The sequence below is a fragment of the Methylobacterium sp. ARG-1 genome, from assembly GCF_001262595.1.
Taxonomy (GTDB): Bacteria; Pseudomonadota; Alphaproteobacteria; order Rhizobiales; family Beijerinckiaceae; genus Methylobacterium; species Methylobacterium brachiatum.
In genome coordinates, this window is record NZ_LHCD01000001.1 from 167,713 (window position 1) to 279,763 (window position 112,051).

100 protein-coding genes, 1 tRNA gene and 4 pseudogenes are annotated in these 112,051 nt (G+C 69.5%); 43 read left to right on the plus strand and 62 right to left on the minus strand.

What is annotated here, in order from left to right:
• The first annotated feature begins 74 nt into the window (after positions 1–74).
• The 3 genes from AKJ13_RS00795 (at position 75) to AKJ13_RS00805 (ending at position 3,546) form a co-directional block, all read left to right on the plus strand.
• On the plus strand, positions 75–980 hold the full coding sequence (locus AKJ13_RS00795) for an NAD-dependent epimerase/dehydratase family protein (RefSeq protein WP_050731689.1): 906 nt from the start codon (positions 75–77) through the stop codon (positions 978–980).
• 61 nt (positions 981–1,041) lie between these two features.
• Positions 1,042–2,001 (plus strand): NAD-dependent epimerase/dehydratase family protein, encoded by a 960-nt coding sequence (locus tag AKJ13_RS00800; RefSeq protein ID WP_050731690.1) that lies wholly within the window; start codon positions 1,042–1,044, stop codon positions 1,999–2,001.
• A gap of 72 nt (positions 2,002–2,073) precedes the next feature.
• The gene (locus tag AKJ13_RS00805; protein WP_050731691.1) at positions 2,074–3,546 is read left to right on the plus strand and encodes an MDR family MFS transporter; all 1,473 of its coding nucleotides are present in this window, start codon (positions 2,074–2,076) and stop codon (positions 3,544–3,546) included.
• A gap of 203 nt (positions 3,547–3,749) precedes the next feature.
• Here AKJ13_RS00805 and AKJ13_RS31185 read toward each other — a convergent pair.
• The 3 genes and pseudogenes from AKJ13_RS31185 to AKJ13_RS00815 form a co-directional block, all read right to left on the minus strand.
• Positions 3,750–3,866 (minus strand): annotated as a pseudogene (locus tag AKJ13_RS31185) (AraC family transcriptional regulator CmrA); the annotation flags it as partial.
• A gap of 144 nt (positions 3,867–4,010) precedes the next feature.
• Entirely contained in the window at positions 4,011–4,400 is a 390-nt protein-coding gene (locus tag AKJ13_RS00810; protein WP_144426145.1) for a hypothetical protein, read from the minus strand.
• A gap of 200 nt (positions 4,401–4,600) precedes the next feature.
• Positions 4,601–4,801 (minus strand): hypothetical protein, encoded by a 201-nt coding sequence (locus AKJ13_RS00815; RefSeq protein WP_050731693.1) that lies wholly within the window; start codon positions 4,799–4,801, stop codon positions 4,601–4,603.
• Between the two features lie 803 nt (positions 4,802–5,604).
• On the opposite strand from AKJ13_RS00815, the gene AKJ13_RS31190 reads away from it, so the two are divergent.
• The 4 genes from AKJ13_RS31190 (at position 5,605) to AKJ13_RS00825 (ending at position 7,541) form a co-directional block, all read left to right on the plus strand.
• Positions 5,605–6,129: a hypothetical protein gene (locus tag AKJ13_RS31190; RefSeq protein ID WP_144426147.1), complete on the plus strand. Its 525-nt coding sequence runs from the start codon at positions 5,605–5,607 to the stop codon at positions 6,127–6,129.
• Complete coding sequence (locus AKJ13_RS31195; protein ID WP_144426148.1) at positions 6,119–6,721, plus strand: hypothetical protein; 603 nt, start codon at positions 6,119–6,121, stop codon at positions 6,719–6,721. The genes AKJ13_RS31190 and AKJ13_RS31195 overlap by 11 nt, the downstream gene beginning before the upstream one ends.
• A 215-nt stretch (positions 6,722–6,936) precedes the next feature.
• Positions 6,937–7,203, plus strand: a complete 267-nt coding sequence (locus AKJ13_RS00820) for a hypothetical protein (protein ID WP_244471469.1) — start codon at positions 6,937–6,939, stop codon at positions 7,201–7,203.
• 140 nt (positions 7,204–7,343) lie between these two features.
• On the plus strand, positions 7,344–7,541 hold the full coding sequence (locus tag AKJ13_RS00825; protein ID WP_050731694.1) for a hypothetical protein: 198 nt from the start codon (positions 7,344–7,346) through the stop codon (positions 7,539–7,541).
• 15 nt (positions 7,542–7,556) lie between these two features.
• On the opposite strand, the gene AKJ13_RS00830 is transcribed toward AKJ13_RS00825, so the two are convergent.
• Positions 7,557–7,811, minus strand: coding sequence for a hypothetical protein (locus tag AKJ13_RS00830; RefSeq protein WP_050731695.1), 255 nt, complete (start codon positions 7,809–7,811; stop codon positions 7,557–7,559).
• Between the two features lie 201 nt (positions 7,812–8,012).
• On the opposite strand from AKJ13_RS00830, the gene AKJ13_RS00835 reads away from it, so the two are divergent.
• The 3 genes and pseudogenes from AKJ13_RS00835 (at position 8,013) to AKJ13_RS00845 (ending at position 9,989) form a co-directional block, all read left to right on the plus strand.
• Complete coding sequence (locus AKJ13_RS00835; protein ID WP_244471470.1) at positions 8,013–8,207, plus strand: hypothetical protein; 195 nt, start codon at positions 8,013–8,015, stop codon at positions 8,205–8,207.
• A 5-nt stretch (positions 8,208–8,212) separates the two neighbouring features.
• Complete coding sequence (umuD, locus tag AKJ13_RS00840; RefSeq protein WP_050731697.1) at positions 8,213–8,665, plus strand: translesion error-prone DNA polymerase V autoproteolytic subunit; 453 nt, start codon at positions 8,213–8,215, stop codon at positions 8,663–8,665.
• Positions 8,662–9,989 (plus strand): annotated as a pseudogene (locus tag AKJ13_RS00845) (Y-family DNA polymerase). The gene umuD and the pseudogene AKJ13_RS00845 overlap by 4 nt, the downstream one beginning before the upstream one ends.
• 242 nt (positions 9,990–10,231) lie before the next feature.
• On the opposite strand, the gene AKJ13_RS31200 reads toward AKJ13_RS00845, so the two are convergent.
• From AKJ13_RS31200 to AKJ13_RS00890, 12 genes are all read right to left on the minus strand, one after another.
• Positions 10,232–10,597 (minus strand): hypothetical protein, encoded by a 366-nt coding sequence (locus AKJ13_RS31200; RefSeq protein ID WP_144426149.1) that lies wholly within the window; start codon positions 10,595–10,597, stop codon positions 10,232–10,234.
• Positions 10,598–10,608: 11 nt separating this feature from the next.
• Positions 10,609–11,565 (minus strand): hypothetical protein, encoded by a 957-nt coding sequence (locus AKJ13_RS31205; protein ID WP_144426150.1) that lies wholly within the window; start codon positions 11,563–11,565, stop codon positions 10,609–10,611.
• A 773-nt stretch (positions 11,566–12,338) separates the two neighbouring features.
• Entirely contained in the window at positions 12,339–12,542 is a 204-nt protein-coding gene (locus tag AKJ13_RS00850; protein ID WP_050731698.1) for a hypothetical protein, read from the minus strand.
• 6 nt (positions 12,543–12,548) lie between these two features.
• On the minus strand, positions 12,549–12,734 hold the full coding sequence (locus tag AKJ13_RS00855; RefSeq protein WP_050731699.1) for a hypothetical protein: 186 nt from the start codon (positions 12,732–12,734) through the stop codon (positions 12,549–12,551).
• A 9-nt stretch (positions 12,735–12,743) separates the two neighbouring features.
• Positions 12,744–12,908 carry a hypothetical protein gene (locus tag AKJ13_RS00860; protein ID WP_244471471.1) on the minus strand — a complete coding sequence of 55 codons (165 nt, stop codon included), beginning with the start codon at positions 12,906–12,908 and terminating at the stop codon, positions 12,744–12,746.
• Between the two features lie 25 nt (positions 12,909–12,933).
• On the minus strand, positions 12,934–13,107 hold the full coding sequence (locus tag AKJ13_RS31825) for a hypothetical protein (protein ID WP_160320589.1): 174 nt from the start codon (positions 13,105–13,107) through the stop codon (positions 12,934–12,936).
• 6 nt (positions 13,108–13,113) lie between these two features.
• Entirely contained in the window at positions 13,114–13,374 is a 261-nt protein-coding gene (locus AKJ13_RS00865; protein ID WP_050731701.1) for a hypothetical protein, read from the minus strand.
• Between the two features lie 9 nt (positions 13,375–13,383).
• Positions 13,384–13,590, minus strand: coding sequence for a hypothetical protein (locus AKJ13_RS00870; RefSeq protein ID WP_050731702.1), 207 nt, complete (start codon positions 13,588–13,590; stop codon positions 13,384–13,386).
• Positions 13,591–13,832: 242 nt separating this feature from the next.
• Positions 13,833–13,907 (minus strand) — tRNA-Gln (locus AKJ13_RS00875).
• 127 nt (positions 13,908–14,034) lie between these two features.
• A complete protein-coding gene (locus AKJ13_RS00880) occupies positions 14,035–15,612 on the minus strand; it encodes an aldehyde dehydrogenase (NADP(+)) (protein ID WP_050731703.1) in 1,578 nt (525 codons plus the stop codon).
• Positions 15,613–15,675: 63 nt separating this feature from the next.
• Positions 15,676–17,346, minus strand: a complete 1,671-nt coding sequence (locus AKJ13_RS00885; protein ID WP_050731704.1) for a thiamine pyrophosphate-binding protein — start codon at positions 17,344–17,346, stop codon at positions 15,676–15,678.
• 152 nt (positions 17,347–17,498) lie between these two features.
• A complete protein-coding gene (locus AKJ13_RS00890; RefSeq protein WP_050731705.1) occupies positions 17,499–18,191 on the minus strand; it encodes a GntR family transcriptional regulator in 693 nt (230 codons plus the stop codon).
• Positions 18,192–18,377: 186 nt separating this feature from the next.
• On the opposite strand from AKJ13_RS00890, the gene AKJ13_RS00895 reads away from it, so the two are divergent.
• From AKJ13_RS00895 to AKJ13_RS00910, 4 genes are all read left to right on the plus strand, one after another.
• Positions 18,378–19,097 carry a ribonuclease activity regulator RraA gene (locus AKJ13_RS00895; RefSeq protein WP_050731844.1) on the plus strand — a complete coding sequence of 240 codons (720 nt, stop codon included), beginning with the start codon at positions 18,378–18,380 and terminating at the stop codon, positions 19,095–19,097.
• Between the two features lie 60 nt (positions 19,098–19,157).
• Complete coding sequence (locus AKJ13_RS00900) at positions 19,158–20,528, plus strand: MFS transporter (RefSeq protein WP_050731706.1); 1,371 nt, start codon at positions 19,158–19,160, stop codon at positions 20,526–20,528.
• Complete coding sequence (gene araD / locus AKJ13_RS00905) at positions 20,528–22,258, plus strand: L-arabinonate dehydratase (protein ID WP_050731707.1); 1,731 nt, start codon at positions 20,528–20,530, stop codon at positions 22,256–22,258. The genes AKJ13_RS00900 and araD overlap by 1 nt, the downstream gene beginning before the upstream one ends.
• 110 nt (positions 22,259–22,368) lie before the next feature.
• Positions 22,369–23,373 carry an SMP-30/gluconolactonase/LRE family protein gene (locus AKJ13_RS00910; protein WP_144426151.1) on the plus strand — a complete coding sequence of 335 codons (1,005 nt, stop codon included), beginning with the start codon at positions 22,369–22,371 and terminating at the stop codon, positions 23,371–23,373.
• A gap of 102 nt (positions 23,374–23,475) precedes the next feature.
• Here the strand turns inward: AKJ13_RS00910 and metH are convergent, their stop codons facing one another.
• From metH to AKJ13_RS00930, 4 genes are all read right to left on the minus strand, one after another.
• A complete protein-coding gene (gene metH / locus AKJ13_RS00915; RefSeq protein WP_050731708.1) occupies positions 23,476–27,228 on the minus strand; it encodes a methionine synthase in 3,753 nt (1,250 codons plus the stop codon).
• A gap of 205 nt (positions 27,229–27,433) precedes the next feature.
• On the minus strand, positions 27,434–27,658 hold the full coding sequence (locus AKJ13_RS00920; RefSeq protein ID WP_050731709.1) for a hypothetical protein: 225 nt from the start codon (positions 27,656–27,658) through the stop codon (positions 27,434–27,436).
• Between the two features lie 39 nt (positions 27,659–27,697).
• The gene (gene metF / locus AKJ13_RS00925) at positions 27,698–28,618 is read right to left on the minus strand and encodes a methylenetetrahydrofolate reductase [NAD(P)H] (protein WP_050731710.1); all 921 of its coding nucleotides are present in this window, start codon (positions 28,616–28,618) and stop codon (positions 27,698–27,700) included.
• A gap of 77 nt (positions 28,619–28,695) precedes the next feature.
• The gene (locus AKJ13_RS00930; RefSeq protein WP_050731711.1) at positions 28,696–29,706 is read right to left on the minus strand and encodes a metalloregulator ArsR/SmtB family transcription factor; all 1,011 of its coding nucleotides are present in this window, start codon (positions 29,704–29,706) and stop codon (positions 28,696–28,698) included.
• Positions 29,707–29,830: 124 nt separating this feature from the next.
• Between AKJ13_RS00930 and AKJ13_RS00935 the strand changes: the two genes are divergently transcribed.
• Complete coding sequence (locus AKJ13_RS00935) at positions 29,831–30,412, plus strand: histidine phosphatase family protein (protein WP_050731712.1); 582 nt, start codon at positions 29,831–29,833, stop codon at positions 30,410–30,412.
• Positions 30,413–30,421: 9 nt separating this feature from the next.
• Here the strand turns inward: AKJ13_RS00935 and AKJ13_RS00940 are convergent, their stop codons facing one another.
• From AKJ13_RS00940 to AKJ13_RS00955, 4 genes are all read right to left on the minus strand, one after another.
• Positions 30,422–31,318, minus strand: a complete 897-nt coding sequence (locus AKJ13_RS00940) for a bestrophin family protein (RefSeq protein WP_050731713.1) — start codon at positions 31,316–31,318, stop codon at positions 30,422–30,424.
• Between the two features lie 420 nt (positions 31,319–31,738).
• Positions 31,739–33,487: an enoyl-CoA hydratase-related protein gene (locus AKJ13_RS00945; RefSeq protein ID WP_050731714.1), complete on the minus strand. Its 1,749-nt coding sequence runs from the start codon at positions 33,485–33,487 to the stop codon at positions 31,739–31,741.
• A gap of 387 nt (positions 33,488–33,874) precedes the next feature.
• On the minus strand, positions 33,875–34,795 hold the full coding sequence (locus tag AKJ13_RS00950; protein WP_050731715.1) for an ROK family protein: 921 nt from the start codon (positions 34,793–34,795) through the stop codon (positions 33,875–33,877).
• Positions 34,795–36,177, minus strand: a complete 1,383-nt coding sequence (locus AKJ13_RS00955) for a dicarboxylate/amino acid:cation symporter (protein ID WP_050731846.1) — start codon at positions 36,175–36,177, stop codon at positions 34,795–34,797. Before AKJ13_RS00955 ends, AKJ13_RS00950 begins: the two co-directional genes overlap by 1 nt.
• 699 nt (positions 36,178–36,876) lie before the next feature.
• Between AKJ13_RS00955 and AKJ13_RS00960 the strand changes: the two genes are divergently transcribed.
• The gene (locus tag AKJ13_RS00960; protein ID WP_082316822.1) at positions 36,877–37,776 is read left to right on the plus strand and encodes an NAD(P)-dependent oxidoreductase; all 900 of its coding nucleotides are present in this window, start codon (positions 36,877–36,879) and stop codon (positions 37,774–37,776) included.
• 28 nt (positions 37,777–37,804) lie between these two features.
• Here the strand turns inward: AKJ13_RS00960 and AKJ13_RS00965 are convergent, their stop codons facing one another.
• The 5 genes from AKJ13_RS00965 to AKJ13_RS00985 all read right to left on the minus strand — a co-directional run bounded on the left by AKJ13_RS00965 (position 37,805) and on the right by AKJ13_RS00985 (position 42,719).
• On the minus strand, positions 37,805–38,599 hold the full coding sequence (locus AKJ13_RS00965) for an ABC transporter ATP-binding protein (protein WP_050731716.1): 795 nt from the start codon (positions 38,597–38,599) through the stop codon (positions 37,805–37,807).
• Between the two features lie 8 nt (positions 38,600–38,607).
• Positions 38,608–39,417, minus strand: a complete 810-nt coding sequence (locus AKJ13_RS00970; RefSeq protein ID WP_050731717.1) for an ABC transporter permease — start codon at positions 39,415–39,417, stop codon at positions 38,608–38,610.
• 4 nt (positions 39,418–39,421) lie between these two features.
• Complete coding sequence (locus AKJ13_RS00975) at positions 39,422–40,396, minus strand: ABC transporter substrate-binding protein (protein WP_050731718.1); 975 nt, start codon at positions 40,394–40,396, stop codon at positions 39,422–39,424.
• A 113-nt stretch (positions 40,397–40,509) separates the two neighbouring features.
• Complete coding sequence (locus AKJ13_RS00980) at positions 40,510–42,432, minus strand: ABC transporter ATP-binding protein/permease (RefSeq protein ID WP_050731719.1); 1,923 nt, start codon at positions 42,430–42,432, stop codon at positions 40,510–40,512.
• Positions 42,433–42,518: 86 nt separating this feature from the next.
• Complete coding sequence (locus AKJ13_RS00985; protein ID WP_050731720.1) at positions 42,519–42,719, minus strand: DUF1127 domain-containing protein; 201 nt, start codon at positions 42,717–42,719, stop codon at positions 42,519–42,521.
• 103 nt (positions 42,720–42,822) lie between these two features.
• On the opposite strand from AKJ13_RS00985, the gene AKJ13_RS00990 reads away from it, so the two are divergent.
• Positions 42,823–44,157, plus strand: a complete 1,335-nt coding sequence (locus tag AKJ13_RS00990; protein ID WP_050731848.1) for a PLP-dependent aminotransferase family protein — start codon at positions 42,823–42,825, stop codon at positions 44,155–44,157.
• A 5-nt stretch (positions 44,158–44,162) separates the two neighbouring features.
• Here the strand turns inward: AKJ13_RS00990 and AKJ13_RS00995 are convergent, their stop codons facing one another.
• Positions 44,163–45,608 (minus strand): LysM peptidoglycan-binding domain-containing protein, encoded by a 1,446-nt coding sequence (locus AKJ13_RS00995; protein ID WP_050731849.1) that lies wholly within the window; start codon positions 45,606–45,608, stop codon positions 44,163–44,165.
• 227 nt (positions 45,609–45,835) lie between these two features.
• On the opposite strand from AKJ13_RS00995, the gene AKJ13_RS01000 reads away from it, so the two are divergent.
• The 3 genes from AKJ13_RS01000 to AKJ13_RS01010 all read left to right on the plus strand — a co-directional run bounded on the left by AKJ13_RS01000 (position 45,836) and on the right by AKJ13_RS01010 (position 51,905).
• Positions 45,836–46,432 (plus strand): TIGR00730 family Rossman fold protein, encoded by a 597-nt coding sequence (locus AKJ13_RS01000; protein ID WP_007560851.1) that lies wholly within the window; start codon positions 45,836–45,838, stop codon positions 46,430–46,432.
• A gap of 107 nt (positions 46,433–46,539) precedes the next feature.
• Positions 46,540–48,306, plus strand: a complete 1,767-nt coding sequence (locus tag AKJ13_RS01005) for a methanol/ethanol family PQQ-dependent dehydrogenase (RefSeq protein WP_082316831.1) — start codon at positions 46,540–46,542, stop codon at positions 48,304–48,306.
• A 383-nt stretch (positions 48,307–48,689) separates the two neighbouring features.
• Positions 48,690–51,905 carry an autotransporter domain-containing protein gene (locus AKJ13_RS01010; RefSeq protein ID WP_050731721.1) on the plus strand — a complete coding sequence of 1,072 codons (3,216 nt, stop codon included), beginning with the start codon at positions 48,690–48,692 and terminating at the stop codon, positions 51,903–51,905.
• On the opposite strand, the gene AKJ13_RS01015 is transcribed toward AKJ13_RS01010, so the two are convergent.
• The gene (locus AKJ13_RS01015) at positions 51,889–52,809 is read right to left on the minus strand and encodes a LysR family transcriptional regulator (protein WP_050731722.1); all 921 of its coding nucleotides are present in this window, start codon (positions 52,807–52,809) and stop codon (positions 51,889–51,891) included. The two genes, AKJ13_RS01010 and AKJ13_RS01015, sit on opposite strands and share 17 nt — an antisense overlap.
• Positions 52,810–52,901: 92 nt before the next feature.
• Here AKJ13_RS01015 and AKJ13_RS01020 point away from each other — a divergent pair, with 92 nt between their 5' ends.
• The gene (locus AKJ13_RS01020) at positions 52,902–53,783 is read left to right on the plus strand and encodes an aldo/keto reductase family oxidoreductase (RefSeq protein WP_050731723.1); all 882 of its coding nucleotides are present in this window, start codon (positions 52,902–52,904) and stop codon (positions 53,781–53,783) included.
• A 218-nt stretch (positions 53,784–54,001) separates the two neighbouring features.
• Here the strand turns inward: AKJ13_RS01020 and AKJ13_RS01025 are convergent, their stop codons facing one another.
• The 5 genes from AKJ13_RS01025 to AKJ13_RS01045 all read right to left on the minus strand — a co-directional run bounded on the left by AKJ13_RS01025 (position 54,002) and on the right by AKJ13_RS01045 (position 59,330).
• Positions 54,002–55,231, minus strand: a complete 1,230-nt coding sequence (locus AKJ13_RS01025) for an ABC transporter substrate-binding protein (RefSeq protein ID WP_050731724.1) — start codon at positions 55,229–55,231, stop codon at positions 54,002–54,004.
• A 132-nt stretch (positions 55,232–55,363) separates the two neighbouring features.
• Entirely contained in the window at positions 55,364–56,248 is an 885-nt protein-coding gene (locus AKJ13_RS01030; RefSeq protein WP_050731725.1) for a 3-keto-5-aminohexanoate cleavage protein, read from the minus strand.
• Positions 56,249–56,588: 340 nt separating this feature from the next.
• Positions 56,589–57,347: an SDR family oxidoreductase gene (locus tag AKJ13_RS01035; protein WP_050731726.1), complete on the minus strand. Its 759-nt coding sequence runs from the start codon at positions 57,345–57,347 to the stop codon at positions 56,589–56,591.
• Positions 57,344–58,294, minus strand: a complete 951-nt coding sequence (locus AKJ13_RS01040; RefSeq protein ID WP_050731727.1) for a 3-hydroxyacyl-CoA dehydrogenase family protein — start codon at positions 58,292–58,294, stop codon at positions 57,344–57,346. The genes AKJ13_RS01035 and AKJ13_RS01040 overlap by 4 nt, the downstream gene beginning before the upstream one ends.
• Positions 58,295–58,304: 10 nt before the next feature.
• Positions 58,305–59,330 (minus strand): cyclase family protein, encoded by a 1,026-nt coding sequence (locus AKJ13_RS01045; protein WP_050731728.1) that lies wholly within the window; start codon positions 59,328–59,330, stop codon positions 58,305–58,307.
• Positions 59,331–59,642: 312 nt separating this feature from the next.
• On the opposite strand from AKJ13_RS01045, the gene AKJ13_RS01050 reads away from it, so the two are divergent.
• The 9 genes from AKJ13_RS01050 to AKJ13_RS01090 all read left to right on the plus strand — a co-directional run bounded on the left by AKJ13_RS01050 (position 59,643) and on the right by AKJ13_RS01090 (position 70,408).
• Entirely contained in the window at positions 59,643–60,902 is a 1,260-nt protein-coding gene (locus tag AKJ13_RS01050; protein WP_050731729.1) for an ABC transporter substrate-binding protein, read from the plus strand.
• Between the two features lie 19 nt (positions 60,903–60,921).
• Positions 60,922–61,797, plus strand: a complete 876-nt coding sequence (locus tag AKJ13_RS01055; RefSeq protein ID WP_050731730.1) for a branched-chain amino acid ABC transporter permease — start codon at positions 60,922–60,924, stop codon at positions 61,795–61,797.
• Between the two features lie 211 nt (positions 61,798–62,008).
• Complete coding sequence (locus AKJ13_RS01060) at positions 62,009–62,929, plus strand: branched-chain amino acid ABC transporter permease (protein ID WP_050731731.1); 921 nt, start codon at positions 62,009–62,011, stop codon at positions 62,927–62,929.
• Positions 62,926–64,431 carry an ATP-binding cassette domain-containing protein gene (locus tag AKJ13_RS01065; protein ID WP_050731732.1) on the plus strand — a complete coding sequence of 502 codons (1,506 nt, stop codon included), beginning with the start codon at positions 62,926–62,928 and terminating at the stop codon, positions 64,429–64,431. Before AKJ13_RS01060 ends, AKJ13_RS01065 begins: the two co-directional genes overlap by 4 nt.
• A 214-nt stretch (positions 64,432–64,645) precedes the next feature.
• Entirely contained in the window at positions 64,646–65,881 is a 1,236-nt protein-coding gene (locus AKJ13_RS01070) for an acyl-CoA dehydrogenase family protein (RefSeq protein ID WP_050731851.1), read from the plus strand.
• Complete coding sequence (locus AKJ13_RS01075) at positions 65,878–66,936, plus strand: phosphotransferase family protein (RefSeq protein ID WP_050731733.1); 1,059 nt, start codon at positions 65,878–65,880, stop codon at positions 66,934–66,936. The genes AKJ13_RS01070 and AKJ13_RS01075 overlap by 4 nt, the downstream gene beginning before the upstream one ends.
• A 1-nt stretch (position 66,937) precedes the next feature.
• Complete coding sequence (locus AKJ13_RS01080) at positions 66,938–67,720, plus strand: SDR family NAD(P)-dependent oxidoreductase (protein ID WP_050731734.1); 783 nt, start codon at positions 66,938–66,940, stop codon at positions 67,718–67,720.
• Positions 67,721–67,889: 169 nt separating this feature from the next.
• A complete protein-coding gene (locus tag AKJ13_RS01085; protein WP_050731735.1) occupies positions 67,890–68,660 on the plus strand; it encodes an SDR family oxidoreductase in 771 nt (256 codons plus the stop codon).
• Positions 68,657–70,408 carry a class I adenylate-forming enzyme family protein gene (locus AKJ13_RS01090; protein WP_050731736.1) on the plus strand — a complete coding sequence of 584 codons (1,752 nt, stop codon included), beginning with the start codon at positions 68,657–68,659 and terminating at the stop codon, positions 70,406–70,408. Before AKJ13_RS01085 ends, AKJ13_RS01090 begins: the two co-directional genes overlap by 4 nt.
• A gap of 55 nt (positions 70,409–70,463) precedes the next feature.
• On the opposite strand, the gene AKJ13_RS01095 is transcribed toward AKJ13_RS01090, so the two are convergent.
• Entirely contained in the window at positions 70,464–71,027 is a 564-nt protein-coding gene (locus tag AKJ13_RS01095; protein WP_050731737.1) for a hypothetical protein, read from the minus strand.
• Positions 71,028–71,311: 284 nt separating this feature from the next.
• On the opposite strand from AKJ13_RS01095, the gene AKJ13_RS01100 reads away from it, so the two are divergent.
• The 3 genes from AKJ13_RS01100 to AKJ13_RS01110 all read left to right on the plus strand — a co-directional run bounded on the left by AKJ13_RS01100 (position 71,312) and on the right by AKJ13_RS01110 (position 74,169).
• Complete coding sequence (locus tag AKJ13_RS01100; RefSeq protein ID WP_050731738.1) at positions 71,312–71,557, plus strand: ferredoxin; 246 nt, start codon at positions 71,312–71,314, stop codon at positions 71,555–71,557.
• 1 nt (position 71,558) lies between these two features.
• Positions 71,559–72,839: an FAD-dependent oxidoreductase gene (locus AKJ13_RS01105; RefSeq protein ID WP_050731739.1), complete on the plus strand. Its 1,281-nt coding sequence runs from the start codon at positions 71,559–71,561 to the stop codon at positions 72,837–72,839.
• A 76-nt stretch (positions 72,840–72,915) separates the two neighbouring features.
• Entirely contained in the window at positions 72,916–74,169 is a 1,254-nt protein-coding gene (locus AKJ13_RS01110) for a cytochrome P450 (protein ID WP_050731740.1), read from the plus strand.
• A 68-nt stretch (positions 74,170–74,237) separates the two neighbouring features.
• Here AKJ13_RS01110 and AKJ13_RS01115 read toward each other — a convergent pair whose 3' ends face one another.
• From AKJ13_RS01115 to bchO, 5 genes are all read right to left on the minus strand, one after another.
• Complete coding sequence (locus tag AKJ13_RS01115; protein ID WP_050731741.1) at positions 74,238–75,977, minus strand: methyl-accepting chemotaxis protein; 1,740 nt, start codon at positions 75,975–75,977, stop codon at positions 74,238–74,240.
• Between the two features lie 300 nt (positions 75,978–76,277).
• Complete coding sequence (locus AKJ13_RS01120) at positions 76,278–76,874, minus strand: urea carboxylase-associated family protein (protein ID WP_050731742.1); 597 nt, start codon at positions 76,872–76,874, stop codon at positions 76,278–76,280.
• A gap of 75 nt (positions 76,875–76,949) precedes the next feature.
• Positions 76,950–77,708: a guanitoxin biosynthesis heme-dependent pre-guanitoxin N-hydroxylase GntA gene (gntA, locus tag AKJ13_RS01125; RefSeq protein ID WP_050731852.1), complete on the minus strand. Its 759-nt coding sequence runs from the start codon at positions 77,706–77,708 to the stop codon at positions 76,950–76,952.
• A 292-nt stretch (positions 77,709–78,000) separates the two neighbouring features.
• Positions 78,001–78,783: a gamma-glutamyl-gamma-aminobutyrate hydrolase family protein gene (locus AKJ13_RS01130; protein ID WP_050731853.1), complete on the minus strand. Its 783-nt coding sequence runs from the start codon at positions 78,781–78,783 to the stop codon at positions 78,001–78,003.
• 112 nt (positions 78,784–78,895) lie between these two features.
• Positions 78,896–79,792: an alpha/beta fold hydrolase BchO gene (bchO, locus tag AKJ13_RS01135; RefSeq protein ID WP_200905568.1), complete on the minus strand. Its 897-nt coding sequence runs from the start codon at positions 79,790–79,792 to the stop codon at positions 78,896–78,898.
• 216 nt (positions 79,793–80,008) lie between these two features.
• Here bchO and AKJ13_RS32100 point away from each other — a divergent pair, with 216 nt between their 5' ends.
• Positions 80,009–80,155, plus strand: a complete 147-nt coding sequence (locus AKJ13_RS32100) for a hypothetical protein (RefSeq protein ID WP_163005950.1) — start codon at positions 80,009–80,011, stop codon at positions 80,153–80,155.
• Between the two features lie 45 nt (positions 80,156–80,200).
• On the opposite strand, the gene AKJ13_RS01140 is transcribed toward AKJ13_RS32100, so the two are convergent.
• The 16 genes and pseudogenes from AKJ13_RS01140 to bchF form a co-directional block, all read right to left on the minus strand.
• Positions 80,201–81,847 carry a magnesium chelatase subunit D gene (locus tag AKJ13_RS01140; protein ID WP_082316832.1) on the minus strand — a complete coding sequence of 549 codons (1,647 nt, stop codon included), beginning with the start codon at positions 81,845–81,847 and terminating at the stop codon, positions 80,201–80,203.
• A 206-nt stretch (positions 81,848–82,053) separates the two neighbouring features.
• Positions 82,054–83,070 (minus strand): magnesium chelatase ATPase subunit I, encoded by a 1,017-nt coding sequence (gene bchI / locus AKJ13_RS01145; RefSeq protein WP_050731743.1) that lies wholly within the window; start codon positions 83,068–83,070, stop codon positions 82,054–82,056.
• Between the two features lie 139 nt (positions 83,071–83,209).
• A complete protein-coding gene (gene hemA, locus AKJ13_RS01150; protein WP_050731744.1) occupies positions 83,210–84,427 on the minus strand; it encodes a 5-aminolevulinate synthase in 1,218 nt (405 codons plus the stop codon).
• Positions 84,428–84,537: 110 nt separating this feature from the next.
• Entirely contained in the window at positions 84,538–85,332 is a 795-nt protein-coding gene (puhE, locus tag AKJ13_RS01155) for a putative photosynthetic complex assembly protein PuhE (protein WP_050731745.1), read from the minus strand.
• A gap of 1 nt (position 85,333) precedes the next feature.
• Positions 85,334–86,377 carry a magnesium-protoporphyrin IX monomethyl ester (oxidative) cyclase gene (acsF, locus tag AKJ13_RS01160; RefSeq protein ID WP_050731746.1) on the minus strand — a complete coding sequence of 348 codons (1,044 nt, stop codon included), beginning with the start codon at positions 86,375–86,377 and terminating at the stop codon, positions 85,334–85,336.
• A gap of 41 nt (positions 86,378–86,418) precedes the next feature.
• A complete protein-coding gene (locus tag AKJ13_RS01165; protein ID WP_007560910.1) occupies positions 86,419–86,715 on the minus strand; it encodes a hypothetical protein in 297 nt (98 codons plus the stop codon).
• Positions 86,715–87,191 carry a photosynthetic complex assembly protein PuhC gene (gene puhC, locus AKJ13_RS01170; RefSeq protein ID WP_050731747.1) on the minus strand — a complete coding sequence of 159 codons (477 nt, stop codon included), beginning with the start codon at positions 87,189–87,191 and terminating at the stop codon, positions 86,715–86,717. Before puhC ends, AKJ13_RS01165 begins: the two co-directional genes overlap by 1 nt.
• An 11-nt stretch (positions 87,192–87,202) precedes the next feature.
• Positions 87,203–87,859, minus strand: a complete 657-nt coding sequence (puhB, locus tag AKJ13_RS01175; RefSeq protein WP_050731748.1) for a photosynthetic complex putative assembly protein PuhB — start codon at positions 87,857–87,859, stop codon at positions 87,203–87,205.
• On the minus strand, positions 87,856–88,635 hold the full coding sequence (gene puhA / locus AKJ13_RS01180; protein ID WP_050731749.1) for a photosynthetic reaction center subunit H: 780 nt from the start codon (positions 88,633–88,635) through the stop codon (positions 87,856–87,858). Before puhA ends, puhB begins: the two co-directional genes overlap by 4 nt.
• Positions 88,636–88,653: 18 nt before the next feature.
• Positions 88,654–90,087, minus strand: coding sequence for a BCD family MFS transporter (locus tag AKJ13_RS01185; RefSeq protein WP_050731750.1), 1,434 nt, complete (start codon positions 90,085–90,087; stop codon positions 88,654–88,656).
• Entirely contained in the window at positions 90,084–90,788 is a 705-nt protein-coding gene (bchM, locus tag AKJ13_RS01190) for a magnesium protoporphyrin IX methyltransferase (RefSeq protein ID WP_050731751.1), read from the minus strand. Before bchM ends, AKJ13_RS01185 begins: the two co-directional genes overlap by 4 nt.
• On the minus strand, positions 90,788–91,681 hold the full coding sequence (gene bchL / locus AKJ13_RS01195) for a ferredoxin:protochlorophyllide reductase (ATP-dependent) iron-sulfur ATP-binding protein (RefSeq protein ID WP_050731752.1): 894 nt from the start codon (positions 91,679–91,681) through the stop codon (positions 90,788–90,790). The genes bchM and bchL overlap by 1 nt, the downstream gene beginning before the upstream one ends.
• Positions 91,678–95,424: a magnesium chelatase subunit H gene (locus AKJ13_RS01200; RefSeq protein ID WP_244471472.1), complete on the minus strand. Its 3,747-nt coding sequence runs from the start codon at positions 95,422–95,424 to the stop codon at positions 91,678–91,680. The genes bchL and AKJ13_RS01200 overlap by 4 nt, the downstream gene beginning before the upstream one ends.
• Positions 95,414–97,001 (minus strand): annotated as a pseudogene (gene bchB, locus AKJ13_RS01205) (ferredoxin:protochlorophyllide reductase (ATP-dependent) subunit B). The gene AKJ13_RS01200 and the pseudogene bchB overlap by 11 nt, the downstream one beginning before the upstream one ends.
• A gap of 4 nt (positions 97,002–97,005) precedes the next feature.
• On the minus strand, positions 97,006–98,259 hold the full coding sequence (locus AKJ13_RS01210) for a ferredoxin:protochlorophyllide reductase (ATP-dependent) subunit N (RefSeq protein ID WP_144426157.1): 1,254 nt from the start codon (positions 98,257–98,259) through the stop codon (positions 97,006–97,008).
• 20 nt (positions 98,260–98,279) lie between these two features.
• On the minus strand, positions 98,280–98,786 hold the full coding sequence (bchF, locus tag AKJ13_RS01215; protein WP_050731754.1) for a 2-vinyl bacteriochlorophyllide hydratase: 507 nt from the start codon (positions 98,784–98,786) through the stop codon (positions 98,280–98,282).
• A 324-nt stretch (positions 98,787–99,110) separates the two neighbouring features.
• Between bchF and AKJ13_RS01220 the strand changes: the two genes are divergently transcribed.
• The 8 genes and pseudogenes from AKJ13_RS01220 (at position 99,111) to AKJ13_RS01255 (ending at position 108,174) form a co-directional block, all read left to right on the plus strand.
• A complete protein-coding gene (locus AKJ13_RS01220; protein ID WP_050731755.1) occupies positions 99,111–100,022 on the plus strand; it encodes a cobalamin B12-binding domain-containing protein in 912 nt (303 codons plus the stop codon).
• Positions 100,023–100,052: 30 nt separating this feature from the next.
• On the plus strand, positions 100,053–101,498 hold the full coding sequence (gene ppsR, locus AKJ13_RS01225) for a transcriptional regulator PpsR (RefSeq protein WP_050731756.1): 1,446 nt from the start codon (positions 100,053–100,055) through the stop codon (positions 101,496–101,498).
• A 607-nt stretch (positions 101,499–102,105) separates the two neighbouring features.
• Positions 102,106–102,990, plus strand: coding sequence for a chlorophyll synthase ChlG (chlG, locus tag AKJ13_RS01230; RefSeq protein WP_050731757.1), 885 nt, complete (start codon positions 102,106–102,108; stop codon positions 102,988–102,990).
• A 152-nt stretch (positions 102,991–103,142) separates the two neighbouring features.
• Positions 103,143–104,468: a BCD family MFS transporter gene (locus AKJ13_RS01235; protein WP_050731857.1), complete on the plus strand. Its 1,326-nt coding sequence runs from the start codon at positions 103,143–103,145 to the stop codon at positions 104,466–104,468.
• A 4-nt stretch (positions 104,469–104,472) separates the two neighbouring features.
• On the plus strand, positions 104,473–105,687 hold the full coding sequence (locus AKJ13_RS01240) for a geranylgeranyl diphosphate reductase (protein ID WP_050731758.1): 1,215 nt from the start codon (positions 104,473–104,475) through the stop codon (positions 105,685–105,687).
• Positions 105,684–106,187 carry a TspO/MBR family protein gene (locus AKJ13_RS01245; RefSeq protein WP_050731759.1) on the plus strand — a complete coding sequence of 168 codons (504 nt, stop codon included), beginning with the start codon at positions 105,684–105,686 and terminating at the stop codon, positions 106,185–106,187. Before AKJ13_RS01240 ends, AKJ13_RS01245 begins: the two co-directional genes overlap by 4 nt.
• Positions 106,187–106,564, plus strand: a complete 378-nt coding sequence (locus AKJ13_RS01250; protein WP_050731760.1) for a hypothetical protein — start codon at positions 106,187–106,189, stop codon at positions 106,562–106,564. The genes AKJ13_RS01245 and AKJ13_RS01250 overlap by 1 nt, the downstream gene beginning before the upstream one ends.
• A gap of 21 nt (positions 106,565–106,585) precedes the next feature.
• Positions 106,586–108,174, plus strand: a pseudogene (locus tag AKJ13_RS01255) (c-type cytochrome).
• A gap of 118 nt (positions 108,175–108,292) precedes the next feature.
• On the opposite strand, the gene AKJ13_RS01260 reads toward AKJ13_RS01255, so the two are convergent.
• The gene (locus AKJ13_RS01260; RefSeq protein ID WP_050731761.1) at positions 108,293–108,577 is read right to left on the minus strand and encodes a HigA family addiction module antitoxin; all 285 of its coding nucleotides are present in this window, start codon (positions 108,575–108,577) and stop codon (positions 108,293–108,295) included.
• 4 nt (positions 108,578–108,581) lie between these two features.
• Positions 108,582–108,869, minus strand: a complete 288-nt coding sequence (locus tag AKJ13_RS01265) for a type II toxin-antitoxin system RelE/ParE family toxin (RefSeq protein ID WP_050731762.1) — start codon at positions 108,867–108,869, stop codon at positions 108,582–108,584.
• 217 nt (positions 108,870–109,086) lie between these two features.
• On the opposite strand from AKJ13_RS01265, the gene AKJ13_RS29960 reads away from it, so the two are divergent.
• Positions 109,087–109,260: a YqaE/Pmp3 family membrane protein gene (locus AKJ13_RS29960; RefSeq protein WP_064774594.1), complete on the plus strand. Its 174-nt coding sequence runs from the start codon at positions 109,087–109,089 to the stop codon at positions 109,258–109,260.
• A 9-nt stretch (positions 109,261–109,269) separates the two neighbouring features.
• Here AKJ13_RS29960 and AKJ13_RS01270 read toward each other — a convergent pair whose 3' ends face one another.
• Complete coding sequence (locus AKJ13_RS01270; RefSeq protein ID WP_050731763.1) at positions 109,270–110,424, minus strand: histidine kinase dimerization/phosphoacceptor domain -containing protein; 1,155 nt, start codon at positions 110,422–110,424, stop codon at positions 109,270–109,272.
• Positions 110,425–110,485: 61 nt separating this feature from the next.
• A complete protein-coding gene (locus AKJ13_RS01275) occupies positions 110,486–111,958 on the minus strand; it encodes a murein L,D-transpeptidase family protein (protein ID WP_050731764.1) in 1,473 nt (490 codons plus the stop codon).
• Between the last annotated feature and the right edge of the window lie 93 nt (positions 111,959–112,051).

A 112,051-nucleotide genomic window follows, 5' to 3' on the forward strand; every position in this document is an offset into this window, starting at 1 on the left:
AGAGATGGTCGCGGCAGATTTCGACAGATTCTTCAAAGATGCAACTAAAGCGAGGAAAGATCATGAAAATATTCATGACGGGTGCGAGCGGCTACATCGGCGGCGTCATCGTCGAGAAGCTGTTGGAGGCCCGGCACCGGATCGTGGCACTCGCCCGCTCCGATGCCTCCGCACAAAGGCTGGATCAACAAGGCATCGAGGTTCTTCGCGGAGACCTTTCGGACGCACGGTCCCTCACGCTCGCGGCACAAGCAGCCGACGGCGTCATCCACAATGCCTTCGACATGAGCACGGGCGACTTCGCCGCCTCGAATGCCATCGACGCCAAGGTTGCCGAGGCCCTGATCGAGGGGTTGCGAGGCAGCGGCAAACCGCTCGTCTACACCAGCGGCACGGGGGTGTTGGGTGATACCGGGAAGACCGTCTACGACGAGGACACCTCCATCGCCCCGTCTGGGCTTCCCGCCGTCCAGGCGCTCCAGATGCGCCTCCACATCGAGGGAGCCGTCCTGAACGCCGGCGGCACACGCGGCATCGTGCTGCGTCCGCCCAACGTCTACGGGCGCGGTGACGGCCATGCGGTGTTCTGGATGATCAGGGCGGCCGCCCGGAAGCTGGGCGCCGTCCCATACGCGGAGGGGGCCGGCGACAATCTCTGGTCCTACGTCCACGTCGAGGATCTCGCCGACCTCTTCGTCCTGGCTCTCGAAAAGGCGCCCGGTGGCCAACTCTTCCACGCCGGGGCGCAGGGCGGCCTTCGCACGCAGGACATCGCCGTCGCCCTCAGCCACGGCATGGGACTGGGTGGAAAGACGGTCGCCCTGGAAATGCCCGCGCTCGCTGAAGCCATCGGCTTCCCGCCCATGGCCGACTACTGGTCCTCGAACAGCCAGTCGTCGAGCGAGAAAGCGCGGCGGATACTCGGATGGGAACCGCGCCATGTCGACCTCCTCGGCGAGGTGGCACGAACCTCGGTCTAATGCCGAGCCAGCCCTCCTTCCCCCAAGACCCGATTCAGTTCGGCTTCCCGGGACGTCATCCATGTCGAAAAAAATCTTTGTCATCGGCGCCACCGGCTACCTCGGCGGCGTACTCGCGCGTCACTTCGTCGAGGAAGGGTACGAGGTTGCCGGCCTGGCGCGGAGGGAGGAGGCCGGCGCGAAGCTGGCAGCGGACGGGATCACGCCCGTGTCGGGCAGCCTCGATGACGGCATGGCCCCCGTGCTGGTGGCAGCAAGCGACGCCGACGCGGTGGTCTACGCCGCCCAGGTCGAGTTGGATCGCGAACCCGAGGTACTGGAACGGTTGTGCCAGGCGCTGGCTGGCACGGGCAAGACGCTGATCTTCACTTCCGGGAGCGGCGTCTTCATGAAGAGAACCGCGGGTGAATGGACTTCCGAGGCGATGGCCGAGGATGACGCGTTCGAGCCTGTTGCCTTCCTCAGCGAGCGCGTAAGGACCGAGCGCATCGTTCGGGCAGCGGCGGAAACAGGGGTTCGCGCCATGGTGGTGCGACCCCCGGCGATCTGGGGGCCAGGCGACAACGGACAGGTGGCCCGGGTCTACCGCACCGTCGCGACCGCCGGGGCGGCCTGCTACGTCGGCTCGGGCCTGGCGGCCTATTCATGCGTGCACCACGCCGACCTTGCGCGGCTGTACGCGCTGGTCATCGAGCGGGGCGTGTCCGGCGCCCTGTATCACGCGGCCGGTGGTGAGTTCGCCTGGAGGTGGATCGCGGAGGCGGTGGCCCGAGACCTCGGCGTTCCGACCCGCAGCCTTTCCATGGACGAGGCGGAGGAGATGTTCGGGCCGCTGGGCGCGATGATCTATTCCGCGTGCAGCCGCTCGCTCGACCCCCGCGCCCGGACGGAGCTGGGCTGGAAGCCCGTCCACGGTGACATGCTCTCGCAAGTCGGGGAACCGCGCCTCCGGGCCCTCGCGCGGCCTGCGCCCGATGGACCGGACGCCGCCCCATCCGGACATGCCTTTCCGGGCCAGTAAGCCGTCTCGGCGCGTTGTTGGGCCTGACCTGCGAACACGAATGGACCCAAGTCCGAGACCACACCGCCTGGCATGACAACCGGAACTGCACCACGCCGCCCGTTGATCCTCGCCGCGGTGATGGCGGCGATGTTCATGATCGCCATCGAGGCCACCATCGTCTCGACGGCCATGCCGCAGATCGCAGGCCAGCTCGGCGACCTCCACTTCTATGCCTGGGTGTTCGGCGCCTTCCTGCTGACCCAGACCGCCGCGACGGTCGTGTTCGGAAAGCTGGCCGACGTCTACGGGCGCCGGCCCGTCCTGCTCATCGGCATCGCCGTGTTCCTGCTCGGCTCGCTCCTGTGCGGACTGGCCTGGTCGATGCCGTCGCTCATCTTGTTCCGCCTCGTGCAAGGCATCGGGGCCGGCGCGATCCAGCCGGTCGGCCTGACCGTCATCGGCGACCTCTACCCGGCCCGGGAACGCGGGCGCGTCCAGGGCTATCTCGCAAGCGTCTGGGGCGTGTCGTCCGTCGCCGGCCCGCTGGCCGGGGGCCTCATCATTCAGCACCTGAGCTGGCCCTGGGTCTTCTGGATCAACCTGCCCGTCGGCCTCCTGGCGGCCGCGCTGTTCCTGCTCTTCCTGCGGGAGGAGGTCATGCCTCGGTCCCGGAAGGTCGATGCGCTCGGGGCCGCGCTGTTCACGGTCGCCATCGCGGCGCTGATGGTGGCGTTGACCCAGGCCGGCACCGCAGTCTCCTCGGCCCTCTGGCCGGGCGTGGTCTTCGTCATCGCCGGCGTCCTCTTCGTACTCCAGGAGCAGCGCGCCGCCGATCCGATGCTCGATTTCCGACTCTGGGCAAAGCGACCGATTGCGACGACGAACGCGGCAACCCTGCTCTCCGGGATGGCCGTCATCGGGCTCACCGCGTTCCTGCCGATGTACGTCCAGGGCGTGCTCCAGCGCTCGCCGCTCGTCGCCGGCTTCACCCTCACCTTGATGGTTCTGGGCTGGCCCGTGGGCGCGACGGTGGCCGCGCGTAACTTCGTTCGCTTCGGCTTGAGACCCACGCTGCTGGTCGGGGCGGCGCTCCTGCCCCTCGGAGCCGTCGCCTTCGTGGCGCTCGGTCCCATGACATCGGTCCTCGTCGCTGCTGCCGGTTCAGTGATCCTCGGACTGGGCATGGGCTTCCTGTCGACGGCAGGCACCGTCATCATCCAGGACTGCGTCGGCTGGGAGCAGCGTGGAGCTGCCACGGCCTCGAACATCTTCGCACGCAACCTGGGCTCGACCCTCGGCGCGACGGCCCTGGGGGCGGTGCTGAACTATCACCTGCTACATCCGACGAACGGCCGAGCCATCGACGGGGACCAGTTGCGTCGCCTCCTGGACGACCCGGCCAGCCTCGGAACCGGGGTCGCCGTGATCCGGCTGGGATTGCAGGACGCCCTGCACGCCACGTTCTGGGCCGTCTTGGCCGTTGCCGCGCTGACCCTGGTCCTGTCGCTGCTCGTCCCGAAGGTCGCCCTCTCGGGAGGAAAGCAGGAGGTGCCCGGCGAGTGAGCGGAGCCACTCCGAAGAGCCCAGGACTGTGGTCGATCAGTGCCCGGAGCCACCCACATCGTGATGACGAAATCCCCGGCCAACGGGGCAGGTGACCTGGCGAGTGGGTGCCAAGTGTCGGCCTCGGGCCAATAGAAGAAGCCACCCCGTCACGCCTCGAAACCAGCCGTCCGGCGCGATCTCTTTCTCGAAGCCGTCGGTTCTTAGACAACCCCCGCGAAGCTCGTCGAGCTGTGCAGGCGCTCGACATCTCGCCGAGGAGGGGCGCCGAACAGACGGCGATACTCCCGGCTGAACTGGGATTGGCTCTCGTAGCCGACAGGCGGGGTGAGCGGCCAGCAGCAGAAGGCCGAACGTCAGCGTCGCGCGCATCATGGCGGTGATCCGTCGAGAGAGGAATAGAAGAGGCAGAAGGATGATGACGGTCTCGGCGCGCGGGGTCGCCCTGCCGATGCGGCGTGGGATCAGCGGCGGGTGAGCGCACCGTCGAAGGCGCAGGACGTCCCGTGGAAGTCGCCGCAGCCCCGCTCCTCCATGCGCACGCGCTTGCGGTCTGGACCGAAGCGCAGGGTAAGCGTGCAGATTTCGTGCGAGCCGCTGTCCTTGCGGGTCAGCATGAGCGCCCCCGGGCCGGCGGCCTTGGCCAGCCCGCGCAGCTCGCCGGTGCATTGTTCCGGGATTGCGGTGCCGGCGACGACGAAGTGGCTGCCGCTGCCGTCGCCGAACTCGAACACTTGCAGGTCGAGCCGGCCATCGCCGCGGCCCTGGTAGCGCCCCTCGAATGGCGCCTCCGCCCGGGCGGACGCCGTGGCCAGCGCGAGCGCCATGAGCACGCCGAGCCGCAGCGCCGTCATGATGGGGTGCACTCGCCTGTTGTGGCGCGGCGTGCGGCGGATCGGAGTTGTGTGTCGGGACGGGCTGGGCATGACGTTGGGGTCTCGCGGCGGCTCGAAAGAGCCAGGGTGAGGGATTCCCGTTGCCCAACCCCAGAATTTACCCCCGCACGCAAATTCCCGCCGCGGCCGGCGGTCGCACCCCGTCCGGGCAGGGTTCGTCACGTCGTGTCAGGCGTCGGGTCTGCAACCGCGTCGGTCGGGCGGCGGAAGGCCGCGTCGGCTGGGGGGTGGAACGCGGTCACCGTACGCCCGCTGGGGCGGCCGACCACATAGACCCGCAGACCGTGCCGCCCGCGCAGCTCGTTGGTGATGTGCTTGAGCGCGCCGCCGCGCTGGTCGGCGTCGAAGCCGAACACCACGAGACGCAGCTCGGGGGCGACCTGCAGCGTCCTCGCCCCGGAGGCGACCTCGGCAACAAGCAGGGGGGTGAGCCGGAAACGTCTGGCCGCAGACGCCGGCGTGGACCGGGCGTATCTCGGCGGGCTGGAGCGGCATACGAAGAACCCGGCGGTGGTACCTGCTCGACCGGGTGGCGGAGGAATTGGCCGTGCCGCCGGGCGAGCTGTTCGTGGCGTCGGCGGAGAGGGCGCGACGCCACCCGTGCCTTTGCGGAGCGGACGTCGCAGCTGATGGCCTTCATTGTAAGCTTAGGGTGGATTTTAACGCTTGGTGCACTGCGGCTTTGCGGAATTGCTCTCCTACTGGGTTCATGTCCGAAACCGGGTTTGCCGGCGGCCCTCGGCGCTTTCCTGAGAGTAATAGCTCAATATTTTCAATTACATAGCTGTTTGACTCAGTCCAATTTTGTAGTGGCGGACGTGTATATGACGGTTCTTAGCCGTGCTTTAGATCGAGAAGTCCGTAATGCATGCGGAGGAGAAGTATGCGGGGGCGGTAATCGCCTTCGGATCGCTTACGACTGGCACCGGCGGGACGGCGACCCTTGGTTGGCCTCGCCGTCCCGCCGGCCTGCTCGGCGCTGAGTTTTGCAACACCGGCGCACTGAGTGCCGTTCATCTCGTCTCGGCGCCCTGGCTTCGGCCGGGGCGCCATTTTTGCGTTTGTCGCTCCTATCGATGCCTCTTGCAGATTTCTCACATTCTGCGACGGCAGCTATGATCGTTCCCGCGTCAGCAAGGCGCGTCACCCCGCAGGCTGATCCATGTTGGCTGAACTTTCGGGCTTAGCCGCCGCCGAGCGGCGGGTTTATAGCATAGTAGAAAATCGAGTTCTTCGATCTCATAGAGCTATCAGGAAAGGTTTCACAAAAGCGGTAAGGATAAAAAGCAGGCTTTGGATAAGAGATGGTTACGCAATATTATTGATAGATGACGAAAAAGGCATCGCCGATGCGACAAAGCGCAATCGGAATTTTGGCTCACTGTTTCCTAGATTGCTTGAGCCAGCCTCAAATCTTCCAATGTTTCATGTAAAAGAGGGAGTTAGAAAGACTTCGATTGGCCACTTGACTCTTGATGTGCGGAACGGAGTTATCTTTAGGCTTGAAGAAGATGCCGGCGCCTTACTTTTCAATGTACGTGTCCAAACCCCCGACACGTCGTATGGCATTGATGGAACACTAATTGTTGTCAAATTCGGAAAGTTTTATTTTCAAGACAACATTGACGATGCTATTGACGAGATTGTTGCATTTCAAGCTGAGAGCCTAGCTAAAAATGCAGCCTGAAGAGTATCAAGCGTTCCATGATCTCGTTATGGCGCAAGAGCGAACCGAAGTTCAGTGCGCAAGGTATTTGCATCACGCGAGAGAATTGCTTGTACCCGGATCATCTACAAATTCGAGAATTTTTCTCGAAAATTTCAACATGTACGGCCGCTCTGATTTTTTCATTGTAGCAAAATTGTTAACTGAGCGTCGAGAAGAAGAAAACTTTGCATTTTTTTACGAAGCAAAAGCCCCTCAGCTATATGTGATGGAATTTGATGGAACTTCCCGGAGATGCGTGCCTACTTACGATCTTATGCAGGCAGAAAATCAGTTAATACATTACACTTCGGAGGCATCTGGAAATGCCGAATTCCTTGCGCAGCATGGCATTGTGGATGCGAAAAACGTAAAGCCGGGTGGAATTATTATTGGTAGACGATCGGATCGCTACCTTAGGGGCGACGATCCGGAAAATTCTTCTGTCAGACTGGCCACGCGAAGCCTCAAACTCCGTGAGGAATATTTTTATAAATCCACAAACATCAAGGTCTTTCTTTGGGATAGAATTTTGGATTACTTAAATCCGGAAAATCCTATTGTTGGGAGATAAGATTTGAAATTTGCACCAAGGGATAGTTTTCGCTCAAAGCGGAAACCTTGAGGTTTTAGCGGACCGAAAACTATTTGGCCATATCGCGGCGGGCATGTCCGCTAGCGACGCCGCCTCCGACCTCCCGCCCGCAGTCGCCTCCTGGCGCGACCAACTCGAGCGCCTGTCCGAGCACGCCTCGCCGTGCCGGTATCCTGCCGACAAAGTGGCCGCCCATGCGTGCGAACGCACTGGCCTTCATCGACGAGTTCGGCGCCGAGGCGCACCGGCTCGGCTGGACCGCGGAGCAGCTCTTCGGCGTTCACCCGGAGCACGGCTTCCTGCGCGTCGAGTACGCCGGTGCCCTGATGGTCAACGACAGCAAGGTCGTCGGCGTGGAGCCGGACCGAATCGTGTTTGACCGGTTCTCCGGCTACCGGACGAAGCCTGGGCAGACCTGGGGGCCGCCGGTCTGGGAGTACGCGGCCAAGGGGCGCGGCTGATCGCGCCTGTGATCTGCGAGGATGTTGGGGGCAAGCCCGATGTGAGCCGGCGCAGGATGTTGCGCTGGCCAAGCCATTAACGCCTCAGGCCTTTTCGCAGCGCATCATGCCGGTATGTCCACTCACATACCGAGCCAGCCATGCACTTCGAGATCCGCTCCACCGGCCGCCACCTCTGGACCTGGGTGCTGCTCGACTCGGCGCATCTGACGGTGATGGAATCGGACCGGACCTTTCCGTCCGAGGCGCAGGCGTCGGCCGCCGCGCTGGCTTTCTCGAAGCTCGTGACCCGCGCCGGCAAGTCGCTGACCGCGCCGACGTCGGGCGGCCTATTCTAGCTGCTGCGCGGGCCGTCAGCCGCCCTGCAGGCTCTCCGCGAAGTCGTCGGGGATCTCGCCCCATTGGCCGAGGATCGTGACGCCCTCCAACTCGCCGGTCTCGTCGTCGGCCACCACCTTCAGCGCCGCCGCGCCCGGCATCCGCTTGGCCATGTTCTCGGCCTTCTTCACCGCGCCGCTCTCGGTCTGCGCGGGCTCCTGCCGGGCCGGCCGCAGCCGCTTCCGGTGCACCTCGAAGGGCTGCACCACGAATGCCGTCTTCATCGCCATCGTCGTCGTCTCCTCCCGGCGGCTTCGGTTGCGGTAAAGCTCCGTTGCCGTTGCCCTTTTCAGAAACCCTCCACAGCGATCCACCGCTATCCGAGCCGCCGCCACTCCGACGGTTGAACCGCGATCACCCCTGCGCTTTGTTCTCAGTCTGTTCTAGCAGGGAATCGGAACGCGATGCACGCTCTCCCGCATGAGCCACCTGTGGAGTTTCGTCTCACCGAGGCAGAGGCGATCGCGCTCCACTACTATCAAGCCGCGCATCGAGATGGCTGGACGGCTCTGGTGCAGGCGATCGCCGACGCCCTTGCCGACATCGATGCCGCGGAGCGCCACATCGCTGACCATGGGCGGCTGGTCTCCCATGGCTATGCACGTGGCCGCGTCGGGGCAGCCTGAGCCTCATGTCAGTTCACCGCATCGACGAACTGCTGATCCATAGCCCCGATGCCGTCCGCGTGCCGCTGATTGGTCAGGCCCTCTGCGCCGGCTTCCCGTCGCCCGCCGACGACTTCCTCGAGGGCGCGCTGGAGCTGCCACGTTGGCTCGTGCCGAACCCGCCCGCCACCTTCCTGTGGCGCATCGCAGGCTCGTCCATGGAGGGGGCCGGCATCTACGACCGCGACCTCGCCTGTGTCGACCGCAGCCTGAAGGCTGGACACGGCAGCATCGTCGTCGCGGCCGTCGATGGCCAGATGAGCTGCAAGCGCCTCGTGATCGACGGCAACGTCGCCCGGCTCGCCTTCTGCAATCCGGATCTGCCCGCCTTTGCGGTCGACGAACTCGGCGAGGGCGTGATCTGGGGCGTAATCCGCTTCTCGATCCGCTGGCACGTCGCCCGCGGCCAGCTCTCATGAGCACCCCGGCGGCCCGGCTGCGCGACCGGATTGGCGGCGGCCGCGCCGTGGCGCTGATCGACGGCAACAGCTTCTACTGCTCGTGCGAGCGCGTGTTCGATCCGAAGCTCGCCACTGTCCCGGTGATCGTGCTCTCGAACAACGACGGCTGCGCCATCGCCCGCACCAGCGAGGCCAAGGCGCTCGGCATCAGGATGGGCGACCCGTACTTCAAGATCCGCGACCTGTGCCGGGCACAGGGCGTGCGGGTGTTCTCGTCGAACTACACCCTCTACGGCGACATGTCGGGGCGGACCAACGCGGTCTACCGGCAGTTCAGTCCGCAGGTGGAGATCTACTCCATCGACGAGAGCTTCCTGAACCTGTCGGACGTCGCGCCGGCGCTCCGGGTCGAACTCGCCCTGGACCTACGCGCCACCGTGCGGGCCTGGACCGGGATCCCGACCTGCGTCGGCATCGGCCCGACCAAGACGTTGGCCAAGCTCGCCAACCACATCGCCAAGACCGTGCCGGTGCTGGACGGCGTGTGCGACCTGACCGACCCGGCGGCCTACGCGCACTGGCTGTGCCGGATCGACGTCGCCGAGGTCTGGGGCATTGGCCGGGCCTCGCTCGCCAAGCTCCAGGCGATGGGGGTCGAGAGCGTGGCGGACCTGCGCGACCTCGACCCGCGGCCGGTGCGCAAGGGCCTGACCGTGGTGGGCGAGCGGATCATCTACGAGCTGCGTGGCGCGGCCTGCCTGCCGCTGGAGATGGTGCCGGCCGGCGTAAGGGCTGCGCGGTGACGCGCTCGTTCTCAAGCCGGATCACCGAGCGTGCGGTGCTGGAGGAGGCGGTGGCGGCGCACGCGACGCGGCTCGGCGAGAAGCTGCGGCGCGAGGGCCTCGGCACCAACCACGTCACGATCTTCTACCACACGAGCGAGCACGACCGGGACGAGCCGATGCGGTCGGTCTCGACGACGGTGCAGCTGCCGGAGCACAGCTCGGACACGCTGGCGCTGATCAAGGCGGCGCGGCACGGAGTGGCGAAGACGTGGCGCGAGCCGGACGCGCGGCCGTGGCGGTACTCGAAGGCCGGGATCGTCACGAACGACCTCGTGCCGCTGTCGCACAGCCCGCGGGCGCTGATCGGCGCGTTGGACCGGGCGCGGGCGGGCCCGCTGATGGCGGCGATGGACGCGTGCAACGCGCGTTGGGGCCGGGGCGCGGTGGTGCCGGCGCGGGCCGGACTGGTGAGCCGGCGCGACTGGAACACGAAGTTCGAGATGCGCACACCCCGCTACACCACGCAGGTCGGCGAATTGCCCGTAGCACACGCATAGAGCGTGCACCGTCTGCATCTGGCTTCGCGATCGCTCTGGGTGGATTGTGACCCCCTCCATTTCGCCGCGAAACGGGTGGTTTAACTCCGATCCGACTCGGCCGTTCTACGTTTCTCATCGCTCCACTGATACATGACTTTTGCGTAAATCTCGGTTATTTCTGGTGTTAAATGAAGTAATAACTGCTTAATTACCCTCCTTTTTCAGGAAAACGCATATATAACTAATACGTCCCAATAATATTAACTCTGGCATGGGAGATAACCTGCCGTCCTAGCCTGATCTTTCGTCATTCTTTCCATGTTTGTATCTTTATAGCGAATTCCTTGATGGACCAACCAGAAACTTACATAATCTGAGCCGCCTGAACTGGTATAACAACGCGTGCCTTCAGCAAGATGATCTCTCACAAGGCTGACCGCATCGATATCTTTGCTATTCAAAACGACGGCGGCATGAAGTAAAAGAGTCTCGACCAGCGACTGTTCAACATTTTTCCCACAAAGAATGGCTCTTATTTTCTTGAGCTCGGCTCTACGTTTCCGTGTTTTGCCGTCCAATCGCTTATTTTTATTGCGAATTTTGGCCTTATTACTGGATTTAGCCATCTAACATCCTCCTATCGAGGGAAAAGGCTGAAATTTGGACCGTATCCGGACAATAGATTGTTTTGGAGGCCGTTCTGTAATTGCGTAAACGTGTGTGTCGCCTCCGCAAGCGGCGAAAGTTGCGCTATCCCTGGAACGGATTTATCAAGCGGACCAAAAGTAAATACTAATTCGTGTGTATTGTCTCGACCGGTACTGAAGAATGTTCCAGAGCTATTGAAGCTCGCGGGGACCAATTTCCAGGATGGAGTCAAATTTCCAGACGACGTTATTTTAAATGAAATAGTCTGATTAAGTACGTTTTTCAGGCCTGCCACGGTCGGATCGTTAGAAGGCAGCTTTGCGGACCCGAGTGCGGCAGATGCAATTCGACTTTCAAGGAGAGAAAATAGTTTAAGATCAATATCTACGAGAGGTGATCCTTCTTTGTTCCCAGTTGGATCTCTGCAAACCTCACGTCCCCTGCGATTGTTGAATACATCAGGCTTATATAGCTCGGCAATAGTATAAAATATGTTAGTTTTCTGTATGCGATTAGCATCACTGCTGACTGTAAGGCCTCCTGAAGCGGTGAATACGTAGGATGCGGAAGACATTGGTGTCAAAAGCAGCGTTGGATTAAATGATGATCTCTCAACAGTCGTGAAGTTAATTGCAACCTCCGCACCCCAGTCCCTGAGATACCCCGCATAGATTTTTCTGTTGGGGCGCCTCGATGCGTCGTCTTGATCGTTTAGGATTACTTTGGTGACAGTATAGCTTAACTCACAATTGATGCTTCTTATGACGGTTGCTACCATATCATTTTCTTCTCCGGGATCATCAGTCGGAATAGTGCGAATGCTTGGAACATACGTTCCGCAACCGCCTAGAAGCGCTGCGCAAACGAAAATTTGGATCATATTTGCGCAAATATTCATCCAGCTCTCCGTCAAAAAATATTTGGTTTGAACTTGTTCCGTGATCATGTCTGCGCAAGTCAAAGCAGCTGCAGGGCAGCCAGGGCAGGCTCTGCAGTTACAAATTCATCATTTCAGGATTTTTTGACTTGGCAATCCTTCAAAATTCGCGGAACACAAGATAATCACCAGCTCTCGCGCGTGATTATTGAATGGGACGAATCGTGTCAAATATACAACGATTCTGCTGTGCGGCTGTCATTCAACGAATAGTCTTGATGTGATTGATAACTCGCCAGCTTATTCCGCGTTGAGCGGACTGAAACATTCGGCGGTTTGCTTTAATTATATTGACATGAGATTGTAGTTTTCTTGCACAAAATCTCATTTGCAGAAGATCTCTTCGACGCATTCTGAAACAAGCCTGTCTCAGGTCTTCGCCTGATCAAATGCCTGCATCGTTTTGCGTTTTACTGCCCTAGGCGGACTGGTATAAACTTACCCAACACACTTGTACTCTATGTCCCGCTAAACAGCCTGGGAGCGGGCCTTGCCAGAGCCCGCTACGGATCGTTCGCAGCCACGGGCATCGCTCCTCTGCGCTGCACGCCACCAGGTCCAGTTTCGGTAGGTCTCACTGACTGCCAAGCCGTCAGCCTCAAGCCGCGTCAGCACACGGGTGGCGTGCATGGTTCGCTCCCGACCGGGTAAACCGGCGCGCTCGGCAATCGCGGTGCTTGTGGACGGCTCGGACGTCAGCACCGCCAGCACGCGTAGGCGGGTGTCCGGGCGCGGCCGTGCGCCTTGAGGTGCTGGGCGCTTCGGCGTGAGGGGCACGCCCGCTACAGCCCCGCGACGAATGTGAGCAGCAGCGTCGAGATCGCCAGCAGGGTCGCGAAGAACCCGAAAGTGAGCACGCCCCGCGTCTCGAGCTTCCGGTGTTCCCATGCAGAAGCGATCAGGCTCGTTCCGGTGTACCCAGTTATCGGCCCAGCCAGCCACATGGCGGCGAACAGGATCCAGCCAATAGGCGTCAGCGGTGTCATGAGACGCTACCGCCTTTTCTGCCGGCGCTTCGAAACGGGCGGCAGCGCCTTATCAAGGATATCGCGGATCATCCGGATGATCGGTTCCGCCCGCGTCCCGTAAGTCGTTTCGCACGAACCCTCGACGAGCGCCCGGATCTGCTTGAGGGCTTCGACCGGGTCAATCGCTGGCGGGTCGGAATCGGCTGCCATTGCGACGACCTAGTGCAGCTTGTCGGTCGCCGGATCCAGGAGACCGAGGCGGTCAGCGAGGTCGAGCAACTCGCCGTCGCTCAAGCCCTTGCCGTCCACGATCCAGTACGCGAAGTCGTCGCCGAGCGGCTCGACCGAGTGGCCCGCGGCGATCAAGGCCTCGACGGCTTCCATGACACGGCCGCGCTCGCTCATTTCTTCACCGGCTGACTCCACGCCGGCTCGGCCACCAGAACCGCGGGTTCACGAGGACAATCAGCGCCAGGACGTACAGGCCCACCCCGGCCCAGGCGGCGAGCCTGAAGGCCTCGATGCCGACTGCCAGTCCGGCCGCCAGGATCGCGGCCATCCATCCGAGAGCTGTTGGGTTCATCCGCGCTCATCCCTTCACCGGGTGCGCCAGCAGGATCGCGGTCCGGACCATGTTGCGCTTCCAGCCTGGCTTGTCGGTGGTGAGCGCCTCGGCCGCGCGTGTGTTGGTGCGGAGCGTCCCGACGAGATCGAGGTTCCAGCCCTTCGCGAGCGGGTAGGCCTCGGTCGCCAGATCCGCGAGCACCGCATCGACTGCGGCGTCGATCTCCTGGTCGGTGATCTCGGCGGCCTTGCGCAGCTCGGAGACGGTCGGGGGTTCCTTGGCCATGGTGGCGGCCTATCGCGGGTCGCTGTCCTGGACCAGCTCGCGGCACGCGGCAAGGCACCACAGATCGGCATCCGAGAAGGTCAGGTCGCCGATCTGCCAATGCTCGAGTTCGTCGCCAATCAGCACGACGGGAAGCTGAGCAGCCAACAGCGCGTCGACCGCCTCCATGATCGGATCGGCCTCCTGCCAGCGAATCGGATGGCGGTCCTTGCTCATAAGGCGAAGCTACCGCGGGCCGGGGACGGGCGTCTACGATCAAAGGACCGTATCGTCGTCGAGGCAAAGCCTGCTTGCGTAGTTTTGAAGCCGGCACGTCAGGCGAGGGACCACTCCACGATCGGAGGCGGTCTAAATGCCATCTCGAAATTGTGCCGACTCTTGTGCGCCGGAAAAACACCTTCTGTTCCGGGCTGTCCGTTATGTCCCAGTCCTGAGGGCTTTGATATTCCTCAGGTTTTTGGCTGGGGCGCCAGGATTCGAACCTGGGAATGGCGGTACCAAAAACCGCTGCCTTACCACTTGGCGACGCCCCACCGTGGGCTGGGGCTGTCTAGACGGGGAGTCTCGGCGTTGCAAGCGCTCGATCGGGCGCAAACTGCACCGTTCGAGGTTGGCGCGCGGGGATGGACGGGCTGGCCCTTCCCCGCGCGACCGGTCGCGTCAGCGGCGCTCAAGAACGCCGTCGATCCGGCGCGGCAGGCCGAGGGGGTTGGCTTGTTTCAGGGCCGTGGGGAGCAGCGCCTCGGGGAGGTCCTGGTAGCTCACCGGCCGCAGGAAGCGGTCGATCGCGAGGCTGCCCACCGAGGTCGTGCGCCCGTCGGAGGTCGCCGGATACGGGCCGCCATGGACCATGGCGTGGGCCACCTCGACCCCGGTGCCGAAGCCGTCGACCAAGATGCGGCCGACGCGACGCTCCAGCAGCGGCAGCAGGTCCCGCACGGCCGCATGGTCCTCAGGCGTGATGTGCAGGGAGGCGGTGAGCTGGCCTTCGAGATGGTCCAAGACCTTCCGCATCGCGGCGAGGTCGGGGCAGCGCACCACCAGGGCCGCGGCGCCGAACATCTCCTCCTGCAGCTCGGGCTCCGACAGGAAGGCGCTCGAATCGGTGGCGAACAGGGCCGCCCGGCTCTGGGTCGCGGTGCCTTCCGGTCCCTCGGCGAGGCGCGTGACCGCGGCGTGGCCGGCGAGCCGCGCGACACTGTCGCAATAGGCCTTGTGGATGCCCGGGGTCAGCATGGTCGCGGCGGCCGTCTCCCGCAGGGCGGCCGTGGCCGAGGCCAGGAAGGCGTCGAGGCCCGGGCCCGACGCCGCCAGGATCAGGCCTGGATTGGTGCAGAACTGGCCGGCGCCAAGCGTCAGGGAGGCCGCGAAGGCCCGGCCGATCGCCTCGCCCCGGGCCGCCAGGGCGCCCGGGAACAGCAGGACCGGGTTGATGCTGCTCATCTCGGCATAGACCGGGATCGGCCGCGGGCGCTTGGCCGCGATCTCCGTCAGGGCGGTGCCGCCCCGGCGCGATCCGGTGAAGCCGACCGCGGCGATGCGGGGATCGGCCACCAGCCCCTGCCCGATCGACTGGCCGGCATCGAACAGCAGCGCGAACACCCCCTCCGGCAAGCCGCTCGCGGCCACCGCCTTCTGGATCGCCCGGCCGACCAGCTCCGAGGTGCCGGGATGAGCCGGATGGGCCTTGACGATCACCGGGCAGCCGGCCGCCAGCGCCGAGGCGGTGTCGCCCCCGGCCACCGAGAAGGCGAGCGGGAAGTTGCTGGCGCCGAACACCGCCACCGGTCCGAGCGCGACCTTGCGCAGGCGCAGGTCCGGCCGCGGCAGCGGCTTGCGGTCCGGCAGGGCCGGGTCGATGCGGATCTCGAAGGCGCTGCCCTCGCGCAACACGCCGGCGAACAGGCGCAGCTGGCCGACGGTGCGACCGCGCTCGCCCTCGATCCGCGGCCGGGGCAACCCGGTCTCCTGCATGCAGCGGGTGACGAGGTCGTCGCCGATATCGAGGATGTTGGCGGCGATTGTCTCGAGGAAGGCCGCCCGGGTTTCCGGATCGGTCTCGCGATAGGTGTCGAAGGCGGCCTCCGCCAGGGCGCAGGCCCGATCGAGATCCTGGAGGCTCGCGCCGGGGAACTCGGGCTCCAGGGCCTGGCCGGTGGCCGCCTCCACGGCCCGGAACGCCGCCTGCGTGCCTCGCTGGGCCTGGGCGCCGATCAGGTTTTCGCCACGCACGGTCATCGTCGACTCCTGTTCGTATGGGTACGGAGGATCCGCACCGGGCCGGTGTTCAAGGAAGGCCTCTCAGCCCTCGCGTGCCGCCAGGGCCTTCGCGCGGATCGCCGCGAGGGTCATGGTCGGTGTCAGCGCCTCCGGATCGACGAGGCAGTGGATCATCGCCGGCACGCCGGCGGCGAGGCTGCGCTCGAAGGCCGGGGCGAACTCTTCGGTCCGCTCGACGCGCTCGCCATGGCCGCCGCAGGAGCGGGCCAGGGCGGCGAAATCGGGATTGCGCAGCTCGGTCGCCGAGACGCGCCCGGGATACTCACGCTCCTGGTGCATCCGGATCGTCCCGTACATGCCGTTGTCGAGGACCACGACGATGATGGCGACGCCGTACTGCACGGCGGTGGCGAATTCCTGCACCGTCATCATCACGTCGCCGTCGCCGGCGAGCGTCACGACGATCCGCTCGGGGAGGCTGCGCTTGGCCATCACGGCGGCGGGCAGGCCGTAGCCCATCGAGCCCGAGGTCGGGGCGAGCTGCGTGCCGAAGGCGCGGAACCGGTAGTAGCGGTGCACCCAGGTGGCGAAGTTGCCGGCGCCGTTGCAGATCACCGCGTCCGGCGGCAGCCGCTCGCGCAGCCAGGTGATCGCCGCGCCGTACTGGAATGCGCCGGGCTTCGGCTCCGGGGTTTCCGACCAGGCGCGGTAGGAGGCGTGCGCCTCGGCGGCGCGGCCGGTCCGGGGGGCATCATAGGCCGGCAGGGCCGCGCAGAACGCCTCCGGGGTGGCCTGGATCGCCAGCGCCGGCTGGTAGACCCGGCCGAGTTCCGCCGGGTCCGGGTGGACATGGATCAGCGGCAGGCCGGGATTGGGAATGCCGAGGAGTCCGTAGGATTGGGCCGGCATCTCGGACAGACGCGCGCCGACCATGAGCAGCAGGTCGGAATCCCTGATCCGGGCCAGGAGGGCCGGGTTCGGCCCGATCCCGAGCTCGCCGGCGAAATTCGGATGGTCGGCGGAGAACAGGTTGGCGCGCCGGAACGACACCGCCACCGGCACGTCGTGGCGCTCCGCCCATGCGCCCAGGGCCGTGCGGGCCGATTCAGTCCAGCGCGAACCGCCGAGCAGCAGCATCGGCTGCCGCGCCTCGGCGAGCAGCGCGCGCAGCCGCTCCACATCGGCCGGCGCCGGCGCCGGTTCGGCCGGGACGACCCGTGGGGCGTCGGCCACCGCCGCGACATCGTCGAGCATGTCCTCCGGCAGAGCGATCACCACCGGCCCCGGCCGGCCCTGGAGCGCGACCCGGAAGGCGCGCGCGAGGATCTCCGGGATGCGGGCCGCATCGTCGATCTCCACCGCCCATTTGGCCAGGCCGCCGAACATCTGCCGGTAATCGACCTCCTGGAATGCTTCCCGGTCCCGCATCGCCCGGGCGATCTGGCCGACGAACAGGATCATCGGGGTCGAATCCTGGCGCGCGATATGGACGCCCGCCGAGGCGTTGGTGGCCCCGGGCCCGCGGGTGACGAAGCAGATGCCGGGGCGGCCCGTGAGCTTGCCGGCGGCCTCGGCCATGATCGCGGCGCCGCCTTCCTGGCGGCAGACGAGCACGTCGATGCCGCTGTCGCGCAGCGCATCGAGCACGGCCAGGTAGCTCTCGCCGGGGACGCAGGTGACCCGCTCCACGCCCTGGGCGATCAGCTGATCGACGAGTACCTGCGCGCCGGTGCGTTGGGGCAATCCGCTCAAGTCGTTTCTCCCTGGCGTTGACGGCGCCCCGGAGCATGTCCCCAGGAGCAGCCGGCCGGCCTGTCGCGGCCTTGGCCCGACCGATGCCGTTTCCTGGGATGCGACTGATATCTCAGTCCCAGGATAGGGCTGCGGGTGGCGTGGTCAACCTGTCAGACTAGGGGCTGGCGGTCGAGGGCCCGGCGCGTCATCCGGTCGAGGAGGTCGAACAGCGTGCCGATTTCGGCAAGCGCCCGCTCGAGGTCGCGAGCGGCGATCCCGGCCACGATCGCCGCGTGGATGCCGGCGCAGTCGAGGAAGCTGGCGGTGGGTTCGTGGGCATACCAGAAGCGCCGCGACTGGGCGTGGAGCGGGCCCATCGTGCCGGTCAGGGTCGTGTTGTACGCCGCCGCGACCATCGCCTCGTGCAGGGCGCGCTTCAGCCGGAAATAGACCTCGCGGTCCCGGGCCGCGGCGGCCGCGAGCAGGCCCTCGGTGCGCGCCTGCAAGGTCGCCATGTCGTCGTCCGAGGCGCGGGCGATCACGCAGCGGGCGACCAGCGCGTCGAGCGGGCGCCGGACTTCAAGCAACTCGAGGTGCTTGATGATGTCCACCTGCGTGACCAGCACGCCGCGGCGCGGATGCACTTCGACGAAGCCGATCGCCTTGAGTCGCGCCAGGGCCTCGCGGACCGGGGTGCGCCCGAGGGCCAATTCCGCGCCGAGCTCCCCCTCCGACACCATCGCGCCCGGCGCGAGGCGCCGGCTGATGATCATCTGCTCGATCGCGTCGTAGGCGGTCTCGGACAGGGAACGCGGCCGCCTGGCATCGACCTGCACTCCGAACGCGTCGGCACCCGCCGACAAAATCCGCTCCCCGGCCAACCTGCCCCCCGTCTGTCCCGAAGCCCACGCCTGCTCCGGTTGACAATGGCTCCGGTGGGCGCCCTACTCAAGCCCTGAGATATCACTGGTCGCCCAGGGCGCATCCGCGCCGGCCGGATCCTCGATGATCCGGGTTCGACGGCGACCGCTTTCAGGGGGATGATGCGGATGCCGGGGCTATCCATCGCGACGCGTGACAAGCTCAAGACCGTCAGCACGGCGACGCTGATGACCGCCTTGTTCAAGCGCGGCCTGCGCAACCAGATGATCCAGGGCGTGCGCCCGCTCCGAGCAGGCGGCGCCACGATGGTCGGCGAGGCCTTCACCCTGCGCTACATCCCGGCCCGCGAGGACCTGAACCCGATCACGGTGTTTCGGGACCGGGCGCATCCACAGCGCAAGGCGGTGGAGGAATGCCCGCCCGGCGCGGTGTTCGTGATCGACAGCCGCAAGGATGCGCGCGCGGCCTCGGCCGGCTCGATCCTGGCGACCCGGCTGATGGTGCGCGGCTGCGCCGGTCTCGTCACCGACGGCGGCTTTCGCGACGCCGACGAGATCGCCCGATTCGACATGCCGAGCTACCATGTGCGCCCCTCGGCGCCGACCAACCTCACCCATCACCAAGCGATCGACATCAACGTGCCGATCGGCTGCGGCGACGCCCCGGTCTTCCCGGGCGACGTGATCGTGGGTGACGGCGACGGCGTGGCGGTGATTCCCGCCCACCTCGCCGACGAGATCGCCGACGAGTCGGTCGAGATGACCGCCTACGAGGATTTCGTCACCGAGGAGGTCCGCAAGGGCCGCTCCATCTTGGGCCTCTACCCTGCCACCGACGAGCAGAGTCTCGCCGACTTCGCCGCGTGGCGGAAGCAGAACGGGCGCTGACGACGCCCGATGCCGATCGGCGCGAAGCCGGCACCGAAAACGCAAGATTGGGAGGGGGCTATGTCGGGGGGCATGCCTGCGGTCTCGGCGCTGCCGGAGATCGAGCGGCGCACGGTCGCGAAGGTTTCGTGGCGGCTGCTGCCGCTCATCGTGTTGATCTACTTCATCGCCTACATGGACCGCACGAATGTGGGCTTCGCCTCGTTCGGGCTGAACCGGGAGTTCGGCTTCTCGGCGACCATTTACGGCTGGGGTGCGGGGATCTTCTTCCTCGGCTACGTCATCTTCGAGATACCAAGCAATCTCCTCCTGGAGCGCAACGGCGCGAGGCTCTGGATCACCCGGATCATGGTCACCTGGGGCCTGGTCGCGGGCGCCATGGCCTTCATCACCGGCCCGGTGAGCTTCCTGACGATGCGCTTCCTGCTCGGGATGGCCGAGGCCGGCTTCTTCCCGGGCATGATCCTGTACTTCACCTACTGGTTTCCCCGGCGCTACCGGGCCCGGGTGGTGGCGGCCCTGTTCCTGGCGGTGCCGGGCTCGAACGCCCTCACGGCGGTGATCTCCGGCGCGCTGCTCCAGCTCGACGGCGTGCTCGGCCTGTACGGCTGGCAGTGGCTGTTCATCCTGGAAGCGGTGCCCTCGATCCTGCTGGCCTTCGTCGTGCTCGCCTTGATGACCGACCGCCCCGCCAAGGCCGCCTGGCTCGCGCCCGAGGAGCGAAGCTGGCTTGAGGACACGTTGGAGGCCGAGCGCCGGAACACGGTCCAGACGCACGGGCATTTCACGCTGAAACAGGCGCTGACCGACCGCCGGGTGCTGGCGCTCGCGTCGATCTACTTCTTCATCGGCACGGCGACCTACGGCATCACCTTCTTCCTGCCGCCGATCCTCAAGAGCCTGAAGCTCACGGACTGGGAGACCGGCCTGGCCACCGCGGTCCCCTACGTCGTCGGCACGGTCGGTATGGTCGCCTGGAGCTGGTCGTCGGACCGGAACGACGAGCGGCGCTGGCACTTCGTGGTCGCCGGCGTGATCGCCATGCTCGGCCTGATCGCCGCGGGGCCGATGCTGGGCAGTCTCTGGTCGCTTACGGCGATGTCCGTGGCCGCGATCGGGCTCTACGGCACCAAGCCCGCCTTCTGGGCGATGCCCGGCGAGTTCCTGTCGGGACCGGCCGCGGCCGGGGGCATTGCGCTGATCAATGCGATCGGCAATCTCGGCGGCTTCGTCGGCCCCTACGTCCTGGGCTGGCTGAAGGACGCCACCGGCACCTACGAGGCCGGCCTGTATTTCCTCGCCGCCTGCGCGCTCGCCTCCGCGACGATGACCTTCCTGGCGGTCCGGCCGGGCGCGACGGGGGCGGGCCGGGGCGGCACGGCCGGCCGACCGGCCGCCGCGACCGAGCGCGTGAGACCGGAGACCGTCTGATGAACGCACACAAGAAGACCCTCGGCGATCTGCGCAGCCAGCGCTGGTTCGGCGCCACCGACCTGCGCAGCTTCGGCCACCGCTCGCGCATGCTCCAGATGGGCTACGAGCGCGCCGACTTCACCGGCAAGCCGATCGTCGGGATCATCAACACCTGGAGCGACATCAACCCCTGCCACCTCCACTTCCGCGAGCGGGTGGAGCAGGTGAAGCGCGGGGTCTGGCAGGCGGGCGGCTTCCCGATCGAGCTGCCGGCGCTCTCGCTCTCGGAGAACTTCGTCAAGCCGACCACGATGCTCTACCGCAACCTCCTGGCCATGGAGGTGGAGGAGTTGCTGCGCCAGCACCCGGTGGACGGGGCGGTGCTGATGGGCGGTTGCGACAAGACCACGCCGGGCACGGTGATGGGCGGCATCTCCATGAACCTGCCGATGATCTTCCTGCCGGCGGGGCCGATGATGCGCGGGCATTCCGGCGGCAAGATCCTCGGCTCGGGCTCCGACGTGTGGAAATACTGGGCCGAGAAGGAAGCCGGCACCATCACCACGCAGCAGTGGAACGACATGGAGGCGGGGATCGCCCGCACCTTCGGCACCTGCATGACCATGGGCACCGCCTCGACCATGACGTCGATCGCCGAGGCGCTCGGCCTGTCGCTGCCGGGCGCGGCCTCAATCCCGGCGGCCGATGCCGACCATCCGCGCATGGCCAGCGCCTGCGGCCGGCGCATCGTCGAGATGATCTGGGAGGACCTGAAGCCGTCCGACATCCTCGACCGGCGCTCGGTGGAGAACGCCCTCGTGGTCCACAACGCGCTGGCCGGCTCGACCAACGCGATGATCCATCTGGTGGCGATGGCGGGCCGGGCCGGGATCCCGATCAAGCTGTCCGAATTCGACGATTTCGCCCAGAAGGTGCCAGTCATCGCCAACCTGCGGCCCTCGGGCGCTTGGCTGATGGAGGATTTCCATATCGCCGGCGGCATCCGGGCGCTGATGGTGCGGCTGTCCCCCCTCCTCCACCTCGACGCCCGCTCGGTCACCGGCGGCACGATCGGCGACGGGCTCGCCGGCATGAGCGTCTACAACGACGACGTCATCCGCCCCCTGGACAAGCCGATCGTCGCATCCGGCGGCACCGCGATCCTGTACGGCAACCTCGCGCCGCATGGCTGCGTGATCAAGCCGCCGGCCGCGGATCCGCGCTTCCTCAAGCATACCGGGCCGGCCCTGGTGTTCGACGATTACGACGCCATGAGCGCGGCGGTGAACGACCTCGACCTCGCCGTCACCCCGGACCACATCATGGTCCTGCGCAATGCCGGCCCGATCGGCGGCCCGGGCATGCCGGAATGGGGCATGCTGCCGATCCCGAAGGTCCTGCTCCGGCAGGGCGTGCGCGACATGCTGCGCATCTCGGACGCGCGCATGAGCGGCACCAGTTACGGCGCCTGCATCCTGCACGTCTCGCCGGAATCGGCGGCCGGCGGGCCGCTTGCGGCCGTACGCAACGGTGACCTGATCACCGTCGACGTGTCCGAGCGGCGCATCCACCTGCATCTGGACGAGGCCGAGATCGCCGCGCGCGTCGCTTCGTTCGTGCCGCCGGACCGGGCCTATCCCCGGGGCTACAACCGCCTGTTCGCCCAGCACGTGCGGCAGGCGCATGAGGGCTGCGACTTCGACTTCCTCGAGGGCGCCGGAGGCATTCCCGAGCCCGAAATTCACTGACCCGCGCGCTCCCCGCGGACCGACATCTCAGCCCGGGGCAAGGCAGCACGGTCAAACAACGATCCACGAATCGTGGACGAAGCCGGCGGCTGACCGGACAGGGAGGATACATGGCGATGATCGCACGCAGAGGCCTGCTCGCGGGCGCGGCCCTGCTCGGGGCGGCCCGCGCGGCCGGGGCCGGGTGGGAGCCGTCGCAGCGCGTGCCCGATCCCGCCGTCGAAGTCCTCGACCCGGCCTTCGCCAAGTACCGCCTCGCTTCCGCCACCGTGGAACGTGTCGCCACCGGCCTGCGCTGGGCCGAGGGGCCGGTCTGGTTCGGCGACATGGGCGCACTGCTGTTCAGCGACGTTGTCAACGACCGGATCATGCGCTGGGATGAGGCCTCCGGCGCGCTCACGGTGTTCCGCAAGCCGTCCGCCTACGCCAACGGCAACACCCGGGATCGGCGGGGGCGCCTCGTCACTTGCCAGCACAAGTCCCGCAGCGTCACCCGGACCGAGCATGACGGCTCGATCACCACGCTGCTCGACCGGTTCGACGGCAAGCCGCTCAACTCACCCAACGACGTCGTGTGCCATTCCGACGGTGCGATCTGGTTCACCGATCCGGCCTTCGGCCCCAACCCCCACGAGTCGATGGCGGCGCCGGAGCTCCCGGGCAATGTCTACCGGATCGACCCGGCGACCGGGCAGGCAAGCGTCGCGGTGGCCGGTCTCGCGGGACCGAACGGCCTGTGCTTCTCGCCGGACGAGTCGAAGCTCTACGTCATCGAGGCGCGCGCCAAGCCGAACCGCCTGATCCGCGTCTACGACGTGGTCGAGACCGGCACTAAGACCGCCAACGGACGGGTGTTCTACGACGCCGGCACCGGCACGCCGGACGGCTTCCGGATCGATGTCGACGGCAACCTCTGGTGCGGCTGGGGTATGAGCGAGGCCGAGGACGGCGTGCTCATCCTCTCGCCCCAGGCCAAGCCGATCGGCCGGATCCGTTTGCCCGAGCGCTGCGCCAACCTCTGCTTCGGCGGCCTCAACCGCAACCTGCTGCTGATGACCGCCTCGCACTCGGTTTACGCGCTCTATGTCAACACCCGCGGCGCCGGGACCTGCTGATCCGGCTCATCTAGGTCGCGTCGACGGAGCTGGGACGCTCTCGACAGAGCAGGTGCCCAAATACGCCAGGCATCGCGAACGATCGATGCCTGGCGAGCCCCTCTACTCCGCGGCTTCGGCCAGGTACCGCGTCGGGTCGTAGTTCAGGATCGGCCCGAGCCAGCGCTCGACCTCGCGGATATCCATGCCCTTGCGCAGGGCGTAGTCCTCGACCTGGTCCCGCTCGACCTTGGCGACGCCGAAATAGTGCGCCTGCGGATGCGCCAGATAGAGCCCCGAGACCGAGGAGCCCGGCCACATGGCGTAGGACTCGGTCAGCTTCACCCCGATCCGCCGCTCGGCCTTCAGCAGGTCGAACAGCTGCGTCTTCTCGGTGTGGTCGGGCTGCGACGGATAGCCCGGCGCCGGGCGGATCCCGTCATAGGGTTCGCTCGCCAGCTCCGCCGGCGTGAAGTTCTCTTCCGGCGCATAGCCCCAGAATTCCCGGCGGACGCGCTCGTGCATGCGCTCGGCGAAGGCCTCCGCGATCCGATCGGCCAAAGCCTTCACCAGGATCGCCCGGTAATCGTCGTTGGCCCGCTCGAACCGCCCGGCGATCCGCACCTCCTCCAGGCCGGCCGTGACCACGAAGCCGCCGACGTAATCGGCGACGCCGGTCTCCGCGGGGGCCACGAAGTCCGACAGGCAGGTATTGGGCCGTCCGTCGCGCTTCGAGAGCTGCTGGCGCAAGCCGTGGAAGGTCGCGAGCCGGTCGCTGCGGCTCTCGCCTTTGTAGAGCACAATGTCGTCGCCGACGCTGTTGGCCGGCCAGAAGCCGATCACGCCCTTCGGGTTGAACCAGCGCTCAGCCACGATCTGCTGGAGCATCTCCTGCGCGTCCTCGTAGAGGGCGCGAGCGGCCGGACCCTGGTCCGGATCGTCGAGGATCGCCGGGTAGCGGCCCTTGAACTCGTAGGTCTGCAGGAACGGCGTCCAGTCAATATACGGCACGAGGTCGGCGACCTCGTAGGAGCCGAACACCCGGGCATCCGTGAAGGCCGGCTTCTTTGGGGCATAGCCCGACCAGTCGATCTTGAAGGCGTTGGCCCGGGCCTTGGCCAGGGGCAGGCGCTGCTTGTCGAGTTCCGAGCGGGCATGGGCGGCCGAGACCTTGGCGTATTCGGCGCGCACGGTCTCGATCGTCGAGTCGCGGGTCTCCTTGGACAGCAGGCTCGACACGACGCCGACGGCGCGGCTCGCATCGGTGACGTAGACCGCCTGGCCCTTGGCATAGGCCGGGTGGATCTTCACCGCCGTGTGCACCCGGCTGGTGGTGGCGCCGCCGATCAGCAGCGGCACGGAGAAGCCCTCGCGCTCCATCTCGCCGGCGACATGAACCATCTCGTCCAGCGAGGGGGTGATCAGGCCGGACAGGCCGACGATGTCGACATTCTCCTTGCGCGCCACGTCGAGGATCTTGGCGGCCGGGACCATCACGCCCAGATCGATGATCTCGTAGTTGTTGCAGGCCAGCACGACGCCGACGATGTTCTTGCCGATATCGTGGACGTCGCCCTTCACGGTGGCCATCAGCACCTTGCCGGCGGCCTGGCGCTTGCCGTCGCCGCCATTGGCGCGCTTCTCCTCCTCCATGAACGGCTCGAGATAGGCCACCGCCTGCTTCATCACCCGGGCGGACTTCACCACCTGGGGCAGGAACATCTTGCCGGCGCCGAACAGGTCGCCGACGACGTTCATGCCGGCCATCAACGGGCCCTCGATGACGTGGAGCGGACGCTCGACGCCGGCCCTCGCCTCCTCAGTGTCGGCGATGATGTACTCGGTGATGCCGTTGACCAGCGCGTGCTCGATGCGCTTGGCCACCGGGGCCTCGCGCCACGTCAGGTCGGCGGTCTTGGCCTGGGCCGAGGCGCCGGTCTTGAAGCGCTCGGCCGATTCCAGCAGCCGCTCGGTGGAATCGTCGCGGCGGTTGAGGACCACGTCCTCGCAGAGCGCGCGCAGCTCCGCCGGGATCTCGTCGTAGACGGCGAGCTGGCCGGCATTGACGATGCCCATATCCATCCCGGCCTGGATGCAGTGGTACAGGAACACCGCGTGCATCGCCTCGCGCACCGGCTCGTTGCCGCGGAACGCGAAGCTCAGGTTCGAGACGCCGCCCGAAATATGGGCGTGCGGCAGGGTCTCGCGAATCGTCCGGGTCGCCTCGATGAAGGCGACGCCGTAGCCGTTATGCTCCTCGATGCCGGTGGCGACCGCGAAGATGTTCGGATCGAAGATGATGTCCTCCGGCGGGTAGCCAACCTGCTCGGTCAGGATTCGGTAGGCCTTGGTGCAGATCTCGACCTTGCGCTCGTAGGTATCCGCCTGACCCTGCTCGTCGAAGGCCATCACCACCACGGCGGCGCCGTAGGAGCGGCAGACGCGGGCCGCCTCGATGAACTTCTCCTCGCCCTCCTTCATGGAGATCGAGTTCACGATCGCCTTGCCTTGGATGCATTTCAGGCCGGCCTCGATCACCTCGAACTTCGAGGAATCGACCATCACCGGCACCCGGGCGATGTCGGGCTCGGCGGCGACGAGGTTGAGGAACTCGACCATCGCCTTCTGCGAGTCGAGCAGGCCCTCATCCATGTTGACGTCGATCACCTGGGCGCCGGCAGCGACCTGATCCCGGGCGACGTCCAGGGCGGCGGCGTAGTCGCCGTTGGTGATGAGCTTCCTGAACTTGGCCGACCCGGTGACGTTGGTGCGCTCACCGACGTTCACGAACGGGATTTCCTTGGTGAGCACGAACGGCTCCAGCCCCGACAGCCGCATCAGGCGCGGGATCTCTGGGATCTGCCGGGGCGTCTTCCCGGCGACCGATTCGCTGATCGCGCGGATATGGTCCGGCGTCGTGCCGCAGCAGCCGCCGACCATGTTGACGAGGCCGGCTTCGGCGAACTCGCCAACCAGCTTGCCCATAGCCTCGGGGCTCTCGTCGTAGAGGCCGAACTCGTTGGGCAGGCCGGCATTCGGGTAGGCGCAGACCAGGGTGTCACAGATCCGCGACAGCTCGGCGATGTGGCCGCGCATCTCGCGAGCGCCCAGCGCGCAGTTGAGGCCGAAGGTCAGCGGATCGGAGTGGCGCAGCGCGTTCCAGAATGCAGCGGGGGTCTGGCCCGAGAGGGTCCGGCCCGACAGGTCGGTGATCGTGCCGGAGATCTGGATCGGCAGGCGGATCCCGGTCTCCTCGAACACCGCCCAGGCCGCGGCCACCGCCGCCTTGGCGTTGAGCGTGTCGAAGATCGTCTCGATCAGGATCAGCTCGGCGCCGCCGGCGATCAGGCCGCGGACCTGCTCCATATAGGCGGTCTTGACCTGGTCGAAGGTCACGGCGCGGTAGCCGGGATTGTTCACGTCCGGCGAGATCGACAGGGTGCGGTTCGTCGGGCCGATGGCGCCGGCGACGAAGCGGCGGCGGCCGTCCTGCTTCTCGGCAAGTTGCGCCGCCTCGCGGGCGAGGCGCGCGCCCTCCCGGTTCAGGTCGTGGATGATCGATTCGAGGCCGTAATCTCCTTGCGCGATCGTGGTGCCCGAAAAGGTGTTGGTCTCGCAGACGTCGGCGCCGGCGAGGAAGTAATCCAGGTGGATCTGCCGGATCGCATCCGGCTGCGTCAGAATCAGGAGGTCGTTGTTGCCCTTCTGATCGTTCGGATGATCCTTGAAGCGGTCGCCCCGGAAATCCGCCTCGGTCAGCCCAAGGCGCTGGATCACCGTGCCCATCGCCCCGTCGAGAACAAGGATCTTCTCCGATGCGCGGGTCCGCAGCGCGGATGCGATCTCGGTGCCGTCGACGGGGGAGAAGTCAGTCATGATCGGTCCCAACAGACCACCTCAGCCGAGGTGCCGTAGCGAAGCGGGGGCCTCGGAGGAGGCCCCCAGATGTCGTGTCGATCCCTGGAGCCCTCCTTCGAGGCCCGCTGGCGCGGGCACCTCATGCTGAGGGCACGGGTTGGCGTTTCAGGTTCGGACCGGCCCGGGAATGTCCGGATCAGCCCGCTTTTTCCAGGGCGGCGAGTCACTTCTCGAGGGCGTCGAGGCGTTCCTCGACTTCGGCAGCCGCGTAGCGGCCGAGAACCGATTCGCCGTTGATCCCCTCACGCATATTGGCCAACCGCCCCTCGATCCGATCCAGACGCTGATTGACGCCAGTGAACTCGCGCGCCGCGTTCTGCCCGAATTCTCGAATCTCGGTCCGCATCTCCCGAAGAAGCGGAAGAATCATATCCTGCGGTTCGGCCATCGTCCTGCCTCCTGCTGCGCCGTGTGGGCTCAGCTGAATCTAGGCCGCCGCTTTTTCCGTCGCCAGCTTCGGCGCCTGCGCGCGCAGGCCCAGCAGGTGGCAGATCGCGTAGACGAGGTCGGAGCGGTTCATCGAGTAGAAGTGGAAATCCTGCACGCCCTCGTCCACCAGGTCGAGCACCTGCTCGGCCGCCACGGCGGCGGCGACGAGCCGGCGGGTCTCCACGTCGTTGTCCAGACCCTCGAACCGGGCTGCCAGCCAGTAGGGCACGGAAGCGCCGGTGCGGCGGGCGAAGTTCGCCGCCTGCTTGAAGTTCTGCACCGTCAGGATGCCCGGGATGATCGGGATCGTGATCCCGGCGGCCCGCACCTTCTCGAGGTAGCGCAGGTAGACCTCGTTCTCGAAGAAGAACTGGGTGATCGCCTGGTCGGCGCCGGCATCGACCTTGGCCTTCAGCGCATCGATGTCGGCCTCGAGGGTGGCGGCCTCCGGGTGCTTCTCGGGATAGGCCGAGACCGAGACCTTGAAGTCGCCGATGCGCTTGATTCCCTCGACCAGCTCCGCGGTCGTGGCGTAGCCCTCGGGATGCGGCTTGTAGGCGTGGCCGACGCCGTCGGCCGGGTCGCCGCGCAGGGCCACGATGTGGCGCACGCCGACATCCCAGTAGGCCTGCACCACCGCGTCGATCTCCTCACGGCTGGCATCCACGCAGGTGAGGTGCGCGGCCGGCTTGAGGGTGGTCTCACGGATCATCCGGGCGACGGTGTTGTGGGTGCGCTCCCGGGTCGAGCCGCCGGCCCCGTAGGTCACGGAGACGAATTTCGGCTGGAGCGGGGCCAGCCGCTCGATCGAGGACCACAGGATCTTCTCCATCTCGTCGGTCTTCGGCGGGAAGAACTCGATCGAGACGCGGATCGGGTGGTAGCCGTCGCGGCTGGCGCGGTGGGTGGAACGGCGCATCGGGTCTCGTCCTCTATGTCGATCGGTTCAGACGATATGGGTGAACAGGGTTGCGTGGAGGTCGTCCGGCCCGAAGGTCAGGCGACCGCGCGCTGTAGCGGTTCCGCATCGCGGCCGACGCCCATGTCTTGGGCGAGCCAGAGCGTGACGGTGAGCTGCCCGGCCTCCCGGGGCACCAGATCGCGGGTCGCGACCGTGGCGAGCCCGGCCTCGGCCAGCCAGTGGGAAACCTGGTCCGCGGAGAAGCCGAGTCGGCGGTGGGCCTGGCTGGTGCGCAGGAATTCGAGATCGTGCGGGGCGAAATCAACCACCAAGAGCCGGCCCCCGGGTGCGACGAGGCGCGCGGCACCCCGCAAGGCGCGCGCCGGATCGTCTAGATAGTGGAGCACCTGATGCACCACCACCAAGTCGAAGCTCGCCCGGGCGAAGGGCGGCGCGTGGATGTCGCCCTGGCGCAGATCCACCCGCGACAGGCCCTGACGCTCCAAATTGGCCCGGGCGACCGACAGCATGGCGTGGCTCGAATCGAGCCCGGTCGCGCGGGCGGACCGCGGAGCGAGCAGGCCGAGCATCTTGCCCGTGCCGGTGCCCAGATCGATCAGGCTGCCGAGCGGGCGCTCGCCCAGAGCGTCGAGCACCGCTGCCTCGACGGTGGCTTCGGGGACGTGCAGGGAGCGCAGCTCGTCCCATTTCGGCGCGAGCCGGGCGAAAAAGGTCTGGGCCGCCTCGGCCCTCTGAGTGCGCACCGCATCGAGCCGGGCGCGATCCTCCGAGAGCGGCGGCGTGGTCCGATCGAGCCCCGATAGGAGCGGGTCGGCGAGGCCGGCCCGCGCCTCGGACAGCCGGAAGAACGCCCAGGCGCCCTCGCGATGGCGCTCGACGAGGCCCGCCTCGACCAGCAGCTTGAGGTGGCGCGAGATGCGCGGCTGCGACTGGCCAAGAATGTCGGTGAGGTCGGAGACCGACAGCTCGCCTTCCGTCAGCAGCGCCAGGATGCGCAGGCGCGTCTCCTCGGCCGCCGCGCGCAGAACGCCCAGGGCTTCCGGAAAGGGGATCGATCCCGCCGCGCGACTCTCAGCGTTAGACATAAAGATATGTTTATGTCCGTTTATCCGGCCGCGCAAGGGCGATGTTGGGACTGCCGCGCGGTGATTTGGCCGCGCGGTGCCGGATCGGCCCGGATGCGTTGAACACGGGCAGCCGGAGGCGTGCATGTCCGAGACCCAGCTCCCGCAGATCACCCTGGTCCGCCACGGCGAGACGGCCTGGAGCCGGTCCGGCCAGCATACCGGGCGCAGCGACATCCCGTTGACGCCGGCCGGCGCGGACGCGGCCCGCGCCCTGGCGCCACGCTTGGCGGCACGGACCTATGCGGGAGTCTGGTCGAGCCCGTCGAGCCGGGCGGCGACCACCTGTGCCCTTACCGGCTTCGGCACGGGTCGCGTGATCGAGCCGGACCTGGCCGAATGGGATTACGGCGCCTACGAAGGGCGGACCACCAAGGACATCCTCACCGAGCGCCCGGGCTGGCGCCTGTTCCGGGACGGCTGCCCCGGCGGCGAGAATGCTGCCGATGTCGGCGCCCGGGCGGACCGGGTCATCGCCCGGATCCGCGCCCTGGACGCGGACCTGATCCTGTTCTCCAGCGCGCATGTCCTGCGCGTGCTCGCCGCCCGCTGGATCGGCCTGCCGCCGGAGGGCGGCGCGCTGCTGGTGCTCGGCACCGCGAGCGTCAGCGTGCTGGGCTACGAGCATGACCGGAGCGAGCCGGTCCTGCGCGGCTGGAACGGCTGACCCCTGCCCCTACCGCAGCCAGTACCCGTCCGGCGCCAGCGGGGCCGGCATCGGCTCGCCGAGGGCGTGTTGGACGATGCGGTCGACGGCACGGACCATCGCGTCCAGGGGCAGGTCGTTCGGCTCGGTGCCGAACGGCTCTTCCAGCTCGTCTCCAAGGGCATCGAGGCCGAAGAACGTGTAGCCGACCAGCGCCACCACCACGGGCGTCGCCCAGCCGAGCGAGCCGGTGAGTCCCACCGGCAGGAGCAGGCAGTAGAGCCAGGCGGTGCGGTAAACGAGCAGCGTGTAGGCGAAAGGCAGCGGCGTGTTGGCGATCCGCTCGCAAGCGGTGTGAACGCCGGACAGCGCCTCGATCCGCGCCTCGATGAGGCCGAACTGGATATCGGTGAGGCGCCCGCTGCGCATCAGCCCGGCGAGATCGCGGGTCAGGGCGGCCAAGACCGAATCGGTGGGATTGGGACCGCAGAGATCCGATCCGGGGGCCTTGCCGTCCACCGCCAGGGCCTCGTTGAGGCCGCGCAGGCGCGCGTGCAGGCCGTGCGCGAAGGCCGAGAGACGGCGCAGCTGCGGCGCTGCCTCGGCGGGCGGCAGCAGGGCCGGCAGGAGGCGGGCCAGGTTGCGCACCTCGCCGATCAGGCTGCCCCAGACCTTCCGGGCCTCCCACCAGCGCTCGTAGCAGGCATTGTTGCGGAAGCTCAGGAAGATCGACAGGGCGAGGCCGACCAGCGTGAACGGCGCGACCCCCGCGGTCACCGGGAAGAAAGCCGGCCAGCGCGCCTCTGCCCAGACCACCAGGCAGGCGACTGCGACGATGCCGACGAGCTTCCAGGCCACGCGCGGCAGGATCGAGCCCTGCATGGTGAACAGCAGGGTGAACAGGTTGGGCCGGGTGCGGACGATCATCGGGCCATCGGGTCTGGGACGGGCCCTCCCTGCCCTGCCCCTCGCGCCCCGACAAGGGTGGGCCCGGACACGAGACCGTGCGGGTGCCGCGTCATGTGCCGGAGCCCGTGCGACGGCAGCCCGTTCGCCAGCGATGACAAGCTTATCGGTGTCGGATTGCGGTTCTTGTGACCGCTGACCGAGCTCGCGATGCGATGCCTGCCGGAGCAGCCACGGCGTGACTCCGATGAACTGCAGGCGAGGTCGGATCCGGAGGGGGCAACCCAGAGCCGCCGACCGTGCAGGACCCTGATCCCGCTGCGGTTGCAGCTTCCGGATTCCGCTCCCCCGGAATCCGGGAGCGCGGGCGATTGTCTCGCGAGGGGCGAGAAGAACCCCGCCCCCATCCGTCTTCCAATGCGCTCTGCCGGCTGCGGCCTCCTAAGCCGCAGCGTTCCGGATGACCTCCGGCGTGGCGCTCGTCTCGAGCCGCTTCAGCTCCGTGAGCATGCGGACCGAAAGCGGCGACCAGCAGGCCGGACGCTTGTGCACGAAGGCGCTGCGGGCGCGGTGATAGGGCGCGTCCGGCTGGTGGAAGTTCCGGTACATCTGCGTCAGCTCGTGCCGGCGATAGGCATCGAGCGGCCGGCGGTCCTCGTCCTCCTGGCGCTGCAGGCGCTTGCGGTCGGTGAGCGCGGCATGCCGCTCCGCCTGCGCGGCGGCGAAGGCCTGGACGGCCCGGGCGAACTGATCGGCATCGCCCGAGATGGCCTCGTCGGCCAGCCCGATCTCGGCGGCCCGCCGGCCGCTGATCGGCAGGCACGCCTCGGTCAACTGGACGGCGCGCTCCCAGCCGACCCGGCGAGGCAGCAGGTAGGTCCAGTATTCCGAGCCGTAGAGCCAGCCCATGTTGCGGTAATGCGGGTTGAGCACCACGCCCTGCCGGACCAGCACGAAGTCCGCGGCCAGCGGCAGGATCGCGCCGCCGGCGCCGGCATTGCGGCCGAGCGCGGCGACGACGACCGTGTCGGTCGCGGTGATGATCTCGCGCACCAGATCGTCCATGGCGACGATGTTGGCCCAGGATTCCGCCGCCGGGTCGGCGCTGGCCTCGATCTCGTTGAGATGGATGCCGTTCGAGAACAGGTCGTCACCGCCCTCCAGCACGGTGACCTTGGCGGAGCTCTCCGCGGCCTGGCGGAACGCCGCCTGGAGCCGACGGCACTGCACCGTGCTCATCGCGCCGTTGTGGAAGTCGAAGTGGAGGTGGACGATGTCGCCCCTGCGCTCCAGCCTCACCTCCTCGACCGGATTGGGATGCGCGAGGGCCGCCGGGACGGCGACGGGCAGGTCGGCCGGGATCCGGTCGCCCAGCGTGTCCACGGCGCTGCGCTTGATCCCACCGCCGCCCTCCAGCTTCGGCTTCAGGCGGCCGATCCAGACCGCGCCGTCGACCGTCGCGCGGCAGATCGCGCCGCTCTCCGACCGGGCGATCACCGCGCCGGGGGCGCCGCGCAGTTCGGGCTCCGCGCAGGCGGCATGGAGATAGACTGGCAGGCCGTAGACCTCGTCGAGCACGCCGGGCACGCCGTCGGCTGCGTGGATCCGGGCGAGGATGTCGACCGTCTCGCACCGGCTCCAGTCGATCCGGCGATCCGCCTGCTTCATCGACGGCCGCAGGCGCCCGCGCGCGGTCGGGGCGGCGTAGTCGAGCGGCCTGGGCCGGAAGCCCGGCGTCTGGAAATTGGCGAGGGCCTCCCACAGGCAGGAGATTGCAGCGTCGATCGCCTCACGCCGATAGACGCTGCTCTTGGGCGCCTGGCGCAGCGGGAAGTTGCGCGTCGCCCAGATCGGGCCGGCATCCATCTCGGCTTCCGCCTGCAGCAGGGTCACGCCCCACTGGGCCCATTTCTCCTGGATCGCCCAATCGAGTGCGGAGGCGCCGCGATCGCCCTCGATGCCCGGATGCACGATCAGCGTCAGATGCTCGCGCCAGATCCGCTCGGGGATCGCGCGGGTCAGGAACGGGGCGATCGTCAGGTCCGGGCGGAACGCGGCGAACGCATCTGCGAGGCGCTGCTCGTCGCCGCCGTAGATCTCGACCGAGACCTCGTATCCGGCATCGGACAATTCGACGAAAAATCGCTGCGTCATGCTGTTGAACGCAGACGAAACCAGGAGGACGCGCATCACGGGTATCCAAGACATCGAAAGATGATTCGAGTCCCGTCTCGGATTTCCTCCCCGTAAACGTCAAATTTCAAGACGATTATCTTATGTATTTTTGTATTTATAGTATGGATCCGGAGATAAGCGACCAAATATTACTATCTGTTTCAGGTGAAACTGAGTCGTTTAGCTTCGGAATGGCAACATTATGCTTGGGTTGGATTGGGGGCAAGTCGCAAATCCGGCGCTGCTGCCAGTGGACTCGCATCCCTGGGCATCCGGCAAGGGGCCGGAGTGCCGACGCCTGCTTACGGTTGTTGGTGTGGGGGCTTGTGCCCGCGCGGCGCGAAAATCTTCGGCTCGCACGCGATCGGAGCCGCGTCGTCGGTCGATGCGCCGGTCGGACGCTCAGTCCGCGTCCCAGAGCCAGGCTGCCCCGCGCACGCCCGAGGCATCGCCGTGCAGGCTCGCGCGCACCGGCGTGTCGAAGGCGTCGGAGAAGACATGGGGGGCGATCGCTGCGGGCAGGCCGGCGATCAGCTCGGGGATCCGCGACAGGCCGCCGCCGATCACGATCACGTCCGGATCGAGCAGGTTGACCACCTGGGCGGCTGCGCGGCCGAGGCGGTCGAGATGGGTCGCGAGCGTGTCGCGCGCCGGCGCGTCGCCGTCACGCGCGGCCGCCACGATGGCCTCGGCTGTGAGGCCGCCGCCGTGCCGCCTGGCGTGGTCGGCCGCCAGGCCCGGGCCGGACAGCCAGGTCTCGATGCAGCCCCGGCGGCCGCAATAGCACGCGGGTCCGGGCTGCTCGTCGGCCCGGGGCGCGGCCAGGGGGCCATGGCCCCATTCCCCCGCGATCGCATTGCGGCCGGTGAGCACGCGGCCGTCGATGGCGATGCCGGATCCGACGCCGGTGCCCAGGATTACCGCCCAGACCACGCGCGCGCCGGCGCCGGCGCCGTCGACCGCTTCCGAGACCGCCAGGCAATTGGCGTCGTTCTCGATCCGCACCGGCCGGTCGAGCCGCTGCGCGAGGTCGATCCCGAAGGGGTGGCCGTTGAGCCAGTGAGAATTGGCGTTGCGCACGAGGCCCGTGGCGGGCGACAGGCTGCCCGGCATGCCGATGCCGATGCTGCACGGCGCGCCGGCCTCGGATTCCAGGTGGGCCACCAGGGTGGCCAGGGCCTCGATGGTGTCGCGATAGACGCCGCGCGGCGCCGGCATCCGGGCCTCGGCCAGGGTCGCGCCGCGCGAATCCAGCACGATCCCGGCGATCTTGGTGCCGCCGAGATCGATGCCCAGGCGCGCCCGCCCGGTGGGCGCGGCCATCACTCCGCTGCGGCGACCTTCGTGACCTTGCCGTCGGTGCCCATCGGCTCCGGCGACCGGTCGGCGATGTCGGTGCCGATCGAGACCGGATGGGCCATGACCTCGTTGAGCTTGACCATGTCGAGCTCGCCCTCCCAGCGGCTGACCACCACGCAGGCGACGCCGTTGCCGACGAGGTTGGTGAGCGCGCGGCACTCGGACATGAACTTGTCGATGCCGAGCACCAGGGTCATGGCCGCGACCGGGACCGGGCTGTTCGGGATCGCCGAGAGCGTGGCTGCCAGGGTGATGAAGCCGGCGCCGGTGACGCCCGAGGCGCCCTTCGAGGTCAGCATCGCCACCAGGATGATCGTCGCGTATTGCGCGAAGGTCAGGTCCGCACCCACCGCCTGCGCCAGGAACAGCGTGGCGAGCGTCATGTAGATGTTGGTGCCGTCGAGGTTGAACGAGTAGCCGGTCGGGACCACGAGGCCGACCACCGAATCCGAGGCGCCGAGCCGGCGCATCTTGGTCATCAGCTGCGGCAGCACCGTCTCGGAGGACGACGTGCCGACCACGATCAACAACTCGTCCTTGATGTAGGCGAGGAAGCGGAAGATCGAGAAGCCCGCGACCTTGGCGATCGAGCCCAGCACCACAATCACGAACAGGATCGCGGTGACGTAGAAGGTGCCGACCAGCCAGGCGAGGTCGTAGACCTTCTGGATGCCGTACTCGCCGATCGTGAACGCCATCGCGCCGAAGGCGCCCACGGGGGCGAGCTTCACCACGATGCCGATGATCTTGAAGAAGATCTGCCCGGCGGTGTCGATCGCGCTGTTCACTGCGGCGGCGCGCTCGCCGAGGCTCGTCACGACGACGCCGGTGAGGATCGAGATCAGCAGCACCTGCAGCAGGTCGCCGGTGGCGAAGGGATCGAAGAAGCTCTTCGGGATGATCGCCAGGATGTGGGCGACGGTGGAATCGGCCGCCGCCTTGTTGGCGTAGCTCGCGACCTTGCTGGCGTCGAGCTTCGACGGGTCGGCGTTGAAGCCGGCGCCGGGCTTGATCACTTCGCCGACCAGCACGCCGATCAGCAGCGCCAGCGTGGAGACCACCTCGAAATAGACCAACGCCTTCACGCCGACGCGCCCGACCTTCTTGAGGTCGCCGACCGACGCGATGCCGTGCACGATGGTGCAGAAGATGATCGGCGCGATCATCATCTTGATCAGGCCGATGAAGGCATCGCCGAGCCACTTCATCGCCTTGCCGGTGGCCGGGTCGTACCAGCCGAGCAGCACACCGAGCACGATGGCGATCAGGACCTGGATATAGAGGACCTTGTACCAGGGCTCGCGGGGGGCGCCGGGCGCGGTCGTCGCGTGGGTTGCGTGTGCCATATCCATCCCGTGCACGGTTGCCGTGCATCCTCCCAATGTGCCGGCACGCTAGCGATAATCGCCTTCCGCCTCAACGGCGGCCCGGTCGTCACCGGCGAACCAAGTGTGACAAAAGCCTGTCTATCCCCGGCTGAAAGTCTTCTCGCGTGGGTTATTTGTCGGCGTTGCGTTCGGTGCGCCTTGCGGACTGAAAACCGGATGTCCGTCTTTGTCGCATCAGGCATGCTGCATCGTCCCCACCCGCCTCGAGGCGCCGGGGGCATGGCCCAGAAAGACACAGCACGAGGAACGCGGGACGCCGCGGGAGCACTTTTCCGCCCCCGCCGGGCAAAGTGCCCCCGACCTCACGCCCGCATCCAAACCGAGCGGCCCCCGGACAGAGCGCTGCGCGATCGCCCCCGAGGCATCGAAGGATAGGCGACGGCTACGAGTACAAAATAGGAATTTTTTCAAGGGGTGGGACATGCCATCCGAGATTGCGGGGCCTCCTGATACGTCCGATACAGGTTCTCTCGAAGGGATGGCCGGCGCCTTCCGTCATTGCGAGCGCAGCGAAGCAACCCAGGGACGCGTTACCTACGGGAATCGCGCGCCGCACTGGGTTGCTTCGCGGCGCTCGCAATGACGGCGCGGGGCGAGCGGGGCCGTCCCAAATAGCGCCTCTGGCCTGGTCCAGGGCCACAAGGCGGAACGCGTCCGGTGCAGAAGCTCGCCCTCCTCGGCCTCGGCGCGATGGGGCTTCCCATCGCCCGCAACCTCGCGGCCAAGCGCGCCGACTCCGAGACCCTGGTGGCGATGGATGCCGACCCGGCGCGCCTTGCCGGGCTCGACGGGCCGGGCCTCGTCGCGACGGCGGATCCCGCCGCCCTTGACGGTGCGGAGGTGCTGTTCCTGTGCCTGCCGAACGGCGACGTAGTCGAGGCGGCCCTGTTCGGCGGGGATCGCCTGGCCGAGCGGCTGGCGCCGGGGGCGATCGTGGTGGATCTCAGCACCATCGCGCATGCCAAGGCGCTCGCCATCGGCCGCACCCTGGCCGCGACCGGGCGGCTTTTCGTCGATGCCCCAGTCTCCGGGGCGCCGGCGGGGGCCGACGCCGGGACGCTCACGGTGATGTGCGGCGGCGACGCGGAGACCGTTGCGGCGGTCCGACCGCTGCTGGAGCGGATCGGCACCAGCGTCCTGCATATGGGGCCGGTGGGCTCCGGCCAGCTCACCAAGACGATCAACAACGTGCTCTACGACATCAACATCGCGGCGCTCGCCGAGGTGCTTCCGATGGCGGTGGCCATGGGCCTCGATCCGGACCAGGTCGCGCAGGTGGTCACCACGGGGACGAGCCGGAGCTACGCCTCTCAGTACTTTGTGCCGCGCATCCTTCGGGGCCGCTTCGACGAGGGTTATCCGATGGGTGCGGCCTACAAGGATCTCGTCGCCGCGGCGGCGATCTCGGCCGAGCACGGCTTCCCGATGCCGGTCACGGCGGCGGCCACCGCGACCTACCAGACCGCCCTGCGCCAGGGCCACGGCGACCGGGACAAGGGCGCGATGGTGCTGCCGTTCGAGGGCCTGCTCGGGGTGAAGGTTCGCTCCGGCGAGTGAGCGCCGCGTCTGCAATCCGAACGACGCGTCAATCCACCGCCGGCGCGTGCAGCTCCGCGTCGGTGAAGCGGGCCTGCTCCTCCATCACGAGCTGGCCCAGCTCGCGCTTGATCGCGTTGAAATCGGCGCTGGCCGGGTCGCGGGGGCGGGGAAGCGATACGGTGACGTCGCGCTTGATGCGCCCGGGCCGGTAGGTCATCACCAGGATGCGGTCGGCCAGGTAGATCGCCTCCTCGATCGAGTGGGTCACGAACACGATCGTCTTGCGGTAATCCGCCCAGATCCGGAGCAGCTCGTCCTGCAGCGTGCGCCGCGTCAGGGCGTCGAGCGCCCCGAACGGCTCGTCCATCAGCATCACCGGCGGGTCGAGGGCGAGGATGCGGGCGATGGCCACGCGCTGGCGCATGCCGCCCGAGAGATCCTTCGGGTAGCGCGTGCGGAAATCCGACAGGCCGAGCGTCGCGGTGATCCGGTCGACCGTCTCGTTGGCCTGAGCGCGGGGCACGCCCTTGATGTCGAGGCCGAAGCGGACATTGTCCTCGACGCTCATCCACGGGAACAGGGCGTATTCCTGGAACACCATGCCCCGGTCCGGCCCGGGATCGACCACCGGCTTGCCGCCCACCGTGATCGTGCCCGAGGTGAGCGGGCTGAAGCCCGCCATCGCGTTGAGCAGGGTAGACTTGCCGCAGCCCGAGGGCCCGAGCAGGCACAGGAACTGTCCCTCCGGCACCGTCGCCGAGATGTCCTGAAGGGCGGCGACGCCCGAGGCGCCGCTGCCGAACACCTTGACGGCGTTCGCGACCACGATCTCTGCCGACATCGTCCGGGTTACCGCTCCAGGCCGCGATGCCAGCGCAGCAGGTGATCGTTGAGGCGGCTCATCGCCCCGTCGATGATCAGGCCGAGGATTCCGATCGTCAGCATGCCGCCGATGATCTTGTCCGACCACATATATTCCCGGGCCTCGAGGATCCGGTAGCCGAGCCCGTCCGAGACCGCGATCATCTCGGCGACGATCACCACGATGAAGGCGGTGCCGATGCCGATCCGCATGCCGGCGAGCACGAACGGGCTCGCGGCCGGCAGGATCACCCGGCGGAACATCGTCCAGGAGCCGGCGCCGAGGTTGCGAGCGGCGCGGATGTAGATCGAATCGACCTGCCGCACCCCCGCGATGGTGTTGACCAGGACCGGGAAGAAGGTGCCCAGCGCGATCAGGAACAGGGCCGGCGGGTTGCCGAGCCCGAACCACACGATGGCCAGCGGGATGTAGGCGATCGGCGGGATCGGGCGCAGGACCTGGAGCAGCGGGTTGAACAAGCCGTAGAGCCCGTCATTGGTGCCGAGCACCAGGCCGATCGGCACCGCGAGCCCGGCGCCGATCAGGAAGCCGGACACGACCCGGGACAGGCTGGAGACCGCGTCATGCGGCATCTCGCCGGAGAACAGCCAGGACAGGTAGCTCTCCTGGCCGGGATCGTACGGCAAGGCCGGCAGGAGCCCGGACCACCACTTCACCGCCACCGCGCTCGGCGGCGGCAGCACCACGGCCGAGACGAGGCCGGTGCGGCTCGCCAGCTCCCACAGGATCAGCAGCGCGACCGGGATCAGGACGCCGCGAAGGTCGCGCAGGGCCATCGGATCACTCGACCTTCAGGTCGGCCTTGGCCTTCTCGAGCAGGTCGAGCTTGACCCACTCGGCATCGCTCTTGGGCGGGTTCTGCATCTTACCCAGCCCGTACTTGACCATGTAGTCGGTGGTCACCTGCATGTGGCCGGCGGGCATGGCGTAGGTGTAGCTCGCGTTGGCCATGCCGTCGCGAAAATCCTGGCTCGTGAGCTGGCCCTTGAACACCTGCTCGCGGACGTATTTCTCGGCGAGTGCCGGGTCGTCGATGAACGCCTTGGTAGCGGCCACGAACAGGCGCAGCACCTTGGCGGCCACTTCCGGCCGCTCATTGTACATCTTCTCGGTCATCACCAACGGCCGCACCGGCTTGCCGATCGGGGTGTCGTAGGGCTTGACCAGCTCGACGCCCCAGCCGGCGCTGATCGCCTGGGTCGATTGCGGCTCCGACTGGCAGATCACGTCGACGTATTTCTGCCCGAGCGCCTGGTTCAGGTCGGCGTAATTGTTGAAGTAGGTCAGCTGAACGTCCTTACCGGGACGCTCCGACCAGGTGAGGCCGTGCTTGTCGAGCTCGGCCAGCAGCATCAGGTCCTGGGTGCCGCCGCGGACCGTGGCGACCTTGAGGCCCTTCAGTTCGGCCGCGCTCTTGGCCGGCAGGTCCGGCCGCTTGAGGATGCGCACGCCGCCATCAGCGAAGCCCGCGACCACCAGCAGCTTCACGCCGTTGCCGCGCGCGGCCACGGCGCCGTCGCCCCCCGAGGCCGCGATGTCGATCTGGTCCACGGCCATCGCCGGATAGATGTCGGCGCCCTTGGCGAACTGGCGCTCGTCGATCTTCAGGCCGAATTTCGGGGCGATCTCCTTCATGTAGGAGATGGCGCCGTAATGGGCGAATTTCAGGTTGCCGAGCCGGACGACGTCCTCGGCCCGCACCGTCCCGCCGAGGGCGACCAGCATTGCGCCGGCCGCGATCAGGCCCTTCATCATGGATGTCTCCCCCGACCGGACGGCGTGAGCCGTCTCGCAGCGCGGCCTTCGTGATGGGCCGTTCAGCGCAGTATAACGAATACAGCCGGAGAAGTAATCCGCCTCCCTGTGCACTACTCCGCCGGTTCCGTCGCCGGCACCGTCCCGCGCCCGACCCGGATCGGCAGGACCGGGGCATCGGCGCGCTGGAGAACCTCGAGCGCCGCGTCGGCCTCGCGCTGACGGTCCCAGAGCGCCGCGTAGATGCCGCCGGCCTCCAGCAGCTCGGCATGGGTGCCGCGCTCGGCGATGCGGCCGTGGTCGAGCACCAAGATCGCGTCGGCATTGACCACCGTGGACAGCCGGTGGGCGATCACCAGGGTGGTGCGGCCGCGGCTGACCCGGTCGAGGGCCGACTGGATCTCGGCCTCGGTGAAGGAATCGAGCGCCGAGGTCGCCTCGTCGAGCACCAGGATCGGCGGCGCCTTGAGGATGGTCCGCGCGATGGCGACCCGCTGCTTCTCGCCGCCCGACAGCTTCAGGCCGCGCTCGCCCACCGGCGTGTCGTAGCCCTCCGGAAGGCCGGAGACGAAGCGGTCGATCTGGGCGAGCTGGGCCGCCTCGCGCAGCTCCGCGTCGGTGGCGTCGGCCCGGCCGTAGCGGATGTTGTAGCCGATCGTGTCGTTGAACAGCACCGTGTCCTGCGGGACCATGCCAATCGCGGCGCGCAGCGATTCCTGGGTCACCGCGGCGATGTCCTGGCCGTCGATGCTGATCCGGCCGCCCTGCGGCTCGTAGAACCGGAACAGCAGCCGCGACAGGGTCGATTTGCCGGCGCCCGAAGGGCCGACCACCGCCACCGTCTGGCCGGCCTGGATTTCGAACGAGACGCCGCGCAGGATCGGCCGCTCCGGGGTGTAGGCGAAGCGCACGTCCTCGAACCGCACCGTGCCGCCCGCGACCTTGAGCGGCGCGGCGCCGGGCCTGTCGGCGATCTCCGGGTTCTGCCCGAGGATGCGGAACATGTCGTCGATGTCGATGAGCGCCTGTTTGATCTCGCGGTAGATCATGCCCATGAAGTTCAGCGGCATGGACAGCTGCACCAGCAGGGTGTTGGCCAGCACGAAGCCGCCGATCGTCGTGCGCCCGGCCAGGATGTCCCGGGCGGCGAGCCACATCACGATCGTCATCCCGATGGTGAAGATCACCGCCTGGCCGGCATTGAGCACGGCGAGCGACACGTAGGTCTGGGTCGAGGCCTTCTCGTACTTCGCCATCGACACGTCGTAGCGGGCGGCCTCGCGCGCCTCCGCGCCGAAGTATTTGACGGTCTCGTAATTGAGCAGCGAGTCGACCGCCTTGGTGTTGGCGTCGGTGTCCGAGGCGTTCATCCGGCGGCGGATGGCGATCCGCCACTCGGTCGCCTTGTAGGTGAAGGCGAGATAGGCTGCGACCGTGAGGAACGCGACCAGCGCGTAGCGCCAGTCGAACTCGTAGGCCAGCACACCGAGCACCAGCACGAACTCGACGATGGTCGGCACCAGGGTCAGCACCATCAGGCGCGACAATTCCTCGATGCCGGCGCGGCCGCGCTCGAGCACCCGGGTGAGGCCGCCGGTCTTGCGCTCGAGGTGAAAGCGCAGGGACAGGCGGTGCATGTGCTCGAAGGTCTTGAGCGCCAGGCGGCGCACCGCGTGCATCGCCACCTTGGCGAACAGCCCGTCGCGCACCTGGGTCAGCGCCGACATGGCGATCCGCGACAGGCCGTAGAGCGCGAGCAGCAGCATCGGGGCGGCGAACAGCCCCGTCGGCAATGGGGCATCCTTGCCGCCGATTGCGGCGACCAGCGCGTCGGTGACCCACTTGAAGGTGAACGGCGTCACCATGGTGACGAGCTTGGCCGCGAGCAGCAGCCCGAAGGCCAGGAACACCCTGCGCTGCAAGTCCGGCCGACCGTGCGGCCAGAGATGCGGCCACAGGCGCCGGTAGGTGGCGATCAGCCCGGGGCGCTCAGCCGGGGGCGTAGGCCCGGCCGGAGGCACGGTATCGTCGGTCATGCGGAATTCTGTGCGGGAGGAACGATCGTCTCCCCGCATATAGGCCCGTGGGACGGTCGAGGCACCCGCAGCGACCGCAGGGCCGGTCATCCTCTCCAGAACGGCTTCTGGATCTCGTAGCGCAGGCGCCAGGGTTCGATCCCGGCATCCCGCAGCTGGTCCGGATTCAGGGCGGCGAGCGACCGCCGGGTCCGGATACGCTGCAGCCAGAGACGCAGCAGGGAGGGCCGGGTGAGCCGGTTCTCGGACCGGGCGGACGCGGCGGATGGGAAGGCGATGATCGACATGGCAGAGGATCCGGTGACGGGAAGCGATCCGGCCGGGATTGCGGCGCCAGAATTGAACCGATAGAGATCTCGGATCAATCGAAACATTGCACTCGGAGCAATGATGCGAGGCTCGGATTACCGGGATGTCGCCGACGTCGTCGCCGCCGAGATCGCCGCGGGCGCGCTACGCCCCGGCGACCGGCTGCCGCCCCAGCGGGACTTCGCCTATGCCCGGGGGATCGCGGTCTCGACGGCGAGCCGGGTCTACGCGGAGCTGGGCCGGCGCGGGCTCGTGACCGGCGAGGTCGGCCGCGGCACCTTCGTCCGTTCCGAGCCCGGCCGGGCCGTGATGCTCCAGCCGGATCCGCCCCCGGCGGCTCTCGACCTGCAGCGGACCCATTCCCGGCTGCCGGAACAGGAAGCCGTGCTGGCCGAGACCCTGGCCGCCCTGGCGCGCGGGGCCTCCGAGATCAGCTTCAACCAGTATGGCCCGGACGGCACGCCCCGGGCCCGCGCGGCCGCGGCCGGGTTCCTCGCCGGGGACGGCTACGCGCCCCAACCGGCCGACATCCTGTTCACCGGCAACGGCCGGCAGGCGCTCGCCGCCGCGCTCGCGGCCCTGGCGCCGCCGGGGGGGCGGATCGGCTGCGAGCCGCTGACCTATCCGTCGGTTCGGGGCATCGCATCCCGGCTCGGCATCACCCTGGTGCCGCTGGCCATGGACGCGGAGGGCGTGTGCCCCGACGCGATCCTCCAGGTGCACCGGGGGACGCCGCTGAGCGGCATTTATCTCCAGCCGACGCTACAGAACCCGCTCGGCACGACCATGGGCCCCGGACGCCGCGCCGAGATCGCCCGCGTGCTCGAAACGACCAGGCTCACGGCGATCGAGGATGCCGTCTACAGTTTCCTCGCAGACACGCAGCCTCTGGCCAGCCTGGCGCCGGACCGGACGATCCTGATCGACAGCCTGTCGAAGCGGGTGATGCCGGCCCTCACGATCGGGCTGATCGCCGGCCCGCCGCACCTCACCGACCGGCTCGCGGCCTCCGTGCGGCAAGGCGCCTGGACCGCACTCGGCCTGTCGCTCGCCGCCGGCCTGCATTGGATGGCGGGCGGCTCGGCCGCAGCGCTCGCGCAGGCCAAGCGCCGGGACGCGGCGTCCCGCCAGGCCCTCGCCCGGGAGATCCTGGCGGACCTGACGGTGGTCGGCGATCCCCGGGCCTACCATCTCTGGCTCGAATTGCCTGAGACCTGGCGGGCCGAGGCCTTCGCGGCCGCGGCTTTGCGCCGGGGCATCGCCCTGTTGCCGGCCACGGCCTTCGCGGTGAATCCCGGCCACGCGCCGAACGCGGTCCGCCTCGCCCTGTCGACGCCGTCCCGGGAGGAGCTGTCCGGGGCGCTCCAGATGCTGCGCCGCCTGGCCCTCGCGGAGGACGACCAGATCGTCGAGTGAGGGCGTCAGCCCCGCTTGTCGGTCGGCAGGATGAAGATCTGGCCCGGATAGATCCGGTCCGGGTCGCGGATCTGGTTCTGGTTGGCGTCGTAGATCACGGTGTAGCGCTCGCCCCGGCCGTAGGTGCGCTGGCTGATCCGCCAGAGATTGTCGCCCCGGGTGATCTTGGCGGTGGTGATCTCGGGCACGAACACGGCGCCGGCCCGGGCCGGGCCGCTCGTCTCGGCAGGGTTCCCGCTGAGGGCGGAGGGCATCGTCGCCGGGGTGGGCCCGTCCTGGGGACGGGGCGCCCCCGGCCCGCTTCTGGCGTCTTGCGGGCCCGACGGGCCGCGCGGCCTTTCCTGCCCGGCGCCCTCGCTAGTAGCGACACGGGTCGGCTCGGGCACCGCGAGCGGCACCTCGGCGCGGGTGGCGACCTTGCCGGTGCGCGGGTCGATCTGGTCGATCCGCACCTGGTACTGGCCGGGCTTCACGCCGCGCCCGATCGTGAAGCTCGCCCGGCCGTCCGGCCCGACGCTGCCCGGGGCGATCAGCGTGTCGTTGAGGTAGAGCCGGAGCTTCGCCCCCGGAATCCCGGTCGCGGTCACGAACAGCCGGCCGTTCTCCTGCACGTCCACGCTGGCGATCTGCGTGGCCGGCGCCTTTCCGGCCGTGGCGGGCCCCCCCGGGGCTTTCGTCGCCGGGCTGCCCGTTCCCGTCGCCGCCTCGGGCGCGCCCGGCTGCGACAGCACCACCGTCGCGGCGTCCGGGGCGGTCAGCGCCACCAGGGGCTGCCGGTCGCGGTTGGGCGCCACGTCCACCGCCACGCTCTGGCGCGAATCCGCGGCCCGTCCGTCCTTGGTGGTCATGCGCAGCCGCAGGGCGCTGGAGCCCGCCGGCAGCGCTGGCGGAACCAGGGCGAACTGGCCGTTTGCGTCGGCCTTGGCCCGCGCCACCGCCTTGCCGTCGACCAGCATCTCGATCTCGGCATCGGGCGCCCCGCGCCCGGCCACAACCGCCTCGCCGTTCGGCTCGACCCGGACGATGTCGAAGCGCGGCACCGCGGTGGGATCGGGCTCGGCCGGCTTGCCGTCGGGCGCACGATCGGCCGCGCGCACCTCGCCCGCCGCCGGATCCCGTATCGCGGACCGGCCGTCGCCGGGCCTGGCCGCGTCGGTCCTCGCTGCGTCGGTCCTCGCTGCGTCGGTCCTCGCCGCGTCGGTCTTGGCCTGTCCGGTCTTGTCGTCGCGAAAATCGATCGGCGGCGCGTCGGATTGCGCCGTCGCCCCGGGATCCGTCAGGCTGCGCAGGCCGCCCTGCGGCGCCGGCGCCGTGGCGGCGGGAGGCTCGGGCTCGTGCCGGTCGATCATCCGCCGCAGGGATCCGCCGCCGAACAGAGCCAGCACGAGGCCGAGGCCGCCGAGGAGGCCGGCGAGCGCCAGGGCGAGACTGCGCCGCACCTGTCTCGACATCGCCACGAAGGCCTCCCTGCTCTGCCGGCCGCCCGGCGAATGGGCAGCCTGCCCGCTCAAAAACCGTCGACTGCACCGCCCATAATACCGTACATGGTCGCGACACCAAGCCGTCCCGCCGCTCCGGCGGGTGAATCCCACGCGAATTCAGCAGTTTGGCGCGTGGAGCGCCGGGCGCGGGGGGCTTTCTCGACGGCTCGCAACGGTTGCGTGATGGAGGGCGCCGGATGGCTCCGGTGAGGACAGTCTGCGTCTATTGCGGCTCCGGCTTCGGCGGGGACCCGGCCTTCCGCGACGCCGCCGAGACCCTCGGCACGGCGATCGCGCAGGCCGGGATGGGCCTCGTCTATGGCGGCGGCGATGTCGGCCTGATGGGCACGGTGGCGCGCGCCGCGCTGGCGGCCGGCGGCCACGTCACCGGCATCATCCCGGATTTCCTTCAGGCGCGCGAGCACATGCTCGACGACGTGCAGGAGACCGTGGTTGTGCCCGACATGCACACCCGCAAGCGCCTGATGTTCGAGCGCTCGGACGCCTTCGTGACCCTGCCGGGGGGCATCGGCACCCTGGAGGAACTGGTCGAGCAGCTCACCTGGGCGCAGCTCGGGCGGCACCGGAAGCCGGTGGTGCTGGTTTCGGTGGCGGATTTCTGGGCGCCGCTGCTCGCCCTGTTCGAGCACATGCGCGGCCACGGCTTCATCCGCGAGGGGCTGGACCTCAGTTACATCGTCGCCCGGGACGCGGCGACGGTGGTGCCGCTGCTGCGCGAGGCCGGCCACGAGCCGGACCCGCAGGCCGAGGAGATCGTCAAAGAGCGGATGTGAGGCCGGGCGCGGACGCTTGGCCGCGGTGGCGATCCGGACGGTCGGCGCAAATGGTCGTGTATGAGGCCGGCGTCGCCGCGCCGGGCGGCGGCAGGTGGAGTCCGAGCATGCGCGTCCCGATCCTGGCGGCCCTGACGCTCGCCGGTCTCCTCGGCGCGGCGTCGGCGGAGGAGCCGCCGGTCCTCCAGACCTTGGATTACGCCAACACCCGCTATTCCGAGCTGGCCCAGATCGATGCCGGCAATGTCGGGCGGCTCAAGGTCGCCTGGACCTTCTCCACCGGCGTGCTGCGCGGCCACGAGGGCGCCCCGATCGTCATCGGCAATCGGATGTTCGTGCACACCCCGTTCCCGAACCTGGTCTACGCCCTTGACCTCGACCAGAACGGCAAGATCCTGTGGCGCTACGCCCCGCGCCAGGATGCGGGCGTGATCGCGGTGATGTGCTGCGACACGGTCTCACGTGGGCTGGCCTACGCCGACGGTCGGCTGTTTCTGCAACTCGCCGACACCACGGTGGTGGCCCTGGACCCGGAGACCGGCCGGGTCCTGTGGTCGGTGAAGAACGGCGATCCGGCCCGGGGCGAGACCAACACTGCCACGGTGCTGCCGGTGCACGGCAAGCTCATCGTCGGCATCGCCGGGGGCGAGTACGGCGCCCGCTGCCACGTCACCGCGTACGACCAGGCGAGCGGCCAGCGCCTCTGGCGCGCCTACGCCACCGGGCCGGATGCCGACATGCTGGTCGACCCGGAGAGAACCACCGAACTCGGGCACCCGATCGGGCGGGATTCCTCGCTCAGGAGCTGGGAGGGCGACCAGTGGACGATCGGCGGCGGCTGCAGCTGGGGCTGGTTCTCCTACGACCCGGATCTGAACCTCGTCTATTACGGCACCGGCAACCCGGCGACCTGGAACCCGGCCCAGCGCCCGGGCGACAACCGCTGGACGATGGCGATCATCGCCCGCGATCCCGACACCGGGATGGCGCGCTGGCTCTACCAGATGACCCCCCACGACCAGTGGGATTATGACGGCGTCAACGAGATGATCCTGACCGAGCAGGTGATCGACGGACGCCCGCGCCGGGTGCTGACCCATTTCGACCGCAACGGCTTCGGCTACACCCTCGACCGCGCCACCGGCGAGGTGCTGGTGGCGGACAAGTTCGATCCCAGCGTGAACTGGGCGCGCCGGATCGACCTGGACCGCGCCTCGCCGGGCTACGGCAGGCCGGTGGTCGACAAGCGCTACGCGCCGGGCGAGGCCGACGAGGAAGAGGTCACCAAGAACATCTGCCCCGGGGCGCTCGGCGCCAAGAACCAGCAGCCGGCAGCCTACTCGCCGCTGACCCGGCTGTTCTACGTGCCGACCAACCACATGTGCATGGATTACGAGGCGTTCCGGGTCACCTACACGCCCGGCCAGCCCTATGTCGGCGCGACGCTCACCCTGCACCCGCCGGAAGGCACCGACCGGACCGGGGCGTTCATCGCCTGGGATGGGGCGAAGGGGCGGATCGCGTGGTCGCTTCCCGAGCCGTTCTCGGTCTGGTCGGGGGCGCTGGCCACGGCGGGCAACGTGGTCTTCTACGGCACGCTCGAAGGCTACCTGAAGGCCGTCGATGCCCGGGACGGGCACGAGCTCTACCGGTTCAAGACGCCCTCCGGGATCGTGGGCAACGTCACCACCTACCTGCACGGCGGGAAGCAATACCTGGCGGTGCTCTCCGGGATCGGCGGCTGGGCCGGGATCGGGCTGGCGGCTGGGCTGACCGACCCGGCCGACGGCTCGGGCGCGGTGGGGGGCTACGCGGCCCTGTCGCAATATACGGCGCCGGGCGGGCAGCTCACCGTGTTCGAACTGCCGGAATGATGGGTTGCGGCCGCTTCGGATCGCAGAGCGGGTTCGAGAGCCTCTCACAAAACTCCCGCTGCGCTGTCGCGGTCAGAGGGAGAACTCCCAGGTGGCCGGGAGTTTTGTGAGGAGCTCTGAAGCGCGCTGAACAAAAGAGTTTTGGATGGCGTGGCGAATCAGAAAGATCAGCGTACCGGATTCGAATGACGATGCAGATTTTAAATTTTGCCAGATAAGAAATTAATCGATAAGTGTTCAGTCTGTATCGCCTATCGGTGTTGTATTAGTAATACAGCGGCGCGCATCGAGAAACATGACGTGATTATGACGATGCCCTGCGGCTAAATCTTCGTATCTCCCTTGCCCCGAAGGCCGAACGGCCGTGCGATTCGGGGTGAGCTATGAAATTACGACACGGCGTCTCGACCGCCGCCATGATGGTCGCCGTCCTCGGTTCGGGCGCTCAGGCGCAGACGGTCAGCAGCGGCAACGGCGTCGATATCCTGTCGGGCTTCAGCCGGCTCTGGATCCCCGGGCGGACCTACGATACCGGAAAGGCCACGGCCCTCGGGGCGCCCATCCTGCTGCGCAACATTCAGATCGTCGCCGACCGGGCGCGCGAGCGGACCCGCGATCAGGAGATCGCCGCCTATTACGACGACCGTCGCAACCAGAGCTACAGCGTCATCGACGGCCTCGGGCCGCTGGCGCAGGCCTACCGGGCGGGATCCGGGGCGACCACCACGATCCCGGCCTTCGACGCGAGCACGGCGCGCGTGCAGTACAACGATCAGGGCACCGGCGCCGGCGTCACGACCTCGCCCCTCGGGAAGGTCGTGCAGCTGGTCAACGCGTTCCGGAACAACGCCTCCACCAGCCCCGCCAAGGACGCTTACAGCTATTGGCGCCCCTGGCGTCAGAGCTTGAACGGCCAGAGCCTCGCCTTCGTCGTTCCGGCCTCCCTGGTGCCGGAGAAGGGCGCGAACCCGGCGAGTGACGGCGGCTTTCCGAGCGGCCACACCAACGCCGCCTACCTTTCGGCCATGGCTCTGGCCTACGCGGTCCCGCAGCGGTTCCAAGAACTGCTGACCCGCGCGAGCGAACTCAGCGACAACCGCATCGAGGCGGGCATGCACTCGCCCACCGACGTGATGGGCGGGCGCGTGCTGGCGACCTATTTCGCCATCCGCGCGCTCAACGACCCGGCCAACGCGACCCTGATCGGCGAGGCCTTCGCGCAGGCCCAGAGCTACCTGAGCCAAGCCTGCGGCGGGCCGCTGGAACGGTGCGCCCGCGCCGTCGATCCGGCGACCGACCGCTTCTCGGATTACGCCCGCAACAAGGCCGCCTACACGGCCCGCCTGACCTACGGCTTCCCGTCGGTCGGGCCCACGAACCTGCCGCCGGTGGTCCCGACCGGCACCGAGGCGCTGCTCGCGACGCGCTTTCCCTACCTCACGGCGGCGCAGCGCCGCGACGTGATCGCCACCACCGAATTGCCGTCCGGCGGCTTCCTCGACAACGGCCTGGGCTACGACCGCATCAACCTGTTCGCCGCCGCCGACGGCTACGGCGCCTTCAACGGTCCGGTCAGCGTCACCCTGGATGCGGCCAAGGGCGGGTTCTCGGCCTACGATGTCTGGCGCAACGATATCGGCGGCGCGGGCAGCCTCGAGAAGCTCGGCAGCGGGACCCTGGTCCTGACCGGCGCCAACACCTACGCGGGCGGCACGACGATCAGCGGCGGAACGCTGGTCGGCCATGCCGGCGCCTTCGGCACGGGGGCGATCGTCGACAACGCGGCCCTCGTGGTCGATCAATCCACCGACGGGACCCTGGCCAACGCCATCTCGGGCACCGGCACCCTGACCAAGACCAATGCCGGCACCCTGACGCTCACCGGCCTCAGCACGCTGAGTGGCGCCACGACGGTTCAGGCCGGGCGGCTCGCGGTGAACGGCTCGCTCGCCAATTCGACCGTGACGGTCTGGCAGGGTGCGGAGCTCGGCGGCACGGGCACGCTGGGCGGGCTCAGCGCGCTGTCGGGCGGCACGGTGTCGCCGGGCAACTCGATCGGCACGCTCTCCGTCACTGGCAGCGTCGCCTTCGCGCCCGGCTCGACCTACCGGGTCGAGGCCAACGCCGCCGGACAGGCCGACCGCATCACCGCCGGCGGACAGGCCGCGCTGTCGGGTGGCACCGTCCAGGTGCTGGCCGCCTCCGGCGCCTACAACCCGCGCACCACCTACACCATCCTGTCGGCCGCCGGCGGCGTGTCGGGCCAGTTCGCGGGCGTCACGTCGAACCTCGCCTTCCTCTCCCCGGGCCTGCGCTACCTGCCCAACGAAGTCGACCTGACGCTCACCCGCAACGACGTGCCGTTCTCCGCCTCCGCCACCAGCCGCAACGGCATCGCGGCAGCCAACGCCGTCCAGGCGATCGGCGCCGGCCGGCTCACCGACGCGGCGGTCGCCTTCACCACCAGCGAGGCGGATGCCGGCTTCCGGGCGCTCGCGGGCGACATCCACGCCGGCACCGTGTCGGCGGCCTACGAGACCGCCTTCTTCGTGCGCGAGGCGGTGCTCGACCGGCTGCGCTGGGGCAACCCCGGCACCGGGCTCGACTACGGCAGCCTGCCGTCCGCCTACACGGCCGACCTGCCCGGCCGGGCGCCGGTGGTGGCGGCCGTGCCGGTGCGCACGCTCGATCCGCAGGTGTTCGGGCTGTGGGGCCAGGGCTTCGGGTCCTTCGGCACGGCCGATGGCGGCGGCAACGCGTTCGACCTCGACCGGCAGATCGCCGGCTTCGCGGCGGGCGCGGACGTGCGGCTGCCGAGCGGGCTGCGCTTCGGCGTGGTTGGCGGCTACACCGAGGCCTATCTCGACAGCGCCGGCCGGGTCGGCGGCACGAGCCGGGCGGAGAGCGCGACGCTCAAGAGCGGGTTCGGCGGCGTGTATGGCGGCTATGAGGTCGGGCCGCTGTCGCTGCGGCTCGGCGCCATTTACGCCGACACGGACGCGCGCACCCGCCGGGCGGTGGCGTACGGGCTGTCCGACACGCTGAGCGGCCATGGCGGCGGCTACACGGTGCAGGGTTTTGGCGAGATCGGCTGGAAGATCCCGCTGGGCGCGCCGGCCGTGGCGGCGCTTGTGTCGAAGGACGGGGCGGATTTCGCGGTGCAGCCGGCGGCGAGCTACGTCGAGCCATTCGTGGGCGGGGCGTATGTCGGGATCCGGCGGGACGGGTTCGCGGAGGCCGGCGGCGCGGCGGCGCTGGTGAGCTTCGCGCGCGACTACGATCTGGGGGCGGTGACCGCGGGCGTGCGGGCGCAGACGAGCCTGGATCTGGGTCTGGGGCTTCCGGTGACGCTGCGGGGTCTTGTGGGCTACCGGCGGGCGTTCGGTGACGTGGTGCCGACGGCTTTGCTGCGCTTCGGTGCGGGCGGCCCGGCGTTCCTGAGCGGGGGCGTTCCGATCGACCGGGACGCGCTGGTGGCGCAGGTGGGCCTGGATCTGGCGGTGGCGCCGAACGCGACGCTGGGTGTGTCCTACACGGGCCAGACCGGCGCGCGGGCGCAGGACCAGGCGGTGAAGGGCAACTTCACCCTCCGGTTCTAGCGCGCGAGCCCTGCGCGCCGACGAAATCCACGAAGGCGCGCAGGGGCGCCGGCAGGTGCCGCCGGCCCGGATAGTAGAGGAACGGGCCGGAGAAGTCCTGCCACCAGGGTTCCAGCACCGGCTCCAGGGCGCCGCTGTCGAGATGCGGCCGCAGCCAGTCCTCGAACAGGTGGATGATCCCGGTGCCGGCGATCGCGGCCTCGACCGTGAGGTCGCTGGCGCCGACCCGCACGATCAGCGGCCCGGTCGGGTCCACCCGGACGACCTCCCCGCTGCGCTCGAACTCCCACGGCGCCGTCAGGGCGCCGCTGGGGAACCGGCCGAGCAGGCAGGCATGGGTGAGGAGATCGCGCGGATGGTCCGGCCGCCCGCGCCGGTCGAGATAGGCGGGGGCCGCCGCGGTGGCGAAACGCTGCCGCCGCGGGCCGATCGGCACGGCGATCATGTCCTGCTCCAGCCGCTCGTCGTAGCGGATGCCGGCGTCGCAGCCGGCCGCCAGCACGTCCACGAATCCGTCCTCGACCACAACCTCCAGGCGGATCTCCGGGTAGGCCGCCAGGAAGGGCGGCACGAGCGCGGGCAGGACCAGCCGGGCCGCGCTCAGCGGCACGTTCAGCCGGAGCGTCCCGGCCGGCCGATCGCGAAAGCCGTTCACCACGTCGAGGGCGGAGTCCACCTCGGCGAGCGCCGGGCCGAGCCGTTCGAGCAGGCGGGCCCCCGCCTCCGTGGGGGCGACGCTCCGGGTGGTGCGGTTCAGGAGGCGCACGCCGAGCCCCGCCTCCAGCCGGCGCACGGCCTCGCTCAGGCTCGACGCGCTCCGGCCCCCGGCGCGGGCGCCATCGCGAAACCCGCCGGCCCGCGCCACGGTCAGGAAGGCGGTGAGGTCGGCGAGATCGGCGGTCATTGTTCGAGAATGCGCACGGGCCGTGCCGATAGTCACGGCTTATCGGCGCAATCGGTGCCGTCTACATCCGGGGCACCAACAGGAGATTCGCCATGACCGATAGCACCGCGGATATTGCGCAGGCCGGCACGTTCCGGCTCGGCGACCGGACCGTGAAGCGGCTGGGCTACGGGGCGATGCAGCTCGCCGGACCCGGCGTGTTCGGTCCGCCGAAGGACCGCGCCGAAGCGGTCGCGGTGCTGCGCGCGGCCGTGGCAGCGGGCGTCGACCACATCGACACCAGCGACTTCTACGGGCCGCACGTCACCAACCAGATCATCCGCGAGGCGCTCCACCCTTACCCGGACGATCTCGTGATCGTCACCAAGGTCGGGGCCAAGCGCGGGGCCGACGCCTCGTGGAACCCGGCCTTCTCGGCCGAGGCGCTGACCAGCGCGGTCCACGACAACCTGCGCAACCTCGGCGTCGATGCTCTCGACGTGGTCAACCTGCGCCTGATGTTCGACGTTCACGGACCGGCCGAGGGATCGATCGAGGCGCCGCTCACGGTGCTGGCGGATCTCCAGCGGCAAGGGCTGATCCGCCGGATCGGCCTGAGCAACGCCACGCCGCGTCAGGTGGCGGAGGGGCGGCGGATCACCGAGATCGTCTGCGTGCAGAACCAGTACAACCTCGCACACCGGGGCGACGACGCGTTCATCGACGATCTGGCGGCGGCCGGCACCGCCTACGTGCCGTTCTTCCCGCTGGGCGGGTTCAGCCCGCTGCAGTCGAGCACCCTGTCGGAGGTGGCGGCCGGGCTCGGCGCGACGCCGATGCAGGTGGCGCTGGCGTGGCTGCTGCGCCGGTCGCCCAACATCCTGCTGATCCCGGGGACGTCCTCGCTCGGCCACCTGCGCGAGAACCTCGCGGCGGCGGGCCTGCGCCTGCCGGAGGAGGCGCTGGCGGCGCTCGACCGGATCGGGGCGGCGTGAGGGCAAGGCGTTTAGCTCTATCCCCTCCCCGCGAGGGCTATGGGTGACACGGATTTGCGGTTTCGGCGCGTGCGTCCGCCCGCCTGGAAGAGCGCGGGTCCCCTCTCTCCCGAGCGGGAGAGGGGGCCTGTCGCGCTCCGTCATCGGCCGCGTGCCTCAAACCTGTGGTCCGTAGTCGCAAGGGAGAGGAGAGCACGCGGCGCGAGGCCCGAAGGGCCCTACTTGCCCGTCATGCCGGCCACCATCGGGCAGCCGCCCTCGCCCATCGGCCGGAACGCCTGCTCGGCCGGGATCGTCTCCAGCACCTTGTAGAGGTCCCATTCACCCTTCGAGTCGGAGGGTGCCTTGGCCTCGAACAGGTACATCGGGTGGATCTTGCGCCCGTCCGGCCGGATCGTACCCGTCCCGAACAGGGGATCGTCGGTGGGCAGCGCCTTCATCTTGGCGACCACGGCGGCGCCGTCCTTGGCCGAGTGCAGGGCCGCCACGGCCTTCAGGTAATGCAGCGTGCTGGCGTAGACGCCGGCCTGATACGAGGTCGGCTTCCGGCCGGACATGCGCGTGCCGAACCTGTCCGAGAAGGCCCGGGTGCCGTCGTTGAGGTCCCAGTAGAACGAGGCGGTGAATTCGAGTCCCTGGGCGACTTCGAGGCCCAGGGAATGGATGTCAGTGATGGCGATCAGAAGCGCCGCGAGCTTCTGGCCGCCCTGGCGGATGCCGAATTCGTGCGCCTGCTTGATCGCGTTGGCCGCGTCGAGGCCGGCATCGGCCAGGCCGATCACCTGCGCGCCGGAGGCCTGCGCCTGCAGGAGGAACGAGGAGAAATCCGGGTTCGGGAAGGGGGTGCGCACGCCGCCCACGACCGTGCCGCCGTTCTTCTCGACGACCGCCTTGGTGTCGCGCTCCAAGGCGAGGCCGAAGGCGTAGTCGGCGGTGATGAAGTACCAGGTCTTGCCGCCGCGCTTGAGCATCGCCTTTCCGGTGCCGTTGGCGAGCGCCGCGGTGTCGTAGGTCCAGTGCACGGTGTTCGGGGTGCAGGCCGGGCCGGTCAGGTCTGCGGTGCCGCCGCCGGAATTCACGAACGCCTTGTTCTTCTCCTTGGTGATCTGCGCCACCGCGAGCGCCACCGAGGAGGTCGGCACGTCGAACACCGCGTCGACGCCGTCGCGGTCGTACCATTGCCGGGTGATCGAGGCGCCGACATCGGGCTTGTTCTGGTGGTCTGCGGCGACCACCTCGACCTTCAGCCCGTGGGCCTCCGGCTTGAAGTCCTCGACCGCCATGCGGGCGGCGACCACCGAGCCCTCGCCGGTGGAGTCGAAATAGACGCCGGAGCGGTCGTTCAGCACGCCGATCTTCACCGGCACGAGGTCGGCCGCCAGGGCCGTCCCGGCGCCGAGCGCCCACAGAATCCCCATCAGTCCCGCGGCGCGGTGGCGGACCGTCATGGCTCACTCCCTGTGTTCTTGGACGCGGCGGCGTTGTTCGCCGCTCGGGATATCCGAATTCAGTTTAGCGGTGTCGGATGAGCGCAGATACGGGCGGATGAGAGGATGCGGGCGATCCGTCAGGGCCTCGCCTCATCCGCGCGGCGTCAGCCCGAAGATCGCCCGGGCTTCGTCCGGGCTGGCCGGTTCGCGGTCGAGATGGGCGAGCAGGCTGACGGCCTTCTCGACCAGGGCGGCGTTGCTGGGCGCGAGCACGCCCCGGGACAAGTACAGGTTGTCTTCCAGCCCGACCCGGACATTGCCGCCCATGCCGGCGGCGACCGCCAGGATCGGGAATTCCTCCCGGCCGATGCCGAAGGCCGACCAGATCGCATCCTCGGGCAGCCGGGCGCGCATCGCCACCAGCGCCTCCGGGGTCGCGGGGGCACCCCAGGGGATGCCGAGGCAGATTTGGAACAGGGGCGGTCGCGCCAGGTGCCCCTCGGTGATCAGGTGCCGGGCCAGCTCGATCTGGCCGAGGTCGAACACTTCGATCTCCGGCTTGACCCCGGCTTCGCGGATCTGCGCCGCCATGGCCCGCAGATGCGCGGGGGTGTTGAGGAACAGGTGCTCGCCGAAATTCATCGTCGCGATGTCGAGGGTGCAGATCTCGGGGCGCAGCGCCGCGACGTGTCGGGTCCGGGTCTCGGGCGACACGAAGGTGGTGCCGGGCCCGGCCACCGACGGGTCGGGGTCGCCGGGCACGAACCGGCCCCCGGCCCCAGTGGTGAGGTTGAGGATCACGGACTCGTTCTGCTCGCGGATCCGCTCGACCACCTCGCGGTAATGGGCGAGCTCCATGCTGGGCGCGGCGGTCTCGGGATCCCGGACATGGATGTGGACCACCGCGGCGCCGGCGGCGGCGGCCTCCAGGGCCGATCGCGCGATGGCCTTCGGGCTCACCGGCACCGCCGGGTTCTTGCGGGGCGTGTCGAACGAGCCCGTGAGGGCACAGGTGATGACGGTCGTCCGGGACATGTTTGTCTCCCTGATCCTGACGGGGCCTCCCGCGGGAAGCCGGGCCGACCCATCAGGTTCTGCGTCAAGCCTTTGAACCGCTGCGCTTTTGCCCTCCCACCGGGGCTACCGGATATGCGCGCTTCCGTCGTTGGATAGAGCCTTGCCGTTGCCCGTGAGGGGCACGGGTCCCCTCTCCCGTGCGGGAGAGGGACAGGGTGAGGGGTGCGACCTCTCCGGAAGAACCTGATCTCTCACCCCAACCCTCTCCCGAACGGGAGAGGGAGCGCCGCGCGGCCTTCAAGAGCGGTCGCGCTCCAAACCTCTATAAGACGTCACTCCCCGCAGGAGCCTGAGCCCGCTACATCGCCCCGCCATCCACCGTGATCGTCTCGCCGGTGATGTAGGCGGCGCCCGCGGCCAGGAAGAAGATCGTCTCGGCGATGTCCTCGCGCCGGGCCATGCGGCGCAGCATCGTGTGCTGCACGGTCGCGGCCTTGCGGGCTTCCGGCCAGGGCTCGGTCCAGGGGGTGGCGACGAGGCCCGGGGCGACCGCGTTGACGCGCACCTCGGGGGCCAGCGCCCGGGCGAGGCTGCGGGTCAGGTTGATCAGCCCGGCCTTGCTGGCCGAATAGGCGATCGAGGAGCCCCGCCGCCCGAGCCCGGCCACGGAGGCGGTGTTGACGATCGCCCCGCGGCTTTCTTTCAGACTGGCCGCCGCGGCTCTGGCGCACCGGTACGGGCCGATCAGGTTCGTCGCCAGGATCGTGGCCCAAAATTCCTCGGTCATCGCGTCGAGATCCTCGAAGGCGATCGGCGCGGTGGTGCCGGAGGTCCCGGCATTGTTGACCAGCACGTCGAGGCCGCCGAGCTTCGCGATCCCGGCCGCCACCATCGCCTCGGCTTCCCCGGGCCGGGACACGTCCCCGGGCAACGCCATCACGGCCAGGCCTTCTGCGGCAAGACGTTCGGCCTCCGCGGGGCCGCGGGGATCGTCGGGCAGGTGGTTCAGGGCCACGCTTGCGCCGTTGTGGGCGAACAGCGTCACCGTGGCCAGCCCGATGCCCGAGGAGGCGCCGGTGACGAGGATGCGCCGTCCGGACAGGTCCGCGCCGATCATGTGCCCTCCATCCGGCCGATCCCGGCCATCGCCCGCTTGAGCGCCAGGAGCTTGCGGTCGCGCTCGCGGAACAGCTCTGCGGGTTCGCGCCCGCCCCAGTCGAAATAGCCCCGGCCGGCCATCACCCCGGTCCGGCCCTCGGCGCAGAGCGCGTCGAGGGTCTCGGAGCGGGCCCGGGCCGGAGGCGGCGTGTAGCTGCCGTTCGCCAGGGCGCGCCGGGTCAGGTCCAGTCCGGTGAAGTCGGCCTTGGCGAGGTGGCCGAGAATCGGGATCCGTAAGCTGAGCCCGTGGATGATCGCGGCGTCGATCTCGCGCGGCGCGGCGATGCCCTCGTCGAGCAGCCGGAACACCTCGGCGCTGATCGCCGACTGGATCCGGTTGGCGACGTAGCCGGGGATGAAGCGCTGCAGCACGATCGGCACCTGCCCGAGACCGAGCACGAGGTCGCGCATCGCCGCGATCACCGCCGGATCCGTGCCGGGGCCCGGGACCACGTCGACGAGGTCGATGATGTAGGGCGGCGTGTACCAGTGCATGACCAGCGCCCGCGCCTGCCGGGCCTGCGGGATCAGCGGGAAGACGTCGAGATAGCTGGTGTTGCTGGCCAGGATCGCGTCGGCCGGGCAGAGCCGGTCGAGCGCGGCGAACAGGGCCCGCTTGGCCTCCGGGTTCTCGGTGATCGCCTCGATGACCAGGCCGGCGCCGGCCACCGCCGGTTCGAGTTCCGCCTCGACCCGGACGGCCTGGGCGAGCCGCGCGGGATCCCAGCCGTCCGGGGCAGCGCCCGCCTCCTGCAGGGTCGCCAGAGCCGATTCCATGAGCGCCGGCACCCGGGCGCGGGTCTGCGCATCCGTGTCGGTGATCCGCACGGCATGCCCGTGGAGCGCCAGCACCAGGGCGATGCCGTGGCCCATCAGGCCGCCGCCGACGATCGCGATTTCCGTCATGGTGTCTCCCTCACACCGTCGCGATCGGCGTCGTCGGCGAGCCGACCGCGCCCGGCAGGCGAAGCGGCGGCGCGGTGAGCAGGAAGCGGTTGCGCCCATGGGCGCGCAGCCAATCGGCCAGCGGCGTCAGGTGCCAGAGCTCGCCGAGATTGACCCCGAGCTTGAACAGGCAGTGCTCGTGGAGCGGAAGGGTCGCGCAGCAGGGTGGCCCCGCCCCGGCCGGATAGGTCTCGACGGCGTAGTTGTCGGCGATCAGCGCGCAGAGCCCCGAGCGCGTGATCCAGTCGAGGAGTTGCGCGTCCCGGCCGTCGAGCCCGGCGCAGAGGTTGTGAACCTGCTTCGGATCGGGCTCCCCGCCCATGGCGATCAGCCGCGCGGCGAAGCCGGTATGCAGGCAGACCATGTCGCCGGGCTCGACCACGACCGCGTCGGCCTCGATGATGCCGGCGAGCTGATCGTAGCCGACTCGGGTCTTGGCGTCGCCGAGATGGGCGCGCAGGTCGATCATCACGGCGCGGCCCTGCATGCCGACCTCGGCCAGCCGTTCGATGCCGAGCCTCTTGGCCCGGGAGGGCTGGTCGCCGGCCTCGGGAGTGCTCGGCCCGACGATGTCCCGGCCGCCGCGAAAGCCGTTGTAGAAGGTCGGCGCGGCGCCCGCGCCGTCGGCATCGAACAGCGAGCCGACATGGGCGAGCGAGTCCCACTGCGTCGAGTATTGCAGGTGGATCAGCGCGCGGTCGTCGCAGATCACGTCGGTGGCGCCGTCGACCTCCTCGCAGACCGGGAAGTTCATGTTCGGGCGGCCGTTGGCCCGCCGGGTCGGGGTGATCTGCGGCGGGTGGCGGCGCGGATTGAGGACGTTGCCGCCCGGCAGGTCGAGGGGCAGGCTGAGGCAGAAGGTCAGACCCTCGCGCACCTCGGCGACGCCCTGGCGGACCTTCTCGGGGGTCAGGAGGTTCAGCCGCCCGCGCTCGTCGTCGGGGCCGAAATCCCCCCAGGTCGAGCCCTCGGGGCGCCGGGTCCAGCGCAGGCTCATGCGCGCGTTCCCCGCGGCAGCAGGCGCGTCGCCGGAATCCGGGGCCGCGGTCCGGGGCGAACCCCGGCCGCGGCCGAGCGTGCGTTCCTCACCTGTCCGTCGCCCTTCTTCGAGGCTGTCGGGCCCGCGTTTCGCGGCGCCGCCCGGAGCCTAGGCCGGCGCGCAGCGAGTCGATACCCCGGGCGGAAAACGACTGGGCCGAAACGTCACCGGCCGATCCCGACGCAGGTCTTGTGCTCTGCTTTGGCGCGGATACAGTTCATCCCAAGCCCGCGAATAAAAAATTCGGGCGCCTGGGATGAGGAATCGCCGATGTCCGAGACCGTGCGCGTCGTCGCTCGGCGTGCCCCGATTCGGCGCACGCTGCCCGCGCTGCTCGCGGCGGGATTGATGCTCACCGGGCAGGCCCGCGCCGCCGACCCGATCAAGATCGGGGTGATCGCCGAGGCACAGTCGGTGGCCGGGTCCGCGATCCCGAAGGCGGTCCAGCTCGCCGCCGACGAGATCAACGCCCAGGGCGGCATCGACGGGCGCCAGATCCAGGTCGTGACCTACGACGACAAGAGTTCCGCCTCCGACGCGGTCCGCGCCTTCCAGCGGGCGGTCAGCGAGGACAAGGTCAACCTCGTCATCGCCAGCTACATCTCGGAAGTCGTGCTGGCCCTGATGCCGTGGTCGGCCCGCCTCAAGACCCCGATGATCACGCCCGGGGCGGCCTCCAACGAGATCAGCGTCGCGGTCCATAAGGACTATGCGCGCAACCGCTACACCTTCCACGGCTACCTGACCTCGCACGCCCTGGCGCAGTCGGTCTGCGACTCGGCCAAGGAGGCGCTGGTCGGGCTGCTCAAGGCCAAGTCCGCCGCGATCATGAGCGAGGACGCGGCCTGGACCCGCCCGCTGGACGCGGCCTACGAGGAATGCCTCCCCAAGGCCGGGCTGAAGGTGGTGGAGCACGTCCGGTTCTCGCCGGATACGGGGGATTTCACCCCGATCTACAACAAGATCGAGGCGGCCAAGCCCGACCTGATCGTGACCGGCATCGCCCATGTCGGGGTGCAGCCGACCGTGCAATGGCAGAACCAGCAGGTTCCGATCGCCATGACCGGCATCAGCGGCCAGGCGACCTCCTCGACGTTCTGGGCCAACACCAACGGCGGCACGCAGGGCGTGCTGTTCGACGCCATCGCGGTGCCGGGGGTGGCGATGACCGAGAAGACGAATGCCTTCACCGACGCCTACATCAAGCGCTTCGGCGGCGCCCCGTCCTACGCGGGCTACATGGCCTACGACGCCATGCATTACGCCGCGGACGCGGTGAAGCGCGCCGGCAGCACCGAAGCCGACAAGCTGGTCGACGCCCTGGAGAAGACCGACTGGCTCGGCACGGTCGGGCGGATCCAGTTCTACGGCAAGGACGAGACCTTCACCCACTCGATCAAGTACGGGCGGGGCTTCGTCACCGGGCTGCTGGCGCAGTGGCAGGACGGCAAGCAGGTCGCGATCTGGCCGACGGAGGTGGCCAACGGGAAGCTGGTCCTCCCGCCCGCGGTCAAGCCGGCGGTGCAGTGATGCGGGCGGGGAGAGCGCGATGATCGGGCTTCAGATCCTCGTCGACGGCTTCGCGATCTCGGCGCTCTATGCGCTCGGCGCGATGGGCTTCACCCTGATCTTCGGCGTCTCCGGCGTGCTGAACCTCTCGCACGGCGCGCTGATGGTCATGGCCGCGGTCGCGGCCTGGGCGGCCTCGGCCCAGTTCGGCCTTGGCTCCTATGCGGGCGCCGGGATCGGCATCCTGTGCTGCCTAGCCGCCGCCCTGGTGACCTATTTCGCGATCGTCGCTCCGATCGAGCGCAGCCGCGCGATCCCGCGCGAGGAGAAAGAGATCTTCGTGCTCACCGGCACCCTGCTCTGGGGGATCATGATCCAGGAGCTGGTGGCCTACTTCTTCACCGACAACCCGAAGACGGTGCTGCCGATCGTCGAGGGCGTGATCGAGATCGCCGGGGTGCGCACGCCGAAGAACGAGATCTTCACCGCGGTGATCTGCTGGATCGTGATCGGCCTGCTCTGGCTGTTCGTGAACAAGGCGCGCGCCGGCAAGGTCCTCCTCGCCGCCTCCATGAACCCCCGCGGGGTCACGCTGCTCGGCCACGACATGTCCCGGATCTACGTCGCGGTCTGGGCGATCTACGGGCTGCTCGCCGGCATCGCCGGGGTCTTGCTCGGGATGTTCCTGGGGGTGTCCTCGTATTCGGTCGGGCCGCTCACCGCGAGCGCCTTCTCGATCGTGGTTCTGGGGGGACTGGGCAGCGTCACCGGCTCGCTGATTGCCGCCTACGTGGTCGGCTATCTCGAGACCGCCACCGCCTACCTGATCTCCCCGGCCTACCGGGTGATCCCGGCGCTGCTGTTGCTTGTGGCCGTGATGTACCTGCGCCCGCAGGGTTTGCTGGGGCGGCGGTGATGATTTCCTCCAACGGGGCCATTCCCGGCAACATCCCTCATCCTGAGGTGCCGGAGCGCAGCGGAGGCCTCGAAGGAGCCCTCCAGCTAGCCGCGCGATCCCTGGAGCCCTCCTTCGAGGCCGCTGGCGCGGCACCTCAGGATGAGGGGAATGAATGGGAGGGGCCTCCGCTCCGAATGAGCCGGATCGCTGCCGTGTGCGAGGCCAATCCATGAAGCTCCTCACCACCCCCGGCTTCTATATCGCGATCCTCGCCGTCGCGGTCGCCGCCACCCTCCCCTGGTACGTCTCCGGCTACATCCTCGGGCTCCTGACCATCGCGTATTACTTCGGCGTCTTCGCCATGGCCTGGGACCTGCTGTTCGGCTTCGCAGGCGAGGTGAATTTCGGCCCGACCTTCCTGATCGGGCTCGGGGCCTACGGGGCCGGCATCCTCAACAACCGCTACGAAGTGCCGATCCCCTACTGCCTGGCGGCCGGGACCGTGCTCGCGGTGGTCGGCGGCCTGGCCCTGGCGCTGCCGGCCCTGAAGGTGCGGGGCCCGTATTTCGGGCTGATCACCCTGGTCGCGGTGCTGCTCTTGCAGAACATGATCGTGGTGTTCTCCGGGATCACCGGCGGCGAGATCGGCCTTACGGTGCCGGACGTGATCTCCATCGACGCCGACACCAATTACTGGATTGCGCTCGGCTTCATGGCCTTCGCAGGGCTGGTGCTCACCGCCATCGCCCGCTCGCCCGCGGGTCTGATCCTCCAGGCCGCCGGCCAGGACCCGATCGTGACCGGGGCACTGGGCTTCAACGTCGCCAAGCACAAGCTCGCGGCCTTCGCGGTCAGCGCCGCCTTCTCGGGCCTCGCGGGTGGTCTGGTGGTCTTCTACATGGGCACCGCGTCGGTCGGCACGCTGATCAACACCGCGGTGGGCGTGCAGGTGATCATCGCGGCGGTGCTCGGCGGACGCCGGACCATCGTGGGCGCCGCCGTGGGGGCCGTGTTCCTGATCGCCGCGGGCGAGCTGCTGCGGCCGCTCGGGCCCCTCTCGACCTTCGTGGTCTCGGCGGTGGCCCTGCTGGTCATCCTGTTCGTGCCTTCGGGGCTGCTCGGCCTCGCATCCGTCCGGAGAGCGCGATGACCGTCGCCGTCAGGCCCGCGCCGCTGCGCACCGTGCCCCGCGCCGAGCCCTGCCTCACGGTCCGTGGCCTGACCAAGCGGTTCGGCGGACTGGTCGCGGTCAAGGACATCGATCTCGACCTGCGACCCGGGGAGATCCTGGGCCTGATCGGGCCGAACGGCTCGGGCAAGTCCACCGTGATGAAGCTGATCATGGGGCTGGAGCGGCCCACCGCCGGCTCGATCCGCCTCGACGGCGCCGAGATCGGCGGGCTGCCGGCGCACCGGGTCGCTCGTCAGGGAATCGGCCTGGTGTTCCAGCACGCCCGCCCGCTCCAGCGGCAGACCGTGCTGGAGAATATCAGCCTCGCCCTCCTGCCCGACAGCCTGATCCGGCTGGCCGCGGACCCGCACGTGGCGCGGCGGGCAAAAGAGATCGCCGAGCGCGTCGGCCTCGGCGCCGTGGCGGATCGGCGACCCGGCACCCTGCCCTTCGCGGATCTCCGTCGCCTGGAACTCGCCAAGGCCATCGCCCGCGACCCCCGGGTGGTGCTGGTGGACGAGCCGTTTGCGGGCCTGACCGGCGGCGAGGTCGCAGCCTTCTCGGAGCTGATCCGGGGCTTTCGCGACGAGGGCAAGGCGGTGCTCCTCGTCGACCACAACGTGAAGAGCGTCGCGGCCCTCGTGGACCGGGTGTTCGCCATGTATCTCGGCGAGCGCATCGCCGAAGGCTCGGCCGAATCCGTGATGGCCGACCCGACCGTGCGCCGGGTCTATCTCGGCGGCAGCATCGAGACCGCGGCCCGCCCGGAGGCGGCGTTCAAACCGGATTCGCTGCTCACCGTCGCGGGCGTCGACGTGCTCTACGGCAAGGCGCAGGCGCTGCGCAGCGCCGCGATCCACGTCCACGAGGGCGAGTTCGTCTCGGTGGTGGGGCTCAACGGCGCCGGCAAGACCACCCTGTTCAACGCCATCTCGGGGCTGGTCCCGCATACCGGGACGATCCGGTTCGACGGCCAGGATCTCGCGCGCTTGAGCCCTGCCGCGATCGCCCGGGCCGGCATCGTCCAGGTGCCGGAGACCCGCGAGCTGTTCGGTGATCTCAGCGTGCGCGAGAACCTGGATCTCGGCGGCCAGCATGTGACCAAGGCCGAGAGCGTGCAGCGGCGCGAATGGCTCTACGAGCTGTTCCCGATCCTCAAGGCCCGCGAGGGCCAGACCGCCCGCACACTGTCCGGCGGCGAGCAGCAGATGCTGACCATCGCCCGCGCCCTGATGATGCGCCCGCGCCTCCTGATCCTCGACGAGCCGACGCTCGGCCTCGCCCCGGTGATCCTGGAATTGCTGTCGAAGGCCCTTGAGCGCCTGCGCCAGACCACGCCGATCACTGTTCTGCTCGGCGAGCAGAACGTCACCTTCGCGCTCCCCCATGCCGACCGGGTCTACGTGCTGGAACAGGCCCGCATCGCCTGGGAAGGCCCGCCAGACCGCTTCGCGGGCGAGATGGGGTCGAAGTATTTGTAAGGTATCCCGTGCCTCCCACCCATCCCCTCATCCTGAGGTGGCGAAGCGCAGCGTAGCCCTCGAAGGAGGCTTCCAGGGGTTGCAAGCGGCTGGAGGGCTCCTTCGAGGCCCGGCGATCGGCGATCGCCGGGCGCCTCAGGATGAGGGGTTGGGTGGAACGGACGAAGTCATCGAGGCGGCGCATCCGGCGCTGGGCCAGAGCGGAGCGGATGCCGTGGATTTCGACCTCTCCCCATCCCAGACGCAGTGGCTGACCCGGATCCGCACCTTCATCGCCGACGCGATTCGGCCCGCCGCCGCCGCGGTGGCGGCCGAGCGGGCGGCGAGCTGTGCGCCCTCGGCCACAATGGAACGGCTGAAGGACAAGGCCCGCGGCGAAGGGCTGTGGAACCTGTTCCTGCCGCCCTCGCCCGAGCACGACACGGATGACTATCGCGGCGCCGGCCTGACCAACCTCGATTACGCGCTCTGCGCCGAGGAGATGGGCAAGGTCGGGATCGCGTCGGAATGCTTCAACTGCGCCGCGCCGGATACCGGCAACATGGAGGTGCTGCACCGCTACGGCAGCCCGGCCCAGAAGGAGGCGTGGCTGAAGCCGCTCATGGACGGGAAGATCCGCTCGGCCTTCCTGATGACCGAGCCCGACGTCGCCTCCTCGGACGCCACCAACATCGAGACCGCGATCCGCCGGGTCGGCGAGCATTACGTCATCGAGGGCCGCAAATGGTGGTCCACCGGCGTCGGCGATCCGCGTTGCCGGATCGCGATCCTGATGGGCAAGACCGATCCGGACGCCCCCCGCCACCGGCAGCAATCGCAGATCCTCGTCCCGATGGATGCGCCGGGCCTGCGCGTCGAGCGCCTGCTCCCGGTCTTCGGCTACGAGGACGCGCCCAAGGGCCACGGCGAGGTGGTGCTGAAGAACGTGCGCGTCCCGGCCGAGAACCTGATCCTCGGCGAGGGGCGTGGCTTCGAGATTGCGCAGGGACGGCTCGGGCCGGGGCGCATCCACCATTGCATGCGCACCATCGGGGCGGCCGAGGTGGCGCTGGAGGCCATGGCGCGCCGGCTGGTCTCCCGGGTGGCCTTCGGCAAGCGCATCAGCGAGCAATCAGTCTGGGAGCAGCGGGTCGCGGAGGCGCGGATCGACATCGAGATGACCCGGCTGCTCTGCCTGAAGGCCGCCGACATGATGGACAAGGTCGGCGCCAAGGGCGCCAAGCTCGAGATCGCGATGATCAAGGTCGCCGCCCCGCGGATCGCCCTCAAGGTGATCGACGACGCGATCCAGGCCCATGGCGGCGCCGGCGTGTCCGAGGATTTCGGACTGGCCAGGATGTACGCTCATATCCGCACCCTCCGGCTGGCCGACGGGCCGGACGAGGTGCACAACCGCTCCATCGCCCGGCTCGAATTCGGGCGCTACACCAATGCCCGGGAGGGTACATGAGCGGCCCCGACGCCTTTTCCGGCGTGAAGCCGGTCGAGCCGCGCCATCGGATCGACGAGGCGCGGCTGGCCGCCTGGCTCGCCGAGCATGTCCGCGACTATGCCGGGCCGCTCACCGTGCAGCAGTTCCGCGGCGGCCAGTCGAACCCGACCTACCGGCTGGAGACGCCCGGCCAGGCCTACGTGCTCCGGCGCAAGCCGTTCGGGCCGCTCCTGCCCTCGGCGCATGCGGTGGAGCGCGAGTTCCGGGTGATCGGCGCGCTCTACGGCGAGGGGTTTCCCGTCCCCCGCCCCTTCGCGCTCTGCGAAGACGAAACCATCATCGGCGCGGCCTTCTACGTGATGGAGGCGGTGGGCGGCACGGTGCATTGGGACGGCAGCCTGCCCGGCCTCGACCCCCATGGCCGACACCGGCACTACGCCATGATGATCGCCACGCTGGCCCGGCTCCACGCGATCGACCCGGAGGCGGCCGGGCTCGCCGACTACGGAAAGCCCGGCAACTACTTCGCCCGGCAGGTCGACCGCTGGACCCGCCAGTACCGCGCCGCCGAGGAGGACCGGCTGGAGGATGTCGAGCGCCTGATCGCCTGGCTGCCCAAGACCGTACCCGAACAGCAGGGCACCGCCATCGTCCACGGCGATTACCGCCTCGACAACCTGATCTTCTCGCCCGACGGCGGCGTCAGCGCGGTGCTCGACTGGGAGCTGTCGACTTTGGGCGATCCGCTCGCCGATTTCAGCTACCTGCTGATGCACTGGGCATTGCCCGCGGACGGCCGCAGTGCGCTCTGCGGGCTCGACCTGCCGGCTTTGGGCATCCCGACCCGGGACGAGGCGGTGGCGCTCTACTGCCGGGCCGCCGGCCGGGCGGACCTGCCCGAGCTCGACTGGTACTTCGCCTACAACCTGTTCCGGCTGGTCGGCATCCTCCAGGGTGTGGCCGCCCGCGCCAAGGCCGGCAACGCCGCGAGCGAGCACGCCGCCGCCATGGCGGCGCGGGTGCCGACGCTCGCCGCCATGGCCTGGGCCTTCGCCGAGCGGGCGGGAGCCTGAGATGAATCTCGCCGGCCGCGTCGTCGCCGTCACCGGAGCCGCAAGGGGCATCGGCCGGGCGCTCGCCGAGGCCGCGCAGGCGCGGGGCGCCAAAATCGTCGCCCTCGACCGGGACGGCGCCGGAGCGGAGGCTGTCGCCGCCCGGCTCGGCGGCCGAGCCTATCCACTGGACGTCGCAAATGCCGAGGCCGTCGCCGGGACCCTCGCCCGGATCGAGGCCGAGATCGGGCCGATCGCCCTGTATTGCTCGAATGCCGGCATCCTCGAGCGCGATCCCGATCCCGCACTCGCGACCTCGGCCGATCCGGCGAGCTGGGAACGCGCCTGGTCGGTGAACGTGATGGGCCATGTCCACGCGGCGCGCGTCCTGATCCCGCTCTGGCTCGCCCGGGGCGGGGGCGCCTTCCTCGGCACCGTCTCGGCCGCCGGATTGCTGAGCCAGATCGGCAGCGCCACCTATTCGGCCACCAAGCACGCCGCCCTGGCCTTCCTGGAACACCTCGCCATCGCGCATGCCGCGGACGGCATCCGGATCGCCGCCCTGTGCCCGCAGGGCGTCGAGACCGCCATGCTCGGCGCGGCCAGCGCGGCCGCCCGCGACGGCGTGCTCTCGCCCGATTCCGTGGCCGAGGCGGCCTTGGACGGGCTGTCCGCCGGCCGGTTGCTGATCCTGCCGCACCCGCAGGTCGCAGATTACGCCCGCCGCCGGGCCGACGACCCCGAACGCTGGCTCGCCGGCATGGCGCGCCTGCGCCGGTCGATGCTGGCGGAGTCGGAGGTGTGACGATGGCCGGCGTCGAACAATCGGACCGCCGGCCGAGCCTGGCGCAGGTCCCCTCTCCCGCACGGGAGAGGGGACGCGTCGCGGACTTCAAGGGTTCGTGCGTGACCATCATAGCCCGCGGAATGAGGGCGGCGGGCGCGTGCCGCCCCGTCCCGAGCAGAGCCGACCCATGTCCCTGTTCGATCTGACCGACAAGGTCGCGCTGATCACCGGTTCGTCCCGGGGCATCGGCCGGGCGATCGCCCTGCGGATGGCCGAGCACGGCGCCCGGGTGGTGATCTCGTCGCGCAAGCGCGCGGCCTGCGACGCCGTGGTGGCCGAGATCGAGGCCGCCCACGGCCCGGGCCGCGCGGTGGCGATCCCGGCCAGCATCTCCGTGAAGGCGGAGCTGGAGAATCTGGTCGGTGAGACCGAGGCCCAGCTCGGGCCGGTGGACGTGCTGGTCTGCAACGCCGCCAGCAACCCGTATTACGGGCCGCTGGCCGGGATCTCGGACGCGCAGTTCAGGAAGATCCTGGACAACAACGTCCTGTCGAACCACTGGCTGATCCAGAGGGTCGCCCCCGGCATGGTCGCGCAGCGGGACGGGGCGATCGTGATCGTCTCCTCCATCGGCGCTTTGAAGGGTTCGCCGGTGATCGGCGCCTACAACGTCTCCAAGGCCGCCGACCTCCAGCTCGCGCGCAACTACGCGGTGGAATACGGCCCGGCCAATGTCCGGGTGAACTGCCTGTGCCCGGGGCTGATCCGCACCGATTTCGCCCGGGCCCTGTGGGAGGATCCCGAGATGCTGGCCTCCACCACGGAGGCCGCGCCGCTCCGCCGGATCGGCGAGCCCGACGAGATCGCGGGCGCGGCCGTGTTCCTGGCCTCGCCGGCCGGCCGGTTCGTCACCGGCCAGGCGCTGGTGATCGACGGCGGCGTGACCATCGCGCGATGAGCCCCGATCCCCGCCTCCCCGCCGGCTGGCCGGCCCTCTCCTTCCGCGACGCGGAGGCGCGCCTCACCGCCCCGGACGCGCCGTTCGCGATCGCCACGGTGCCGATCCGCGGCGTGCCGACCCGGATCTGGACGACCGCGCCGCCGACCCTGCGCGACCTGTTCCGCATCGCCCTGGGGCATGGGGACAAGACCTTCGTGGTCTACCGGGACGAGCGCGTCACCTTCACGGGCTTCGCCCGCGCCGCGACCGTTCTGGCCCGCGCCCTGGCGGCGGCCGGGATCGGCAAGGGCGATCGGGTGGCGATCGCCCTGCGCAACCTGCCGGAATGGCCGGTCTGCTATTACGGAGCCCTGCTGGCCGGGGCGATCGCGACACCGCTCAACGCCTGGTGGACCGGGCCGGAACTGGCCTACGCGCTCCAGCATTGCGGCGCGCGGGTGCTGATCGCCGACGGCGCGCGGTTCGAGCGCATCGCCCCGCACCGGGCCGAATGCCCGGCCCTGGAGCGGATTTTCGTCACGCGGATGGAGCCCGACGATCGGGCGACGCCGCTCTCCACGGTGATCGGCCTGGCGGCGGATTGGGCCGCCCTGCCCGACCGGTCGCCGCCCGACATCGCCCTCGACCCCGAGGATGACGCGACCCTGTTCTACACCTCGGGCACCACCGGCCGGCCCAAGGGCGCGGTCGGCACCCACCGGGCGGCGGCGACCACGGTGATGGCCTATCCCTATTCCGCCGCGCGCAGCGCCCTGCGCCGGGGCGAGGCGCTTCCGAGGCCCGACCCGTCCGCGCCGCAGCGGGCCTCGCTGCTGGTGATCCCGCTGTTCCACGTCACCGGCTGCCACGCGAGCCTCGGGGCGACGCTCTATGGCGGCCATCGCCTGGTGATGATGCATCGCTGGGACGCCGTTGAGGCCCTCGACCTGATCGACCGGGAGGGCTGCACCGGCGCCGGCGGCGTGCCGACCATCGCCTGGCAGCTGGCCACGGCCGCCCGGGAGGCGGGCCGGCCGCTGCCGAGCCTCGAATCCGTGACCTATGGCGGCGCCCCGGCGGCCGGCGACCTCGTGCGCGCCCTGGGCGAGGCGTTCCCGAAGGCCGTCCCCGCCACCGGCTGGGGCATGACCGAGACCTCGGCGACCTTCACCCATCACCAAGCCGAGGATTACCGCGCGCATCCCGAATCCTGCGGCCCGCCCCTGCCGGTCTGCGAGGTGCGGATCCTCGATCCGCTCGGGCAGGACTTAGCCCCCGGCAGCATCGGTGAACTCTGCGTGAAAGGCCCGAACGTGGTCCGCGGCTACTGGAACGACCCGGCGGCCACCGCCGAGGTGCTCGCGGACGGCTGGCTGCGCACGGGCGACCTTGCCCGCGCCGACGACGAGGGGTTCCTGACCATCGTCGACCGGATCAAGGACATGCTGATCCGCGGCGGTGAGAACATCTATTGCTGCGAGGTGGAGAACGCCCTCTACGAGCACCCCGACGTGATCGACGCGGTGGTGCTGCCGATACCCCACCCGACCCTGGGCGAGGAGCCCGGTGCAATCGTGGCCCTGGCCGAGGGCGCCCAGACCAAGCCCGAGGAGATCCGGGCCTTCGCGGCGCAGCGGCTCGCGGCCTTCAAGGTGCCGGTGCGCGTAATCGTCTGGGACGGGCTCCTGCCGCGCAACCCGGCGGGCAAGATCCTGCGGGCGCCGCTGCGGTCGGTGTTCGCCGACGGCTCGAGTCCCGGTCTTTGATTCCGCCGCGCGCTGACGGCGCGCCGGCGTACACTACGGCGGCGGGCGCTCCGGCTCAGAACGGCTCGCTGTCGTCGTCCGGTCGGTAGACCCGCAGCGACCGGCCGTCCGGAAATTCCACGGTGCGGCGGCGCACGACCAGGTAGCCCGCGGCCTCCGCGGCGCGCAGGCGCTCCAGCCGTTCGTCGGCATAGCCCGGGCCGTAATTGTAGGCCCGGTAGCGCGGATAGCCGTCCGGCGGTGGTGGGGGCGGCGGTGGCGCGACCGCGACCATCCTGGGCGGGCGAACGATCCGCGCGGGGGCTGCGGCGAGGCGCGGCCGGTGCGGGGTCGCGGCCACGCGCTTGGCTGCCGGGGCGGGATGGTGCGTCACGACGCGCTTCGGGGCGGGCCGCGCGGCGACCGCCTTGCGGGACGGGGCCGCGGCGGCCGGTGTCGAGGCGGCAGGGGGCGATGCGGGCGACGCGGCTTTCGGCGTCTCGGCCGGGCTCGCGGCCGGACTCGGCTTGCGGGCCGGCGGGTCGGTCCAGCCGGAGGCCGGCTCGGCCGAGCCCCCGGTCACGCCCAGCGTGAGGGACAGGATGAGGGCGGCGAGACTCGGTCGTGCACCGTACGGCATGGTGCCCTCCTGAGATCGCGGGACTTCGGATCGGTCCGCGGGCGGCGCGACAATAGAGCGAACCGTCACGGAGGGGAATTCCGACGCTCCGTTCGGGCGATGATCCCCCAGGACAATTTTACATCAGTGAATCGGTCCAAATTCGCGTGAACGACTCTTGCCGCGTGGCCGAGGATCCCCGATCATGCGCGTGATACTCTCGGCGAGACGGTTGGCGGAGCCCTGCGACGGCGGGATCTGCAATCCTCGCGGAACCCCGCCGTCGCCGCCGCGGTTGCACCGCCATGTCCACAACCGTTGATACATCCTCCGGCTCATCACCCGGCCTGCGGGTGTGTGTCGATCTCAATCTCTGCCAGGCCTATGCCCAGTGCTGCTACGCGGCGCCGCGCTCTTTCCGCATCGAGGGGCACGAGGCCCTGATCTACGATCCCGCCCCGGCCGCCCGGGATCGCGCCGATATCGAGCGGGCACGCGTCGCTTGCCCGGTCCAGGCGATCCGGGTCGAGGATCCGGAGCGGGGCGCCTGAGATGGCGTCGGGATCGACTGCCGAGCGCGTGATCGTGGTGGGTGCGGGCCTCGCGGCCCTGCGCGCGGCCGAGGCGATGCGGGAGGCCGGGTTCTCCGGCCCGCTGACCATCGTCGGCGACGAGCCGTACCGGCCCTACGACCGCCCGCCGCTCTCGAAGCATGTCCTCACCGGCGAGACACCGGCGGATGCCACCACGCTGCCGAGCAGCCTCGGTGCGGATGTGGCGTGGATCCTCGGCAGCTCCGCGACGCGCCTCGACCGCGATGCCCGCACCCTGCACCTCGCCGACGGGCGCGCCCTGCCCTACGATCGGCTGCTGATCGCCACCGGCACCCGCGCCAGGCCCTGGCCGAACCCGCATGAGGGGCGGCTGTCCGGCGTTTTCACCCTGCGCGGGCGGGACGACGCCGCGGCTCTGCGGGCCGCCCTGGCGGCCCGGCCCCGGCGGGTCCTGGTGATCGGCGGCGGCTTCATCGGTTGCGAGGTCGCCAGCCTGTGCCGGCAGCTCGGGCTGCGCGCGACCCTGGTCGAATCCGGTCCGACGCTGCTGTCGCGCGTCCTCGGCAGCGCGGTGGGCGGCTTCATCGGGGCGATCCACGAAGGCCGGGGCGTCGACCTGCGCTGCGGCAGCGAGGTCGAGTGGCTGGAGGGCGAGGACGGCCGGTTCGTGCGTGCGCACCTCACAGACGGCACCCGCATAGACGCGGAAGTCGCGGTGATCGCCCTCGGGGCCCTCCGCAACACCGAATGGCTCGACGGGTCTGGCCTCTCGGCCGATCCGGGCGGCGTCGATTGCGACGCCGCGGGCTACGTTCTCGACAGCGACGGGCAGCCCGATCTCCGTATTGCCGCGGCCGGCGACGTGGCCCGCTTCCCCCATCCGCTCTATGGCGGCCGGCGCGCTGCGCTGGAGCATTGGAGCCACGCCGTCGCGCAGGGACTCCATGCCGGGCGGCTGCTGGCCGGGGTGAAGCCCGAGACTCCCTACGGCGCGCTGCCGACCTTCTGGTCGACCCAGGGCGACGTGGTGGTCAAATCCGCCGGGTTGACCACGGGGGCGGATGCCGTGGCCTTCACCCAGGGCGAGCCCGGCTCGGGCCGCTTCGTAGCGGTCTATGGCCGCGAGGGCCGCTGCGTCGCCGCGGTGTCGGTCGACAGCGCCCGCTGGCTTCCGGCCCATGCCGAACTGGTCGCCACCGCCGCGCCGTTCCCGCCCCACGGGGCGGCGGCCGATCGCCCGGCGCGGGGGATCACGATCCTCGCCCCGGGTTTCGCCTGAGACGTCCGGCGTTCCGCCCAATTTCGGGACGGAGCCGCCAGGGTCTCGATCTGAAGCGCCGCAGCACGGATGCCGCATGCCCGACGCCACCCTCCTCGACCAGGTCAAGGATTTCGCCAACCGGGCGAACCCCTATCCGGTCTACGCCAAGCTGCGGCAGAACCCGGTCTCGCGCCAGGATGACGGGACCGAATCCGGGACCTGGGTGGCCTCCACGCACGGCACCATCGCGAGCCTGCTGCAGGATCCGCGGGTCAGTTCCGAGACGCTGCCCCCGGCCGACCGTCCGCGCACCGGCAACCCGCTGACGGACCTGATCGTCAAGCCGCTCAAGGATTGGATGATGGACCGGCACCGGGTCTTCATCTTCCGCGATCCGCCGGATCACGATGTCCTGCGGGCCTCCGTGATGCACCAGTTCTCCCGCGAGCGCGTGCAGGCGATGCGGGTCCGCTCGGAGCGGCTGGTGGCCGAGCTGCTCGACGAGAAGCGCGACGCCCGGGAGATCGATGCGGTCGATGACCTCGCCTACCCGCTCCCCGTGACGGTGATCTGCGAGCTGTTCGGCGTGCCCCGGGAGGACGAGCCGAAATTCCACGGCTGGGCGACGCAGCTCGCCACGGCGCTCGAGCCCGACAGCCTGTCCGATACCGAGATCCGCGCCGAGAACAGCCGGACCTTCGACGCGATCGGCGGCTACATGGCCGACCTGATCAAGGAGAAGCGCCGCCACCCGCAGGACGACATGCTCTCGGGGCTCGCCAACGAGGCGACGCCGGCGGGCGTGAAGATGGGCGATTACGACCTGATCGCGACCTCGATCCTGATGCTGGTGGCGGGTCACGAGACCACCGTGAACCTGATCACCAACGGTCTGCTCACGCTGCTGCGCCACCCCGACGAGCTGGAGCGCCTGCGCCAGGATCCCGGCCGCGCGCCGCGCCTGATCGAGGAACTCCTGCGCTACGAGCCGCCGGTGCAGTTCCGGACCCGCAAGACCCTGTCCGCCATCGATATCGCCGGCGTGACGATCCCCGAGGGGGCCGACCTGGTCCTGCTGCTGGCCTCCGGCAACCGCGATGCCGCGGTCTTCCCGGATCCCGACCGATTCGATCCCGACCGCGCCGGCATCCGCCATCTCGGCTTCGGCGGCAGCCTGCATTACTGCGTCGGCGCCCCGCTGGCCCGGTTCGAGGCCGAGGCGGCGCTCACCGCTCTCGCGAAGCGCCTCAAGGCCCCCCGGCTGGTCGAGGACCCGCCGCCCTACCGGCCCGGCGCCGCTCTGCGCGGCCCCGAGCACCTGCGGGTCGCGATCGACGGGATCTCTTGATGCAGGGTGCCCCGCCTGCCACGATCTGAGGCCCAGCCAGGGCCGGCGCGGCCCCCCCGATCGCTTCCTCAGGCGGCTTTCACCGCCGCGAGGAAGGTGGTTACCTCCTGGCCCAGTCCCGCGGCGTAGCGGGCCAGATCCTGGGCGGCGCTGAGCACCTGGCCCGCCGCCGCGCCGGTTTCGCCGGCGGCTTGGAGCACGTCGGCGATGTCGGCGCTGACCGCCTGGGTCCCCTGAGCCGCCTCGGTGACGTTCCGGACGATCTCGCTCGTGGCCGCGCCCTGCTCCTCCATGGCCGCGGCCACGCTCAGGGCCACCGTGCGCATCGTGTCGATCGTGCCCCCGATGGTGCGGATCGACTCGACCGCGTGGCGGGTCTCGCTCTGGATCGCGGCGATCTGGCCGGCGATCGTGTCGGTGGCCTTTGCGGTCTGGGCCGCCAGGGCCTTCACCTCACCAGCCACCACGGCAAACCCCTTGCCGGCCTCGCCGGCCCGGGCGGCCTCGATGGTGGCGTTGAGGGCCAGCAGGTTGGTCTGACCGGCGATCCCGGCGATCAGGCCCATCACCTCGCTGATCTGGTCCGTCCCGCGGGACAGGACCTGCATCAGTTCGTTGGTGCGGGCCGCGTCGAGGCTGGCCTTGTCGGCCATGGTGGAGGATTGCGCCACGCGGGCTGCGATCTCCTGGATCGAGGCGGACATCTCCTCGCTGGCGGCCGCCACGGTCTGGACGTTGGCCGAGGTCTGCTCGGAGGTGGCGGCGACCCGCCCGGACTGGTCGGTGGTCCGCAGGGCGGTGCGCGTCATCTCCCGGGCGGTGGATTCCATCTCCACGGCGGCCGAGGACAGGCTCTGCGTCAGGGCGCCGACATGCGCGTCGAACCGATTGGTCAGTTCGTCCAGCGCCTGGGCCCGGCGCATCTTGGCGGCGTTCTCGACGGCGGCGGCGGCCTCGGCCTCCTGCTTGGCGATGAGCGCGTCCTTGAACACCTGCACCGCCCGCGCCATCGCGCCGACCTCGTCACCGCGTTCCTGATCCGCCACCGGCACCGCGAGGTCGCCGCCGGCGAGCCCCCGCATCGCCGAGGTCAGGCGTACGATCGGCCGCGACAGGCCGTTGCCGATGAGCAGGAGCAGGGCCAGAACCGGGATCACGAGGCCGGCGGACCACAGGGCGTTCGCGATGGCGCGGCTGCGCACGGCGGCGTGGACGTCGTCCCGGTAGAGGCCGGCGGAGAGAATCCAGCCCCACGGCTTGAACAGCTGCACGCTCGCGACCTTCTCGACCGGCTCGGTCCCGCCCGCGCGCGGCTTCATGTAGCTGACGAAACCGGACCCCTGGCGCTTGGCCACCTCGACCATCTCGGCGAAGTAGCGCTTGCCGCCCGGCATGTCGGTCTGGTCGAGGACCACCTTGCCGACATTCTTGGCGTTGAACGCGTTGGCGATCAGGCGCCCATCGGTATCGAGGACGAAGAAGTAATCGGCATTGCCGAAGCGCAGCGCGCTGACGGCATCGAGGGCGGCCTTCTGGGCCTGATCGAGCGGCATCCGGCCGGCGGAGGCCAGCGCCTCGTAATGGCCGATCAGGCTCTGCGCGACGTCGCCGAGATTCTTGGTCATCAGCGCGCGGTCCTCGATCGCCGAGGATCGGGTATCGATGTAGTTCAGGCCGCTGAGGGCGCCGACGGCGGCCAGCACCAGCGCCATCACGGCCGCCAGCTTGTGGCGCAGCGTGACGTTCGAGAGGCTCCATCGAGGCGCAGGATTGCCCTCGGGCGAGCGGTGGGTCTGCGAGCGAGTCATCGGGGCACCAGGAACGGGACGGGCGAAAACCGTCGGGAGTTCTCAGCGCCGGGAGCGGCACCGCACGGGCGGCCCCGACCCTCGGCGCTGTTCCGGGGCGAAGGTTAGACACGCGATTGGTAAATATTAGGTCCACGCCGGGTGCCGGCGGCGTATTTTAATCATATTGGAGTAAGAAAAAATCCGTTCTTGGATATTCGGCGAAGGTATCGCCAGGTGACCGTGCGTTCGTAAAGGTTCTCAAGAAAAAATATAGAATACGTCGCCGAAACTCTGGCGTCGTCGACCGGGGTGGGCGCCCTAGCCATCGATCTGATAGTGGATTGGCTTGAAGCTGCCGTTGTTCGATTGCAGCGCCGAGCAGGCGGTCAGTCCGATGATCAGATCCGTCTCGGCGGTGAACACGATCCGATCGCCGGCCCGGCTCAGCGGCGGCTCGACCGTCAGCACCCCGGTGGTGCCGTCGATCGGGACGTTCATGAAGCAGTTGAACGCCACCGGGATCGCGTCCGGCGCGATGCCGTAGGGGGCCAGCGCCGCGGCGAGGTTGCCGAAGCAGCCGCGATGCGGGTCGGTGTCGCCGTAGATGATCCGGAACGTGTCGGCCGAGCACGGCGTCAACAGGAAATCGTGTCGCCCGACCGTGTCCTCGACGATGCGCAGCAGCACGTTCGAGCGGTTGGAATAGAGCGGATCGCCCGTCGTCAGGTAGATCCGGCTGGCATAATCCAGGGTCCGCCCGGAGGAGATCACTTCACCCGTGTCGTGGCGGTTGTAGGCAACGAGATCGGCCACCTGCTCGCCCCGCGGGTCGATCACGGTGAGGCGCTGGCCCCGGTCCAGGGTGAAGGCGACGCCTGAGCGCGGCTCGATCTGCTGCACGTCCGCCCGGTCCATGATGCCTCCGCTTCTGATTTCGTCCGGCCGGAAACGCGGGAGACGCCGCAGCGATCCAGGCCCATGCGCGACGCCTCAGCCTCCGTTGGGCGGGAAGAGGCTGTCGAGCGGCGAGGCCAGCGGATGCCAATCGTCGGTGGCCGGCGCGGCGGGGGCCGCGGGCCGACCCTGCATCGGGCAGCGCCAATCGGCATCGACCACGCGACCGCTGTACTGGCGCGCCTCCGACGTCTCGCCGTGCCGCGCCAGCATCGGGTTGAGGCTGCCGGCCAGGGCCTCGTCACGCTCCAGGATCGAGGCGCGCAGCTTCTCATAGCGGCCCTCGGCGCGCAGGCGCTCGAACTGGGCGTGGAGGTTGAACACCAGGACCGGCGAGGAGAATTGCCGGGCCGGACGGCTCGCATTCGGGTGCAGCCCGACCACGAAGAACGCCTCGCCGCCGAAGCTCAGGGAGAAATGCGGGTTGTCCGGATCATCCGCCACGCGCGCGTCGTGGGGCTGCCCGAGCCAGGCATCCTTGTCGGTGAGGGATTGCGCCCGCGCCCAGAGATTCTGCTCGAACGCCTCCTCCGAGAGGTCGCCGGGCCCCTCGAACACCACGGCGAAGCTCTGGAACAGGTCGGGAGCCTCCCGGTAGCGCGCCACGAAGGCGAGCAGCGCCGGGTAGATGCGCATGTCGTCCCAGCCCGAGGTGATGTCCCGGGCCACGACGATCTTCATGCGGCCGCGCGAGAGCGCCGACTTGGCGCCGACGCAGGGAAAGGGCGGGTTCCGGATGAACTCGCGAAAGGCCTGGGCACGGGGATGCTCTTGGTCGTCGCGCGGCAGCTGCATGCGGTCCATGGCTCAAGGTCTGCGCAGGTATGCCCTGGGGAAGGCAACCGCTGTTCGGGACTCGGGCAACCCCAGCGACAGGATGCCGTTCCCGCCTGCGACAGGTCGTCCGGGGAGAAGGTGAATCAAGCGCCGTCGCGGCAAGAATCTGACGGCCCAGCGAAAGATCTGACGCAATGTTCCGCGGACGGACAAACATAGATTAAGACGGGATAGACTCGGCCCAAGGATCCGCGAGGCCCGTATTACCCGCGTCGCGACTTCGCGGAACCGTTCCCCGGCGCAACCCAGCTCAACGAGGTCGGCGGGATTCGGCGCGCTGCCGCGCCGCCGCAGCCCCGAACGCCGCGAACAGCGCACGGTTGATCGGGTTGGTCGTGGGATCGTGCTCGGCATGCCACTGCACGCCCAGGGCGAAGCCCGGCGCATCGGCGATGCGGATCGCCTCGATCGTGTCGTCCTCGGCGATCCCCTCGACGACGACGCGGGCACCCGGTTCCAGGATGCCCTGGCCGTGCAGGGAGTTCACCCGGATCGTGTCGCGGCCCAGCAGCCGCGCGAAGGCCCCGCCCGGAACCAGGCGGACTTCGTGGCGTTCGGCGAAGACCACCTCCAGATCCGGATGGATCTCGCCGTTCTCGAGCCGCGGCATCCGATGGTTGAGGCGCCCGGGCAAGTCGCGGATCTCCGGATGCAGGGTGCCGCCGAAGGCGACGTTGATCTCCTGGAACCCGCGGCAGATCCCGAACAGCGGCACGCCGCGCGCCACGCAGGCCTCGATCAGCGGCAAGGCCACCGCGTCGCGGGCCTCGTCATAGGGTTCATGCGCGGGGTGGGGCGCCGCCTGGAAGCGGGTCGGGTGGACATTGGCGCGGCCCCCGGTGAGCAACACGCCATCCACCGTGGCCAGCAGGTCGCCGAGATCGGTGACCGCCGGGCTGCCCGCGAACATCAGCGGCAGGGCGCCGGCCACCTCGGCCACCGCCCGCAGGTTGTTCTCGCCGACGATCTGGGCCGTGAACCGGTTGTCGAGCAGGCGCGTGTTTCCGATGACGCCGATCACGGGTCTCGCCATCGTCACGGCCACTCCTCGTCGCAGCTTCGCCGCCAATCCCACAGCTTGCGGTTGGCTCTACGACCCAGGCAAGGGCGGCGCCAGCCCCGCGGAGCCGGTGGCGGCGGCCGCATCAGGCTCCGAGAACGCCCAACGCCCTTGCCTCCTCAAGGAGCACCTCGGCGACGCGCTCCGGCGCCTCCTCGTGCGCGAGATGGCCGAGCCCGCGGATCAGGGCGACGCGGGCGTCGGGCAGGCGGTCGCGGACCGTGAACGCGGTGTCGGGCAGGATCGCCCGGTCGTCGCTGCCCACGATCAGCAGGGTCCGGGTCGTCAAATCCGGCAAGGTCCGGTGCAGTCCGGCGAGGTCCCAGTTCGCCATCATGCCGAGCGCTCCACGGACGTGGCCCGCCCGGGCGAAGAGCCGCCGGTAGAGATCGACGCCCTGCGGATCGAGCCGCGAGCCGGTGCCCTCGATCAGCCGCTTGGCCGCCGACCGATCGGCCGTCCAGGCGAAGATCTTCGGCGTGAACGGGTTGAGGAACAGCAGCCGGGCCATGCCGGGAAACAGCAGGCTCGCCGCCCCCGGCAGCGGCGCCAGCGCGCCGTTGAAGGCCGCGAGCAGACGCGGCGCGATCGTTCCGTCCAGGCACATCCGCGCCAGCACGGCCGCCCCGGCCGAGTGACCGGCCACCACGACGGGCGGGCGTCCGAGCGCCGCCACGAGGCCCGCCACCGCCCGGGCCATGCCGGGCAGCGACAGGTCGGCATCCGGCAGGGGATCGGTAAAGCCGTGGCCCGGCAGGTCCGGGGCAATCACGTAGAAGTCCTGGGCCAGGAGCGGCGCCAGCCCGCGCCAGGAATGCGTGGCCGCCCCGGTCCCGTGGAGAAGCAGCAGCGCCGGCATCTCGGGACGGCCGAATTCCTGGACGTGCCAGCGCAGGCCCGCCGCCTCGACGAAGCGGCTCGCCTCCCGGTGTGGCCAATCCCGGCCCTCGACCGCCCAGTCCGGCCGGTTCGCGTCGCGCATGCTCAGCACCACCCGATATCCCGCGTTGCACCAAGCTTGAGCGCGGACCGCGTCAATGCGCTATCGTGCTGGGTTGGAAGTATTTCGTAAGACATTGAGATTGCATGCGGAAACCGCATGCCACCGCTGCCGGAAACCCGATTGCTGCGACGCAGCAAAGACGGCATCACGGTGGCGCTCCCAGGCACCGCACATCTCCTACCGACGGAACCGGCCATGATCGTCTTCACCTCCTCGACCCATCACATCGCTGCCTCGACCTCCGGCCGCTGGAGCTTCCGTACCCTGTTCCGCGACATGCTGAACGCCTGGATGTCCCACAACCAGCGCGTCGCCGATCTCGGCGTCGGCATCCATCTCTGATCCGAGCCTCGACCGGGGCCGGCCAAATCCGGCCCGCGACGACGCTCAGAGCGCGGCGCGCACCGCCGCGCTGAGCAGCCCGGCATCGGCACGGGGCAGCACAAGGTAGCGGGCGGCCATCGCGTCTGCGACCGCGCGTGCGCCTTCGCCACGGGCACCGGTATCGATCACCAGGGTGGGCAACCCGGCCGCGCGAAGCGCGCGGGCCGCCTGCAGGGCCTCGGCGCCGGCTCTGGCCCGGCCGCCCTCCCCCGAGCGCGCGACGTTGGCGCGCCCATCGGTCAGCAGCACGATGACCGGCCGGCTGCCGCTCCGGCGCACGCCGAGAGCGACCGTGAGCGCCGCGTCGATCCCCGCGGCGAGCGGCGTCCCACCCCCGCCCGGCAGGCCCGAGAGGCCGCGCTTCGCCCGGGTGAGCGAGCGGGTCGGCGGCAGGACCAGCTCCGCGCCGGCGCCGCGGAACGCCACCAAGGCCACCCGGTCGCGCCGGACATAGGCCTCGGCCAGCAGCAACTCGACGGCGCCCTTGGCTTCCGCCAGACGCTCCAGCGCGGCCGAGCCCGAAGCGTCGACGCAGAACACCGTCGTGGTCTCGGTCCGCTGCCGCAGGATCCGGATCCGCAGATCGTCCCGCCGGACCACGATCGGGCGGGTTTCCCCCTCCCCACGCCGTAAGGCCTGCCAGGGGGCCGCCGCCCGCAGGGTCGCCAGCAGGTCGAGGCGCCCGCGGCGTGGGTCACCCCGCCGGCTGCCGATCGGCCGCCCTTTACGCGCCGCCGCCGGCTGGCCGACCCGTCCGGCCTTCGCGGTCGAGAGGCGCACGCCGCCCGCCAGCAGCTGATCCAGAAGGTTCGGCGGGATCGCCGCGCGCACCGCCTCCAGCACGCGATCCTCGGCCGCGTCGGCCAGCGCCGGATCCGCCGCGTCCTCCGCGGCGTGATCCTCCGCGGGCGGCGGGGGCGCAGCCGCGTCCTCCGGCATCGCCTCCTCCGGTCCGGGCAGGCGCGTGGCGCGCGGGGCCAGGACCAGGCGGGCCGCCGCAGTGATCGTGTCCGTACCGATCGGCTCCCCCGCGGCGAGCGCCCGCGCCACCCGGGCTGCCAGGATCGGGCCGCGCAGGGATTCGACGCCGAAGGCGTGCGCCAGCCGGCAGAGCGTGCCGAGTGGGTCGTCCTCCGGGGCGGGCGGAGCTTCGAGGCGGGGCGCCGGTGCGTCGCAATCCGCGATCCCGAGGCCGCTCAGATCGATCCGGAAGGCCAGCCGGTCGGCCAGGGCGTCGGCCACGGTCTCGTCCCCCTCGCCCTCGTCGAGGAGGATGAGGCCGAAGCGCGCCGGGTGCTCCGAAGCGGTGCCGCTGTCGAGGGCGCCGGCCAGGCGCACCGCGATGCCGGGGGGCAGCCGCTCGGCCATGGGTACGACAATCAGCCCGCCATCGGCCTGCGCGAGCAATCCCGCCCGCGCCACCGGCCGGCCGGCCGCCAGGGTCGCGGCGAGATCGAGGCCGCCGAGCAGGCTGTCGTCGCCGATCCCCGGCGGCAGCCGGCGCCAGGGCGTCCCTGGGGGGCGCGCCGCCCGCACAGCATCGAGCCAGCGGTCGCGCACCGGCCCAGGCGCTGCCCGCACCACCGCGCCGCCGAAGCGGTGCGCGTCAGCGGCGAGGAGGCGGGCGGCGCGCAGGGCATCGGGCCAGATGTTTTGGGACGCTTCGGTACCCCCCGGCGCACGCTGTCCCTGTGGGACGGCCCCGCTGCTCAGCGCGCCTCCGAAAGCGGCGGGATCGATCGACCGGCCGCCGCTGGCCGCAACGGGCCCCCCCTCCCGTGCGGGAGAGGGGACCCGCGCTTCCTCGTCAGTTGTGCGAGCCGGGTTCCCTCCAGAGTTGAGAGGCCCCGGCCCCGTCATGAAAACACCTCCGCCAGCGCCCGCTCGACCCGGGCGGTCGAGCCGGATTCATCGAGCGGGTTGCGGCGCAGGCGGTGGCGCAGGGCGGCCGGGGCGACCCGGCGGATATGGTCGTCCGTGACCGACTCGGCGCCGTCGAGGGCTGCCAGCGCCCGGGCGGTGCGCATCAGGGTCAGCTCCCCGCGCAGGCCGTCGGTGCCGAGTGTGAGGCAGAGTTGCGCCGCGCGCTCCAGCGCCGAATCCGGCACCGCCAGATGCGGCAGGCGTTCCCGGGCGAGCAGGATCTTTTTGCGGATCGCCGCCTCGTCGCCCGCCCGGGCAGCGCAGAACCCTTCGGGGTCGCGCTCGTAGGCGTCGCGGGCGCGCACCACCGCGATCCGGCTGGCGATGTCCTGCGGGGTCGCGACCTCGCAGGCCAGCCCGAACCGGTCCAGCAGCTGCGGGCGCAACTCGCCCTCCTCCGGGTTGCCGGAGCCGACCAAGACGAACTTGGCGGGGTGGCGCAGGGACAGCCCCTCGCGCTCGACCGTGTTGACGCCGGAGGCCGCCACGTCGAGCAGCAGGTCCACGAGGTGGTCCTCCAGCAGGTTCACCTCGTCGATGTAGAGGAACCCGCGGTTGGCGCGGGCGAGAAGCCCCGGCTCGAAGGCCTTCACGCCGGCGCCGAGGGCCCGCTCCAGATCGAGGGTGCCGACCACCCGGTCTTCGGTGGCACCGAGCGGCAGATCCACCACCGGCACCGGTCTTTTTTCTGATTTCTTCCGCGCGCCCGGGCTGCCCGCGCAGTGGGGGCAGGACTCCGCCGGGCTGTCGGGATCGCAATTGTACGGGCAGCCGACCACCGCCCGCATCGGCGGCAGCAGGGCGGCGAGCGCCCGGATCGCCGTGGACTTGCCGGTGCCACGGTCGCCGAAGACCAGCACGCCGCCGACCGCCGGATCCACCGCCGCGATCAGCAGCGCCTGGCGCATCTCGTCCTGGCCGACGATGGCCGAGAAGGGGAAGGTGGGCACGCAGAACTCGCACTCTGCCCCCTCTCCTCCCCCTTGTGGGGAAGAGCCGGAGGTGGGGGTGGTCCAAAATCGAGCGGAGCGGTGCCTCCTGCACCTCCCCCACCCCTACCCCTCCCCACATGGGGGAGGGAAGAGCGCCCTACTCTGCCGCCTTCTGCCGAAGACCGATCCGTCCCCAGATCGTGGTGAGCGCCTCGACCAGATGCGCGATGTCGGCATCACTGTGCAGCGGCGACGGGGTGATCCGCAGGCGCTCGGTGCCGCGGGCGACCGTCGGGTAGTTGATCGGCTGCACGTAGATGCCGAACTCGTCGAGCAGGGTGTCGGAGATGCCCTTGCAGAGTACGGGATCGCAGACCATCACCGGCACGATATGGCTGTCGTTCGGCATGGTCGGGATGTCGGCGGCCTCAAGCGCCTGCCGGACCTTTGCGACCCGCTCTTGATGCCGGGCGCGCTCTTCGCCGCTGGCCTTCAGGTAGCGGATCGAGGCCGCCGCGCCCGCGGCCACCGCGGGGGGCAGCGAGGTGGTGAAGATGAAGCCCGAGGCGAAGCTGCGCACGAAGTCGCACAGCTTCTCCGACGCCGTGATGTAGCCGCCATGGACCGCGAAGGCCTTGCCGAGCGTGCCCTCGATCACGTCGAGCCGGTGGGCGACCCCGTCCCGCTCCGAGATGCCGCCGCCGCGGGCGCCGTAGAGGCCGACCGCGTGGACCTCGTCGAGATAGGTCAGCGCCCCGTGGGCCTCGGCCACGTCGCAGATCTCGGCGATGGGGGCGATGTCGCCGTCCATCGAGTACACGGATTCGAACGCGACGAGCTTCGGCCGGGCCGGATCCACTAGAGCGAGCTTCCGGTTCAGGTCCTCCGGGTCGTTGTGACGGAAGATGTGGCGCTCGGCGCGGGAGAACCGGATGCCCTCGATCATCGAGGCGTGGTTCTCGGAATCGGAGAAGACCGCGCAGTTCGGCAGGCGCGACGCCAGCGTCCCGAGCGCCGCCCAGTTCGACACGTAGCCGGAGGTGAACAGCAGCGCCGCCTCCTTGCCGTGGAGGTCGGCGAGCTCCTGCTCCAGCAGCACGTGGTAGTGGTTGGTGCCGGAGATGTTGCGGGTGCCCCCGGCCCCGGCGCCGCAGCGGTCGATCGCCTCGTGCATCGCCCCGGTGACCGTGGGGTGCTGGCCCATGCCGAGATAGTCGTTGGAGCACCAGACCGTGACCGGGCGCGTGCCCGCCGGGTGGTGGTGCGTGGCGTGCGGGAAGTTGCCGGCGTGGCGCTCGAGGTCGGTGAAGACCCGGTAGCGGCCCTCGCGGTGCAGTCCGGCGATCTCGGCTCCGAAGAAGGTCTCGTAGTCCATGTCGCCTCTCCCCGATTGACTCGCGGGTTGCTCCCGCCTGTGAGGTCGGATTTCGCACGAGACCAGTTCCAAATTGGTGCGCGCGCGAAATCCTTTCGTGATGGCCGGGTCTACCCGTTGTCCCCCGGCCGCGCCGCGCCGTCCGGATCGCGCGCCGGCAGGCTCCAGCGCCACAGCTCGGCCGAGGGCAGCGGCAGCATCAGGAACCAGTGTTCGAGCGTCGCCAGAGCCATCAGGGTCGCCAGGACGGTGAAGCCGATCAGCTCGTGCGCCAGCAGGTCCGGGCCGAGGGCCGCCCGCCCGAGCAGGCCCGCCGCGACGGTTCCGAGGCTCACCGAGACCGGGAACAGCAGGTTCATCGGCTTGCGGGACAGGTAGCAGGCCAGGTAGCCGAGATGGTCCGGCAGGAACTCGGCGTGCAGGTTGCGCACCCCGAGGAACAGGTTGAGCCGCGCCGACAGGTTCATCACGACGAGCGCGCCGTAGGTCCAGAGGGCGATGGTGTTGGCCCCGCCCCAGACCAGGGCCAGGATTGCCAGGCCGCCGATCACGATGGCGAATTCGTGCCACAGGCTGGTGGCGAGCGCCGCCAGGAACCGGTCGAGCCCGCGCAGGCCCGGCGCGCAGGCGGCCGGCTTCGGGCCCGACAGGAAGCCCATATAGTAGCTCATCTCCTGCCAGCCCCAGACCACCAGGGCCGCCGTGAACGCCGTGTAGGCCCCCGCGGCGCTGGTATCCTGCGCGCTCGTGCGGATCGCCACGAGGGCGCCGGCGAGCAGCAGGGTCGCGCCGGCCATGCTCCACGGATGGGTGCGCCGCGGGGCGTGGTCGAGCAGCAGGATCAGCCCGGTAAAGAACCACCAAAGCACCAGGGCGTAGGCGACCGGGACGGCGTAGGTCGCCATCCTACCAGACCGGCTGGAGGCGGATATCGGCCGGCAGGGCGTTCGTCTTGACCGGCAGGAGGTAGAGCCGGACGAAGGTGGCGGCCGCGCGCAGCGCCTGGGCGCCGTGCTTGAGCTTGCCCAGGACGCCGCCCTGGGCCCGGGCCTCGGCGATCGCCCGGGAGCAGGCGAGCAGCCTGTCGAGCCCGGCCCGGAACTTCGGGTTGTCGAGGTCGAGTTCCAGCGGAAAGGTCTGCCGCGAGATTTCGGAGGTGATGCGGAACACCTTGTAATCGTAGTCGGTGGGGTCGACCCCGAGCGCGGCGTGGAAGGCCGGGCGGTGATGGTCGCGCACATACATCGTGGCGAACACCGCCAGCAGGAAGAACCGGATCCAGTAGCGGTTCACGCCGCTCGTCAGCTTCGGGTTGGCGCGCATCAGCAGCGCGAAGGCCTCGCCGTGGCGGAACTCGTCGTTGCACCACAGTTCGAACCACTTGAAGATCGGATGGATGCGCCGCTCCGGGTGCTTCTCCAGCTCGCGGAAGATGGTGATGTAGCGGGCGTAGCCGATCTTCTCCGACAGATAGGTGGCGTAGAAGATGAAATTCGGCCGGAAAAACGTGTATTTTTTGGATTTCGTGAGAAATCCGAGGTCGACGCCGATGCCGAAATCCTTGAGCGTGTCGTTGATGAAGCCGGCATGGCGCGCCTCATCGCGGCTCATGAAACCAAATAGTTCTTTGATATCTTTATTCTTGGCGCGTTTTCTCATCTCGGCATAGAGCACGCAGCCGGAGAACTCGGCGGTGATCGACGAGACCAGAAAGTCCAAAAACTCCTTCCGCAGCTCCGGCTCCATCTGCGACAGGTCGCAGTCGAAATCGGCGTTGCGGGTGAAGTGGCGCTTGTTCGGGTCGGCGCGCAGCTCGGCGATGAGCAGGTCCCAGTCCCGGCGCACCGGCTCGACATCCGTGCGGTCGAGCTCGTCGAAATCGGTGGTGTAGAAGCGCGGGCTCAAGAACGTCGTTTCCTGGGCGGCCTTGGTCGATTCGTTGACCGGCATTTTCGGGACCGGCTGGCCGGAGAGCGGCGGGACAGGAGCGTTCACAGCTTCCTCCTCTCGGAAAAACTGACCTCGTAGAGCTCGGTCAGTTCGAGATGGGCGACGAGCTTCGTCCAGGCCCGCTCCAGCAGGCCGGCCCGGGTGACGGTGGCGGTGCGTCGGACGGTGAGTCGCTCGCCGTAGGGCACGGAGGTCGGGGCGTCGTGGACCTGAACCGCGTCGCCGGGCTCGATCTCGAAGCCGGAATCCAGGGTGACGTGCGCGTGCAGGCTCTCGGGCGTCTGCTCGATCTCGATCGTGCAGGGCACGGTGACGGTGCGGCGTGCGAACAGGCCCATCAGCGCGTCTCCGGGCCGGCGGCGGCGAGCAGCCGGGCGAAGGCGCCGGCATTGGTCGGGCCGAAGGCTTCGAGCGGCACCCGGCGGCCGGTAACGTCATCGGCGAGCGACAGGCGGCCGTCATCGTAGCGGGTCAGGCTGAACGGCTGTTCCGGGCCGAGGCCGTCGCGCTGGCGGGCCTGGGCGAGGCCCCGCAGGGTCCCGCGCAGGAAACCGTCCTCGCCGGGACGGATCCAGGCGACGATCTGCCGGTCGGCGGCGTTGCGCAGGGCGATGGAGCCGTCGACCTGGTCCTCGGCGCGGAATTCGAGCCGCTCGACCGGCTTGGCCGCCGGCAGGGCGATCATGCCGATGCCCTCGCTGCGCCCGATCAGGACGGCCAGCATGGCGAAGCCCATCAGCGCGCCGGCGCCGATCATCAGCAGGGCCGGTGCTGGTCCTGCGGCTCGGCCGACGCTCTCCGCCCGCTCGCCCATCGCGCCTCTCCCTATTCGGCCGCGACGAGGCGGCCGGGATTTTCTTGGACCGCCCGCGAACGCGGGACGATCACCGGCCGCACCGTCTGCGACGCCGCGGCATGGGCCTCGACTGCCCGCGCCAGGAGCGCCGCCACCGCGTCCGCATCCGGGACGGAACGCAGCATGGGCTCAGTCCGGGCGATGCGCCAGGGCCGGGCATGCGGCCAGAGCTGAAGGTAGGCGATGCGCAGACCCGGCCGCAACCGGAGCGGCAGATCCCCGCTCCCATCCGTGAGGGCACGCAACGCCGCACCCTCCACCTGCGCGAAGGGGACGTTGTGGGTCACCGGCAGGGCGATGCCGGTATGCAGCACCACCCGGCGATCGGTGATCGTGTAGACCGTGGTCCGGTGGCTGAGCCACGCGAACAGCCAGAGCAACGCGAGCCCGACCGCGCCGACCGCCAGGGTCGGGCCGACCGTGGCGAGCGCCGAGACGGGCGAGCCGGCCGTGAGCCCGAAGGCCAGGGCGCAGGCGGCGAACCAGGCCGCGACCAGGCGGGCGTGATAGACCCGGACCAGCAGCCCCCCGATGGTCGGGGACCCCTGCCACAGGATCCGCTCGTTCGCCGGCAGCGGGCCGGGCAACCCGCGCGGAGTGCCTTCGGGGAGGAAATCGCCGCTCATAGCAGGGGCTCCGCCCGGGCCGGGGTGGCGTAGAGCGTGCCGGCGCCGAAATAGGCCATGATCCGCTCCTCCTCCAGGAAGGTGATGCTGTCGGGATCCCGGGTCGCCGGGATGTCGGCGAACTGGGCGGCGAGCAGGGCCTCGGATTTGACCGTCTTGGTGAAGCCGCCGGCCCGGCAGAACGTGGTCGGCATCAGCCGGCGGCCACCCGCGGGCAATTCGACCTCGTAGTAGCGGATCAGCGATTCGCCGCGGTCGACCCAGACGTCGCTGACCACACCCGCCACCGCGTTATCGGTGCCGAACACGGTCATGCCGATCGGGTTCGGGCTGTCCTCGTGGATGACGAAGGCCGTGGCGACCCGCAGGGGCACGATCCGGTATTGTTCGTCCCAGGTCTTGTCGTGCACGTCGTGGCGGACCACCCAGGAGCCCGGGCCGACGCCGGCCTGGAGGGAGGCCTCGGTCCGCTCGTAGGGCGCGCCGGGCCAGGGCTCGACCTTGCGGGCCGGGATCCCGGTCTCGATGTCGTCCCTGCCCTGCATCGCCTGCGGCGCGTAGGTGGTCTCGCCGCCCGGCAGGTGGAACGCCTTGGAGCGCGGAATCAGGACCGGGTCCGGCGCCTTGCGGCGGCCGACGATCTCGTTCTCCAGCGGATAGCCCTCGCGCCGGTCCTCGCGGCGCAGCCAGAAGACCAGTCCGGCGAAGAAGATGAAGAACGCGTAGAGCACGACCTGGGCGACGTCGACGTAACCCGTAATGGCGCCGGTTGGCATGGTTATCCTCCCCGAGTCTCAGGCCGTCCGTTCGGCAAGGGTGCCGCCGAGGCGATCGCGAATGGCTGCGCGCGCATCCTCCCGAACCAGCGGGCCCAGGGCGATCAGGGCCGCGAACAGGAGGGCGATCTCGATGTGGTAGACGATGAGGTAGCCGATCGCGGGCTCGTTCATGCCCTCGCCGAGGACTCCCGACTGGGCGATGGCGCCGCCGAGGTCGCGCACGATGCCGCTCGCGGCGATGGAGATGCCCGCGGCGCTCGCCTGGACGGCGCCCCAGGCGCCGAGCGCCAGCCCGGTATCCTCGGGCCCGGCCCGGTTCATCGAGGCGGTGAGCGTGCCGTGGGCGAACAGCCCGCCGCCGAGCCCGATCAAGCTGACGCCGGCCGCGAACAGGTCGGCGGAGGCGAGCGGCGCCGCGAAGACCACCGCCGAGAAGGCCAGGATGCCGATGCCGACGCCGACGGCCGAGACCCGGAACGGGTCGCCGCCGCGGCCGAGCCAGCGGGCGGCGATCAGCAGGCCGAGCCCGCCGCCGGCGGCGAGCAGAGCGGTCAGGGCCGTGGTCGCCCCGACCGAGAGGTGCAGGATCTGGCCGCCATAGGGTTCGAGCAGGATGTCCTGCATCGAGAACCCCGCGGTGCCGAGCCCGATCGCCACGAGGCGCCGGCGCGCGGCGCCCTGGCCGGCATAGGCGCGCCAGGAGGAGCGGAAATCCCGCGCCGGCGCGGACTGGGCCCGGTTCGGATCGCGGGGTTCCTGCTTCCACAGGGCGACCCCGTTCAGCACGATGGTGACCAGCGCCGCGCCCTGGATCACCTGGATCAGCCGAACGGGCGAGAAGTGGGCCAGGAACAGCCCGAACAGCAGGGCGCTCGCCATCATGCCGAACAGGAGGGCGACGCAGAGCAGCGCCACCACCTTCGGGCGGGCATGCGCCGGGGCGAGATCGGTGGCCAGCGCGAGGCCGACGGTCTGGGTGGTGTGCAGCCCGGCCCCGACCAGGAGGAACGCCAGCGCCGCGGCCAAATCCCCGACCCAGAGCGGGCCGGTGGTGTCGCCCGACAGGATCAGCAGGGCGAACGGCATGATCGCCAGGCCGCCGAACTGGAGCAGGGTGCCGAACCAGATATACGGCACCCGCCGCCAGCCCAGCACCGAGCGGTGCGTGTCCGACCGGAACCCAACCAGGGCCCGCAGCGGCGCGAAGATCAGCGGCAGGGCCAGCATCACGGCGACGATCCAGGACGGGACGCCGAGCTCGACGATCATCACCCGGTTGAGCGTGCCGATCAGCAGCACCGCCGCCATGCCGACGGTCACCTGGAACAGGGCCAGCCGCAGCAGGCGCCCCATCGGCAGCTCGACGGTCGCGGCGTCCGCAAACGGCAGGATCGCCGGGCCGAGGCGCATGAGGGCGCGGGTGAGCTTTTGCGAGGCGGCGCTGCTCATCGCGAACGATCCAGCGCGATCGCGTTCGACAGGTAGAAGCCGCTGTTGACCCGATGGCTCTGCGCCCAGGTGAATCCGTCGAGCGCCGGCTCCGAGGACATCCGCCGGCGCAAGCCGCCCTCGGTCACCGGCACGATGGCCGGCGAGCGGTCGCCGCGAGGGAACAGCTTTCCGGCGGCGTGCATCACGGTGAGCAGGGCCGTGCGCGGCGCCACGGTGAACAACACCGAGCCGTCGGTGCGGGCGCCCAGCACCGCGAGCGCCCGGACGATGTCGGCGGCCCGGTAATGGATCAGCGAATCCATCGCCACCACGTGGTCGAACCGGCCGAGGCCCAGGTCGAGCATGTCGCCGACGCGGAACGCGATCCGGCCGGGTCCGGGGATCGCCGGAAGCCGGTCCCGGGCGAGGCCCACCAGGGTCGGCGAGACGTCGATGGCGACTACCTCGGCGCCGCGCCGGGCGGCCTCGACGCTGAGCGCCCCGGTGCCGCAGCCGGCATCGAGCAGGCGCAGGCCGGTCATGTCGGCGGGCAGCCACGAGAGCAGCGTTCCGCGCATCGCGTCCCGGCCGGCCCGCACGGTAGCTCGGATCCGGCTCACCGGCGCGTCGGAGGTCAGGCGCGACCAGGCCTCGACCGCGGTGCGGTCGAAATAGGTGGTCAGTTCACCCCTGCGGGTGTCGTAGCTCGCGCCGACCATCAATCGAATCCCAAAAATTCGAACAGGTCGCGGTCCTTCATCGGCACGGCCTCGCAGGGCTCCTCGCCGGCCCAGAGCGTCTCGGCGAGCCGCATGTATTCGGCCGTCACCGCGTCGAGCTCGGGCGAGGAATCCATCTCGAACAGGGTCGACTTCTTGAGCCGCGAGCGGCGGACCACGTCGAGGTCGGGGAAATGGGCGAGCCGCTTCAGGCCGACTGCCGCATTGAAGCGGTCGATCTCGTCGGTCTTGGCCGAGCGGTTGGCGATGACGCCGCCGAGCCGTACGGGATAGTTCTTCGCCTTGGCGTGGATCGCTGCCACGATCCGGTTCATCGCGAAGATCGAATCGAAGTCGTTGGCGGTGACGATCAGCGCCCGGTCGGCATGCTGGAGGGGCGAGGCGAAGCCGCCGCAGACCACGTCGCCCAGCACGTCGAACACGACGACGTCGGTATCCTCCAGAAGGTGGTGCTCCTTGAGGAGCTTCACCGTCTGGCCGACCACGTAGCCGCCGCAGCCGGTGCCCGCGGGCGGGCCGCCGGCCTCGACGCACATCACGCCGTTATAGCCCTCGACGACGAAGTCCTCGACGCGCAGCTCCTCCGAATGGAAGTTCACCGCCTCAAGGGCGTCGATCACCGTGGGGGCGAGGCGCTTGGTCAGCGTGAAGGTCGAGTCGTGCTTGGGGTCGCAGCCGATCTGCAGCACCCGCTTGCCGAGCTTGGAGAACGCCACCGAGAGGTTCGACGAGGTGGTGGACTTGCCGATGCCGCCCTTGCCGTAGACCGCGAACACCTTCGCGGTCTCGATCTTCAGGTCCGGGTCGAGGGCGACCTGAACGCTGCCTTCTTCCTTCCGGGCGATGACCGGATTGCGGATGGCGATGTTCATGCGGCGACTCCTGTGGTGACGCCTTCGAGACGATCTTCCAGTTCCTCCTCGGCCCGGTCGAGGGCGTCCCGCATCGCTGCGTCGGGGGGCCAGAAGCCGCGCCGGTGGGCCTCGATCAGCCGTTGGGCGACCTTGGCGGAGGCGGTGGGGTTGAGGGCGGCCATGCGCTCGCGCATCGCGGGGTCGAGCACGTAGGTCTCGGTGATGCGCTCGTAGATCCAGGGCTGGACGGCGTTGGCGGTGGCCGACCAGCCGACCGTGTTGGTCAGGTGCGACTCGATCTGGCGCACGCCCTCGTAGCCGTGGCTGAGCAGCCCCTCGTACCATTTCGGGTTGAGCATGCGGGTGCGCGTCTCCAGCGCCACCTGCTCTTCGAGGGAGCGCACGCGCCCCTCCCCGCGGGTCTGGTCGCTGATATAGATCGGCACCGCCTCGCCTCGGGCGCGGGCCACCGCCCGGCCCATGCCGCCGAGTCCGTCGAAGTAATGGTCCACCGAGGTGACGCCGACCTCGACGGAATCGAGGTTCTGGTAGGCCATGTCGACGGAGGCCAGCACCGCCTTCATCAGGTCGCGCTGCGGCGCCGGGCGGCCGTTCCGGCCATACGCGAAGCTCTTGCGGCGCGAGAAGGTCTCGCACAGCTCGGCATCGTCGTCCCAGTTTCCCGAATCGACGAGGTGGTTGACGTTGGCCCCGTAGGCGCCCTCGGCGTTGGAGAAGACCCGCAAAGCCGCCGTCTCCAGGTCGCAGCCCTGCTCGGCCTGGATCGCCAGGGCATGTTTGCGCACGAAGTTTTGTTCGAGGGGTTCGTCGGCGGTGGCAGCGAGGAAGGACGCTTCCGCCAGCAGCTTGGTCTGGAGCGGGAGCAGGTCCCGAAAGATGCCCGAGAGGGTGACCACCGCGTCGATCCGCGGGCGGCCTAGGGTCTCCAGCGGGATCAGCACCGCACCGCTGAGCCGGCCATAGCCGTCGAAGCGCGGGGCCGCGCCGATCAGGGCAAGCGCCTGGGCGATCGGGCCGCCCTCGCTCTTGAGGTTGTCGGTGCCCCAGAGAACCAGGGCGACGCTCTCGGGGCAGGGTTTTCCGTCCGCGGCGAAGCGCTCAAGGATGCGCTCGACCTGGCGGGCGCCGTCGGCCACCGCGAAGGCCGAGGGCAGGCGGTACGGGTCGAAGCCGTGGATGTTGCGTCCGGTCGGCAGGATCGCCGGGTTGCGCAGGAGATCACCGCCGGCCACCGGCGGGATGAAGCGGCCGTCGAGCGCCCGCAGGAGCGCCGGGACCTCGTGGTCGCGCGCCAGGAGGGCGTCGGTCTTGGCCAGGCCCGCGAAGGCGGCGCGGGTCTCGGTATCCGCCGGCAGCCCGGAAGCTGCGAAGGCGGCCTCGGCGCCCTGCCCCGCCACGAGCGCCGCGATGCCGGCGCGTTCGGGCTTGAGCCCATGCGAGGCCTCCGCGAGGGCGAGCAGCAGGTCAATCCGCTCCGCCTCCGGCACGCCTTCGCCGACCACGTGCAGGCCATGCGGGATCAGGGTTTGCTCCAGCTCCTGCACGGCGGACCAGAGGCTCGCGACCTGGGCGCCGAGGTCGCCGGTCCAGGCCGGCTCGGCGGGGACGAGATCGACGGCGGCGCCCTGCTCCTGGATCAGCCGGGCGAGGGTCTCGCGCTCGGCCGTCGCTTCGAGGTCGAGCCCGCGCCAGCGCTCCATCGAGCTCTTCAGGTCGAGCAGCCCGCGATAGAGCCCGGCGGTGGCCAGGCTCGGGGTCAGGTAGCTCACCAGCGTCGCGGCCGAGCGGCGCTTGGCGAGCGTCCCCTCGGATGGGTTGTTGGCCGCGTAGAGATAGATGTTGGGCAGCGCCCCGATCATGCGCTCCGGCCAGCACGCCTCGGACAGGCCGGTCTGCTTGCCGGGCATGAACTCGAGCGCCCCGTGGGTGCCGAAATGCAGCACGGCGTCGGCGGCGAAATCCTCGCGCAGGTAGCGGTAGAAGGCCGAGAAGGCGTGGGTCGGCGCGAAGCCGTGCTCGAACAGCAGGCGCATCGGGTCGCCCTCGTAGCCGAAGGCCGGCTGCACCCCGACGAAGACGTTTCCGAATTGCGCGCCGAGCACGAACAGGTCGGCGCCGTTGGTCTGGTGGCGGCCGGGCGCCGGACCCCACTGGGTCTCGATCTCGGCGAGGTATCGCTCGCGCCGGACATGGTCCTCGGCCCGGATGCGGGCATGGACGTTGGCCTGAGTCCCGTAGCGCTTGGCGTTGCCGTCCAGGATTTTTTCGCGCAGGGCGTCGACGCTCTCCGGGATCTCCACGGCGTAGCCGTCCGCCGCCAGGCCCTTCAGGGTGTTGAGCAGCGAGGCGTAGACCGACAGGAACGCGGCGGTGCCGGTGGCGCCGGCATTCGGCGGGAAGTTGAACAGCACCACGGCGATCTTGCGCGCGGCCTTGGGCGTCCGGCGCAGGGACACGAGGCTCTCGACCCGCTTGGCCAGCCGCGCGACCCGCTCGGGATGGGCGCGCATGTCTCGGGCGTTGTCGCTGCCGGACGCTGCGGAGCGGCCGCCGAACACCATCGGGGCGGTGGCGCCGTCGAGCTCGGGGATCGCGACCATCATGGTCGCCTCGACCGGCGACAGGCCGCGCTCGCCCGCCTCCCATTGCTCGATCGTCTGGAATTCCAGCGCCTGGGCGGCGAGGTAGGGCACGTCGAGTTGCGCCAGCATCGCCTCGGCCGCCGCGGCGTCGTTGTAGGCCGGGCCGCCGACCAACGAGAAGCCGGTGAGCGAGACCAGGGCGTCGATCCGGGCGCGTCCGTCGCGCATGAAGAAGGCGTCCACGGCCGGGCGGTTGTCGAGGCCGCTGGCGAAGGCCGGCACCACGTCGAGGCCCTTGGCCTCGAGGGCGGCGATCACCCCGTCGTAATGGGCGGTGTTGCCGGCCAGCACGTAGCTGCGCATCAGCAGCAGCCCGACCCGGCCGCGCGCCTCCGCCGCGCGCGGCAGGCGGGACGGGGCCTGGCCGATCCGGCCGGCCATGCGCGGGTGGTAGAGGCCGGTCTCGGGGTAGTCGAGCGGCGCCGGCGCGGCCGGGCCGTCGCGCCACACGGCGCGTGCGCCGGCGGCGTAGCGATGCACCAGGAAACGGACCAGGGCGGCGACGTTCTCGTCCGAGCCGGCCAGCCAGTATTGCAGCGTCAGGAAGTAGGCGCGCACGTCCTGCGCCGAGCCCGGGATGAAGCGCAGGATCTTCGGCAGCTTGCGCACCAGCGCCATCTGGCGGCCGGCATTGCCCTGCTGGCCGGGCTTGCCGCGCAGCTTCTTCAGGAAGTCCAGGGCGCTGCGCTTGGTGCCGCTCATGTCGAAGCGGCCGAGCTTGGTCGTCTTCACCACGTCGCTCGCCGAGAGGCAGCCGACCATCGCGTCGCAGGCGTCGCGCCGGGCCGCGAGCGCCGGCAGGATCGCCCGGACATGTTCGTCCATGAACAGCATGGCCGAGAGCACGATGTCGGCCTGGGCGATGTCGCTGCGGCAGGCGTCGAGCGCCGCGGGATCGGTGTCCCACTCCGCCGCGGCGTGGAAGCCGAGCACCACGCCGGGCATCTCGGACCGCAGGCGCAGGCGCGCCCGCTCGACCGCGCTCGCGAGGTGGTTGTCGAGGGTGACGATGACGACGCGGATCGGCGGCCGGCGCTGCGAGGCGTCCGCCTTCGACGAGCCGGCCTCCAGGCCGGCGGGGAGCGCTCTAGCGGCCATAATGCGCCTTGGCGTCGTAGAGGGTTTCGAGGGTGATGAGCGGCAGCCGCCGCTCACGGGCGAACTTCTCCGTGTTGCTGCGCGCTTTGCCGCGCACGAAGAACGGGATCTTCTTCAGTTCCCGCTCGGCCTCGGGGGCCCAGGGGGCGTCCGTGATCGTGACCGCTTCCTCCAGGAGGATCGGCGCGACTGCCGGGCTTGGGGTCACCGGGGGCACGGGCGCAGCAACCGGCGGGGCCTCGAACGGCGTGCCGCCGAGATGCGACGGGCCGACGCCGTCGTGGAATTCGGGATCCTCCCGGAACATGCCGAGGAGGTGCTCTTCGAGGCCCATCATCAGCGGATGGACCAGGGTGTCGAACAGGACGTTGGCGCCCTCGAAGCCCATCTGCGGGGCGTAGCGCGCCGGGAAGTCCTGGACGTGGACCGGAGCGGAGATCACCGCGCAGGGGATGCCGAGCCGCTTGGCGACGTGGCGCTCCATCTGGGTGCCCAGGACGAGTTCCGGGGCGGCGGCGCGGATCGCGGCCTCGACGTCGAGATAGTCGTCGGTGATCAGGGCCTCGATGCCGTGCTCGGCCGCCTCGGCCCGGACCTCGCGGGCGAATTCGCGGCCGTAGGTCCCGAGGCCGACGACGGTGAAGCCCAGTTCCCGGGCGGCCATCCGGGCAATGCCGATCGCGTGGGTCGCGTCGCCGAACACGAAGACGCGCTTGCCCGTCAGGTAGGTCGAATCGACCGAGCGCGAGTACCACGGCAGGCGCGAGCCGGACCCGTTGAGGAGCGGCGCCGAATCGATACCGGCCAGAGCCGCGACCTCCGCCACGAAGCGGTTCGTGGCGCCGACCCCGAGGGGCACTTCCTTGGTGAACGGCTGCCCGAAACTCTTCTTGAGATACTCGGCCGCACTGCGGGCCGTCTCCGGATAGAGCACGACGTTGAAGTCGGCATCCCTGAGTCGGCCGAGATCGGCCGGGCTGGCCCCGAGCGGCGCCACCACGTTGACGTCGATCCCGAGCGTGTCGAGCAGCCGGCGGATCTCGATGAGGTCGTCGCGGTGGCGGAAGCCGAGCGCGGTCGGGCCCAGGATGTTGCAGAGCGGGCGCTGCCGCAGCTCATCCGTGCTTCGGGGCGAGGCCGGCCCCGCGAGGGCCCGGACCAACCGATAGAAGGTCTCGGACGCGCCCCAGTTCTCCTTCTTCTGATAGGCCGGCAGCTCCAGCGGGATCACCGGGATCGGCAGGTCGAGGGCCTTGGCGAGCCCCCCCGGATCGTCCTGGATCAGCTCGGCGGTGCAGGACGCGCCGACGATCATCGCCTGGGGCTGGAAGCGCGCGTAGGCGGCGGCGACCGAGGTCTTGAACAGCTCGGCGGTGTCGCGGCCGAGATCCTGCGCCCGGAAGGTCGTGTAGGTGACGGGCGAGCGCATCCCGCCGCTCGATCATCGTGAACAGCAGGTCGGCGTAGGTATCGCCCTGCGGCGCGTGCAGCACGTAGTGCAGCCCGCGCATCGCGGTGGCGACGCGCATCGCGCCGATATGCGGGGGGCCTTCGTAGGTCCAGAGGGTGAGCTGCATCGCCCTACACCTCCAGCAGCGCGCGGCGCCGGAGCGGGCGCGCGAACAATTCGGCGAGGTCGCCGGCCTGCTCGTAGCCCTGGACCGGGGTGAACAGCAGCTCGATCGACCACTTGGTCGAGAGGCCCTCGGCCTCCAGCGGGTTGGCGAGGCCGAGGCCGCAGACCGTGAGGTCCGGCCGCGCCGCCCGGCAGCGATCCATCTGGTCGTCGAGGCTCTGGCTTTCGGTCACCCGGGTGCCGGCGGGGAGCCACTCGATCTCGGCCGCCAGATGCGCCCGGTGCAGGTAGGGCGTCCCGACCTCGACCAGCGCCACGCCGAGCTCGCGGGCGAGGAATCGGGCGAGCGGCACTTCGAGCTGCGAATCGGGGAAGAAGAACACCCGCTTGCCGCCGAGCTTCTCGCGATGCGGCGCGAGCGCGGTCTCGGCCCGGGCGCGCCCGGCCGCGGTCGCCGCCGCGAAGGTCGCGTCATCGATCTCGAAGGCCTCGGCAGCTGCGCGCAGCCAGCCGGTGGTGCCTTCGGCGCCGAGCGGAAACGGCGCGGCGAGCCGGCGCGCGCCGCGCTCGTCCAGCGCCCGGGCGGTGTCGGCCAGGAACGGCTGGGCCAGCAGGTATCGGGTCTTGCGCCCGACCGCCGGCATCGCGCCGGCCCGGCGGGCCGGGAGGAACCGGACGTCGGCAATGCCCATCGCGGACAAGATCCGGAGAAACTGGTCCTCGACCACATCGGCCAGCGCGCCGACGATCAGGAGCGACGGTGCTTCCTCGGCCGGCGCCCGCGGCAGCTCCGGCACCAGGGCGGCTAGGCAGGCATCCTCGCCCTGCGTGAAGGTCGTCTCGATGCCGGACCCGGAATAGTTCAGCACCCGCACCGGTGCGAGGCGCCCCGACAGGCGCTGGGCCGCCCGGGACAGATCGAGCTTGATCACCTCGGACGGGCAGGAGCCCACCAGGAACAGGAGCTTGATGTCCGGCCGCCGCTCGATCAGCCGGGTGACGACCCGGTCGAGTTCCTCGTTGGCGTCCGCGATCCCGGCCAGGTCGCGCTCGTCGATGATCGCGGTGGCGAAGCGCGGCTCGGCGAAGATCATCACCCCGGCGGCCGACTGGATCAGGTGGGCGCAGGTGCGCGAGCCGACCACCAGGAAGAAGGCGTCCTGGATCTTCCGGTGCAGCCAGACGATGCCGGTGAGGCCGCAGAACACCGCGCGCTGGCCGTGCTCCTGATGAAGGTCGATGTCGCCGCACGCGGCCACCGGGGGCGGGACGGGCGCATTCACGACAGGGCCTCCGCGAGCTGCGGATGGCCTGTGCCGGCGCCTTCCAGGCGGGCGGATCGGAGCTTCAGCAGGAACTGCCCGGCATTGACCAGGTAGGTCGCGTAGGCCGCCAGCGCGAGGATCAGCAGGGCTTGAGCGCCGAGGGCGCCGGTGGCGAGGGCGGCGAGGTAAGCGGTGTGGAGGGCCAGCACCAGCATGCTGACCACATCCTCCCAGTAGAAGGCTGGGGCGAACAGCCAGCGGCCGAACACCGCCTTCTCCCAGAGCGAGCCGGTGACCATGATCGCGTAGAGCGCCAGGGTCTTCACCACCACGGATACTTCGGCGGCCAGCTGGCCCTGCCCGCTGGCGAGCGCCCGCAGCACCAGGGCGAGACTCACCAGGAAGATCACGAATTGCGCCGGGGCCAGCACGCCCTGCACCAGGGTCCAGGGCGAGGCGTCGCGCCGCAGGCGCTCGGCGGCCGTGTAGAGCGGTCGTGCTGGCCGGTCCCCGGGACCCATGCATCCGCTCCCCTGTGCGCGGCGTCGTCCTGGGACGTCGTCGTTGGCAGAGGCTAGGGCCGCATCCCCAAAAGTGTCAAGTGTGCTTGACGATCGTCTGAGATGACACGCGGTTTGACATATTTTCTTTGTTCCAAGTCATTGCCAAGATCGGCGCCTTGGGTATCGTTCCAAACGCTGGTTGGGGCTTTCGTAGCTTGGCTGGTTTGATCCGAGGATCGACGACGACGAAGACGTGAGAAGACAGGCGGCCAACGCCGTGCTCGACGCGCATGCGGAATTGCCGGTCCATCTGGGCCGGGGCCGCTTTTGGGAGGGATGCCGATGGGAGACTGGAGGCATTTCGGTGAGCGTCTGGACCCTGGGCCGGTCGCCGGCGGCTGCGGCACGATGAGCGACGGGCGGCCGTCCTTCGCGGACGGCCCGCGGGTGCGCCACCCATCCATCCCGCGCCCCGCCGCGGACGACAAGGCGGTGCCGGACGCGCTGGCCCGCCTGGTCGAGGCGGAAATCCTGCCCCGGCTGATGCTGGCCCACCGGCCCGCCGGCCGCCGCGCCCAGGCCGACCGGGCGCCGAGCCCGGACGAGATCGCGGCCTTCAGCGCCCTCCTGCTCGCCCCCGGGCCGATCGACCTCGACCGCCAGGTCTCCGCCCTGCGCGAGAGCGGGCTGCCCCTGCCGCGCCTGCTCCTCGACCTGCTCGCCCCGGCGGCGCGCCACCTCGGCGAGCTCTGGGAGGACGATGTCTGCGATTTCCTCGCCGTGACCGAGGCGCTGGGCCGGCTGCAGGCGGTGAGCCGGCGCCTCTGCGCGCAGCTCGAGGACGAGTCGGTCCCGGCCAACGGCCGCAGCGTGCTGCTGCTGCCCTGCCCCGGCGAGACCCATCATTTCGGCCTGTCGATCGTCGCGAGCTTCTTCCGCGAGGCCGGCTGGGACGTGACCACCGCGGTCCCCGGGCCGGGGGTCGATCCCCTGAACCTGCTGCGCACCGAGTGGTTCGACGTGGTCGGGCTGTCGTTGTCCTGCGACGTGTTCCTGCCCACCCTGACCGTCACCGTGGCGGATGTCCGGCGGGCCTCCGCCAATCCCGACGTCCGGGTGATCGTCGGCGGCCCATATTTTGCCCGCTACGGCGGCGAGGCGGGCATCGTCGGCGCCGATGCCTGTGCACCGGACGGGTGCCTGGCGCCGGCCACGGCCGAAGCGTTGCTGGACAGACGCGCCCTAGCCTGCTGAAAGGGTCCAAAGTACAACCATCACATTACGGTGATCGTGACGCCCCAGCCTCACCCCACCCCGCAGCCGCCCCCTCCGGCGCTGCTCCAGGTGGCCGGCCACCTCGATGGAGAGGCGGTCGGACGTCTGGTCGCGGCCTCGGCCGACCTGTCCCTCGTGATCGATGCCGACGGGGTGATCCGGGACGCCACCGCGGCGGCCGATCTGGAAGCGGAGAACATCCCCGGCTGGCTGGGCCGGCGCTGGATCGACACCGTGACGGTCGAGAGCCGGCCGAAGGTGGACGCGCTGCTGCGCGACGCCCAGATCGGCGGCATCACCCGCTGGCGGCAGATCAACCACCCCTCCCCCAGCGGGATTGACCTGCCGATCCGCTACGCCTCGCTCCGCTCAGTGGAGGGCGGGCCGATCCTCATCCTCGGCCGCGACATGCGGGCGGTGGCCGCGCTCCAGCGCCGGCTCACCGATGCCCAGCAGGCCCTGGAGCGCGACTACGACCGCCTGCGCGCGTCCGAGACCCGCTACCGGCTGCTGTTCCAGATCTCCGGCGAGCCGGTTTTGGTCGTCGATGCCGGCACCCGCCGGGTCGTCGAGGCGAACCCCGCCGCCGCGCGCCTGCTCGGCCGCCCGGCCAAACGGCTCGCCGGCCAGGACGCCGTGGACCTGTTCGAGGCCGGCAGCGCCCGCTCGCTGGAAGCGCAATTCGCCGCCCTGCGGGCGACCGGCCAGGCCGGGGAGGTGCGCGCGACCCTGCCCCACGGGCGCGGCGAGGTGACGGTCTCGGTCTCGCTGTTCCGCGGCGAGGGCGGCCCGAGCGCGCTGATGCGGCTTGTGGCCGATCCGGCCGCCGCCGAGGCGAGCCCCGACCAGGAAGCGCCGACCCGGGCGGTGATCGAGGCGATGCCCGAGGGCTTCGTGGTCACCGATTCCACCCGCCGGGTGCTGATGGCCAACGCCGCCTTCCTGGAACTGGCGCAGCTCGCCACCGAGGGCCAGGCCCGGGGCCGGCCCCTCGACCAGTGGCTCGGCCGCGAGGATACCGAGGCCCAGGCCCTGTTCGCCAGCCTGGTCGATCATGGCTCGGTTCGCCGCTTCGCCACGGTGATCCGGGGGACTTATGGCGGCGTCGAGGATGTCGAGGTCGCTGCCGTCTCGGTGCCGGGCTCACGGCCCTGCCTAGGCTTCGCGATCCGCTCCGCGCCCCGGCGGATCCCCGAAGGACGGCTCGCCGGCAGCCGCGACGTGCCGCGCTCGGTGGAGCAGATGGCCGAGCTGGTCGGCCGGGTCTCGATGAAGACCCTGGTCCGCGAGACCACGGACCTGATCGAGAAACTCTGCATCGAGGCGGCCCTGCGGATCACCCGGGACAACCGTGCCTCCGCGGCCGAGATGCTCGGCCTGAGCCGCCAGGGCCTCTACGCCAAGATGCGCCGCTACGGCGTCGGCGACCTCGACGCCCCCGGCGAAGACGATTGATTCTTGTTCCGATTCGGGATGCGGGGGCTTCAGCCCGGCTTGGCCCGTGGCGGGGATGGGATGGGTGGGATCTCCAGCCCATCCCCTCATCCTGAGGCGCCGGAGCGCAGCGTAGGCCTCGAAGGAGCCTTCCAGGGATCGCGCGGCCGGCTGGAAGGCTCCTGTGTGGCTGCTGCGCAGCATATCGGGATGCGGATGCGATCGGGACGCCCGCGCGGGCCGCTGCAACCCCCGCGGTCATTACGAGCGTAGCACAGCAACCCAGGGCGGCGGGCGGCTCCCAATCGGGGCAGAACCTGTGGGCCGGATGGCGTCGCCACATCCGCACCAATCCGGCGCAGACGCGACCGTGAGGGCGGGATCGCCCGTGCGGCTCTTCTAAGAGTTGCTGCGGCGAACCTTGGCAAACTCTTCGAAGGTCAAGCCTAAGAACCCCCACCCCTCGGCGAATCGACCATCTCATGACATGATCGTGTCCGGCTCACGATGGTGTCGGATTATGTATTCGTCAGCCTGCTGGGCGCTTTGTTCGCCAAGCTGGATCGACATTTTGCCGTGAAGTGTAAATCCAGCTTGACACGGTCGGTCACCCCGGTAGCGTGCCGGGATGGCCACCACGCCCGCCCCGAGCGCCGTCGTCGAGCTTCTCAAGCCGATCACCTGGTTCGCGCCGATGTGGGCGTTCGCCTGCGGGGTGATCTCGTCCGGGCAGCCGGCTCACGGGCAATGGCCGGTGATCGCCGCAGGGGTCGTGCTCGCCGGGCCGCTCGTCTGCGCCACCAGCCAGGCCGCCAACGACTGGTTCGACCGGCATGTCGACGCGATCAACGAGCCGGGCCGGCCGATTCCCTCCGGGCGGATTCCTGGGCGCTGGGGCCTCTACCTGGCCCTCGGCTGGACGCTGCTGTCGCTGCTGGTCGCAGCCGCGCTCGGGCCGTGGATCCTCGGGGCCGCCCTATTCGGGCTGGTGCTCGCCTGGATCTATTCCGCCCCGCCGTTGCGTCTGAAAAAAAACGGGTGGTGGGGGAATGCCGCGGTCGGGCTCTGCTACGAGGGCCTGCCCTGGTTCACCGGCGCCGCCGTGATGGCCGCGGCCCTGCCCGACCGGCGGGTGCTGCTCGTCGCTCTGCTCTATTCCATCGGCGCCCACGGGATCATGACGCTGAACGACTTCAAGTCCGTGGAGGGCGACCGGCGGATGGGGCTCCTGTCCCTGCCGGTCCAGATGGGCTCCGACCGCGCCGCCCGCTTCGCCTGCCTGGTCATGGCGGTGCCGCAGGTCGTGGTGATCGGCCTGCTGCTCGCCTGGGAGCGCCAGGGCCACGCCGCCCTGGTGGCGGCCCTGCTCGCCGGACAGGTCGCCCTGATGGACCGCTTCCTGAAGAGCCCGCGCGAGCGGGCAGCCTGGTATAACGGCACCGGCACGACCCTCTACGTGGTCGGCATGCTGGTCGCCGCCTTCGCGCTGCGGCCCTTGGTGGGAGGGGCGTGATGCGCGAATCCGGATCGAGCGCGGCCTCCGGTACGGTGCCGGATGCGGCGCGGGTTCCCGTTCCCGAGCGGGAGAGGCACAGGGTGAGGGGCCAGGTCTTTCCGGAAAGCGCGTACCCCTCACCCCAGCCCTCTCCCGCAGATGGGGGAGGGATAACCGCGCCCGAAGACGGCCTCGGCTGGCCCCAGATCGTCCGCCTCGGCCTGGTCCAGACCGCGCTGGGCAGCGTCGTCGTGCTGATGACCGCGACGCTCAACCGGGTGATGGTGGTGGAGCTGGCGCTCCCCGCCCTGGTGCCGGGGTTCCTGGTCGCCCTGCACTATGCCGCGCAGGTGCTGCGTCCGCGCTGGGGCTACGGCTCGGACCGGAGCGGGACGCGTACGCCCTGGATCGTCGGCGGCATGGCCGCCCTCTGCGTGGGCGGGTTCGGGGCGGCCTGCGGCACGGCGCTCGCCGCCACCGATCTCGCGCTCGGCCTCGCCCTGGCGGCCCTGTCGTTCCTCTGCGTCGGGATCGGCGCCGGGGCCGCCGGGACCTCCCTGCTGGTGCTGCTCTCGGGGGGCGTCGCGCCGGCCCGCCGCGGGGCGGCCGCGACCATCGTCTGGGTGATGATGATCCTGGGCTTCGCCCTGACGGCGCCGCTCGCCGGCCACTTCCTGGATCCGTTCTCGGGCCTGCGCCTCGTCGCGGTCTCCGGCTCGGTCTCGGCCATTGCCTTCATGGTGGCCGTGCTGGCGCTGGCCGGCGTCGAGCGCCGCCTGCCAGTGCGGGCGCCGGAGCCCGAAGCGGCCAAAAAACCGTTCTTCACGGTGCTGGCCCATGTGCTCGCCGATCCCGTAGCCCGGACCTTCACGATCTTCGTGTTCGTCTCGATGCTGGCCTACAGCGCCCAGGAGCTGATCCTGGAGCCCTATGCCGGGCTGACCTTCGCCATGACCCCCGGGGCCACCACCAAGCTCGCCGGGCTGCAGCATGGCGGGGTGCTCGCCGGGATGCTGCTGGTCGCCGGCGTGACGCTCGCCGCCCGCGGCACCCCCCTCGCCTCCCTCAGGCTCTGGATCGCGCTCGGCTGCGCCGGCTCGGCCGCCGCCCTGTTCGCGCTCGCCGCCGGCGGCGACCTTCTGCCCCTGCGGCCGGTGGTGTTCGCGCTGGGGGTCGCCAACGGCGCCTACGCGGTCGCCGCCATCGGCTCGATGATGGCCCTCGCCGGCCGCGGCGACGCAAGGGAGCGCGGCACCCGCATGGGTGTCTGGGGCGCGGCCCAGGGCATCGCCTTCGGGGCCGGCGGCTTCCTGGGGGCCGCCGCCGTGGATGCGGTGCGGCTCATCACGGCCGAGCCAGTCCAGGCCTACGCCGCCGTCTTCGCCGCTGAGGGGGGCCTGTTCCTTGTCGCGGTGGTGCTGGCCCTGCGGCTCGAGCCCGTCCGGGCCCCGGGCCGGACATCTGTCCCGCTCAATCCCATCCTCGGCGCGAGGTGACGCGATGGCTCGGTTGCATGGTGATGCGTCCTACGACGTCGTCGTGGTCGGTGGCGGTCCCGCGGGAGCCACGGCGGCCACCGAGCTGGCCCGGGCCGGGCACGCCGTGCTGCTCCTCGACAAGCCCGGACGGATCAAGCCCTGCGGCGGCGCGATCCCACCCCGGCTAATCCGCGACTTCGCGATTCCCGATTCGCTGCTGGTCGCCAAGATCCGCTCCGCCCGGATGGTGGCGCCAAGCGGCAAGGCCGTGGACATGCCGGTGGGCGAGGGCTTCGTCGGCATGGTCGACCGCCAGCATTTCGACCCCTGGCTGCGCGTCCGCGCCGAACAGGCCGGCGCCGACCTGCGCGCGGCGGCCTACGAAACCATCACCCGGCCGGATGACGGCCTGCCGCTGGTCCATTTCACCACCGGCAAGGGCGAGGCGCAGGCCCGCCACGCGGTCCGGGCGCGGCTCGTGATCGGCGCCGACGGGGCCTGCTCGCCGGTGGGCCGGGCCGAGGTGCCGGGCCACGACCGGATGAAACAGGTCTTCGCCTATCACGAGATCGTCCGGGTGCCGGGCCCGGACGCGCCGGGCGGCGACGCCGTCGATGGCACCCGCTGCGACGTCTACTATCAGGGCCGGCACTCGCCGGATTTCTACAGCTGGATCTTCCCGCATGGAGAGACGGCGAGCATCGGCACCGGCAGCGCCAAGAAAGGCTTCTCGCTGCGCTCCTCGATCCGGGCGCTCCGCGTCGCCACCGGCCTCGATGGCGCCGAGACGATCCGCCGGGAGGGCGCGCCCCTGCCGCTCAAGCCCCTGAAACGCTGGGACAACGGCCGCGACGTGCTGCTGGCGGGCGATGCAGCGGGCGTCGTCGCCCCGGCCTCCGGCGAGGGCATCTACTACGCGATGCTGGGCGGCCAGCTCTCCGCGGAGGCCGCCAAGAGCTTTCTGGCCACCGGCGATGTCCGGGCCCTCGCGCTGGCCCGCCGCCGCTTCATGAAGCTGCACGGCCGCGTGTTCTGGATCCTCGGGATGATGCAGTGGGTCTGGTACCGCAGCGACGGCCTGCGCGAGCGCTTCGTGTCGATCTGCCGGGACAAGGACGTCCAGCAACTGACCTGGGACAGCTACATGAACAAGGAGCTGGTCCGCGCGAAGCCCGCCGCCCACGCGCGGATCTTCTTCAAGGATCTCGCTCACCTGTTTCGCTGGGTCTCCCCGTGAGCGTTCTGGGCCTCGATGCCGGCTCGGGGCCGCCGGCCGTGGCGGCCCTCGCCGCCGTGCTGGTGGCGCTGGCCGGCGGGCTCGCGACCCGGACCGACGCCTGGTACCGGCACCTGCGGGTTCCGGCCTGGAAGCCGCCGGACTGGGCCTTCGGGCCAGTCTGGACCGTGATCTTCCTGCTCACCACCATCGCGGCCGTGATGGCCTGGAACGGCGATTCCGACCCCACCGCCCGGCTGCTGCTGGTGGCCGCCTACGCGGTGAACGGCGTGCTCAACATCGCCTGGAGCGTGCTGTTCTTCCGGTTCCGCCGGCCCGACTGGGCGCTCGCCGAGGTTGCGGCCCTGTGGCTGTCGATCGCCGTGCTGGTGCTCGTCACCGGGCGGGTCTCCGCCGCGGCGGGGCTGATGAACCTGCCCTACCTCGCCTGGGTCAGCGTCGCCGCCTGCCTGAACCTGCGGATCGTGCGTCTCAACGCGCCCTTCGGGGAGCCGGCGTGATGGAGCCGCCGTTCGCTGCCGCCAATGCCGTCGCCGACGCCTTCGCCTCGGGCCGGATCGTCGATGGGATCCTCCTGCTCGTCGCCCTGGAGGCCCTCGTCCTCGCCTGGCTCAGCCGCCGGGGCGGGCCGCCGCTGCCGTCCCTGCTGGCCACGCTCGCATCCGGCGCCGCGCTGATGCTGGCCCTGCGGGCGGCGCTGGCGGGGGCCGGCTGGGTCGCGGTCGCCGGGTGGATGCTCGCCGGGCTCGCCGCCCATCTGGCCGATCTCGGCCTGCGCTTCCGGTCCGCCACGGCACATCGCCGCATCCCGGCGCCGTCCGGAACAACGCCCCGAACGGCCGCGTTCACGCGCCTCACAAATTTCAAACAACTCTAAACTCGGGATGGGAGACGCGGCATGCAGCGCACGAGAGCCCTCTCCTCCGGCCGCGTGCCGCCGATCCGGACCGCGCCGATCCTGGCGAGCCTGTTCCTGGCCGCGCCGGCGCTGGCGCAGGACGGGTCGGCCGACCAGATCGCGCGCGGCAAGTATCTCGTGACCATGGGCGACTGCGCGGCCTGCCACACGGCGCCGGGCGGCAAGTACCTCGCCGGCAACTACGCGCTGAACATGCCCTTCGGCGTGATCATGACCCCCAACCTCACCTCCGACAAGGAGACCGGCCTCGGCAACTGGAGCTATGCCGACTTCGACCAGGCGTTCCGGCACGGCTACAGCAAGAACGTCGGCTACCTCTACCCGGCCTTCCCGTTCGGCTGGTTCACCAAGGTCACCGACGAGGACACCCAGGCGATCTGGGCCTACCTGCAATCGGTCCCGGCCGTGAACGAGAAGCGGCAGGAGAGCCAGATCCCGTTCCCGTTCAGCGTCCGCACGGCGCTGGTGACGTGGCGGACCGCCTTCTTCACCGACGAGCGGTTCAAGCCCGATCCGAATGCCAGCACCGAGGTGAACCGCGGGGCTTATCTCGTGGAGGGGCTCGGCCACTGCGCCATGTGCCACAACGAGAACAAGCTCGTCGGCAATTCGAGCTTCGCCGGCCGGTTCGGCGGCGGCGTGATCGACGGCTGGTACGCCCCTAACATCACCCCGGACGGCCACCAGGGCATCGGCGCCTGGACCGACGAGCAGGTGGTGACCTACCTCAAGACCGGCACCGCCCCGGCGTCGCCGCCGGCCCGATGCGCCAGACCATCATGGAATCCCTCTCCAAGGTGAAGGAGGAGGATCTGAAGGCGATGGTCGCCTATCTGCGCACGGTCCCGGCCAAACAGACCTACAAGCCCAAGGATCTCGCCGCCTTCGACACCGCCGACGCGCCGGGTGCCTCCACCTACCTGACCTACTGCTCCTCCTGCCACCAGCCCAACGGCAAGGGCATTGAGGGCGCGGTGCCGGCTCTGGCCGGCAACACCTCGGTGATGTCGGACGGGCCCGAGACGGTGCTGCGGGTGATCTATGGCGGGCTGGCCGCCCAGAGCGGCTACGCCCCGATGGTGGCGATCGGCCAGCAGATGACCGATGTCGAGGTCAAGAACGTCACCGACTACATCCGCAATTCCTGGGGCAACAAGGCGCCCCCAATGACCGGCAACAAGGCCTCCGAGGCCCGGGCCGCCACCAAGACCATGCTGGCCGGGACCGCCCCCTGCGCCGAGATCGAGCAGGACACGCTGAAGGCCGCTTTCGACAAGGTCGGGGTCGCGGCGACCCTTGCCGGGCTGAAGCAGCAGGATTTCGTGCCGACCCTGGTCCGCCTGGTGCCGCAGATCAAGGCGGCCGACACGGGCGCCAACGACGACGACCTGGTCAATGCTCTGACCACCGCCTTCTGCAAGGTCGGCCGCGACGATCCGCAATACGCCAACCCGAGCTGGCCCGCGGTGATCGGCTCCTTCGCCAACGTGACCTACAGCCAGGTGAAGAACCCGGAGAAGCAGGCGGCGAACGTCCCCACCGCGATCACGCCGCCGGCGAAGAACTGATTTTTTTTGGACGGGCGGGGCGTGGTGCGCCCCGCCCGTCGTTGCGAGGGTAACGAAGCAACCGCTTGATTTGCCACGCTGGTGTTGTCTGGTTTTAAGTGCGTGCCGTCTCGGGTGTTCAGGCCGGTTCGTGGTGCCGCACCTTCGAAAGGTCCGTCTCGGCCTCTGCCCGCGAAAGGTCGTGCGCGGTCTGCAGGTTGAGCCAGAACTGGGGTGTCGTCCCGAACCGGACGCTCAAGCGAAGCGCGGTATCCGCGGTCACGCCGCGGCGTTCGCGAACGATCTCGCTGAGCCTGTTGGGCGGGACGTCGATCTCGGCGGCGAGGCGATTGGCGCTCAATCCGAGCGGCGCCATGAACTCCTCGCGCAGAACCTCACCGGGGTGCGTGCGCAGGCGGGGCATGGGGTTATCCTCTGTGATAATCGACGATCTCGACGTTCTCGGGGGCGGTGTCGCCCCACGTGAAGCAGATGCGCCATTGGTCGTTGATGCGGATGCTCCACTGTCCCTCGCGGTCCCCGCTCAGCTTCTCGAGCTGATTGCCGGGCGGGGAGCGCAGGTCGCCCAACGCTGCCGCGGCGTCGATCATGTCGAGCTTGCGCAGAGCGACGGTTTTGAAGGCACGCCATCGCCGGTGACAGGTCTCGTGGCGGTGGAGCGCCTCCGTATCCCTGTCCGCGAAACTCTGAATCACCGCCGGGTATTACGTTGTACGTAACGCGTATCAAGCGCGGCGTAGAGTGGCAAGGGTTCGGGAGCGGGCGCTTCAGCCCCCGCCCGGTTACCTTCAACAGATAATTCCGGGCGCGCCTGGGGCGCCCCGGAATGAGTGGGCGGGTGGCGCCGCCCTCCCCGGGGAACGGACGCGCCTGCGTCTCGTTTGAACCCGAACCTCTCAGCCCGGAGTCCCCGTGTCCAGCCTCGTCCGCATCCTGCTCGCGATCTTCATCCCGCCGGTGGCGGTGCTCGTTGCCACCGGGTTCGGTATCCAGTTCCTGCTGAACATCCTGCTCTGGGTGCTCGGCTGGCTGCCCGGCACGGTCCACGCCCTGTGGCTGATGAACCGCGAGCGGCCGCTGCTCTGACGAGCCGCGTCAAGCCGCGGGCGGCAGATCCGGGAAGGTGATCGCCACGTGCACACCGGCATCGCCGCGGATGTCGAGCGCGCCGTCAATCTGCTGAATCAGGGATCGCACCAGGCTGAAGCCCAGCGAGCCCTCGCGCGGGCCAGCCATCCCGACCCCGTCGTCCCGGATCGCCAGCGCGACCCGGCCTGGCTGGTCCCGGCGGAGCCCCACCGCGATCGTGCCGGAGCGGCCGGACGGGAAGGCGTACTTGATCGCGTTGGTGATGAGTTCGGTGAGCGCCAACCCGAGCGGGATCGCCGTGTTGGCGCTGATGGCGATCCTCGGCTCCACGGCAACGTCCAGGCGGATGCGGTCGTCGCCGTCGGCCATCGCGGTCAGCGCAGTGCACAGGTCGATGACGTAGCGGCCGGCATCGACCTGCTGGACATGGTCCGACCGGCTCAGCAGGTCGTGCGCCCGCGCCATGGCGTTGAGCCGCTTCTGAGCCTCGTCGAACAAAGCCGTGACGGCTGGATCGGGGTGGCGTCGTCCCTGGAGGCGCAGCAGGGCCCCGGCGATCGACAGGCTGTTCTTGGCCCGGTGGTTGACCTCGACCAGCAGCATCTCGCGCTCTGCCGCGAGCTTCGTCAGCCGGTCGTTGGCCGCCTCCAGCGTGCGGGTCCGCTCGGCGACGCGCTCTTCCAGCTCGGCGGCCAGCGCTTTCAGCCGCGTCTCGGCGTCGAAGCGCCGGGTGATGTCTAGGTACGAGAGGAAATGGTTGGTGACGGTGCCCTGCCCGTCATCGAGCGGGCTCGCGAACAGCATCGCTCGGTAGCGCGTGCCGTCCTTCCGGTACTGCTCGATCTCCAGGCTCGCGCTGCGGTTCTCGCGGATCGCCGCCTCATAATCCTGGATCGCCGCGGGGTCCGTTCCGGGCCCGTTCATGAAATGCGGGTCCTGCCCGAGCAATGCCTCGGGATCGTAGCCCGACAGCTCCACCATGGCCTGGTTGGCGAAGATGATCGGGTTGCCCGGCAGGGTCGCGTCCGTGACCATCATCGGCATGCGGGTGAGCCGCACCGCATCGACGAAGATCCCCCCGTGCTCGCGGATCGCCTCGACGTGACGCTCCGCGAGCCGCCGCGCATCCGTATCGTCGAGGCCCGGCTGGAAGTCGTTCATGGGTGACCGTAGGCCGGGAGCGCGCCCCTGCCAAATCCCGGTCGCCGGACCCGGCAGCCGATCAGGGCTTGGCCTTGGCCTCCGGCTCGCCCTTGCGCAGGGCGAGCTTCGGGTCGGACTTGGTCTCGGCCTTCGCCTCGACCTTGGCGGTCTTCACCGGGTGCGGCTTGGCCGCCGCCTTCGGGGCGACCGCCCCAACGGCCTGTACCGGCTTGGCCGCGTCCGGCACCACGGCGGCATCCACCGCCGGGGTGGCGGGGGCGGGCTTCTCCTTGTCGAACAGCGAGCCGAGCAGCTTCTGGTAACTGGCCGGATCGCCGTCGGCATCGGCGACCGCGATCCGGGCCGGCTTCTCGGAGACCGAGGCGGTGGTCTCGACCCGGTCGGGCTCGGCCCGGCTGGCCATGAGCGTTGCGACGGCGGGCTTCTGGCCCCGGACGGGCTTGGCGGCGGCCTTGGCGGGCGCCGGCTCGGCGGCGGCCATCATGGTCGGCTGGCCCTTCGGGCCGATCTCGATCTCCTGTGGCCCGGCCGCCAGGGTCTCGGGACGGCTGACATCGCCGAGATTGTGCCGGCCGAACTCCTTGGCGTCGTAGGGCAGCACAGTCTCGGTGCCGCCGAGGCTCGCGAAGGCGCTGGCATTGTTCTGCGGGCGGAACACCGGGTTCTGGCCACCGTCCTGGTAGACCACCCGCACGGCCGGGGTGCCCTTGGCCACGAGCTCGGCGACCTCACGCTCGTCGCGCTCGCGCTTCTCGGCCACCACCGGGTCGACCTTCGGCTTGCACGAGCCGGCCGCCGCGTCCGAGCCGCCGAACACGTATTTGGTGCCGCACTGGCCGACCTTCGGCTCCTCGCGCAGGGCCTCGAAATAATCCGAACCCTCCTTGAGGTTCTGCCAGAACGGCATGTTCGGGTCGTTGCGGAACTTGGCCATGTTCTGGGCCGTCATCCGGAACGGGTAGGACTGGAACTGGAAGCTGCGCTGGCCGCCGATGAACGCCTCGCGCGCCACCGCGTAGATCTCCGCGATGGTGGCGTCGGTCATGGCGAAGCACCCCGCCGACGAGCAGGTGCCGTGGACCATCAGGTACTTGCCGGTGCGCCCGTTGGCCCGGTCGACGGCATTCGGGAAGCCGGTGTCGAAGGACAGGTAATACGAGGAGTTCGGGTTCATCAGGCCCGGGGTGATCGTGTAGAACCCCTCCGGTGCCTGCCGGTCGCCCTCGCGGACCTTAGGGCCCAGCTGGCCGGACCAGCGGCAGATCGGGTAGGTCTTCAGCAGGGCGTAGCGCCCGTCGCTGCCGCGCTTCCAGACCTCCATCTCCGCTTCCTTCTTGTAGGCGCGGATCAGGATCGGGTCGGATTGCTGCATGCCCTTGGTCTGCATCAGGGCCAGCGTCTGGGGGGCGATGGGCGCGATGCTGCGCGCGGTCGGGCCGCTGATCCCGGAGCCGTCCTGGCAGCCGGCCAGAGCAAGGGCCAGCAGGGAAGCGGCCGCCAGCAGTCGCGCAGTCGCGAGACGCGCCGTCATGGGGAACCTCGTCGTCTTCGTGCCCCCGGCGGCCTTTTGATAGCCGACATCGGGGGCCACTCCCCAACCCAATAGGCTCGTTAAGCTTGCACC

Coding starts and splice junctions, on each gene's coding strand:
- AKJ13_RS00795 (WP_050731689.1), top strand. CDS start 75: ATGACGGGTGCGAGCGGCTACATCGGCGGCGTCATCGTCGAGAAGCTG.
- AKJ13_RS00800 (WP_050731690.1), top strand. CDS start 1,042: ATGTCGAAAAAAATCTTTGTCATCGGCGCCACCGGCTACCTCGGCGGC.
- AKJ13_RS00805 (WP_050731691.1), top strand. CDS start 2,074: ATGACAACCGGAACTGCACCACGCCGCCCGTTGATCCTCGCCGCGGTG.
- AKJ13_RS00810 (WP_144426145.1), bottom strand. CDS start 4,400: ATGACGGCGCTGCGGCTCGGCGTGCTCATGGCGCTCGCGCTGGCCACG.
- AKJ13_RS31190 (WP_144426147.1), top strand. CDS start 5,605: ATGTTGGCTGAACTTTCGGGCTTAGCCGCCGCCGAGCGGCGGGTTTAT.
- AKJ13_RS31195 (WP_144426148.1), top strand. CDS start 6,119: ATGCAGCCTGAAGAGTATCAAGCGTTCCATGATCTCGTTATGGCGCAA.
- AKJ13_RS00820 (WP_244471469.1), top strand. CDS start 6,937: ATGCGTGCGAACGCACTGGCCTTCATCGACGAGTTCGGCGCCGAGGCG.
- AKJ13_RS00825 (WP_050731694.1), top strand. CDS start 7,344: ATGCACTTCGAGATCCGCTCCACCGGCCGCCACCTCTGGACCTGGGTG.
- AKJ13_RS00830 (WP_050731695.1), bottom strand. CDS start 7,811: ATGGCGATGAAGACGGCATTCGTGGTGCAGCCCTTCGAGGTGCACCGG.
- umuD (WP_050731697.1), top strand. CDS start 8,213: ATGTCAGTTCACCGCATCGACGAACTGCTGATCCATAGCCCCGATGCC.
- AKJ13_RS31200 (WP_144426149.1), bottom strand. CDS start 10,597: ATGGCTAAATCCAGTAATAAGGCCAAAATTCGCAATAAAAATAAGCGA.
- AKJ13_RS31205 (WP_144426150.1), bottom strand. CDS start 11,565: ATGATCACGGAACAAGTTCAAACCAAATATTTTTTGACGGAGAGCTGG.
- AKJ13_RS00850 (WP_050731698.1), bottom strand. CDS start 12,542: ATGACACCGCTGACGCCTATTGGCTGGATCCTGTTCGCCGCCATGTGG.
- AKJ13_RS00855 (WP_050731699.1), bottom strand. CDS start 12,734: ATGGCAGCCGATTCCGACCCGCCAGCGATTGACCCGGTCGAAGCCCTC.
- AKJ13_RS00860 (WP_244471471.1), bottom strand. CDS start 12,908: ATGGAAGCCGTCGAGGCCTTGATCGCCGCGGGCCACTCGGTCGAGCCG.
- AKJ13_RS31825 (WP_160320589.1), bottom strand. CDS start 13,107: ATGAACCCAACAGCTCTCGGATGGATGGCCGCGATCCTGGCGGCCGGA.
- AKJ13_RS00865 (WP_050731701.1), bottom strand. CDS start 13,374: ATGGCCAAGGAACCCCCGACCGTCTCCGAGCTGCGCAAGGCCGCCGAG.
- AKJ13_RS00870 (WP_050731702.1), bottom strand. CDS start 13,590: ATGAGCAAGGACCGCCATCCGATTCGCTGGCAGGAGGCCGATCCGATC.
- AKJ13_RS00880 (WP_050731703.1), bottom strand. CDS start 15,612: ATGACCGTGCGTGGCGAAAACCTGATCGGCGCCCAGGCCCAGCGAGGC.
- AKJ13_RS00895 (WP_050731844.1), top strand. CDS start 18,378: ATGCCGGGGCTATCCATCGCGACGCGTGACAAGCTCAAGACCGTCAGC.
- AKJ13_RS00900 (WP_050731706.1), top strand. CDS start 19,158: ATGTCGGGGGGCATGCCTGCGGTCTCGGCGCTGCCGGAGATCGAGCGG.
- araD (WP_050731707.1), top strand. CDS start 20,528: ATGAACGCACACAAGAAGACCCTCGGCGATCTGCGCAGCCAGCGCTGG.
- AKJ13_RS00910 (WP_144426151.1), top strand. CDS start 22,369: ATGGCGATGATCGCACGCAGAGGCCTGCTCGCGGGCGCGGCCCTGCTC.
- metH (WP_050731708.1), bottom strand. CDS start 27,228: ATGACTGACTTCTCCCCCGTCGACGGCACCGAGATCGCATCCGCGCTG.
- AKJ13_RS00920 (WP_050731709.1), bottom strand. CDS start 27,658: ATGGCCGAACCGCAGGATATGATTCTTCCGCTTCTTCGGGAGATGCGG.
- metF (WP_050731710.1), bottom strand. CDS start 28,618: ATGCGCCGTTCCACCCACCGCGCCAGCCGCGACGGCTACCACCCGATC.
- AKJ13_RS00930 (WP_050731711.1), bottom strand. CDS start 29,706: ATGTCTAACGCTGAGAGTCGCGCGGCGGGATCGATCCCCTTTCCGGAA.
- AKJ13_RS00935 (WP_050731712.1), top strand. CDS start 29,831: ATGTCCGAGACCCAGCTCCCGCAGATCACCCTGGTCCGCCACGGCGAG.
- AKJ13_RS00940 (WP_050731713.1), bottom strand. CDS start 31,318: ATGATCGTCCGCACCCGGCCCAACCTGTTCACCCTGCTGTTCACCATG.
- AKJ13_RS00945 (WP_050731714.1), bottom strand. CDS start 33,487: ATGCGCGTCCTCCTGGTTTCGTCTGCGTTCAACAGCATGACGCAGCGA.
- AKJ13_RS00950 (WP_050731715.1), bottom strand. CDS start 34,795: ATGGCCGCGCCCACCGGGCGGGCGCGCCTGGGCATCGATCTCGGCGGC.
- AKJ13_RS00955 (WP_050731846.1), bottom strand. CDS start 36,177: ATGGCACACGCAACCCACGCGACGACCGCGCCCGGCGCCCCCCGCGAG.
- AKJ13_RS00965 (WP_050731716.1), bottom strand. CDS start 38,599: ATGTCGGCAGAGATCGTGGTCGCGAACGCCGTCAAGGTGTTCGGCAGC.
- AKJ13_RS00970 (WP_050731717.1), bottom strand. CDS start 39,417: ATGGCCCTGCGCGACCTTCGCGGCGTCCTGATCCCGGTCGCGCTGCTG.
- AKJ13_RS00975 (WP_050731718.1), bottom strand. CDS start 40,396: ATGATGAAGGGCCTGATCGCGGCCGGCGCAATGCTGGTCGCCCTCGGC.
- AKJ13_RS00980 (WP_050731719.1), bottom strand. CDS start 42,432: ATGACCGACGATACCGTGCCTCCGGCCGGGCCTACGCCCCCGGCTGAG.
- AKJ13_RS00985 (WP_050731720.1), bottom strand. CDS start 42,719: ATGTCGATCATCGCCTTCCCATCCGCCGCGTCCGCCCGGTCCGAGAAC.
- AKJ13_RS00990 (WP_050731848.1), top strand. CDS start 42,823: ATGCGAGGCTCGGATTACCGGGATGTCGCCGACGTCGTCGCCGCCGAG.
- AKJ13_RS00995 (WP_050731849.1), bottom strand. CDS start 45,608: ATGTCGAGACAGGTGCGGCGCAGTCTCGCCCTGGCGCTCGCCGGCCTC.
- AKJ13_RS01000 (WP_007560851.1), top strand. CDS start 45,836: ATGGCTCCGGTGAGGACAGTCTGCGTCTATTGCGGCTCCGGCTTCGGC.
- AKJ13_RS01005 (WP_082316831.1), top strand. CDS start 46,540: ATGCGCGTCCCGATCCTGGCGGCCCTGACGCTCGCCGGTCTCCTCGGC.
- AKJ13_RS01010 (WP_050731721.1), top strand. CDS start 48,690: ATGAAATTACGACACGGCGTCTCGACCGCCGCCATGATGGTCGCCGTC.
- AKJ13_RS01015 (WP_050731722.1), bottom strand. CDS start 52,809: ATGACCGCCGATCTCGCCGACCTCACCGCCTTCCTGACCGTGGCGCGG.
- AKJ13_RS01020 (WP_050731723.1), top strand. CDS start 52,902: ATGACCGATAGCACCGCGGATATTGCGCAGGCCGGCACGTTCCGGCTC.
- AKJ13_RS01025 (WP_050731724.1), bottom strand. CDS start 55,231: ATGACGGTCCGCCACCGCGCCGCGGGACTGATGGGGATTCTGTGGGCG.
- AKJ13_RS01030 (WP_050731725.1), bottom strand. CDS start 56,248: ATGTCCCGGACGACCGTCATCACCTGTGCCCTCACGGGCTCGTTCGAC.
- AKJ13_RS01035 (WP_050731726.1), bottom strand. CDS start 57,347: ATGATCGGCGCGGACCTGTCCGGACGGCGCATCCTCGTCACCGGCGCC.
- AKJ13_RS01040 (WP_050731727.1), bottom strand. CDS start 58,294: ATGACGGAAATCGCGATCGTCGGCGGCGGCCTGATGGGCCACGGCATC.
- AKJ13_RS01045 (WP_050731728.1), bottom strand. CDS start 59,330: ATGAGCCTGCGCTGGACCCGGCGCCCCGAGGGCTCGACCTGGGGGGAT.
- AKJ13_RS01050 (WP_050731729.1), top strand. CDS start 59,643: ATGTCCGAGACCGTGCGCGTCGTCGCTCGGCGTGCCCCGATTCGGCGC.
- AKJ13_RS01055 (WP_050731730.1), top strand. CDS start 60,922: ATGATCGGGCTTCAGATCCTCGTCGACGGCTTCGCGATCTCGGCGCTC.
- AKJ13_RS01060 (WP_050731731.1), top strand. CDS start 62,009: ATGAAGCTCCTCACCACCCCCGGCTTCTATATCGCGATCCTCGCCGTC.
- AKJ13_RS01065 (WP_050731732.1), top strand. CDS start 62,926: ATGACCGTCGCCGTCAGGCCCGCGCCGCTGCGCACCGTGCCCCGCGCC.
- AKJ13_RS01075 (WP_050731733.1), top strand. CDS start 65,878: ATGAGCGGCCCCGACGCCTTTTCCGGCGTGAAGCCGGTCGAGCCGCGC.
- AKJ13_RS01080 (WP_050731734.1), top strand. CDS start 66,938: ATGAATCTCGCCGGCCGCGTCGTCGCCGTCACCGGAGCCGCAAGGGGC.
- AKJ13_RS01085 (WP_050731735.1), top strand. CDS start 67,890: ATGTCCCTGTTCGATCTGACCGACAAGGTCGCGCTGATCACCGGTTCG.
- AKJ13_RS01090 (WP_050731736.1), top strand. CDS start 68,657: ATGAGCCCCGATCCCCGCCTCCCCGCCGGCTGGCCGGCCCTCTCCTTC.
- AKJ13_RS01095 (WP_050731737.1), bottom strand. CDS start 71,027: ATGCCGTACGGTGCACGACCGAGTCTCGCCGCCCTCATCCTGTCCCTC.
- AKJ13_RS01100 (WP_050731738.1), top strand. CDS start 71,312: ATGTCCACAACCGTTGATACATCCTCCGGCTCATCACCCGGCCTGCGG.
- AKJ13_RS01105 (WP_050731739.1), top strand. CDS start 71,559: ATGGCGTCGGGATCGACTGCCGAGCGCGTGATCGTGGTGGGTGCGGGC.
- AKJ13_RS01110 (WP_050731740.1), top strand. CDS start 72,916: ATGCCCGACGCCACCCTCCTCGACCAGGTCAAGGATTTCGCCAACCGG.
- AKJ13_RS01115 (WP_050731741.1), bottom strand. CDS start 75,977: ATGACTCGCTCGCAGACCCACCGCTCGCCCGAGGGCAATCCTGCGCCT.
- AKJ13_RS01120 (WP_050731742.1), bottom strand. CDS start 76,874: ATGGACCGGGCGGACGTGCAGCAGATCGAGCCGCGCTCAGGCGTCGCC.
- gntA (WP_050731852.1), bottom strand. CDS start 77,708: ATGCAGCTGCCGCGCGACGACCAAGAGCATCCCCGTGCCCAGGCCTTT.
- AKJ13_RS01130 (WP_050731853.1), bottom strand. CDS start 78,783: ATGGCGAGACCCGTGATCGGCGTCATCGGAAACACGCGCCTGCTCGAC.
- bchO (WP_200905568.1), bottom strand. CDS start 79,792: ATGCGCGACGCGAACCGGCCGGACTGGGCGGTCGAGGGCCGGGATTGG.
- AKJ13_RS32100 (WP_163005950.1), top strand. CDS start 80,009: ATGATCGTCTTCACCTCCTCGACCCATCACATCGCTGCCTCGACCTCC.
- hemA (WP_050731744.1), bottom strand. CDS start 84,427: ATGGACTACGAGACCTTCTTCGGAGCCGAGATCGCCGGACTGCACCGC.
- puhE (WP_050731745.1), bottom strand. CDS start 85,332: ATGGCGACCTACGCCGTCCCGGTCGCCTACGCCCTGGTGCTTTGGTGG.
- acsF (WP_050731746.1), bottom strand. CDS start 86,377: ATGCCGGTCAACGAATCGACCAAGGCCGCCCAGGAAACGACGTTCTTG.
- AKJ13_RS01165 (WP_007560910.1), bottom strand. CDS start 86,715: ATGGGCCTGTTCGCACGCCGCACCGTCACCGTGCCCTGCACGATCGAG.
- puhC (WP_050731747.1), bottom strand. CDS start 87,191: ATGGGCGAGCGGGCGGAGAGCGTCGGCCGAGCCGCAGGACCAGCACCG.
- puhB (WP_050731748.1), bottom strand. CDS start 87,859: ATGAGCGGCGATTTCCTCCCCGAAGGCACTCCGCGCGGGTTGCCCGGC.
- puhA (WP_050731749.1), bottom strand. CDS start 88,635: ATGCCAACCGGCGCCATTACGGGTTACGTCGACGTCGCCCAGGTCGTG.
- AKJ13_RS01185 (WP_050731750.1), bottom strand. CDS start 90,087: ATGAGCAGCGCCGCCTCGCAAAAGCTCACCCGCGCCCTCATGCGCCTC.
- bchM (WP_050731751.1), bottom strand. CDS start 90,788: ATGGTCGGCGCGAGCTACGACACCCGCAGGGGTGAACTGACCACCTAT.
- bchL (WP_050731752.1), bottom strand. CDS start 91,681: ATGAACATCGCCATCCGCAATCCGGTCATCGCCCGGAAGGAAGAAGGC.
- AKJ13_RS01200 (WP_244471472.1), bottom strand. CDS start 95,424: ATGGCCGCTAGAGCGCTCCCCGCCGGCCTGGAGGCCGGCTCGTCGAAG.
- bchF (WP_050731754.1), bottom strand. CDS start 98,786: ATGGGTCCCGGGGACCGGCCAGCACGACCGCTCTACACGGCCGCCGAG.
- AKJ13_RS01220 (WP_050731755.1), top strand. CDS start 99,111: ATGGGAGACTGGAGGCATTTCGGTGAGCGTCTGGACCCTGGGCCGGTC.
- chlG (WP_050731757.1), top strand. CDS start 102,106: ATGGCCACCACGCCCGCCCCGAGCGCCGTCGTCGAGCTTCTCAAGCCG.
- AKJ13_RS01240 (WP_050731758.1), top strand. CDS start 104,473: ATGGCTCGGTTGCATGGTGATGCGTCCTACGACGTCGTCGTGGTCGGT.
- AKJ13_RS01250 (WP_050731760.1), top strand. CDS start 106,187: ATGGAGCCGCCGTTCGCTGCCGCCAATGCCGTCGCCGACGCCTTCGCC.
- AKJ13_RS01260 (WP_050731761.1), bottom strand. CDS start 108,577: ATGCCCCGCCTGCGCACGCACCCCGGTGAGGTTCTGCGCGAGGAGTTC.
- AKJ13_RS01270 (WP_050731763.1), bottom strand. CDS start 110,424: ATGAACGACTTCCAGCCGGGCCTCGACGATACGGATGCGCGGCGGCTC.
- AKJ13_RS01275 (WP_050731764.1), bottom strand. CDS start 111,958: ATGACGGCGCGTCTCGCGACTGCGCGACTGCTGGCGGCCGCTTCCCTG.